The 112,645-nt window shown below is 61.0% G+C and carries 109 protein-coding genes and 1 riboswitch (2 of these 110 only partly in view); of the genes, 57 read left to right on the plus strand and 52 right to left on the minus strand.

What is annotated here, in order from left to right; all coding sequences use genetic code 11:
- From H7847_RS13095 to H7847_RS13105, 3 genes are all read right to left on the minus strand, one after another.
- Window positions 1-312: the 5' portion of an LPS assembly lipoprotein LptE gene (locus H7847_RS13095; protein WP_227269928.1), read on the minus strand. It extends 168 nt beyond the left edge of the window; the window shows 312 of its 480 coding nt (coding positions 1-312); its start codon is at window positions 310-312; its stop codon lies beyond the left edge, outside the window.
- Window positions 299-2,845 (minus strand): leucine--tRNA ligase, encoded by a 2,547-nt coding sequence (gene leuS, locus H7847_RS13100; protein WP_227269929.1) that lies wholly within the window; start codon window positions 2,843-2,845, stop codon window positions 299-301. Before leuS ends, H7847_RS13095 begins: the two co-directional genes overlap by 14 nt.
- Window positions 2,846-2,968: 123 nt before the next feature.
- Entirely contained in the window at window positions 2,969-3,472 is a 504-nt protein-coding gene (locus H7847_RS13105) for a DUF3576 domain-containing protein (RefSeq protein WP_227269930.1), read from the minus strand.
- A gap of 287 nt (window positions 3,473-3,759) precedes the next feature.
- Between H7847_RS13105 and H7847_RS13110 the strand changes: the two genes are divergently transcribed.
- Together H7847_RS13110 and H7847_RS13115 are read left to right on the plus strand one after the other, a co-directional pair.
- Window positions 3,760-4,743: a porin gene (locus H7847_RS13110; RefSeq protein ID WP_227269931.1), complete on the plus strand. Its 984-nt coding sequence runs from the start codon at window positions 3,760-3,762 to the stop codon at window positions 4,741-4,743.
- A gap of 102 nt (window positions 4,744-4,845) precedes the next feature.
- Window positions 4,846-5,499 (plus strand): YggS family pyridoxal phosphate-dependent enzyme, encoded by a 654-nt coding sequence (locus H7847_RS13115; protein ID WP_227269932.1) that lies wholly within the window; start codon window positions 4,846-4,848, stop codon window positions 5,497-5,499.
- Between the two features lie 20 nt (window positions 5,500-5,519).
- Here H7847_RS13115 and H7847_RS13120 read toward each other — a convergent pair whose 3' ends face one another.
- Both H7847_RS13120 and ribA read right to left on the minus strand, forming a co-directional pair.
- The gene (locus H7847_RS13120; protein ID WP_227269933.1) at window positions 5,520-6,014 is read right to left on the minus strand and encodes a L,D-transpeptidase family protein; all 495 of its coding nucleotides are present in this window, start codon (window positions 6,012-6,014) and stop codon (window positions 5,520-5,522) included.
- On the minus strand, window positions 6,011-7,099 hold the full coding sequence (gene ribA / locus H7847_RS13125) for a GTP cyclohydrolase II (protein WP_227269934.1): 1,089 nt from the start codon (window positions 7,097-7,099) through the stop codon (window positions 6,011-6,013). Before ribA ends, H7847_RS13120 begins: the two co-directional genes overlap by 4 nt.
- A gap of 162 nt (window positions 7,100-7,261) precedes the next feature.
- Here ribA and H7847_RS13130 point away from each other — a divergent pair, with 162 nt between their 5' ends.
- The 5 genes from H7847_RS13130 (at window position 7,262) to H7847_RS13150 (ending at window position 10,827) form a co-directional block, all read left to right on the plus strand.
- On the plus strand, window positions 7,262-7,948 hold the full coding sequence (locus tag H7847_RS13130; RefSeq protein WP_227269935.1) for a response regulator transcription factor: 687 nt from the start codon (window positions 7,262-7,264) through the stop codon (window positions 7,946-7,948).
- 264 nt (window positions 7,949-8,212) lie between these two features.
- Window positions 8,213-9,001, plus strand: a complete 789-nt coding sequence (locus H7847_RS13135; protein ID WP_227269936.1) for an exodeoxyribonuclease III — start codon at window positions 8,213-8,215, stop codon at window positions 8,999-9,001.
- Window positions 9,002-9,055: 54 nt separating this feature from the next.
- The gene (gene trxA, locus H7847_RS13140; RefSeq protein ID WP_227269937.1) at window positions 9,056-9,973 is read left to right on the plus strand and encodes a thioredoxin; all 918 of its coding nucleotides are present in this window, start codon (window positions 9,056-9,058) and stop codon (window positions 9,971-9,973) included.
- A 27-nt stretch (window positions 9,974-10,000) separates the two neighbouring features.
- Window positions 10,001-10,645, plus strand: coding sequence for an LON peptidase substrate-binding domain-containing protein (locus H7847_RS13145; protein WP_227269938.1), 645 nt, complete (start codon window positions 10,001-10,003; stop codon window positions 10,643-10,645).
- The gene (locus H7847_RS13150) at window positions 10,642-10,827 is read left to right on the plus strand and encodes a Trm112 family protein (protein ID WP_227269939.1); all 186 of its coding nucleotides are present in this window, start codon (window positions 10,642-10,644) and stop codon (window positions 10,825-10,827) included. Before H7847_RS13145 ends, H7847_RS13150 begins: the two co-directional genes overlap by 4 nt.
- On the opposite strand, the gene H7847_RS13155 is transcribed toward H7847_RS13150, so the two are convergent.
- Window positions 10,824-12,086: an FAD-dependent monooxygenase gene (locus H7847_RS13155; protein ID WP_227269940.1), complete on the minus strand. Its 1,263-nt coding sequence runs from the start codon at window positions 12,084-12,086 to the stop codon at window positions 10,824-10,826. The two genes, H7847_RS13150 and H7847_RS13155, sit on opposite strands and share 4 nt — an antisense overlap.
- 48 nt (window positions 12,087-12,134) lie before the next feature.
- Here H7847_RS13155 and H7847_RS13160 point away from each other — a divergent pair, with 48 nt between their 5' ends.
- The 4 genes from H7847_RS13160 to H7847_RS13175 all read left to right on the plus strand — a co-directional run bounded on the left by H7847_RS13160 (window position 12,135) and on the right by H7847_RS13175 (window position 18,269).
- Window positions 12,135-13,463, plus strand: a complete 1,329-nt coding sequence (locus tag H7847_RS13160; RefSeq protein WP_227269941.1) for an amidase — start codon at window positions 12,135-12,137, stop codon at window positions 13,461-13,463.
- A 109-nt stretch (window positions 13,464-13,572) separates the two neighbouring features.
- Window positions 13,573-14,754, plus strand: coding sequence for an aminotransferase class I/II-fold pyridoxal phosphate-dependent enzyme (locus H7847_RS13165; RefSeq protein WP_227270052.1), 1,182 nt, complete (start codon window positions 13,573-13,575; stop codon window positions 14,752-14,754).
- A gap of 19 nt (window positions 14,755-14,773) precedes the next feature.
- The gene (locus tag H7847_RS13170) at window positions 14,774-17,569 is read left to right on the plus strand and encodes a DNA translocase FtsK (protein WP_227269942.1); all 2,796 of its coding nucleotides are present in this window, start codon (window positions 14,774-14,776) and stop codon (window positions 17,567-17,569) included.
- 136 nt (window positions 17,570-17,705) lie between these two features.
- Window positions 17,706-18,269, plus strand: a complete 564-nt coding sequence (locus H7847_RS13175) for a LolA family protein (protein ID WP_227270053.1) — start codon at window positions 17,706-17,708, stop codon at window positions 18,267-18,269.
- Window positions 18,270-18,271: 2 nt separating this feature from the next.
- On the opposite strand, the gene H7847_RS13180 is transcribed toward H7847_RS13175, so the two are convergent.
- On the minus strand, window positions 18,272-18,856 hold the full coding sequence (locus H7847_RS13180; RefSeq protein WP_227269943.1) for a transglycosylase SLT domain-containing protein: 585 nt from the start codon (window positions 18,854-18,856) through the stop codon (window positions 18,272-18,274).
- Between the two features lie 69 nt (window positions 18,857-18,925).
- Window positions 18,926-19,807 (minus strand): AEC family transporter, encoded by an 882-nt coding sequence (locus H7847_RS13185; protein ID WP_227269944.1) that lies wholly within the window; start codon window positions 19,805-19,807, stop codon window positions 18,926-18,928.
- A gap of 85 nt (window positions 19,808-19,892) precedes the next feature.
- On the opposite strand from H7847_RS13185, the gene hspQ reads away from it, so the two are divergent.
- Entirely contained in the window at window positions 19,893-20,219 is a 327-nt protein-coding gene (gene hspQ / locus H7847_RS13190; protein ID WP_227269945.1) for a heat shock protein HspQ, read from the plus strand.
- A gap of 22 nt (window positions 20,220-20,241) precedes the next feature.
- Here the strand turns inward: hspQ and ggt are convergent, their stop codons facing one another.
- The 3 genes from ggt to H7847_RS13205 form a co-directional block, all read right to left on the minus strand.
- Window positions 20,242-21,819: a gamma-glutamyltransferase gene (gene ggt, locus H7847_RS13195; protein ID WP_227269946.1), complete on the minus strand. Its 1,578-nt coding sequence runs from the start codon at window positions 21,817-21,819 to the stop codon at window positions 20,242-20,244.
- 263 nt (window positions 21,820-22,082) lie between these two features.
- Entirely contained in the window at window positions 22,083-22,532 is a 450-nt protein-coding gene (locus H7847_RS13200) for an ATP-binding protein (protein WP_227269947.1), read from the minus strand.
- 23 nt (window positions 22,533-22,555) lie between these two features.
- Window positions 22,556-22,897, minus strand: coding sequence for an STAS domain-containing protein (locus H7847_RS13205; RefSeq protein ID WP_227269948.1), 342 nt, complete (start codon window positions 22,895-22,897; stop codon window positions 22,556-22,558).
- A gap of 83 nt (window positions 22,898-22,980) precedes the next feature.
- Here H7847_RS13205 and H7847_RS13210 point away from each other — a divergent pair, with 83 nt between their 5' ends.
- The 12 genes from H7847_RS13210 (at window position 22,981) to H7847_RS13265 (ending at window position 34,750) form a co-directional block, all read left to right on the plus strand.
- A complete protein-coding gene (locus H7847_RS13210; protein WP_227269949.1) occupies window positions 22,981-24,153 on the plus strand; it encodes a thiolase family protein in 1,173 nt (390 codons plus the stop codon).
- Window positions 24,154-24,165: 12 nt separating this feature from the next.
- Entirely contained in the window at window positions 24,166-24,621 is a 456-nt protein-coding gene (locus tag H7847_RS13215; RefSeq protein ID WP_227269950.1) for a GAF domain-containing protein, read from the plus strand.
- A 114-nt stretch (window positions 24,622-24,735) separates the two neighbouring features.
- Window positions 24,736-25,308: a helix-turn-helix domain-containing protein gene (locus H7847_RS13220; protein WP_227269951.1), complete on the plus strand. Its 573-nt coding sequence runs from the start codon at window positions 24,736-24,738 to the stop codon at window positions 25,306-25,308.
- A complete protein-coding gene (locus tag H7847_RS13225; protein WP_227269952.1) occupies window positions 25,309-25,929 on the plus strand; it encodes a LysE family translocator in 621 nt (206 codons plus the stop codon).
- A gap of 1 nt (window position 25,930) precedes the next feature.
- A complete protein-coding gene (locus tag H7847_RS13230; protein ID WP_227269953.1) occupies window positions 25,931-26,305 on the plus strand; it encodes a GFA family protein in 375 nt (124 codons plus the stop codon).
- Between the two features lies 1 nt (window position 26,306).
- Entirely contained in the window at window positions 26,307-28,754 is a 2,448-nt protein-coding gene (locus H7847_RS13235; RefSeq protein ID WP_227269954.1) for a GcvT family protein, read from the plus strand.
- A complete protein-coding gene (locus tag H7847_RS13240) occupies window positions 28,751-29,641 on the plus strand; it encodes a homocysteine S-methyltransferase family protein (protein ID WP_227269955.1) in 891 nt (296 codons plus the stop codon). Before H7847_RS13235 ends, H7847_RS13240 begins: the two co-directional genes overlap by 4 nt.
- A gap of 12 nt (window positions 29,642-29,653) precedes the next feature.
- Entirely contained in the window at window positions 29,654-32,098 is a 2,445-nt protein-coding gene (locus H7847_RS13245; protein ID WP_227269956.1) for a GcvT family protein, read from the plus strand.
- 118 nt (window positions 32,099-32,216) lie between these two features.
- The gene (locus H7847_RS13250; protein WP_227269957.1) at window positions 32,217-32,864 is read left to right on the plus strand and encodes a pseudouridine synthase; all 648 of its coding nucleotides are present in this window, start codon (window positions 32,217-32,219) and stop codon (window positions 32,862-32,864) included.
- Window positions 32,865-32,957: 93 nt separating this feature from the next.
- Complete coding sequence (locus H7847_RS13255) at window positions 32,958-33,275, plus strand: ArsR/SmtB family transcription factor (RefSeq protein WP_227269958.1); 318 nt, start codon at window positions 32,958-32,960, stop codon at window positions 33,273-33,275.
- Entirely contained in the window at window positions 33,272-33,697 is a 426-nt protein-coding gene (locus H7847_RS13260; protein ID WP_227269959.1) for an SRPBCC family protein, read from the plus strand. Before H7847_RS13255 ends, H7847_RS13260 begins: the two co-directional genes overlap by 4 nt.
- A gap of 114 nt (window positions 33,698-33,811) precedes the next feature.
- Window positions 33,812-34,020, plus strand: a riboswitch (cobalamin riboswitch).
- Between the two features lie 46 nt (window positions 34,021-34,066).
- Window positions 34,067-34,750, plus strand: a complete 684-nt coding sequence (locus H7847_RS13265) for an energy-coupling factor ABC transporter permease (protein WP_227269960.1) — start codon at window positions 34,067-34,069, stop codon at window positions 34,748-34,750.
- Between the two features lie 104 nt (window positions 34,751-34,854).
- On the opposite strand, the gene H7847_RS13270 is transcribed toward H7847_RS13265, so the two are convergent.
- Window positions 34,855-36,282 (minus strand): aldehyde dehydrogenase family protein, encoded by a 1,428-nt coding sequence (locus tag H7847_RS13270; protein ID WP_227269961.1) that lies wholly within the window; start codon window positions 36,280-36,282, stop codon window positions 34,855-34,857.
- Between the two features lie 150 nt (window positions 36,283-36,432).
- On the opposite strand from H7847_RS13270, the gene H7847_RS13275 reads away from it, so the two are divergent.
- Window positions 36,433-37,086, plus strand: coding sequence for a peroxiredoxin (locus tag H7847_RS13275; RefSeq protein WP_227269962.1), 654 nt, complete (start codon window positions 36,433-36,435; stop codon window positions 37,084-37,086).
- Between the two features lie 30 nt (window positions 37,087-37,116).
- Here the strand turns inward: H7847_RS13275 and H7847_RS13280 are convergent, their stop codons facing one another.
- The 14 genes from H7847_RS13280 to rbfA all read right to left on the minus strand — a co-directional run bounded on the left by H7847_RS13280 (window position 37,117) and on the right by rbfA (window position 49,935).
- Entirely contained in the window at window positions 37,117-38,040 is a 924-nt protein-coding gene (locus H7847_RS13280; RefSeq protein ID WP_227269963.1) for a glycosyltransferase family 8 protein, read from the minus strand.
- Entirely contained in the window at window positions 38,033-39,118 is a 1,086-nt protein-coding gene (locus H7847_RS13285) for a hypothetical protein (protein WP_227269964.1), read from the minus strand. Before H7847_RS13285 ends, H7847_RS13280 begins: the two co-directional genes overlap by 8 nt.
- 65 nt (window positions 39,119-39,183) lie before the next feature.
- Window positions 39,184-41,316 carry a polyribonucleotide nucleotidyltransferase gene (pnp, locus tag H7847_RS13290; protein WP_227269965.1) on the minus strand — a complete coding sequence of 711 codons (2,133 nt, stop codon included), beginning with the start codon at window positions 41,314-41,316 and terminating at the stop codon, window positions 39,184-39,186.
- Between the two features lie 164 nt (window positions 41,317-41,480).
- Entirely contained in the window at window positions 41,481-42,008 is a 528-nt protein-coding gene (locus H7847_RS13295) for an ASCH domain-containing protein (RefSeq protein WP_227269966.1), read from the minus strand.
- Between the two features lie 69 nt (window positions 42,009-42,077).
- Window positions 42,078-43,631: an alanine/glycine:cation symporter family protein gene (locus tag H7847_RS13300; RefSeq protein WP_227269967.1), complete on the minus strand. Its 1,554-nt coding sequence runs from the start codon at window positions 43,629-43,631 to the stop codon at window positions 42,078-42,080.
- 10 nt (window positions 43,632-43,641) lie between these two features.
- Entirely contained in the window at window positions 43,642-44,079 is a 438-nt protein-coding gene (locus H7847_RS13305; protein ID WP_227269968.1) for a universal stress protein, read from the minus strand.
- A gap of 276 nt (window positions 44,080-44,355) precedes the next feature.
- Window positions 44,356-44,946 carry a LysE family translocator gene (locus H7847_RS13310; RefSeq protein WP_227269969.1) on the minus strand — a complete coding sequence of 197 codons (591 nt, stop codon included), beginning with the start codon at window positions 44,944-44,946 and terminating at the stop codon, window positions 44,356-44,358.
- Window positions 44,947-45,106: 160 nt separating this feature from the next.
- A complete protein-coding gene (gene rpsO, locus H7847_RS13315; RefSeq protein WP_227270054.1) occupies window positions 45,107-45,376 on the minus strand; it encodes a 30S ribosomal protein S15 in 270 nt (89 codons plus the stop codon).
- A gap of 175 nt (window positions 45,377-45,551) precedes the next feature.
- Window positions 45,552-46,430, minus strand: a complete 879-nt coding sequence (locus tag H7847_RS13320) for a hypothetical protein (RefSeq protein WP_227269970.1) — start codon at window positions 46,428-46,430, stop codon at window positions 45,552-45,554.
- Between the two features lie 85 nt (window positions 46,431-46,515).
- Window positions 46,516-47,022: a DUF1643 domain-containing protein gene (locus H7847_RS13325; protein ID WP_406675996.1), complete on the minus strand. Its 507-nt coding sequence runs from the start codon at window positions 47,020-47,022 to the stop codon at window positions 46,516-46,518.
- Between the two features lie 94 nt (window positions 47,023-47,116).
- On the minus strand, window positions 47,117-47,605 hold the full coding sequence (locus tag H7847_RS13330; RefSeq protein WP_227269972.1) for a hypothetical protein: 489 nt from the start codon (window positions 47,603-47,605) through the stop codon (window positions 47,117-47,119).
- A gap of 188 nt (window positions 47,606-47,793) precedes the next feature.
- Entirely contained in the window at window positions 47,794-48,705 is a 912-nt protein-coding gene (gene truB, locus H7847_RS13335) for a tRNA pseudouridine(55) synthase TruB (protein WP_227269973.1), read from the minus strand.
- Between the two features lie 70 nt (window positions 48,706-48,775).
- Complete coding sequence (locus tag H7847_RS13340) at window positions 48,776-49,516, minus strand: phosphodiester glycosidase family protein (protein ID WP_227269974.1); 741 nt, start codon at window positions 49,514-49,516, stop codon at window positions 48,776-48,778.
- On the minus strand, window positions 49,513-49,935 hold the full coding sequence (gene rbfA / locus H7847_RS13345; RefSeq protein WP_227269975.1) for a 30S ribosome-binding factor RbfA: 423 nt from the start codon (window positions 49,933-49,935) through the stop codon (window positions 49,513-49,515). Before rbfA ends, H7847_RS13340 begins: the two co-directional genes overlap by 4 nt.
- An 88-nt stretch (window positions 49,936-50,023) precedes the next feature.
- Here rbfA and dapB point away from each other — a divergent pair, with 88 nt between their 5' ends.
- The gene (gene dapB / locus H7847_RS13350; protein WP_227269976.1) at window positions 50,024-50,842 is read left to right on the plus strand and encodes a 4-hydroxy-tetrahydrodipicolinate reductase; all 819 of its coding nucleotides are present in this window, start codon (window positions 50,024-50,026) and stop codon (window positions 50,840-50,842) included.
- A gap of 94 nt (window positions 50,843-50,936) precedes the next feature.
- Window positions 50,937-51,296: a dihydrodipicolinate reductase gene (locus tag H7847_RS13355; protein ID WP_227269977.1), complete on the plus strand. Its 360-nt coding sequence runs from the start codon at window positions 50,937-50,939 to the stop codon at window positions 51,294-51,296.
- A 61-nt stretch (window positions 51,297-51,357) separates the two neighbouring features.
- On the opposite strand, the gene H7847_RS13360 is transcribed toward H7847_RS13355, so the two are convergent.
- The gene (locus H7847_RS13360) at window positions 51,358-51,552 is read right to left on the minus strand and encodes a DUF1674 domain-containing protein (RefSeq protein ID WP_227269978.1); all 195 of its coding nucleotides are present in this window, start codon (window positions 51,550-51,552) and stop codon (window positions 51,358-51,360) included.
- Window positions 51,553-51,639: 87 nt separating this feature from the next.
- On the opposite strand from H7847_RS13360, the gene H7847_RS13365 reads away from it, so the two are divergent.
- From H7847_RS13365 to H7847_RS13395, 7 genes are all read left to right on the plus strand, one after another.
- A complete protein-coding gene (locus H7847_RS13365; RefSeq protein ID WP_227269979.1) occupies window positions 51,640-52,911 on the plus strand; it encodes an RsmB/NOP family class I SAM-dependent RNA methyltransferase in 1,272 nt (423 codons plus the stop codon).
- A 110-nt stretch (window positions 52,912-53,021) separates the two neighbouring features.
- Complete coding sequence (locus H7847_RS13370) at window positions 53,022-54,767, plus strand: heparinase II/III family protein (protein ID WP_227269980.1); 1,746 nt, start codon at window positions 53,022-53,024, stop codon at window positions 54,765-54,767.
- A 21-nt stretch (window positions 54,768-54,788) separates the two neighbouring features.
- Entirely contained in the window at window positions 54,789-56,375 is a 1,587-nt protein-coding gene (gene purH, locus H7847_RS13375; protein WP_227269981.1) for a bifunctional phosphoribosylaminoimidazolecarboxamide formyltransferase/IMP cyclohydrolase, read from the plus strand.
- A gap of 13 nt (window positions 56,376-56,388) precedes the next feature.
- A complete protein-coding gene (gene lspA, locus H7847_RS13380) occupies window positions 56,389-56,874 on the plus strand; it encodes a signal peptidase II (protein WP_227269982.1) in 486 nt (161 codons plus the stop codon).
- 50 nt (window positions 56,875-56,924) lie between these two features.
- On the plus strand, window positions 56,925-57,428 hold the full coding sequence (locus tag H7847_RS13385) for a DUF3035 domain-containing protein (protein WP_227269983.1): 504 nt from the start codon (window positions 56,925-56,927) through the stop codon (window positions 57,426-57,428).
- 113 nt (window positions 57,429-57,541) lie between these two features.
- Entirely contained in the window at window positions 57,542-58,876 is a 1,335-nt protein-coding gene (locus H7847_RS13390; protein ID WP_227269984.1) for a M16 family metallopeptidase, read from the plus strand.
- Window positions 58,876-60,192 carry a M16 family metallopeptidase gene (locus H7847_RS13395; RefSeq protein WP_227270055.1) on the plus strand — a complete coding sequence of 439 codons (1,317 nt, stop codon included), beginning with the start codon at window positions 58,876-58,878 and terminating at the stop codon, window positions 60,190-60,192. Before H7847_RS13390 ends, H7847_RS13395 begins: the two co-directional genes overlap by 1 nt.
- 35 nt (window positions 60,193-60,227) lie before the next feature.
- Here H7847_RS13395 and H7847_RS13400 read toward each other — a convergent pair whose 3' ends face one another.
- Together H7847_RS13400 and deoC are read right to left on the minus strand one after the other, a co-directional pair.
- Entirely contained in the window at window positions 60,228-62,570 is a 2,343-nt protein-coding gene (locus H7847_RS13400; protein ID WP_227269985.1) for an aldehyde dehydrogenase family protein, read from the minus strand.
- Between the two features lie 39 nt (window positions 62,571-62,609).
- Window positions 62,610-63,614, minus strand: coding sequence for a deoxyribose-phosphate aldolase (gene deoC, locus H7847_RS13405; RefSeq protein ID WP_227269986.1), 1,005 nt, complete (start codon window positions 63,612-63,614; stop codon window positions 62,610-62,612).
- A 252-nt stretch (window positions 63,615-63,866) separates the two neighbouring features.
- Here deoC and H7847_RS13410 point away from each other — a divergent pair, with 252 nt between their 5' ends.
- From H7847_RS13410 to H7847_RS13435, 6 genes are all read left to right on the plus strand, one after another.
- Window positions 63,867-64,856, plus strand: a complete 990-nt coding sequence (locus H7847_RS13410) for a metal ABC transporter solute-binding protein, Zn/Mn family (protein ID WP_406675997.1) — start codon at window positions 63,867-63,869, stop codon at window positions 64,854-64,856.
- A 3-nt stretch (window positions 64,857-64,859) separates the two neighbouring features.
- Window positions 64,860-65,666, plus strand: a complete 807-nt coding sequence (locus H7847_RS13415; protein ID WP_319799769.1) for a metal ABC transporter ATP-binding protein — start codon at window positions 64,860-64,862, stop codon at window positions 65,664-65,666.
- Window positions 65,667-65,669: 3 nt separating this feature from the next.
- A complete protein-coding gene (locus H7847_RS13420; RefSeq protein WP_227269987.1) occupies window positions 65,670-66,875 on the plus strand; it encodes a metal ABC transporter permease in 1,206 nt (401 codons plus the stop codon).
- Window positions 66,872-67,801 (plus strand): metal ABC transporter permease, encoded by a 930-nt coding sequence (locus H7847_RS13425; RefSeq protein WP_227269988.1) that lies wholly within the window; start codon window positions 66,872-66,874, stop codon window positions 67,799-67,801. Before H7847_RS13420 ends, H7847_RS13425 begins: the two co-directional genes overlap by 4 nt.
- 62 nt (window positions 67,802-67,863) lie before the next feature.
- Window positions 67,864-69,699, plus strand: coding sequence for a DNA mismatch repair endonuclease MutL (gene mutL, locus H7847_RS13430; RefSeq protein WP_227269989.1), 1,836 nt, complete (start codon window positions 67,864-67,866; stop codon window positions 69,697-69,699).
- The gene (locus tag H7847_RS13435; protein WP_227269990.1) at window positions 69,696-70,934 is read left to right on the plus strand and encodes a DNA recombination protein RmuC; all 1,239 of its coding nucleotides are present in this window, start codon (window positions 69,696-69,698) and stop codon (window positions 70,932-70,934) included. Before mutL ends, H7847_RS13435 begins: the two co-directional genes overlap by 4 nt.
- On the opposite strand, the gene uxuA is transcribed toward H7847_RS13435, so the two are convergent.
- The 15 genes from uxuA to H7847_RS13510 all read right to left on the minus strand — a co-directional run bounded on the left by uxuA (window position 70,931) and on the right by H7847_RS13510 (window position 86,989).
- On the minus strand, window positions 70,931-72,115 hold the full coding sequence (uxuA, locus tag H7847_RS13440) for a mannonate dehydratase (RefSeq protein WP_227269991.1): 1,185 nt from the start codon (window positions 72,113-72,115) through the stop codon (window positions 70,931-70,933). The genes H7847_RS13435 and uxuA overlap by 4 nt on opposite strands.
- A complete protein-coding gene (locus tag H7847_RS13445) occupies window positions 72,112-73,164 on the minus strand; it encodes a Gfo/Idh/MocA family protein (RefSeq protein WP_227269992.1) in 1,053 nt (350 codons plus the stop codon). The genes uxuA and H7847_RS13445 overlap by 4 nt, the downstream gene beginning before the upstream one ends.
- Entirely contained in the window at window positions 73,161-74,168 is a 1,008-nt protein-coding gene (locus H7847_RS13450) for a Gfo/Idh/MocA family protein (protein ID WP_227269993.1), read from the minus strand. The genes H7847_RS13445 and H7847_RS13450 overlap by 4 nt, the downstream gene beginning before the upstream one ends.
- On the minus strand, window positions 74,165-75,202 hold the full coding sequence (locus H7847_RS13455; protein ID WP_227269994.1) for a Gfo/Idh/MocA family protein: 1,038 nt from the start codon (window positions 75,200-75,202) through the stop codon (window positions 74,165-74,167). The genes H7847_RS13450 and H7847_RS13455 overlap by 4 nt, the downstream gene beginning before the upstream one ends.
- Window positions 75,199-76,080 (minus strand): sugar kinase, encoded by an 882-nt coding sequence (locus H7847_RS13460; protein WP_227269995.1) that lies wholly within the window; start codon window positions 76,078-76,080, stop codon window positions 75,199-75,201. The genes H7847_RS13455 and H7847_RS13460 overlap by 4 nt, the downstream gene beginning before the upstream one ends.
- Entirely contained in the window at window positions 76,077-76,961 is an 885-nt protein-coding gene (locus H7847_RS13465) for a DMT family transporter (RefSeq protein ID WP_227269996.1), read from the minus strand. Before H7847_RS13465 ends, H7847_RS13460 begins: the two co-directional genes overlap by 4 nt.
- Before the next feature lies 1 nt (window position 76,962).
- Window positions 76,963-77,850, minus strand: a complete 888-nt coding sequence (locus tag H7847_RS13470; protein ID WP_227269997.1) for an NAD(P)-dependent oxidoreductase — start codon at window positions 77,848-77,850, stop codon at window positions 76,963-76,965.
- Between the two features lie 13 nt (window positions 77,851-77,863).
- Window positions 77,864-78,751 (minus strand): phytanoyl-CoA dioxygenase family protein, encoded by an 888-nt coding sequence (locus H7847_RS13475; RefSeq protein WP_227269998.1) that lies wholly within the window; start codon window positions 78,749-78,751, stop codon window positions 77,864-77,866.
- Window positions 78,729-79,751 carry a Gfo/Idh/MocA family protein gene (locus H7847_RS13480; RefSeq protein WP_227269999.1) on the minus strand — a complete coding sequence of 341 codons (1,023 nt, stop codon included), beginning with the start codon at window positions 79,749-79,751 and terminating at the stop codon, window positions 78,729-78,731. The genes H7847_RS13475 and H7847_RS13480 overlap by 23 nt, the downstream gene beginning before the upstream one ends.
- Window positions 79,748-81,256: a UxaA family hydrolase gene (locus H7847_RS13485; RefSeq protein WP_227270000.1), complete on the minus strand. Its 1,509-nt coding sequence runs from the start codon at window positions 81,254-81,256 to the stop codon at window positions 79,748-79,750. Before H7847_RS13485 ends, H7847_RS13480 begins: the two co-directional genes overlap by 4 nt.
- Window positions 81,257-81,266: 10 nt before the next feature.
- Window positions 81,267-82,217: a phytanoyl-CoA dioxygenase family protein gene (locus H7847_RS13490; RefSeq protein WP_227270001.1), complete on the minus strand. Its 951-nt coding sequence runs from the start codon at window positions 82,215-82,217 to the stop codon at window positions 81,267-81,269.
- Between the two features lie 15 nt (window positions 82,218-82,232).
- Window positions 82,233-83,855: a TRAP transporter large permease gene (locus H7847_RS13495; protein ID WP_227270002.1), complete on the minus strand. Its 1,623-nt coding sequence runs from the start codon at window positions 83,853-83,855 to the stop codon at window positions 82,233-82,235.
- Entirely contained in the window at window positions 83,855-84,694 is an 840-nt protein-coding gene (locus tag H7847_RS13500; RefSeq protein ID WP_227270003.1) for a TRAP transporter small permease subunit, read from the minus strand. Before H7847_RS13500 ends, H7847_RS13495 begins: the two co-directional genes overlap by 1 nt.
- A gap of 27 nt (window positions 84,695-84,721) precedes the next feature.
- On the minus strand, window positions 84,722-85,891 hold the full coding sequence (locus tag H7847_RS13505) for a mandelate racemase/muconate lactonizing enzyme family protein (RefSeq protein WP_227270004.1): 1,170 nt from the start codon (window positions 85,889-85,891) through the stop codon (window positions 84,722-84,724).
- A gap of 75 nt (window positions 85,892-85,966) precedes the next feature.
- On the minus strand, window positions 85,967-86,989 hold the full coding sequence (locus tag H7847_RS13510; RefSeq protein WP_227270005.1) for a TRAP transporter substrate-binding protein: 1,023 nt from the start codon (window positions 86,987-86,989) through the stop codon (window positions 85,967-85,969).
- A 191-nt stretch (window positions 86,990-87,180) separates the two neighbouring features.
- On the opposite strand from H7847_RS13510, the gene H7847_RS13515 reads away from it, so the two are divergent.
- Window positions 87,181-87,861 carry a GntR family transcriptional regulator gene (locus H7847_RS13515; protein ID WP_227270006.1) on the plus strand — a complete coding sequence of 227 codons (681 nt, stop codon included), beginning with the start codon at window positions 87,181-87,183 and terminating at the stop codon, window positions 87,859-87,861.
- Here H7847_RS13515 and denD read toward each other — a convergent pair.
- Together denD and H7847_RS13525 are read right to left on the minus strand one after the other, a co-directional pair.
- Window positions 87,834-88,805, minus strand: a complete 972-nt coding sequence (denD, locus tag H7847_RS13520; RefSeq protein ID WP_227270007.1) for a D-erythronate dehydrogenase — start codon at window positions 88,803-88,805, stop codon at window positions 87,834-87,836. The genes H7847_RS13515 and denD overlap by 28 nt on opposite strands.
- Window positions 88,802-89,689: an NAD(P)-dependent oxidoreductase gene (locus tag H7847_RS13525; RefSeq protein WP_227270008.1), complete on the minus strand. Its 888-nt coding sequence runs from the start codon at window positions 89,687-89,689 to the stop codon at window positions 88,802-88,804. The genes denD and H7847_RS13525 overlap by 4 nt, the downstream gene beginning before the upstream one ends.
- A gap of 199 nt (window positions 89,690-89,888) precedes the next feature.
- Here H7847_RS13525 and H7847_RS13530 point away from each other — a divergent pair, with 199 nt between their 5' ends.
- From H7847_RS13530 to H7847_RS13550, 5 genes are all read left to right on the plus strand, one after another.
- Window positions 89,889-90,650, plus strand: a complete 762-nt coding sequence (locus H7847_RS13530) for an SDR family oxidoreductase (protein ID WP_227270009.1) — start codon at window positions 89,889-89,891, stop codon at window positions 90,648-90,650.
- Window positions 90,647-92,458, plus strand: a complete 1,812-nt coding sequence (locus tag H7847_RS13535) for an IlvD/Edd family dehydratase (protein ID WP_227270010.1) — start codon at window positions 90,647-90,649, stop codon at window positions 92,456-92,458. The genes H7847_RS13530 and H7847_RS13535 overlap by 4 nt, the downstream gene beginning before the upstream one ends.
- Window positions 92,459-92,542: 84 nt before the next feature.
- Window positions 92,543-93,391 (plus strand): fumarylacetoacetate hydrolase family protein, encoded by an 849-nt coding sequence (locus tag H7847_RS13540; RefSeq protein WP_227270011.1) that lies wholly within the window; start codon window positions 92,543-92,545, stop codon window positions 93,389-93,391.
- Window positions 93,392-94,321, plus strand: a complete 930-nt coding sequence (locus H7847_RS13545; protein ID WP_227270012.1) for a 2-hydroxyacid dehydrogenase — start codon at window positions 93,392-93,394, stop codon at window positions 94,319-94,321. It begins immediately after the preceding gene.
- A gap of 4 nt (window positions 94,322-94,325) precedes the next feature.
- Window positions 94,326-95,420, plus strand: coding sequence for a mandelate racemase/muconate lactonizing enzyme family protein (locus tag H7847_RS13550; protein WP_227270013.1), 1,095 nt, complete (start codon window positions 94,326-94,328; stop codon window positions 95,418-95,420).
- A gap of 4 nt (window positions 95,421-95,424) precedes the next feature.
- On the opposite strand, the gene H7847_RS13555 is transcribed toward H7847_RS13550, so the two are convergent.
- On the minus strand, window positions 95,425-96,078 hold the full coding sequence (locus H7847_RS13555) for a ChrR family anti-sigma-E factor (protein WP_227270014.1): 654 nt from the start codon (window positions 96,076-96,078) through the stop codon (window positions 95,425-95,427).
- Between the two features lie 7 nt (window positions 96,079-96,085).
- Window positions 96,086-96,610, minus strand: a complete 525-nt coding sequence (locus H7847_RS13560; protein WP_227270058.1) for a sigma-70 family RNA polymerase sigma factor — start codon at window positions 96,608-96,610, stop codon at window positions 96,086-96,088.
- A gap of 254 nt (window positions 96,611-96,864) precedes the next feature.
- On the opposite strand from H7847_RS13560, the gene H7847_RS13565 reads away from it, so the two are divergent.
- Genes H7847_RS13565 through H7847_RS13585 form a run of 5 tightly spaced genes read left to right on the plus strand, consistent with a single transcriptional unit; the run spans window position 96,865 to window position 101,471 of the window.
- A complete protein-coding gene (locus tag H7847_RS13565) occupies window positions 96,865-98,193 on the plus strand; it encodes an NAD(P)/FAD-dependent oxidoreductase (protein ID WP_227270015.1) in 1,329 nt (442 codons plus the stop codon).
- On the plus strand, window positions 98,190-98,948 hold the full coding sequence (locus tag H7847_RS13570; RefSeq protein WP_227270016.1) for a DUF1365 domain-containing protein: 759 nt from the start codon (window positions 98,190-98,192) through the stop codon (window positions 98,946-98,948). The genes H7847_RS13565 and H7847_RS13570 overlap by 4 nt, the downstream gene beginning before the upstream one ends.
- Window positions 98,948-100,177 carry an MFS transporter gene (locus tag H7847_RS13575; RefSeq protein ID WP_227270017.1) on the plus strand — a complete coding sequence of 410 codons (1,230 nt, stop codon included), beginning with the start codon at window positions 98,948-98,950 and terminating at the stop codon, window positions 100,175-100,177. Before H7847_RS13570 ends, H7847_RS13575 begins: the two co-directional genes overlap by 1 nt.
- Window positions 100,178-100,179: 2 nt before the next feature.
- Window positions 100,180-100,740 carry a DUF3833 domain-containing protein gene (locus H7847_RS13580; protein ID WP_227270018.1) on the plus strand — a complete coding sequence of 187 codons (561 nt, stop codon included), beginning with the start codon at window positions 100,180-100,182 and terminating at the stop codon, window positions 100,738-100,740.
- Window positions 100,740-101,471 (plus strand): SDR family NAD(P)-dependent oxidoreductase, encoded by a 732-nt coding sequence (locus H7847_RS13585; RefSeq protein ID WP_227270019.1) that lies wholly within the window; start codon window positions 100,740-100,742, stop codon window positions 101,469-101,471. The genes H7847_RS13580 and H7847_RS13585 overlap by 1 nt, the downstream gene beginning before the upstream one ends.
- Before the next feature lie 4 nt (window positions 101,472-101,475).
- Here the strand turns inward: H7847_RS13585 and H7847_RS13590 are convergent, their stop codons facing one another.
- Genes H7847_RS13590 through H7847_RS13600 form a run of 3 tightly spaced genes read right to left on the minus strand, consistent with a single transcriptional unit; the run spans window position 101,476 to window position 103,811 of the window.
- The gene (locus H7847_RS13590) at window positions 101,476-102,528 is read right to left on the minus strand and encodes a saccharopine dehydrogenase (protein ID WP_227270020.1); all 1,053 of its coding nucleotides are present in this window, start codon (window positions 102,526-102,528) and stop codon (window positions 101,476-101,478) included.
- Window positions 102,525-103,145 (minus strand): glutathione S-transferase family protein, encoded by a 621-nt coding sequence (locus H7847_RS13595; RefSeq protein ID WP_227270021.1) that lies wholly within the window; start codon window positions 103,143-103,145, stop codon window positions 102,525-102,527. Before H7847_RS13595 ends, H7847_RS13590 begins: the two co-directional genes overlap by 4 nt.
- 12 nt (window positions 103,146-103,157) lie before the next feature.
- On the minus strand, window positions 103,158-103,811 hold the full coding sequence (locus H7847_RS13600) for a histidine phosphatase family protein (RefSeq protein WP_227270022.1): 654 nt from the start codon (window positions 103,809-103,811) through the stop codon (window positions 103,158-103,160).
- A 209-nt stretch (window positions 103,812-104,020) separates the two neighbouring features.
- On the opposite strand from H7847_RS13600, the gene fdhF reads away from it, so the two are divergent.
- The 5 genes from fdhF to H7847_RS13625 all read left to right on the plus strand — a co-directional run bounded on the left by fdhF (window position 104,021) and on the right by H7847_RS13625 (window position 112,126).
- The gene (fdhF, locus tag H7847_RS13605) at window positions 104,021-106,786 is read left to right on the plus strand and encodes a formate dehydrogenase subunit alpha (protein WP_227270023.1); all 2,766 of its coding nucleotides are present in this window, start codon (window positions 104,021-104,023) and stop codon (window positions 106,784-106,786) included.
- Window positions 106,787-106,886: 100 nt separating this feature from the next.
- Window positions 106,887-108,083, plus strand: coding sequence for a Zn-dependent hydrolase (locus tag H7847_RS13610; protein ID WP_264479566.1), 1,197 nt, complete (start codon window positions 106,887-106,889; stop codon window positions 108,081-108,083).
- Between the two features lie 125 nt (window positions 108,084-108,208).
- Window positions 108,209-110,179: an AMP-binding protein gene (locus H7847_RS13615; RefSeq protein WP_227270024.1), complete on the plus strand. Its 1,971-nt coding sequence runs from the start codon at window positions 108,209-108,211 to the stop codon at window positions 110,177-110,179.
- Between the two features lie 72 nt (window positions 110,180-110,251).
- Complete coding sequence (locus H7847_RS13620) at window positions 110,252-111,070, plus strand: ABC transporter ATP-binding protein (RefSeq protein ID WP_227270025.1); 819 nt, start codon at window positions 110,252-110,254, stop codon at window positions 111,068-111,070.
- Between the two features lie 51 nt (window positions 111,071-111,121).
- Window positions 111,122-112,126: a branched-chain amino acid ABC transporter permease gene (locus tag H7847_RS13625; RefSeq protein WP_227270026.1), complete on the plus strand. Its 1,005-nt coding sequence runs from the start codon at window positions 111,122-111,124 to the stop codon at window positions 112,124-112,126.
- Between the two features lie 3 nt (window positions 112,127-112,129).
- Here H7847_RS13625 and H7847_RS13630 read toward each other — a convergent pair whose 3' ends face one another.
- The gene (locus tag H7847_RS13630) at window positions 112,130-112,468 is read right to left on the minus strand and encodes an SHOCT domain-containing protein (RefSeq protein WP_227270027.1); all 339 of its coding nucleotides are present in this window, start codon (window positions 112,466-112,468) and stop codon (window positions 112,130-112,132) included.
- 113 nt (window positions 112,469-112,581) lie between these two features.
- Between H7847_RS13630 and H7847_RS13635 the strand changes: the two genes are divergently transcribed.
- On the plus strand, window positions 112,582-112,645 hold the 5' portion of the coding sequence (locus H7847_RS13635) for a branched-chain amino acid ABC transporter permease (protein WP_227270028.1). 1,013 nt of this gene lie beyond the right edge of the window; the window shows 64 of its 1,077 coding nt (coding positions 1-64); it begins with the start codon at window positions 112,582-112,584; its stop codon lies off the right edge, out of view.

Consider the following 112,645-nt stretch of genomic DNA (forward strand, 5'->3'; position numbering starts at 1 on the left):
TTGTTCGACCAGCGTGTAATCTGCCTCGCCGATGATGTTGAACCGGTTGATATTGCTTTCACTGTCGACGGCGAGGGTCTCAGAGAAGGTCCGGATGTCAAGAGAAAGGCGGTATTTCGGGACGCTGGCGCGACCGACCCTTTCCTCTATTCTGCGGTTGACCATATAGACGTTGGCATTGTTCTGCTCGACGACCTCGACACTGTTCTGCAGCGCGCTGCCCGAGCCGCCGGGGGCGTAAACAGGCGTAAAACCACAGGCAGCAAGGGCCAGCGGCAGAGCGAGAAGAGCGCGGCGGTTATACAACGACATTCACAATCCGTCCCGGAACCACGATGATTTTTTTCGGTGTCGCCCCGTCAAGGGTCCGGATTACAGCTTGATCTGCGAGGGCGGCTTTTTCAACCTCTTCCTTGGGCATATCCACCGGAACGCTGATTTCTGCCCGGCGTTTGCCGTTGACCTGAATGGGCAGGGTCACGGTGTCGGAGACCAGCATCCTGTCATCCGCTCTGGGCCAGGGGGCGGTGGTGACAAGGCCCTCGCCGCCCTGGTGGGCCCAGATGTCTTCGGCCAGATGCGGGGTCATCGGGGACATCAGCTGCGCCAGCGTCATGATCGCCTCGCGCTGGGCCGCGTGGCTCGCCCTGGATTTCTGCAGGGTCGCGGTGAAGGCGTACAGCTTTGCGATGGCTGCATTGAACCCAAAGGATTCGATCCCCATCGTCACGTCATGGATGCAGACGTGCATGGCGCGCAGCAAATCCTCGTCACCGGTTCCTGCGGCGTCCTTGTCCATCGCAGCGATGCGGTCGCAGAGGGTCCAGACCCGGGAAAGATGTTTGAACGCGGCCTCCGCCCCCGAAGCGGTCCATTCCACGTCCCGTTCCGGCGGGCTGTCGCTGAGCACGAACCAGCGGGCCGTGTCCGCGCCAAAGCTGGAAATGATGTTGAGCGGGTCAACTACGTTCTTCTTGGACTTGGACATTTTGGCCGAGGGGATGACCTCGACCGGCGTGCCATCGGCAAGCTTGCCGTCCATGACCTCTTCGGGCAGGTGATAGACCGGGCGGCCGTTGGCATCACGGGTCTGGTAGATCTCATGGGTGACCATGCCCTGGGTGAAAAGCGCATCAAACGGTTCGACCGCGGAGGCAGGCAGGTGGCCGGTGATCTGCATCGCGCGGGCAAAGAAGCGCGAATAGAGCAGATGCAGGATCGCATGTTCGACCCCGCCGATGTATTGATCCACGTTCATCCAGTATTGCGCGTCCTCCATGACCGTCGGGGTGTCCGCCTTGGGGGCCGTGAACCGCGCGAAATACCAGGAGCTGTCCACGAAAGTGTCCATCGTGTCCGTCTCGCGCCGGGCAGGCGTGCCGCAAGAGGGGCAGGGCGTGTCGCGCCAGCTGGGGTGCCGGTCGAGCGGGTTGCCGGGGGTGTCAAAGCTGACGTCATAGGGCAGCTCGACGGGCAGGTTCTCTTTCTTTTCAGGGACCACACCGCAGGCGTCGCAATGCACCACCGGGATCGGGCAGCCCCAATAGCGCTGGCGGCTCAGGCCCCAGTCGCGCAGGCGGTATTTGGTGACACCTTGCCCCACGCCATTGGCCTCGCAGAAGTCGATGGCAGCATCAATGCCTTCCAGCCCGGTCTGATGGGGCTCACCGGCAAACCCGCGGTTGTAGAACACTTTTTCTGTCTTGGCAGGCACATAGGCGGCCTCCAGCACGTCAGAGGCGTCTTCGGAGGGCAGATAGGTCGCGATGATTGGCAGATCGTATTTGGTCGCAAATTCGAAATCACGTTCGTCATGGGCCGGGCAGCCAAAGATCGCGCCGGTACCGTAGTCCATCAGGATGAAGTTGGCGATGTAGACGGGCAGTTCATGCGCGGTGTCAAAAGGGTGCCGCACGCGGATGCCGGTGTCGAACCCGAGCTTTTCGGCGGTTTCAATCGCCTCTTCCGTGGTGCCGCCCTTGCGGCATTCCGCACAGAAGGCCGCAACCTCCGCGTTGTCGCGTTCCAGTACTTTGGCGAGCGGATGGTCTGGCGAGATACCGACAAAGGAGGCACCCATCAGGGTGTCGGGCCGCGTGGTGTAGACCTCGATCCGGTGATGGCCGTCGGGCGCGTCGATGGTAGAGAAAGCAAATTGCAGCCCGCGCGATTTGCCGATCCAGTTTTCCTGCATCAGACGCACCTTGGCGGGCCAGTTTTCCAGCGTGTCGAGCGCGCTCAGCAGCTCTTCTGAATAGTCGGAAATCTTGAAAAACCACTGCGTCAGCTCGCGCCGTTCCACCAGCGCGCCGGAGCGCCAGCCGCGCCCCTGTTCGACCTGTTCGTTGGCCAGCACTGTCATGTCCACCGGGTCCCAGTTGACGACCGCGTTCTTGCGATAGACGAGGCCTGCTTCCAGCATGTCGAGAAACAGCGCCTGTTGCTGTCCGTAGTAGTCAACATCGCAGGTGGCAAAGAGACGCGACCAGTCGAGGCTAAAGCCCAATGGCTTCATCTGCGCGATCATGTCGTCGATGTTCTGATAGGTCCAGTCCTTGGGGTGGATGCCCCGTTCCATCGCCGCGTTTTCGGCAGCCAGCCCAAAGGCATCAAACCCGAAAGGGTGCAGAACGCTATGACCGGTCGCCAGTTTGTAGCGCGCGATCACATCGCCCATGGTGTAGTTGCGCACATGCCCCATGTGGATGCGCCCGGACGGATAGGGGAACATCTCAAGGACGTAATACTTGGGCTTGTCCGCGGACCGTGCGGCCTTGAAGACTTCGTTCTTGGACCAGACGTCCTGCCAGCGGGCTTCGATTTCTGCTGGAGTGTAACGCGACATTATTTGCGTCCTTTGTGACGTGAGAGCGCCGGGAGCCGCCTTTTGCACGGTGCCCGGCGCTGCAGATCATGTGGGTGCGCTGGAAAAGGCGGGTTTGTCAGAAAAGGCCTCCGTCAGCGCCGGTTAAAGGGCATCATCTGCAATGCGCAACTGGCGCGCACGGCTTAGAATAGCGTTCTCGACCGCGCGCACGGCGGGCGCGCTTGCGGGGCCGTTGCGGGTCTGTAACGAGACGTTGAGCGACCGTGCATCCAGTGCGGGATCATCGATCAGGATCGTCGCACGGTAGGCGCGACCGCTGCCCGGGGGGGTCCCGTAATCCGTTATGATGACACCGGTGAACGGATCGACGGATTGAACCGGAAGGAAGTTCAACACTTCCAGCGAAGCCGCCCAGAGATACTTGTTTACAGAAACCGTTTGCTCCTGATCTCCGACGCGAAACGCGTCCCAGATCGTGGTGCCGCCCGCGGTGGTTCCGCCACCGCCGATACGGTCCCCCCGGTCCGCGTCGATTGCGCTGCCCGCAGGCTGGCTCACCGCCGACGGCTGCACGCCGCCACAGCCAACCAACAGAACAGCCGCTGCGGCCATCGCGATTCCATGTCGAAAAAAAGCCTGTGCCATTGTGCCGTTTGCTCCTTCAAATCAAGGAGCAAGGTAATCTATCTGTCTTGGCAGGGACAAGAGCCATATCCGGCTTCTTTACAGGGCGAACGAACTTATTTTTATGCGCTGGCGATTTGTCGTGCCGCAGGGCCTGAAAAAGAGTGTGGCAAAGCTGCACCATTTTCGCCGTGTCTCGCGTGAGGATGCTCCAAGTTCTTGCAAAAAGGGGTCTGAAAAGGCGACACCATTTTTAGGTTCATGAGGGATTCTCCTCTTGGGCAAAGAATGAAACCGAGGATAAGTTCATGAAAAAACTTCTTATCGCTACAACGGCACTGGTTGGCACAGCCGGCGTCGTTGCAGCTGACGTAACCTTCAGCGGTTATGGCCGTTTTGGTATTCTTTATGAAGAAGACCGCGCAAACGATACAGGTGATCTGGAAGAAACACGCCTGGAAAGCCGTTACCGTCTGAACATCGACTCGTCGACAGAAACTGACGGCGGCGTTCGCTTTGCCGCACGTATCCGCGTTCAAGCTGACGACAACGAAGATGGCACAGCCGACCAAGGTGTGTTCTCCGGCGCACGTTTCCAAGTGTCCGCAGGCGGCTTCCGCGTTCGCGTTGGTAACGTATCCGGTGTTCACGATGCTGCAGAAGTTATCAACTTCTTCGGCTTTGAGCCCGGCCTGATCGGTCAAATCGGTCACTACGGTACATTTGCCGGCGGCGACGCGCCAATCGACGCGTTCGACAGCACAGGTGCCGGTGCCAACGGTATCAACGTCAAGTACGAAGCGGGTGACTTTGCTGTGATGGCAAGCTACTCCGAAGACTACGACGAGAATGACCAGTCCACCACAACGGACGATTTTGAAGCCTTCGAAATCGGTGCATCCTACGACTTCTCCGGTTGGACGTTCGGCGTAGCCTACGGTACGGCTGACTTCGGAGATGCAAACGCAGATCCAACTCTGAACGGTGTTGACGTCGACTTCTGGACAGCAACTGCAACCGGTTCCATCGGTGCTGCAGACGTTGTCTTCTTCGTCGGTGACACGGACGCCGACAACGATGACGTTGCATACGGTATCTCCGGCTCCTTCCCAGTTGGCGCATCCACAGACATCCTGGCATCCTACGCCGGTGGTGGTGCTGACGGTCTGGACGACGAATACGGTGTCGGTTTCGCCCACTCCCTGGGTGGCGGTGTCAAGCTGCACGGCATGGTCGGTCGTAACACAGCCGAAAACACCGTTGCTGACCTTGGTGTGCGTTTCGACTTCTAAGTCGACCGGCATACTTTGAATTTGGGGCGGGCCTTTGGGTCCGCCCCTTTTCATTTCGACGGTGGCATGATGTTGTCCGCCATCTAAAACCTTGGGGGAAAAATGGGTCTTGAGGATGTTTCGGACCGGATTTCACAAGCGGCGCAAAAAGCAGGGCGTGATCCGGGGTCGGTGAAGCTGATCGCTGTTTCAAAGGTGCAACCGGGCGCACGGGTAGATGCTGTCCTTGCGGCAGGCCACCGATGCTTTGGCGAAAACCGCGTGCAGGAGGCCGCAGGAAAGTGGCCTGCCTTTCGCGAGACCTATGCAGATATCGACCTGCACCTGATCGGGCCGCTGCAGACCAACAAGGCCCGCCAGGCATTCGAGCTTTTCCAATCGATCCATACGCTGGACCGTCCCAAGCTGGCAAAGACATTTGCACGACTGGCGCAGGAAACCGGCAGCTGTCCTGAACTTTTTGTTCAGGTCAACACCGGTGAGGAGCCACAAAAGGCAGGTGTTCTGCCAGAGGCGGCGGATGCCTTCATCGAGGAATGCCGGGTGCTCGATCTCCCTGTGGGGGGCGTCATGTGCATCCCGCCCATCGACGAGGAGGCATCCCTGCATTTCGCGCTTCTGGCCAAGATAGCTGAGCGCAACGGCCTCTCGGGTCTCAGCATGGGAATGAGCGGCGATTTTGAGAAAGCGATTTCCTTTGGTGCGACCCATGTCCGTGTCGGCTCCGCTATCTTTGGGGAGCGTGTGCCGGGCTGATCCGAAAGTGCCTGACCGCTCTAGGGGACGATGAGGCGTGTCTGGAAGGTGATCCGCGGTGCAATATCACGCAGGTTTTCCCGCGCCAGCGCGATACAGCCCTCGGTGGGATAGCCAGGCCGTCTGTATTGATGGATAAAGATCGCAGATCCCCGCCCCTTCACGGCATAGGGCCAGTTCCAGTCGGTCAGCAGCACCAGATCATATAGGGGATCGCTGCGCCGCAGTTTTTCGTGACTGTGCGGGTAGGGCGCGCGCACCATCATGTTGTAGTCTGCGTCGCTCTCATCATCGGACCACAGATCACGGGGACCAATGGGCAGCGCCCAGGGGGCGGGCCGCGCAAGGCGGTCCGGGCGGTAGAGCATGCCAACGATGCGGTGCGTGCCGCGCGGGGTTGCCCCGTCCCCTTCGCGCTTGCGGGAAGTGACGCCGGTCTTGCCAATGGTACAGGGGTATATCCGCCCCTGAAAGCGCAGACCCCGTGGCGTCAGGACAAGATCGTCGCGTTTCATTTCAGATGACCCGACTTGGCGATTTTGGTGGCGAGATAGTCTTTGTTGTGGCGATTTTCCCCGACATGCAGCGGCACCCGTTCCGTCACCTCGATCCCGCTGGCGGTCATCATCTCGACTTTGCGCGGGTTGTTGGTGAGCAGGCGCGCCTTGGCAAACCCCATGGCGCGCAGGATGTCCGCCCCAAGCCGGAAGTCACGTTCGTCATCTTCAAAGCCCAGCCGGTGGTTGGCCTCGACCGTGTCGAAACCCTGATCCTGCAGCGCATAGGCGCGCATCTTGTTGGCCAATCCAATGCCGCGCCCCTCCTGGTTCATGTAAAGCAGGACGCCATGTGTCTCCGCCCCCATCTGCGCCAAAGCCGCGCGGAGCTGCGGACCGCAGTCGCACTTCAGCGACCCCATGAGATCCCCGGTAAAACAGGCGGAATGCAGTCGTGTCAGCACCGGTTGCGCCCGATCCGGCCGGCCGATTTCAATGGCGTAGTGTTCCTCTCCGCCATCTTCAGGGCGAAAGATGTGCAAACGGCCCGCCTCCGACACCTCCATCGGGAGCCGCGCACTGACCACCGGATGCAGCGGGCTGCGGTCCACCAGCAAGGGGCGTGCCATGGCCTCGTCAAGGTACACCAGCTGATGCCGGGCGGCAAACGTCTGCGCATCGGTGATCGGCGCACAGAGAACCGCAGGCAGCAGCCGCGCGGATTTGGTGAGTGCAACGCCCAGACGGTAGGTTGCCACATCGCCGCCCCGTGCACACCGAAGCGGTCCGCGCATCGGATACCTGAGGTCATCTGCCGGGTCGGCAATGCTGCGGACCCAGTCCAATGCGACCTCTGCCGGAAGCGCAACCCGTGCCATGTCGCCATCATAGGCGCGCGCCTTGAGTGTCTGCGCCCGCCGTGCGGTGATGACCAGCGCTGTCTCCTGAGACAGGGCGCGCAGGTCTTGAAGCCGCGCCTCATCCAGGGTTTCGGCGGCGGCCATCACGATAGGTGCGGGACCATCCACAACCACGGGAACTCCCATGCGCAGGTCTGCACGGGCCCGGGCCAATAGCTCTTTGAGATCGGGTGCGAAGCTCATGATGTTACAATGCCTGACGATTCCTGCCCTGATCTATGGCATTTGTAGCGGAATTGAAACATTTGCCCTGCTTTGCAACACGAGGCTGTGAGCCGTCCTGTCCCAAGCTTGAGACACCGCGATGAAATACACATGTTTGCCTCTACACAACGGAGTGATCTGATGGCCCAATTGAAAAAAATCCTTTTGGTAGACGATGATGATGACCTGCGCGATGCATTGAGCGAGCAGCTTATCATGACGGAAGATTTTGATGTCTTTGAGGCTGCAAACGGTGCTGATGCAATGGTCCGGGCCAAAGAGGCGCTTTACGATCTCGTCATTCTGGACGTCGGTCTGCCCGACACCGACGGGCGGGAGCTGTGCCGTCTGATGCGCAAGCAGGGAGTGAAAAGCCCGATCCTGATGCTCACCGGGCATGACAGCGATGCCGATACGATCCTTGGTCTGGATGCAGGGGCTAATGATTATGTCAGCAAACCCTTCAAGTTTCCGGTTTTGCTGGCGCGCATCCGGGCGCAGTTACGCCAGCACGAGCAATCCGAGGACGCGGTCTTCCAGCTTGGCCCCTATACGTTCAAGCCCGCGATGAAGACCCTTCTGACCGAAGACGATAAAAAGATCCGGCTGACAGAGAAGGAGACCAATATCCTAAAGTTTCTCTATCGCTCAACCGAGGGGGTTGTGCCACGGGATGTCCTGCTGCACGAGGTGTGGGGCTATAACGCCGGGGTCACCACCCATACGCTCGAAACGCATATTTACCGTCTGCGTCAGAAAATTGAACCAGATCCGTCCAATGCCCGCCTTCTTGTGACCGAATCCGGCGGTTATCGGCTGATCGCATAGTGGTTTTTCGGATTTTTGACTTGAATCAATAATCTGTTAACTAAGATTTGCTATTCCATACCCAACCCGCGCATGTCCGGGTCATGACATGCACCTCCCTGTTGGACTTGGCCGGGCCTTGTGCCCGGTCTTTTTTTGTCCCGGAGCAGCGACCGCGATCCTCCTCTTGTCAGCCGTGGAAAAACCTGATGATGAAGGTTGGGCATGGTGCCCGGCCCGTCAGACGCGTAGGGTGCCGCCAGATCTGAATTGCGGAGTGACCTCATGGCTTTTTCCCTGGCAACCTGGAACATCAATTCTGTCCGCCTGCGCGAGCCGCTGGTGCTCAAGCTGCTGACCGAAGAAGCCCCTGACGTGCTCTGCCTGCAAGAATGCAAGAGCCCGGTGGAGAAGATGCCGCTCGACGCCTTTGCGGCGGCTGGATACGCCCATGTGGTGGCACGGGGCCAGAAGGGCTACAACGGGGTGGCCATCCTGTCGAAAATTCCAATGGAGGAAGCGGGATCGGAGGATTTCGCCACACTTGGCCATGCCCGCCATATTGCAGGACGTCTGGAGAACGGCGTCACCGTGCATAATTTTTATGTTCCCGCAGGGGGCGATGTTGCGGATCGCAAGGTGAACGAGAAATTTGGCCAAAAGCTCGATTACCTCACCGGGATGCGGGACTGGTTTCATCAGGACCGACCGCAGAAATCCATTCTGGTGGGCGACCTGAACATCGCCCCGCGCGAAGACGATGTCTGGGATCACAAAAAGCTGCTCAAGGTGGTCAGCCATACGCCGGTCGAGGTCGAGCACCTCGCTCAGGCGCAGGACGCGGGGGGATGGGTGGACCTGACGCGCCGCGACATCCCCGATGGCAGGCTCTACAGTTGGTGGTCCTATCGCGCCCGCGACTGGGATGCGGCGGACAAGGGGCGCAGGCTCGATCACATCTGGGCCACGCCCGACATCGCGCAGGCCGGGCACAACAGCCGTATCCTGCGCGAAGCCCGTGGCTGGGAAAAGCCCAGCGATCACGCCCCGGTATTTGCCAGCTTTGACCTTTGAAAAACGGATATTCCGCCCATATACTTCCAAGCGCCCATGTAGAAGGACGATGACATGATGGACCTGAACCTCGGGGCTGCACCGGCAGCCGATGACCTTATCAAAGACGCTACCGAAGCCAGCTTCATGGCGGATGTGGTGGAGGCGTCTCAGACCGTTCCGGTGATTGTCGATTTCTGGGCGCCCTGGTGTGGCCCGTGCAAGACCCTGGGACCCCAACTGGAAGAGGCCGTACGGGCGGCCAAGGGCGCCGTCAAAATGGTCAAGGTGAATGTGGATGAGGCCCAGATGATTGCGGGTCAGTTGCAGATTCAGTCGATCCCCACCGTCTATGCGTTTCACAAGGGCCAGCCGATTGACGGGTTTCAGGGTGCCTTGCCCGCCTCCGAAATCAAGGAATTCATCGACCGTGTGGTGAAGGCGTCGGGCGGTGAGGCGCCGGGCGACGGGTTGGCTGATGCGGTTGCCGCGGCCGAGGATATGCTGGCAGAAGGCGCCGTCACGGATGCCGCGCAGACCTTTTCAGCCGTTCTGGGCGAGGATGAAAAACATGCAGGCGCGTATGGTGGCCTGGTGCGGGCGCACATCGCTCTGGGTGAGCTGGACCAGGCCGAAGCGATCCTGAACGGCGCACCTGCCGAAATCTCCAAGGCCCCTGAGCTTGAAGCCGCCTTTGCCCAGCTTGAACTGGCGCGCCAGGCAGAAGGTGCAGGCCCGGTGGGGGAACTGAAAGCGGCGGTCGAGGCGGATCCTGACAACCACCAGGCACGGTTTGATCTGGCGCAGGCGATGCACGCCAATCAGGATATCGAAGGCGCAGTGGCCGAGTTGCTGGAGCTTTTCCGTCGCGACAGGGATTGGAATGATGGCGCGGCAAAGACCCAACTTTTCACGATATTCGAAGCGCTTAAGCCAAATGATCCGGTTGTGCTGAACGGCAGACGCAAATTGAGCTCTATGATATTTGCCTGATGCTTCGGGCGGGCTAGGTCCAACCTCATGATTAAAGCTGCTGAGCTGCCGGACACAATTGCGATATTTCCCCTCACCGGGGCGCTGTTGTTGCCACGCGCGCGTTTACCACTTCACATCTTCGAACCGCGATACCTTCAGATGTTGGAAGATGCCTTGAAAACACCTGGCCGTCTGATCGGTATGATCCAGCCCAATGAGGTGCCGGGGCGCAATGGCAACGGTCTTCATACGATCGGCTGCGCGGGGCGGGTCATGCAGTTTTCCGAGACAGAAGACGGTCGCTATCTCATCACGCTGGGCGGTGCCTCGCGCTTTCGGGTGATAAAGGAAGTTGAAGGGTTTACGCCCTACCGTCGCTGTGATGTGGCCTGGGATGGATTTGACCGCGACCTCGGGCCAGAGGAAAAAGACCCCGGATTTGTGCGCGAGAGCTTTTTGACGCTGCTGGGGCGCTACTTTGATGCGCGCGAGCTGTCGGCGGATTGGGAAACGCTGAAGGAAGCGGATGATGAGCTTTTGGTGAATTCACTGTCGATGATGCTGGATTTCGACCCGGAGGACAAGCAGGCGCTGCTCGAAGCGCCATCGCTCTCCACGCGGCGCGAGACGCTTGTCACCTTGTTGGAATACCAGCTGCGCGGCGGGCAGGAAAGTGAGATGATGCAATGACGGATCACGACGTGGCCTTTGATCGGCGTATGCTTGAAGCGTTGATCTGCCCGCGCAGCCAGACCACTTTGGAATACGATGCAGAGCGGCAGGAATTGATCTCCAAAGCCGCAAACCTTGCCTATCCGATCCGCAATGGCATACCGGTGATGCTGGTGGATGAAGCGCGCATCCTCGACTAGAGCTTCTGGCCTTTCAGCAGTCGCGGCAAATCCCCAGTGAGGCCGGCGGCTTCGCGGATGAAAGCACGGCGGAGAGAGGGCATGTTACCAACAATCCCCATGCCGACATCGCGCAGTGTGCGAAGCACAGGGTTATCGTTTGAAAACAGCCGGTTAAACGTGTCCGTGGCCAGCGCCAGCGTGGTGTTGTCAAACCGCCGCCAGGTCTGATAGCGGGTCAATACCGCCGCCGCTCCGATGTCTTCGCCGCGCCGCAGCGCATCTGTCAGAACCTCGGCCAGTGCGGCGACATCCCGCACGCCCGCATTCAGGCCTTGCCCGGCGATCGGATGCACCCCGTGCGCGGCGTCTCCCACCAGCGCGATCCGTGGTGCGACCAGGCTATTGGCCAGCGACAGAGACAGCGGATAGGTAAACCGCTCACCTGCCAGTGAAAAACCCCCAAGAAAACTGCCAAACCGGGGTCGCAGAACGCTGAGGTAATCCTCGACGCTCATGGCGTTGATCTGACGGGCGTTGTCATGCGTTTCGCTCCACACGATGGAGGATCTGTTGCCGGTCAGTGGCAAGATCGCCAGCGGACCTGGCGGCATGAAGAACTGATGGGCAATGCCGTGATGCGGTCGTTCATGCTCTACCGCGCAGACCAGCGCCGTCTGACCATAATCCCAGCCGGTGCGGGTGATGCCGGCCCGCGTGGCCGTGCCCGATCCCCGACCATCGCAGCCCACCAACAGCTTGCCGCGCAGGGCCTTGCCCGAGGCCAGCGTGACCGTGACCCCGGTGGCGTCCGTTTCCTGTGACACCACCGTTTCACCGCTCAACTGCTTGATACCCTTGTGCTTTTTCAACGCGTCTAGCAGCACCGGGCGCAGGTGTCTGTCCTCAACCATGTAGCCCATCGGGCCTTCTTCGATCTCGGCGTGGTCGAAGTGCATGAAAAAGGGCGAAGGCCCTTCGCCCGCGCGTCCGTCGGTGACCTTGATGTCCAGCATCGGTTGCGCGTCACCAACCAGATCGTCCCAGACACCGATCCCTTGCAGCAGTCGGGTCGAGGTCAGCGCCATCGCGTAGGACCGGCCGTCAAATCCGCTGCTTTTGCGTCTTTTGAGAGGCAGGGCGTCGATCACGGTCACGCGCTGCCCCACCTCTGCCAGGGCCAGTGCCAGGGCGGGGCCGTTCAGCCCGCCGCCAACGATCAGGATATCACAATCAGAACTCATAGCTCTGAATATGGCCAGCTGCGGGGGATTGTCCATGCGCGCTTGCGTCGCTACCTTCGGCGTCATCAAAAGGCGGGATAAAGCATGCAAGACTGGCTCAGGATGACAGCGGCGGATTTGGGCCGGGCAATTGGTGCGGGTGCGGTTGATCCCGTCGCGCTGACGGAAACCTATCTTGATGCCATCGATGGGCATCCTTTGCGGGACCGCATCTACGCGCGGGTCACAGCGGAGCGGGCCCTTGCCGAGGCGCAGGCCGCGGCAGAGCGGGCGCGTGCGGGCCACAGGCTGTCGTTGCTTGACGGGGTGCCGATCAGTTGGAAAGATCTTTTCGATACTGCCGGTGTTGCCACCGAAGCAGGCTCCGCGCTGCTTGAGGGGCGGGTGCCGGACCGGGATGCTGTTGTCTTGGAGAACGCCACGGCAGCGGGGTTGGTCTGCCTTGGCAAGACCCATATGAGCGAGCTCGCCTTTTCCGGGCTGGGCTATAACCCCAGCACGGCGACACCCCCCTGCGTGAACGATGCAGAGGCCGTGCCCGGTGGGTCGTCCTCCGGCGCGGCTGCCTCTGTTGCTTTTGACCTGGCGGCCGCGGGTATCGGCTCTGACACGGGGGGGTCCGTGCGCATTCCGTCAGCCTGGAACGATCTGGTGGGTCTGAAAACCACCAGCGGCCGTCTGAGCCTGGAAGGGGTTGTCCCACTGGCGCTCCGGTTCGACACGGTTGGCCCTCTGTGCCGCTCGGTCGAGGACGCCGCATTGCTGCTGGCAGCACTAGAGGGGCGGAAACCTGCCGACCTTGAGGGCGCGTCGCTTGAGGGCAAGCGTTTTGCCATCCTCAAGACCGTGGCTTTTGAGGATATGCGCGATGCTCCGCTGGAGGCTTTTCAGGACGCAGTTGTCAAGCTGACGGCCGCCGGGGCGCATCTCCGCCATATCGAGGTGCCGGAGATCGCAGAGGCCATGAAACTGACAAGCTGTGTTTATACATCAGAGGCTTACGGCCTCTGGCGGGATGTGATCGAGGCCAACCCTGAGGCGATGTACGGTGAGATTCTCAGCCGTTTCCGGCTGGGCAAGAATCACTCAGGGCCCGACTATGTCGCCGCCTGGGCCGCCTTGGAGCAGGCCCGCGGTGCCTATGACAGGGCCACATCGGGGTATGACGCGGTCTTGCTGCCCACGGCCCCGATCCTGCCCCCGAATCTTGAGCGTTTGAACGGGGATCACGACTATTACGTGACTGAAAACCTGCTGTCGCTGCGCAACACGCGCATCGGGAATCTCATGGGTGTGTGCGCGCTGAGCCTGCCGACGCAGACCCCAAGTTGCGGCCTGATGATGATGGGCCAACCCAATTGCGAAGAAGCCCTGCTGCGCGTGGGCGCGGCTGTCGAAAGGGCATTGGCTTAAAAGCCACAAATTCTGACAAATCTGCGCGTTTTTGTGGACGCAGGCGGCTGTCTTGGGTACCTTGGCTATAACGGGACGCAAACGATCCCGATCTGAGGCAGTTCTGATGATGTATCCTGAGCGGTTTTCGAACCTTCCGGCACATGCATGGCCGCGTTTGCGCGATCTATTGGACGTTTATGAGGGCGGCGGCCCCGCTATTCACATGACCATTGGCGAGCCCAAGCACGCCTTTCCCGCCTGGGTCACCGATGTCATCACCGAGCATGCGGCGGGCTTTAACAGTTATCCGCCCAATGATGCGGCCCCCGAGTTGCGTCAGGCGGTGGCGAGCTTCGTGCACCGTCGCTACGGCGTGGCGGTTGACGCCGACACGCAGGTGATGGCGCTGAACGGCACGCGTGAAGGGCTCTACAACGCCGCGATGGCGCTCTGTCCCGAGACCAAGAACGGCGAAAAGCCCGCCATCCTGATGCCAAACCCGTTCTACCAGGTCTATATGATCGCGGCCCTTTCGATCACGGCTGATCCGATCATGGTGCCAGCGACGGCACAAACGAACCATTTGCCCGATTTCACCGGTCTCGCGCCGGAGGTGCTGAACCGCACGACCGCCGCCTATATCTGTTCCCCGGCGAACCCCCAGGGGGCGGTCGCAACGGCTGAATACTGGCGTGCGTTGATCGGGCTGGCGGAACAATATGATTTCAAGGTCTTTGCCGATGAGTGCTATTCCGAGATTTATCGCGGCGCCCCGCCGGCTGGAGCCTTGCAGGTTGCGCAGGATATGGGGGCAGATCCGGACCGCGTGGTGATTTTCCATTCGCTGTCCAAGCGGTCAAATCTGCCGGGCCTGCGCTCAGGCTTCGTGGCCAGTGGGGCCAGGAACATTGCTGAGATCAAGCAACTGAGGAACTATGCAGGCGCGCCGTTGCCCCTGCCGTTGCAAATGGCTGCCGCTGCCGTCTGGAACGACGAGGTGCATGTGACCGAGAACCGCGCGCTCTACGTTGAAAAATACGAGATTGCGGATCGCCTGCTGGGCAATGTGCCCGGCTACGCCAGCCCGGAGGCCGGGTTCTTCCTCTGGCTGCCGGTTGAGAATGATGAGGATGCGGCCGTCAGGCTGTGGTGCGAGGCGGGCGTGCGGGTGCTGCCGGGCGGGTATCTGGCACAGGACTATAACGGGGTGAATCCCGGTCAAGGGTATATCAGGGCCGCCATGGTGGCCCCAAAAGCGGACACAGAGCGCGGTATCGAATTGATCCGCGACTGTCTCTATCCGCGATAAAATGAAGGGTAAAAAGAGTATGGCATATCAGACGCGTGGACGCGATCCGCTGTTCGACAGCAACATGGCCGAGGCGATGGAAAAACGCGGCAAGGAACTTCTCGGTCTGATCCTGATTGCCTTGGGGCTGATGGCCTGCGCGATGATTGCATCTTACACGCCGGACGACCCCAACTGGATGGTTTCCACCGATGCGCCGACGCAGAACTGGATGGGCCGGATCGGTGCGTCGATTGCGGCGCCGCTCTTTATGATCGTGGGCTGGGGGGCCTGGGGGCTCGGCATCGTTCTGCTGGTCTGGGGTGCGCGGTTTGCGCTCCATCTGGGCGCGGAGCGGGCGCTGGGCCGTTTGATCTTTGCCCCCATCGCCATCGCCTTTGGCTCGATCTATGCCGCGACCCTGACGCCTGCCGGCAACTGGCTGGACACGCATAGCTTTGGTTTGGGAGGTCTTTTCGGGGACACGGTGATGGGGGCGCTGCTGACCCTTTTACCCATCGGATCGACCTTTACGGTCAAGTTGATGTCCTTGCTCATGGCCTTGGGTATCATTGTCTTTGGCGGGTTCGTGCTTGGCTTCACCCGGCCCGAAGTCCTGCGGATCGGCAGGTTCCTGATAACCGGTCTTATCTTGATCTACGCAGGTGTGATGACCGTGCTGGGGCGCAGCGCGCAAGGGGCCGTCGCAACGGCGCAAGGGTTGTCTGCGCGTCATGCGGAACGTCGGGCGCAGGCGCAGGAGGCCCGAGCGGCGGCCGTCGTGCAGACCGAAGTTGCCCCGCTGCCGGAGGGGGCCGATTTTCAGATGCTGGAGACGGAGGCAAAACCGGGCCTGTTCTCGCGCATGCCGGGGTTGATCCGAAGGCCGGATGCGATGCCCGAACCTGAACTGGTCGAACAACCTGACGATGCGGGCTTTGTCGAAGCGCCCGGCGAGGAGCGGATCAAGGCGCGCATCGCCGATGTCATCAAATCCCGCATGCGCTCCGGCACGGCGATCCATACGCCTGTCACAGCGCCCTTGACACGGGGGCGCGGCAGGGGCCCGGACCCGCTGGTCCTTGATACCGCGCCCGGACGTGCCGAGCCGCCGCTGACAGCCTCCAGCCTGCCGAAGTCTACGGCCACCCTGCAAGAACCCGAAGACATGGGGATGGAACCAGAAATGCTCCCCGAGATGCCGGAGATTCCCGTGGCCGCGCCGCGCCGTGTCGTACAGCAGCCGGTGCGCAAGCCGGTTCAACCCTCGCGCCGGGCGCAGGCCGAGGCGCAACCAGCCCTGTCCTTTGACGACACGCATCCGGGCTTTGAATTGCCCCCTCTGAATCTCCTGGAGAATCCCATCGATATTCCCCGTCTGCAGCTCAGCGATGAGGCGTTGGAGGAAAACGCGCGGATGTTGGAATCTGTTCTGGACGACTACGGCGTAAAGGGTGAAATCGTTGCCGTGCGCCCCGGCCCGGTTGTCACGATGTACGAACTCGAACCTGCCCCCGGTCTCAAGGCCAGCCGTGTGATCGGTCTGGCCGATGATATCGCCCGGTCGATGGCAGCGCTGTCTGCGCGGGTCTCCACCGTGCCGGGACGGTCGGTCATCGGGATCGAGCTGCCCAATGACAGCCGCGAGAAAGTTGTGCTGCGCGAGATCCTCTCGGCCCGCGATTTCGGGGACAGCAACATGCGCCTGCCGCTGGCGCTTGGCAAGGATATCGGTGGTGATCCGGTGGTTGCCAACCTGGCAAAGATGCCGCACCTGCTGATTGCAGGGACAACCGGTTCGGGTAAATCCGTGGCGATCAACACCATGATCCTGTCATTGCTCTACAAGCTGACGCCCGAAGAATGCCGGATGATCATGATCGACCCCAAGATGCTGGAACTCAGCGTTTATGACGGCATTCCGCACCTGCTCTCGCCCGTTGTCACAGACCCCAAGAAGGCCGTCGTGGCGCTGAAATGGGTCGTGGGCGAGATGGAAGAGCGCTACCGCAAGATGTCCAAGATGGGGGTGCGCAACATCGAAGGCTTCAACGGTCGCGTGCGCGAAGCGCTTGCCAAGGGCGAGATGTTCAGCCGCACGGTACAGACCGGGTTTGATGAGGACACGGGCGAGCCGATCTTTGAGACCGAAGAGAACACACCCGTCGCGCTGCCCTATATCGTGGTCATCGTCGATGAGATGGCGGACCTGATGATGGTCGCGGGCAAGGAGATCGAGGCCTGCATCCAGCGTCTGGCGCAGATGGCGCGGGCCTCAGGCATTCACCTGATCATGGCCACGCAACGCCCGTCGGTGGACGTCATCACCGGCACGATCAAGGCCAACTTCCCCACGCGGATTTCTTTTCAGGTGACGTCGAAAATCGACAGCCGGACGATCCTCGGCGAGATGGGGGCGGAGCAGCTCCTGGGCATGGGCGACATGCTTTACATGGCGGGTGGGGCCAAGATCACCCGCTGTCACGGGCCGTTTGTCTCGGATGAGGAGGTCGAGGAAATCGTCAACCACCTCAAAGCCTATGGCGAGCCGGACTACGTCAGCGGCGTTGTCGAGGGCCCTTCCGAGGACAGCGAAAACAGCATTGACGAGGTGCTGGGGCTTGGTGGGAACACCGACGGAGAAGATGCGCTTTACGATACCGCCGTGCAGGTAGTGCTGAAGGACCGCAAATGCTCTACCAGCTATATCCAGCGCAAGCTGGCCATCGGGTACAACAAGGCTGCACGTCTGGTTGAGCAGATGGAAGAGCAGGGCCTTGTGTCTCCCGCAAATCATGTGGGCAAACGCGAAATTCTGGTGCCGGAACAGGGCTAAGCGGCAAAAACACGCGAATTTGTCTCTGCTGATATCGCATAACAGGGCGATGATGTTTAGGTGCTGTTCCAACGAGATTGTCAAAGGAATATAGATCGTGAAGCCCCTGTTGCGCAGTTTGTTTATTGTCTGGCTCATGGCCTGGCCGGTTTCCTCCTGGGCGGCCGAACAGCTCAAACTGGCCGATATCTCGGCCTATCTGAATAGCCTGACGACATTGCGGGCGGATTTTCAGCAGATCAACGACGATGGATCGGTCAGCACCGGCGAGCTTTACATTCGCAGGCCGGGGCGGATGCGTTTTGAATATGACCCGCCCGAGGAGGCGCTGGTGATTGCGGCGGCCTCTGCCGTGGTGATTATCGACCGCAAGTCAAACCAGCCCTCGGAAACCTATCCGCTCAGCCGCACACCGCTCTCGCTCATTCTGGGGCGCAACATTGACCTGACGCGCGCCAATATGGTACGCAACGCCCGCTTTGACGGGACAGCAACCATTGTGACCGCCGAAGACCCCGATAACCTGGAAAACGGGTATATTGAGCTCACATTCACGGATAACCCCACGCAGCTCCGCGAATGGGTCATCCATGATGCAACCGGTGCCCAGACGCGGGTTGTTCTGGGCGCGTTTGAGACGGGCATGACGCTGCCCAATTCTCTTTTCGATGCGGATCGCGAGAAATCCCGCAGCCGCTGATCCTAGCGTAACCCGCAGGTTGCAAGCTGCGCCTGATAAAGGTCGGCACGGGCATCTACTTTGTTGGCGACACTCAGCAACCAGGATTTGCGATTGTAGCTGCCGCGCGCATACCCGGTGTGCCCCTCGTGATACGCCAGATATTGGTTGCGCGCATCATAGAGCGGGATGCCATTCTTGGACCGGCTGGTGACCATATACCACCCCATGAAATCTGCGGCATCACGGATCCGGTCCCTGCGGGCAAACCGCTTGCCGGTGGCGCTCTTATAGTCATCCCAGGTGCCATCCAGTGCCTGCGAATACCCATATGCACTAGAGACACGCCCCATCGGGATCACCCCGAGCGCATATTTATGCGGTGTTTTTGCATTGCTGATAAACCGGCTTTCCTGGTGCATGGTTGCCATCTGCACATGGACGGGCACCCCCCATTTCCGCTCGGTCTGCAGGAATGCTCTCATGTATTCCGGGCGCTGATCGGCAATGCTGCAGGCGTTGTCCAGATTGCGCGGTGCCGTGCCGGAACCGCCCCCACAGGAGGCCGCCAATAATACGATTGCCATAGCGCGAAGAGTTCTGCTCATCTGCCTCTCGCTTTTCATTTTTTTATTTTGCAAGCTTACCGGAAAAAAGACGAATTGGAAATCACGATTTCACAGCAAAAGTGCCAAAAGCAGAGGCAGGGCGGCGACGGACATCAACGTCGAGGCGACCACCAGGCCGGCCACGTCCTGTGCTGCGGCCCCGTATTTCTCGGCCAGCATGTAAGAGGTGACCGCAACTGGCGTTGCCACCTGCAAGACAAGCACGCCGAAAGCGATCGGGTCGAGCTCAAATGCGCCACCAATCCCCCAGGCAATGCCCGCGCAAATCGCCAGTTTCAGCGCGCTGAGCATCACCGCCTGTAGCAGGCCGCCGGATTGCAGCCGGGCCACGGCCACACCGAGCGTAATCAGCATCAGCGGAATGGCCATCTGGCCGATCAGTTCCAGCGTATTGGTCAGAAAGAGCGGTGTTTGCCAGCCTTGCCACAGGAATACAGCCCCCAGAACGGTCCCGGCGACAAGCGGCTCGCGCACCACTTTGGTCAGAGAGCCGGCCCCGGCAACCAGCCAGATCCCGAAAGTGAAGGACCAGATCGCCATGATTGCAAAAACGATGATCGCATAGCTCAGACCGATCTCGCCAAAGGCAAATAACGCCAGCGGAAGCCCCAGATTGCCGGTATTGCCAAAGATCAATGGGGCGGCAAATGTGCGCCTGTTCAGCCGCAACACGAGCACAAGCGTCAGCATCGCCAGCGTCACGGCGCCATAGGTCACCACGCTGGCCAGCGACAAGGCGGTCAAGGCTGCGGGGTCGATCTCTGTCTGCATGAGGGAAACGAAAATCAGGCAGGGCACAGACAGTGTCATCGCCATTTGCGTGACGAACTGGATGCGATACTCAAAGCCCAGTTTGACCCATGCATATCCGATCCCGGCCAGCAGAAACACGGGCGCCACAATTTCGAGCACTGTCAGCGCAAGGTTCACAAACTGTTTCCTCTTTTTTAGGGTCCAAGGGTTGGACAAATACCGCCGGAAACGTCTACTAACGTAGGCGAAAGGCTTCAATGCTATGATAAGAACACGTGCGAAATATCATTTGGGCCAGGTTGTAAGGCACAAAAAACACCCCTTTCGCGGGGTGATTTTCGACGTGGACCCTGAGTTTGCCAATACGGACGAATGGTACGAGTCGATCCCAGAGGACAGCCGCCCCAAGAAAGAACAGCCGTTCTACCATCTTCTGGCTGAAAACGATCAAAGCTACTATGTTGCCTATGTGTCGGAGCAGAACCTGATCGCGGATTACTCCGGTGAGCCGGTGGATCACCCCGATATCCCGGATTTGTTCGGCCCCTTTCAGAACGGTGCGTATCCCTTGCATTTTCAGCTGAACTAAACCCTGTGGGGCGTTTCGGCCGTCAGTAGCCCAGGGCACAGCCATCCTTGCGCGGATCGCTGCCGCCTTCGAGCACGCCCGTGTCATGCATCAGGATAGCCTGCGCCCCGCCAATCGCCGTTTCGGGAACGCTGACCGAATGCCCCATGTCGGCAAGCGCCTGACGCACCGCGTCTGAATACCCCCGTTCAACCTGCATATTATCCGCATCAGAGAACGCACGCGGGGCGTCGATGGCCGCCTGCGGATCCATGCCGAAATCAATCATGTTGCTGACAAGCCGCGCATGCCCGTTCGGCTGGTAGGCGCCGCCCATGACGCCAAAGGGCATGATGACCTTGCCGTTTTTGCGCAGCATGGCTGGAATGATCGTGTGCATGGGGCGCTTGCCGCCCTTGAGTTCATTCGGATGGCCTTCTTCGAGGGTAAACCCGGCACCCCGGTTCTGCATAAGAATACCGAATTTGTCTGACGCGATGCCGGAGCCGAAGTCCTTGAAAACGGAATAGATCAGCGAAACCGCCATGCGGTCGCGATCCACCACGGTGATGTAGATCGTATCCTTGTGCACCATCTCGGTCAGTGGGGCAGCAGCGGCCATTGCCGCCTTGGGGTCGATGAGCGCTGCAAGCTCTTTTGCCAGCGTCATATCCAGCATGTGGTCAAGGCGGGTGGTATAGTCGGCATCGGCCAGAAAGCGATTGCGCGCATCATAGGCGAGCTTGGCCGCTTCGGCCTCGATGTGGGCGCGTTCCGTTCCAAAGGGGTCCATGCGGGCCATGTCGAATTGCGCAAGTATATTCAGCATCAGGATCGCCGTGGCCCCCTGTCCGTTCGGCGGATGTTCCACGACATCGACATCCTTGTAGGACCCGGCAATCGGCGTTGTCTCGTCGCAGCCGGCGGTTGCGAAATCTTCCAGCGTATGGAGCCCGCCTGCTGCGGTGAGTGTGGCGACCATGTCTTCGGCAATTTCGCCTGTGTAGAAGGCCGCCGCGCCTTCCTTGGCGATTCGGCGCAAGACCTCTGCCTGCCCGGGTGCGCGGAACAGCTCTCCTTTTTCAGGGGCTTTGCCGTTGAGCAGATAGGTGTCGCGCGCCGAGCCTTGCAAGTTATGGGCGTAGTTCTTCCAATCGAAGGCCGCGCGTGGCGCAACCGGAATCCCATGCTCCGCATGGTGAATTGCCGGGGCAAGAAGGGTATCGAGCCCCAGCTTGCCGACTTTTTCCGACAGATGCGCAAAGGCCGAGACTGCCGTGGGGATGGTGACGGCATGCGCGCTGAAGGCGGGAACAACGCTTTCGCCCGCATCGCGCAGCATGGCCGCGTCCAGAGCAGCGGGCGCGCGGCCCGATCCATTCAGGGAACGGATGGTTTGCTGATCTTTCTCGGACCACAAAACAAAGCAATCTCCGCCGATGCCCGTCATCGCCGGTTCGCACAATCCCAAAAGAACCGCCCCTGCAATCGCGGCATCCATTGCGTTGCCGCCGCGCTCCAGAATGTCGATCGCGGTCTTTGCCGCCAAGGGGTGGGAGGTGGCGCACATCCCTTTGCTGGCAAGAACAGGGGAGCGCCCGGGCAGATGGAAATCGCGCATCGCGGTGGCCTTTATTGAAAACATCTGCGCGCAAACTAACCCATTAGACCGCGAAGTCTATGGTGGCCGTGTGGTCTGGGGGATTTATGAGAAGTCCTCGGCGCCGCGTACTGGGTGGGGGCTATTACACGCAGCGCCGAGGGAAGCTATATGCAGCTACAGGACCCTGTATGATCTTGGAAGAAGGCGGCAATATGATCGCTTCTTGTCGCTTTGGGGGAAGAATTGGGAACAATTGAGGCCCCTCGCATTTCCGGGCATCGCTACGATGGCAGGCCAACTGCGAGCCGCATGTTGAGGTGGTTTTCCTTGCCAACTCGGGCGTAGGTCACGTCCTTTGCGAGATGTTGTATCAGAAGCCAGCCAAATCCGCCTTCAGGCATATCCTGTAGCTCGACATCGAGCGGCGCAGCGGTGACCAATGGGACCTTTTCGTCCGGCAATTTGTTGCCCTGATCCATGACCTTTACCCGCAGACCGTCTGGCTGCTGTATGAAATGGATTGCAATGGGCCCTGCCGGTCCTGTCGGCGGATAGGCATGCTCCACAATGTTGTTGAGCACTTCGGCCAGGACGATTTCGATTGTGCCGGCTTCTTCGACGTCGAGGTCCAGCGGGCGCAACGCCTCGAACACCTTGCGCAATGCCTGTCTGACAGCGAGTTGTCCGCTCTGGACGCAAACTTCGAAAGGGGGCAGCGGCTGCCGTGTCACCGAAAAGATCCTTTCGGCCCCGTTCACTGAGGTTTCAGTTCCGCCAACGCCCCTTCCAATGTAGGAAAAACGCTGAACACTGCATCCATTCGGGTCAGCTCAAAAACGCGCGCGACCGTTGGTGTCAGCCCGGCCAGCGCCAGTTTGCGTCCTTTGCCCATATGTTTCACTGCAGCCACAATCGCGCCGAGACCGCTGGAGTCGATGAACTCAACGCGGCTCAGGTCAAGCACAACAACATCGGGGCCGCCGTCGGTCTGGTGTCGCATGGCATCCTTGAACTCAATCGCGACAGCCGCGTCAATGCGTGTGTCCTGTACGGAAACGATGCGCAGATCCTGTTCTGTTTTGCTTGCAAGTTCCATTGTAAACTCCGACAAACTGGATTGCGGCAGGGTGTATCCCGCAAATCTTTCAAATTCATTGAGCCATCAGAGGGGTTAACAGGATGCGGAGTGTTGTGATCGCCGGGGCAGCCCGCACACCGATGGGCGGTTTTCAGGGCGCGCTCGGGACCCTCAGCGCGGCTGAACTCGGGGGCATTGCCCTCAAAGCCGCGCTTGAGATGTCGAATGGTGCCACGGTTGAAGAGCTGTTGATGGGCTGTGTGCTCCCGGCGGGCCAGGGGCAGGCCCCGGCGCGGCAGGCCGGCTTTTGCGCAGGCCTGGGGGAGGACGTGCCAGCCACCACGCTCAACAAGATGTGCGGGTCGGGGATGAAGGCGGCGATGATGGCATTCGACCAGATCGCCTTGGGTCAATCCGATGTCGTTGCGGCCGGTGGCATGGAAAGCATGACAAACGCGCCCTACCTGTTGCCCAAAATGCGGGGCGGTGCCCGGCTTGGCCACAGTCACGTGATCGACCATATGTTTCTCGACGGTCTTGAAGATGCCTATGACAAGGGGCGACTGATGGGCACCTTTGCAGAGGATTGCGCGGAGACCTATCAGTTTACCCGCGCCCGGCAGGACGACTATGCGCTGGCGTCGCTGTCGCGCGCGCTTGAGGCGCAAAAGAGCGGCGCCTTTGAAGGGGAGATTGCGCCCGTTACGGTGTCTTCGCGCAAGGCAAGCGAGACCGTCGTGGCCGATGAGCAGCCCGCCACTGCGCGCCCCGAAAAAATCCCGCAACTCAAACCCGCGTTTCGTGAGGGGGGTACCGTGACGGCTGCGAACGCCTCCTCCATATCGGACGGGGCCGCCGCTTTGGTTCTTGCCTCAGAAGACAGCGCGCAGGCCCGTGGGATGCCGGCGCTTGCGCGTATCGTCGGGCATGCCAGCCACGCGCAGGCACCGGGGTTGTTTACGACCGCCCCTGTCCCCGCGGCGCAAAAGCTCCTGCAGCGTATCGGCTGGGACAAAGAGAGCGTCGATCTGTGGGAAGTGAACGAGGCCTTTGCCGTGGTGCCTCTGGCATTCATGCACGAAATGGCGCTGGATCATGGCAAGGTCAATGTGAACGGCGGGGCCTGTGCGCTCGGCCATCCCATCGGTGCTTCTGGCGCGCGCATCATCGTGACCTTGCTCAACGCGCTGGAAAAACGGGGTTTAAAGCGGGGTGTCGCCGCGATTTGTATCGGTGGTGGCGAGGGAACAGCCATCGCCATAGAGCGGTCTTGAAGGGCGCGATCCATGAGAGCGGACTATAGCTCACTGGCCAAAACCATCGAGGCGCTGACTGCGGGAGAGACCGATACCGTCGCCCTGATGGCAACGGTCGCCTGCGAGGTGCATCACGCGGATGATCGGTTCGATTGGACGGGGTTTTACCGGGTCACCGCGCCTGAAACGCTAAAGATCGGTCCCTATCAGGGTGGCCATGGGTGTCTGGTTATCCCCTTCGCGCGCGGTGTTTGCGGTGCGGCGGCGCGCACACGGCAGGTTCAACTGGTGCCGGATGTTCACGCCTTTCCGGGCCACATCGCCTGTGCCACGACAACACGGTCTGAACTGGTGTTGCCGGTCGAGAATGCGCAGGGGGATCTGCTGGGCGTGTTTGATATCGACAGCGATCAGCTTGGGGCGTTCGAGAGTGCGGATGCAACGTCCCTCGCGGCGATCCTTCGGTCGGTGTTCACGCGGGCATAGGTAAAGCAGCAGCGTCAAAGCAAGATATTAATAACTTGGTCGCAGCGATGAAATTATGCTGGATTTTTTCACGCGACTCAGGCATCGTGAAAAAAACAGGGAAATTTTCACCAGATGCATCACAGCCTGCCGGATCAACCAAAGACACTGGGAGCCGACTTGCGGGCGCTGCGCAAGTCGCGTGGGCTGACACTGGCAGATCTCGCGGATCAGCTTGGCCGCTCTGTCGGTTGGCTGAGTCAGGTGGAACGTGACAAATCTGACCTTTCCATCAGTGATTTACGCCAGATCGCGGATGTGCTGGACGTGTCGGTTTCAATGCTGTTCCGCCATTCCGCGGCACCCGCGCATGAATCGGGCTATATCGTGCGCAAGCCTGCGCGCCGCAAAATCGGATCGACCATCGAAGGGCTTGTCGAAGAGCTCCTCTCCCCCGACCTGACCGATGACTTCGAGATGGTGCATTCCACTTTCGCACCCGGCAGCCGGATCACCGATGCGGTGTCACGCCCGACGCAGGAGGTCGGGTATCTGGTCTCGGGCCGGTTGAACATCGAAATCTCCGAGGTGGTCCACACCATTCACCCCGGCGACAGTTTTCGCATTCGGGGCGAGGCCTTTCGCTGGTCCAACCCTTTCCCGGACCCCGCTGTGGCGATCTGGGTCATTGCGCCGCCGGTGTATTGAATGAGCTTCGAGGCCTGGACCCTGTTTGCTCTGTTCTGGGTGGTTTTTGTCACCACGCCGGGGCCCAATGCGGTCAACTGCATCACCAATGGCATGCATCTGAGCTTTGGGCGCGCGATGATCGGGGTCGGGGCAATCCTGACCCAGGCGAGCCTGTTTCTACTGCTGTCGGCGCTGGGCATCACCGCGTTGATCGCGGCCTCGCCCGCCGCGTTTTTCGTTGCCAAGCTGGTGGGTGCGGGAGTCCTGATCTACCTCGGCATCCGGGGCTGGATGCTTGCAAAGCAGCCCGTGACAATGGGTGACCGGCCGGCCCGCGCGGTCTATCTCAATGCGCTGGCGATCGCGACGATCAACCCCAAGAGCATCGCGGGGTATCTGGCGGCCTTTTCGCAATTTGTCGCGCCTGACGTGCCGATCTGGGAGCAGATGTCGGTGATCATACCCACCGCACTGACCATCACGGCGCTGAGCTATACCGGGTTTACCCTGCTGGGCGCCGGGCTGGGGCGGGCGGCATTGGGGGCTGTGTTCAATGTCTGGGTGCGCCGGATGATGGCAGCCTGCTTCGTGACCTATGGCGTGCTGCTGGGCACGACAAGCACACCGGGGAGGGGATGAGATGCTGAGAGGAAGCTGCAACTGCAGGGGCGTGACCTTTACCGTGAGGGGAGAGGTGCGCAGCGTATCGAGCTGTCATTGCGGGCAATGCCGCAAACAGTCGGGCCATGTCTGGGCCTCTGCTGTGGCGGAGCAGCCGGACATCGAGATCGCCGGCGATGTACGCTGGTATGCGGCAAGCCCGATTGCCCAGCGGGGGTTTTGCCCGACCTGCGGTGCGTTCCTGTTCTGGAAGCACAAGGACGAGACATCAATGAGTTTCGCGCTGGGGGCTCTCGACGGGCCCACGGGGCTGAAGCTGCAAAAGCACATCTTTGTCGCGGACAAGGGTGATTACTACGAGATCGCGGACGACGTGCCGCAAAGGGAGAACTGACATGGCCGAATTTCCAACAACTGCACGCGTCGTCATCATCGGGGGGGGCGTTGTGGGCGTGTCCGCCCTCTACCATCTGGCCAAGGAAGGCTGGACGGATTGCGTCCTGCTGGAAAAGAACGAACTCACGGCCGGGTCGACCTGGCATGCGGCTGGCAACTGCCCGAACTTCGCGCCCAACTGGGCCGTGATGAACATGCAGCGCTATTCGCTCGAGATGTACCGGACGCTGGCCCAAGACGTCGACTATCCGATGAACTACCATGTGACCGGGGCAGTCCGTCTGGCGCATAGCAAAGAGCGGATGATGGAGTTTGAAAAAGTGGCCAGCATGGGCCGCTATCAGGGTCTCCAGATGGATATCTGCACGCCGGAGGAGCTGCAAAAGCACAACCCCTTCATGGAGACCCACGATCTTGAAGGTGGTCTCTGGGACCCGCTGGACGGCGACATCGACCCGGCACAGCTGACCCAGGCGCTGGCGAAGGGCGCGCGTGATCTGGGGGCGCAGATCGAACGGTTCTGCCCGGCAACCGGTGTCAGCCGCGACGGCGACGAATGGGTCGTGCACACCGACAAGGGCGATATCCGCTGTGAATACGTGGCCAATTGTGCGGGGTATTACGCCGCGCGTGTTGGTGATTGGTTCAAACCCCATGGTGGCCGCGATGTGCCGATGGTGGTGATGAGCCACCAGTATTTCCTGACCGAGGAGATCCCCGAACTGGCGGCCTGGACCAAGGAACAGGGCCACAAGATGCCGATGATCCGGGACGTCGACAGTTCCTACTATCTGCGGCAGGACAAGAACGGATTGAACCTCGGCCCCTATGAGCGCAACTGCAAGGCGCATTGGGTGACCAAGGATGATCCCATGCCGCAGGATTTCTCCTTCCAGCTCTATCCTGACGATCTGGAGCGGTTGGAGTGGTACATCGAAGACGCGATGGAGCGTGTGCCCCTCCTGGGAACAGCAGGGGTGGGTCGGAACATCAACGGCCCCATTCCATACGCCCCCGACGGGTTGCCGATGATCGGCCCGATGCCCGGTGTCAAAAACGCCTTCGAGGCGCATAGCTTTACCTTTGGCATCGTGCAGGGCGGTGGCGCGGGCAAGGTCTTGTCCGAATGGATCATGCATGGTGAGACCGATCGCGATATGTGGGCCGTCGACCCGCGCCGCTACACTGCTCATGCGGATCACGACTTCTGCCTGGCCAAGGCGCTTGAAACCTATGGCCACGAATACGCGATGCATTTCCCGCATCACGAATGGCCCGCCGGGCGCGACAAGAAGTTATCACCGGTTGATGCCCACATTCGGGCGGCCGGCGGTCAGATGGGGGCCTATAACGGGTGGGAGCGGGCCAACTGGTTCGCCAAAGAGGGCGACGACACCTCCGAGGCCGCAACCGAAACATGGGACCGCGAAGGTCCCTGGGCGATCCGCGTGAAAGAAGAGGTTGAAGCGGTGCGCGACGCCGTGGGCGTGCTCGATCTGCCCGGCTTTTCGCGGTTCAACCTCTCGGGCGAGGGGGCTGCGGCATGGCTGCGCGGCCGCATCGCCGGAGCGCTGCCCAAGGCGGGGCGCATGACGCTGGGATACTTCCCGGACAGCCGGGGGCGCATCCTGACCGAGATGTCGATCATCCGGCATGCCGAGGATCATTTCACGCTAATCACCGCGGCCCCTGCGCAATGGCATGATTTCGAAGTTTTGAAAAAACACCTGCCCGGCGGGCTCAGCCTGACCGATCAAACGGACGAATTCTCGACTCTGATCGTGTCCGGCCCGAAATCGCGCGCGCTGTTTGAGCGCATTGGCGCGCAAGCGGATCTGAGCACCGGCTGGCTGACGCATCAGGATGGGGTCGTGGCAGGCAAGGATTGTCGGATGCTGCGCGTCTCCTTTGCCGGCGAACTGGGCTGGGAGGTGCATGCCAGGATGGCCGACATGCCCGCAATCTACGAAGCCGTCATCGGCGCCGGGGCCAAACCGTTCGGGATGTTCGCGCTGAATTCGATGCGGATCGAAAAAGGCTACCGCGCCTGGAAGGGCGACTTGTCGACGGATTATTCGCTCCTTGAGGGGGGGCTCGAACGCTTCGTCAAGCTCGACAAGCCGCAGGATTTCCCCGGAAAAGCCGCCCTGCAGAATGAAAAGCAGCAAGGCAGCAGCAAGCGTTTTGTCACGCTGATCGTCGAGGCGGGCGCACAGGACGCGCCCTACATGTCGCCGCTTTTCCACAAGGATGAAGTAGTCGGAGAAACCACATCCGGGGACTGGGGGTACCGGATCAACAAATCCGTCGCTCTGGGTATGCTGCGCATCGACCTGACCGAACCGGGATCAGAGGTCGAGGTTGAAATCTATGGCCATCGCTACAAGGCTGTCGTGCAGCCGGACCAACCGCTTTGGGACCCCGAAAACGAAAGGCTGCGTGCATGAGCGCAATCGCGCTGCTTGACGGTGGCATGGGTCAGGAACTGGTACACCGGGCGGGGGATCAACCGACACCGCTCTGGTCAACGCAGATTATGATCGACCATCCGGGACTGGTGCAGCAGGTTCACGCGGATTTTTTCGCGGCGGGGGCCACCATTGCCACGGCCAACACCTACGCCATCCATCACGACCGGCTGGCGGGCACGGCGATTGAGGGGCAGTTCGGCATGCTGCATGCACGCGCCCTGGCCGAGGTGCACGCGGCGCGGAAAATCCATGGTTCGGGCAGGGTTGCCGGCAGCATCGGCCCCCTGCGCGCCAGCTACCGACCCGATCTGCACCCTCTGGCAGAGATGGCCGTGCCGCTTTTTGCCGAGGTGGCTCAGACCGTGGCAAGCGGCTGCGACCTGCTGCTTCTGGAAACCGTGGCCTCCGTTGCGCATGCGCGGGATGCGCTGGCGGGCGCGAGGACGACAGATCTGCCGGTCTGGCTGTCGCTCACCGTCTCGGATACGGACGGGACGCATCTGCGCTCCGGCGAACCCTTGGCCGATGCGCTTTACGTGGCCGCCGGAGCGGATGCGATCCTTATCAACTGCTCGGCTCCCGAAGCGGTCACCCAGGCCCTGCCGCTGATTGCTCCGCTGGGCAAACCCATTGGTGGGTATGCCAATGCCTTTGAGCGGATCACCGAGGACTTTCTCAAGGAAAAGCCCACCGTCGATGCGCTCAAGGCCCGGCGGGACATGGGGCCGCGGGCCTATGCCGGCTACGTCATGGAGTGGGTCGGACTTGGCGCCACCATCGTGGGCGGGTGCTGTGAGGTCAGCCCCGATCATATCTCTGAAATCGCACGGCGGCTGCAAGCCGCTGGTCACACACTGGTTTAAAGGATTACTGAAATGGCTATGCCTCCGTCTCATGCGCGCGTTGTCATCATTGGGGGGGGCGTTATCGGCTGCTCTGTTGCCTATCACCTGACCAAACTGGGCTGGAAAGACGTTGTGTTGCTGGAACGCAAGCAGTTGACCTCGGGCACCACCTGGCATGCTGCGGGTCTCATCGCGCAGCTGCGTGCAACTGCCAACATGACCAAGCTGGCGAAGTATTCGCAGGAGCTTTACGGCAATCTCGAGGAAGAGACCGGCGTGGCCACCGGGTTCAAGCGCTGCGGGTCGATCACCGTATCACTCACCGAAGAGCGCCGAGAGGAGATCCTGCGGCAGGCGGCGATGGCGCGGGCCTTTGGCGTGGAGGTGGAGGAAATCTCGCCCTCCGAGGTCAAGGAGCGTTATGAGCATCTGAACATTAAGGGCGTGACGGGGGCTGTGTATCTCGACAAGGACGGGCAGGGCGACCCGGCCAATATCGCGCTGGCGCTGGCCAAGGGCGCGCGTCAACGTGGTGCGCAGGTGATCGAGCGTACGCGCGTGACGGCGATCCGCAAGGAGGGTCGCCAGGTCACCGGGGTCGAATGGGAGCAGGGCGGCGAGACCGGCTTTACCCAAGCGGATATGGTCGTGAACTGCGGCGGCATGTGGGCCCATGATGTGGGCCGCATGGTGGGTGTGAACGTGCCGCTGCACGCCTGCGAGCATTTCTACATCGTGACGGAGGCCATCCAGGGGCTGAAACAACTACCGGTGCTGCGGGTGCCGGATGAATGCGCCTACTACAAGGAAGACGCAGGCAAGATGCTGCTGGGGGCGTTTGAGCCCAACGCCAAGCCCTGGGGGATGGAGGGCATCCCGGCGGATTTCGAATTTGACCAGCTGCCCGAGGATTTCGATCACTTCGAGCCCATTCTGGAGGCCGCCGTCGAACGGCTGCCAATGCTGGCCGAGGCGGGGATCCATACGTTTTTCAACGGGCCAGAGAGTTTTACGCCCGACGATGCCTACCATCTGGGTCTGGCACCCGAACTGGACAACTTCTGGGTGGCGGCGGGCTTCAACTCCATCGGTATCCAGTCCGCAGGCGGTGCGGGCATGGCGCTGGCGCAGTGGATGGAAGACGGGCAGAAACCCTTCGATCTGGGCGATGTGGACATCAGTCGGATGCAGCCGTTTCAGGGCAACAAGAGCTATCTTTATGAACGTTCGGCCGAGTCTCTGGGCTTGCTTTATGCGGATCACTTCCCCTTCCGGCAGAAAGAGACTGCACGGAAAATCCGCCGCTCGCCGGTCTATTGGCAGTTCCTGGATCGTGGTGCCGTCATGGGCGAATTTGCCGGTTGGGAACGGCCCAACTGGATCGCGAAACCGACGCAGACGCCGGAGTATGAGTACAGCTGGAAACGCCAGAGCTTCTTCAACAACATCGCCGAAGAGCACACGGCGATCCGCAACAATGTGGGCATGTATGATATGTCCTCCTTCGGCAAGATCCGGGTGGAAGGGCGCGATGCGACGGCCTTCATGAATTACGTGGGCGGTGGCCAGTATGACGTGCCGGTGGGCAAGATCGTCTATACTCAGTTCCTGAACCCGCGCGGCGGGATCGAGGCGGATGTGACGGTCACGCGCCTGAGCGAGACGGCTTATCTGGTTGTCACCCCGGCCGCGACACGGCTCGCCGATGAGACCTGGATGCGCCGCCATGTGGGCGACTTCAACGTGGTCATCACCGATGTGACTGCGGGCGAGGCGGTGTTGGCGGTGATGGGGCCGAATTCGCGCGAGTTGCTAAACCTGGTCTCGCCCAATGATTTTTCCAATGAAGTCAACCCTTTCGGCACCGCGCAGGAGATCGAGATTGGCATGGGCCTGGCGCGGGTGCACCGGGTGACCTATGTGGGTGAACTGGGCTGGGAGGTCTATGTCTCCTCCGAGATGGCCGCGCATGTTTGCGAGACGCTGATCGAGGCGGGGGCGGAGTTGAACCTCAAGCTATGTGGCATGCACATGATGGACAGCTGCCGGATGGAGAAGGGCTTCCGTCACTTCGGGCATGATATCACCTGCGAGGATCACGTGCTGGAAGCGGGTCTGGGCTTTGCAGTGAAGACCGACAAGCCCGACTTCATCGGCCGTGACGCGGTGCTGCGCAAGAAGGAAGAGGGCCTGAAAAACCGGCTTGTGCAGTTCAAACTGACCGATCCGGAGCCGTTGCTCTATCACAACGAGCCGATCCTGCGGAACGGCGAGTTGGTGGGGTATCTGGCCTCTGGCGCCTATGGTCACACGCTGGGCGGCGCGATGGGTCTGGGATATGTGCCCTGCGAAGGAGAGACTGCCGCTGAGGTGCTCGCGTCGGAGTATCACATCGACGTGGCGGGCACATTGGTGAAGGCGGAAAGCTCCTTGAGGCCAATGTACGATCCGAAATCAGAGCGGGTCAAAGCCTGATCGGGCGCTGACCAGGGGGGCCTCTTGCATGCAGGTGGCGGGGGGCTGATTTACCGCGCATGCCCTGCCGCAGGTGCAGAAGGGTTGAACATTGGCGGCGCTTCTGCGAGCAGACCGCATGAGCACTGACTACGCCCCACCGCAAGACCCTCTGGTGGTTTTGCACGAAGATGCAGAAGTCCTTCTGGTGGATAAACCGGCAGGGCTCTTGTCGGTCCCCGGCAAGGGGCCGCAGCTTGCCGATTGCCTGTTGTCGCGGGTGCAGGCGGTGTTTCCCGATGCGCTGCTGGTGCACCGATTGGATCGTGACACATCCGGCGTGATGATCTTTGCGCTGACGCCCCATGCCCAACGCCATCTGGGTCTGCAATTTGAAAAACGGATGACCCGGAAAACCTATGTGGCGCAGGTCTGGGGGGTGCCGCAGGCCAAAACCGGTACGGTTGACCTGCCACTGATCGTCGACTGGCCTAACCGGCCGCGGCAGATGGTCTGCCATGAGACCGGCAAACCTGCGCAGACAGACTGGCGCGTGCTCAGGGATGATGGGGTTACGGCACGGGTGCTGTTGCACCCGAAAACGGGCCGGAGCCATCAGCTTCGTGTACATATGCTCAGCTTGGGCCACCCTATTCTTGGCGACCCCTTTTACGCCACCGGGCCTGCGCGCGCGTTCCCCCGCCTGATGCTGCACAGCCAGGAATTGCGGTTCAAACACCCGCAGGGGGGGCGATCGATGAAGGTCAGGACAGCTCTGCCCTTTTAAGGCTGCAAACGAGGATCACATAAATCAGCTCTTGACATGATACCTTATGGTTTCATAAAAGGGATACCAAAAGGTATTACTTTTGGAGATCAGATGCCACCGATCCAATCGACCTTCCGCGCGCTTGCGGACCCCACGCGCCGCGACATCCTGGTGATGCTGCGCGACCGTGACCTGACCATCGCCGAGGTGGCGGAGAATTTCGACATGACCCGCGCCGCCGTGAAAAAGCACCTGACCGTGCTGAGCGACGGCGGGCTCATCACCATTCGCACCAGCGGGCGGCAGCGGATCAACACGCTCAACCCGGCGGGCATCGCCACGGTGATGGATTGGCTGACGTTCTTTGACGTCTTCTGGGACGACCGCCTGACCAAACTGAAATCCGAAATTGAAAAGGACACACCATGACAGACCCCGTATTGCGCAAAACGATTTTCCTGAAAGCCCCGCGGGCCGAAGTCTGGGCCTTTCTGACCGAACCGGACAAGCTGGCCAAATGGTTCCACGCGCCCAAACAAGCGCTGTCCCAGGGTCAGAAGCTGGAGATGTATGGCACCACCAGCGGTGATCTGCTGATCTGGGGCGAGGTCAAGGTGGCGCGCCCGCCCGAGTACCTGGAACATACCTTCACGGTGAAACCGATGGGCGATGCGGAGAGCCTGGTCAAATGGACGCTCACGGAGGTGACAGGCGGCACGCAACTCTCGCTGGAGCACTCCGGTTTGACTGCGAGCGCAGAGGCGTTTGGTATGGTGCTGTCGCTCGACAAAGGCTGGGACGAACATTTTGGCCAGATGCGAAGTGTGCTGAACGACCGGGTTGCCGCTTGATCACGTGACAAGCACCGGCGAGCCATCTGACCGGCGATGCCGCCCCCCTGTGCTTTCGTCTGCTGAACGGGCCGCGCCCCTACGAAAGCCTATTTACTTTGATCTGTGTATTGCCCAAGGATTGGGAGATGGTTCTTTGGTGCAGCTTTGCACCTTGGATGAAATGGGAACACGGTCAGGCTCCGCAAACCGGGGCCAATGCCGTGGCTGCCCCCGCAACTGTAGGTGGTTGCCGAACTCGATATGCCACTGGCCGACGGCTGGGAAGGTGAGGGCGGCACAAGACCACGAGCCAGGAGACCTGCCATCGTCACCGGCGCGAGCCACAATATACCACCACCGCACGGAGGGTGCGAGAAGGAGTGCAGCATGCATATCGAAGAAGGCGTCGTTGACGGCGCAAAAATCCTGTTGAGCTACGGGACGGCTCTGACCGCCTTTGGTCTGGCGGGTAAAATGGCCCTTGATACGATCAGAAATGATGGCGGGGTGGCCGCACTGGCCGTGCGCAGTGTCGGGACCACTGCCCTTGTTTTTATGTTTTTCGAGGTTTTTCCGCATTACCCGGTAGGTGTCTCGGAGGTCCACTTCATTCTCGGATCAACGCTTTACCTGCTCTTCGGAGGGGGTGCTGCCGCCATTGGCCTCGCCTTGGGGCTGTTGGTTCAGGGTCTTTTCTTCGCGCCCTTCGATCTTCCGCAATATGGCATGAACGTCACGACGCTGCTGGTGCCACTCTGGGCGGTTGGCCTCTTGGCAAAGCGGATCATCGCACCGCATACGGCCTACGTTGATCTGAAATACACGCAGGCCCTTGCGCTCTCGACGACCTACCAGGGGGGTGTTGTCGCCTGGGTGGCCTTCTGGGCCTTCTACGGGCAAGGCTTTGGGGCTGAGAACATGAATGCCGTGGTCACCTTTGGGGCGGCCTATATGTTGGTGATCCTGCTTGAACCGCTTGCGGATCTTGCGGTTCTGGCCGGGGCCAAGACGTTCAGGTCTCTCTCGACCTCGTCGCTATTCTACAATCGCCTGCACGAAACGGCGAGCTGATGACGGAATCCGGCCCCTAACCGGGCCGGATCTTTTTTGCGAGCTGACAAACGGGGCAGCCCTCTTTGCTGTTGACTGCAGGGCCTGATAACGACTTGCCGCGGCTATTCGGCAGCCCAGCCCGACACGGCTTTGACCTCGAGGAATTCCTCCAGACCAAAGATGCCGCCTTCGCGGCCGTTGCCGGACTGCTTGTACCCGCCGAAGGGGGAGCCCTGCGCGAATCCTTGGCCATTTGTCTCCACCATGCCGGACCGTAGTCTGCGCGCCACGCGGCGGCGCTTCTCGTCATCTTCTGTCTGGACATAGTTTGTCAGCCCATAGGGCGTGTCATTGGCGATTGCGATGGCTTCCTCTTCGCTCTCAAAAGGGATGATCGACAGCACCGGGCCAAAGACCTCTTCGCGCGCAATGGTCATGTCGTTGGTGACATCGGCAAAGACCGTCGGCTTGACGTAGTAGCCCCGGTTCAATCCATCCGGACGGCCCAGCCCGCCCGCAACAAGGCGTGCCTCGGACATGCCAACCTCGATCAGCTTCTGGATCTTGTTGAACTGTGCCTCAGAAACCACCGGCCCGATGTGCTTGCCCTCTTCCGAGGCTGGGCCCACACGGGTGTGCGTGGCCACATCCGCGGCCATTTCGACCGCTTCATCGTAGCGGGACATATGCACCAGCATCCGCGTCGGCGCGTTGCACGATTGGCCGGAGTTTCGGAAACAGCGGATGGCACCGGCCTTGGCGGCTTTCGGGTGGGCATCCTCAAAGATGATGTTGGCCCCTTTACCCCCCAGTTCCAGGCTGACCCGCTTTAATGTGTCAGCCGCCGCCTTCGAGATTGCAATGCCCGCCCGTGTGGAGCCTGTAAAGCTGACCATATCCACATCCGGATGCGACGATAGCTGGCTGCCGACGCCCGCGCCATCGCCGTTGACCAGGTTGAACACCCCCTTGGGAAAACCTGCCGCGTCGATGAATTCAGCAAAGAGCAGACCCGACAGCGGCGCAATCTCCGAGGGTTTCAGCACCATCGTGCATCCGGTCGCCAGGGCAGGGGCTGCTTTCAGAACGATCTGGTTCATCGGCCAGTTCCAGGGCGTGATGAGCGCACAGACCCCAATTGGTTCGAGCAGCGTTTTTTCCGAGGATGTGAAGTCACGTTCAAAACTGAAGCCTTCAAAGGCCTTCAGAAAGCCCTGCAGGTGCCAGCTGCCCGCGCCGACCTGCTGGGCGCGGCTCAACTCAATTGGTGCGCCCATTTCCAGTGACATGGCCTGCGCCATTTCCTCTGCCCGATCATTGTAAACCTCCAGCAGACGTTGCAGCAGTATCTGCCGCTCCGTTTTGGAAGTCTGTGACCAGCTGTCAAAGGCCCCGCGGGCCGCTTTCACCGCGGCGTCCGTGTCCGCCCGGTCGCCCAGCGAAATAACGGCGCATTGTTCCTCGGTGGACGGGTCGATGACCGCAAAGTCGTTCGGTTTAGCGGGGGCGACCCACGCGCCGTCGATGTAAAAATCACGCTTTTGCAACATAGGGTTTTCTCCTTTTGCCGGGCTCGCACCGCCCAGTGTCGGCGGGCACTGTGTCACCGTCCTGCAGAGGCGGCAAGAGGGGGTGCAAGATTGTAAATTCCGTACTAGGTTCCGCAAAGACCCGACCAAAGCATTGCACCGGAGGATATCATGGGCTTGCGTATAAACGACACAGTTCCCGACTTTACGGCTGAAACGGATAAGGGGACCATTCGGTTTCATGACTGGATCGGCGACAGCTGGGCGATCCTGTTTTCGCATCCAAAGGATTTTACCCCTGTCTGTACGACCGAATTTGGCGCCGTGGCGCAACTGGCCGATGAATGGGACAAACGCAACACCAAGGTGATCGGCGTCTCTGTCGATGGCGTTGAAGATCACAAGAAATGGAAAACCGATATCGAGACTGTTGGCGGTGCTGTCGCAGGCTTCCCGATCATTGCAGATGAAGGTCTGGAGATTTCCAAGGCCTTCGACATGCTGCCGGCCGAAGCCTACCTGCCGGATGGTCGCACGCCTGCTGACAGTGCCACCGTGCGATCGGTGTTCATCATCGGACCGGACAAGCAGCTGAAGCTGTCGATGACCTATCCGATGACGGTGGGGCGCAACTTTGCCGAGGTGCTGCGCGCGCTGGACGGGTTGCAGATGTCGACGGGGAACGGTGTCGCGACCCCGGCCAACTGGATGGTCGGCGAAGACGTCATCATACCGCCCACTGTGTCAGACGAAGACGCCAAGGCCAAGTTCGGTGAGTTTGAGACGATCCTGCCGTATCTGCGCAAAACCAAGGCGCCCAACTGATCATGAGCGGGTCGGGGTGACCGGCTCGCTTTACTCCCGCGCGCGGATGCTGTGCTTGCGGTAGCCTTTCCGGCTCAGCCATTTTTTACGGAAGTTCCTGAAATTGAAAACCCGTAGACCCCTCGGCAGGCTTTCTTCGACGTCACGATAATACGCTGCCGTATGTTGCCGCTGCCAGGGTTTGCCGCGGGGCCCCGCGTAATGGATGATCGCGGGGTCGTCGCGGGCGGCTTCCATCTCCTGATCCGAGTAGACGGTCGTCAGATAGCGATAGTCGGCGGCCTGCCGCACGTCCTCCGCCTCATAGAGGTCTTCGAGCACCACATATCGAAGCGGCAACGTCCCGATTTGAGGCGTTGCGATGTTCAGAAGATCAAGGTCAAAGAATCTCAAGCGGTCTCCGATCTGTTCGATCGTATCGAAGTACCTCCGGATCACTTTCCTGTCCCGCATCAGCGAAAGGTTCATCACCATGAAACCCGAAAACACGATCTGGTCTTTGGTGTTTTCCGGGAAATAGTAGTGCAGGATTTTTTCCGGGGTGTTCGTCTCTGCCGCGACCCCTGCCCATTCGATGTCGGAAAGATCGGTTGCAAAGGCGTCGCCCAGGTCGTCTGTGACATACACATCAACGTCCGAATATATCGCCTTGTCCCGATCCGCGAGCACCTCGCTGGCCAGCAGACGGTAATAGACGATTTCTGTCCAGCTGCCTCGTCCCTTTGGCACCCCCTCAAAGCGCGCCGCGGGGATCTCAAAAAACCGCATGCTGTGGCGGGTGCCTTCCACCAGCGTCAACAGATCGGCCTTCAACACGGCGTCAAAGCCGGGATTGAAAATGTTGATCTCGTAGGTGGTTGTCTCTTTCGCGGCGGTCACAAGGGACTTTATGGTGACGCCTGCGCCGATCAGAATGCGATCATCAAAGCACAGTATAATTGGAATATCAGCCATTTAACAGCATTTCCATATTGCGTACCGACTGCGCATAAAGCGCGCTGGCTGATGAAGCCATCGCAGTTTGCATGGTTTCATATGCGTCTGCGCTCATATTTATGGCCTGATGAAGCGCGTCATACATCTCTGCGTCGGTGCCGTAAAAAAGGCTGTTCTGAGGGGTGAGCGCGGTGCCGGTGGCAAAGTCGCATTGCAGGATGCAGGGTTTGTGAAAGCCGTAGCAAAGCTGAAAGCTGCCCGTCGTTTTCACGGTCTTGTAGGGGACGTGATCCGGGTTATCGGCCTGAAACGCGGTTACGATGAAATCGCAGTTTTCAACCTCGCGATACATCTCGCGGAAATCGAGCCGACCGAGCTCAACCACATGCGGGACCAGCCGGGGAGGGATTTCGTTGCCCCCCCTTTTGCCGATCATGCGGATCTCGAAATCCGTCTCGCCTGCATCGATCAATCGTTCAGCCGCGTCATAGACGAGGTTCTGATTGCGTCTCTTGGGACGTGCAGCCCCGACAAGCAGGAAGATGGTCTGGCCGCTGGATTTTGGTGTGACCTCAACCTCTCCGAACTTATGCGGGTTCACAACGACCGAGGCGTTCCCCTTGTAATCCAGCGTGCGCAGGGTGATGCTCTGGTCTGACCAAACCTCGGCATCGATCTGTGCCTTGGCATCATGTTCGACCATATGCAGGTTCTGCGGGATCTTGGATCCAAAGACTGCCCTGAGGTCCACCGAGGTATCAGAAGCATGCGGCAGCTTGCCCGCCGTTGAAATCAAGACGGCTCTTGCCTTGTGGATGTGAGGTTTTTTGACAAATCGTGCGATCTGCCGCTGTGTCAGCCGCGTCAGCACCAGCCGGGGATGTTCAAACCGTGAAAACAACCCTTCGTCAAGGCGTTGCGGGGTCATCAGCACCACAACGCGATGGCCAATATCGAGAAGAATTTGGGCGTAGCCTGGGACGATTTCACCATGGCTGAGCGAACAGGGTTCCCAAAGAACCACGGTATTGCCATCAATCTCGGGCCAGTCTGGTGACAATCGCGCCGCGATCATCCTGAACAAGGCTCGCAGCATAAAGAGACGCCCCTTGAAAAAAAGCCCCCCAAGCCGATCACTCAGGGGGCCTTACTTTATCTGTGTTAGTCGGCGATCTCTTCTTTCTTGACCTCTTCACCGGTCTCCTGATCGACGACTTTCATCGACAGGCGGACCTTGCCACGGTCATCAAAGCCCAGCAGTTTAACCTTCACTTCCTGGCCTTCTTTCAGAACGTCAGAGGGGTGGTTCAACCGGCGGTTTTCGATCTGGCTGACGTGCACCAGCCCGTCCCGCTTGCCGAAGAAGTTCACGAAGGCACCGAAGTCGACGATTTTCACGACCGTGCCGGTATAGACCTGACCTTCTTCGGGTTCGGCCACGATGGAGTGGATCATATCGTAGGCTTTCTTGATCGCTTCGCCGTTGGGGCTGGCGATCTTGATGGTGCCTTCGTCGTTGATGTCCACTTTGGCGCCGGAAACCTCGACGATCTCGCGGATGACCTTGCCGCCCGAGCCGATCACTTCGCGGATTTTATCCGTTGGGATCTGCATGGTCTCAATCCGGGGAGCGTGGATCGAGAAGTCCGCAGCCCCGGTCAGTGCCTTGTTCATCTCGCCCAGAATGTGCATCCGACCGTCTTTGGCCTGTGCGAGGGCTTTTTCCATGATCTCGGGCGTGATGCCGGCGATCTTGATGTCCATCTGCAGCGAGGTGATGCCGTTCTCGGTGCCTGCGACCTTGAAGTCCATGTCGCCCAGGTGATCTTCGTCCCCCAGAATGTCCGACAGGATCGCGTAGGAGCCGTCGTCTTCCAGGATCAGACCCATCGCCACACCGGCCACCGCCGATTTCAGCGGCACGCCCGCGTCCATCATGCTGAGCGAGCCACCGCAGACCGACGCCATCGAAGACGAGCCGTTGGATTCGGTGATCTCGGAGACCACGCGTACGGTGTAGGGGAAGTCAGTTGCTGCGGGCAGCACCGCCTGCAGCGCGCGCCATGCCAGCTTGCCGTGGCCGATTTCGCGGCGTCCGGGAGGGCCCACGCGGCCTGCTTCACCGACCGAATAGGGCGGGAAGTTGTAGTGCAACAGGAAGTTCGATTTGAAGTTGCCGTGCAGCGCGTCGATGAATTGCTCATCGTCGCCGGTGCCCAGCGTGGTCACGACGAGACCCTGCGTTTCACCCCGGGTGAAGAGCGCGGAGCCATGTGTCCGCGGCAGAAGACCGGTTTCGCAGACGATGTCACGGATTTCATCGGTCTTCCGACCATCGATCCGCTTGCCTGTTTTCACCACATCGCCGCGCAGGATCGAGGCCTCGAGGCCTTTCATCGCGGAGCCGAGGTTGGGGTCTTCGAGCTGTTCTTCGCTCAACGCTGCCATGATGGTGTCGCGGGCTGCCGCTACTGCGGTGGTGCGTTCCTGCTTGTCCGAGATTGCAAAGGCGGCGCGCATCTCTGTCTCGCCCGCAGCTTTCACAGCGGCGGAAAGCTCCGAATAATCCGCAGGGGCGAAATCAAACGGCTCTTTCGCGGCGTCTTCGGCCAGCGAAATGATCAGGTCCAGAACCGGCTGGATCTGCTCATGGGCGAATTTCACCGCCCCCAGCATTTCCGCTTCCGTCAGCTCGTAGGCTTCGGATTCGACCATCATCACCGCGTCTTTGGTGCCCGCGACAACCAGATCAAGACGCTGATCGGGATCCAGACGCAGGTCCTGCATGTCGTCCACGGTGGGGTTGAGGACATATTCGCCATCCTCAAAACCCACGCGGCAGCCTGCAATCGGGCCCATGAAAGGCGCGCCGGAGATCGTCAGCGCCGCGGAGGCCGCGATCATCGCGACCATATCGGGGTCATTGACCAGATCGTGGGAGAGAACCGTACACATCACCAGCACTTCGTTCTTGAAGCCGGGGACAAACAGCGGGCGGATCGGACGGTCAATCAGACGCGCGGTCAGCGTCTCTTTTTCCGTGGGGCGCGCTTCGCGCTTGAAAAAACCGCCTGGCACTTTGCCGGCGGCGTAGTATTTTTCCTGATAGTGCACGGTCAGCGGAAAGAAATCCTGACCGGGTTTTTGTTTCTTGGCAAAGGTGACGTTTGCCATCACGCTGGTTTCGCCCAGCGTTGCAATCACCGACCCATCCGCCTGACGGGCCACTTTTCCTGTTTCCAGTGTGAGCGTCTCTTCGCCCCACTGCATCGATTTTTTCGTTTCGTTGAACATCTACGTTTCCTGTGTTGGCCCTGCTGTGGGCCATTTACATAGGGGGCGAATTCCCCCTGACCTCGGTATCTTCTTTATCGGGCGCTGAGGTCCGGGCGCCAGCTTTCAGATTGCGCGGACATACACGAGAATTGGGGGCTTGGAAAGGGAGGGTTTGGGCGTGTTCAGCCCTTGCCCCATGGCTTTCGGGGTGGCTTTTCGTAGGTTGGGGCGGCATCGGGAAAAAGCGCCCCCGTCGCGCTGTCCGCATTGGGCCGGTCAAACCGCTTCATCCAGGGTTTGGCCGGGGCGAAGGCCGGCGCGCGGGTCCATTCGAAGTAACCCAGGGCCCCGCTGGCGGGGATCGGATCAACTGGCCTGGCATCGGCCAGCAGCAGACCGGCCGTGCCACCGAACCATTCGCTGTCGCTTTCGGTAATGATCGCTGTCACCTCAACCGTGCCGATGATGGCACCGCGCACCAGCGCGTCCGGTCGGGGGCAGATCACACCGTGCTTTGCCAGCCGCCAGGAGAGGTAACGGAATTCATCCTGTTTCATACCCGTGGCGGCGTGAATGCAGATTTTTCCCGGTGTCATACGGCCCGCACGGATTGCGTCGAGCGTGCGGTTTTCGATCACTTTACCACCGTGGATGATGGCCCAGGCGGAGGGCTGACGGACCGAAAGAGCAAGGCGGGGTAAGTCTGCCATAAGGCTCAGGTAGCCCTGTCCGGCAGGAGGGCAAAGGGGGCGGCGCCAAGGCCGCCCCTTTCGGAAGGGTCAGTGCGAGAACTTCTTGATCTCACCTGATTTCAGGCGCTCGACATAGCTGGCCAGTTCCTTGCGGACCACTTTCATCAGGAAGTAGAGGGCAAAGATGTTGACCACCGCCATGGCAAAGATCGCGGCATCGGAGAAGTCGATCACAGGGCCAAGGCTGGCTGCGGCACCGATCACGATGAAGATGCAGAAGATGACCTTGAAGATCAGCTCAGATGCTTTGCCTTCGCCAAAGAGATAGGTCCAGCTTTTCAAACCATAGTAGGACCAGGAGATCATGGTGGAGAAGGCAAAGAGCACGACCGCGATCGACAGCACATAGGGGAACCAGCTGATGCCCGACGCAAAGGCCGCAGAGGTCAGCGCCACACCGGAGTTGCCATCCACGGTTGCAATCGCATTGCCTGCTTCGTTCAGCATGTAGTTTCCGGTGTCGGGGTCAATGATCAGCTGCTGCGAGATCACGATGACCAGAGCGGTCATTGTGCAGATCACAACCGTGTCGATCAGCGGCTCAAGCAGGGAAACAAATCCTTCGGTGATAGGCTCCTTGGTTCTCACCGCAGAGTGGGCAATCGCCGCAGAGCCCACGCCGGCCTCGTTGGAGAAGGCCGCGCGCCGGAACCCCTGGATCAGCGCGCCGACAAAGCCGCCCGCAACGCCAAGCCCGGTGAAGGCGCCGACAAAGATCTGACCAAAGGCCCAGCCGATCATATCGTAATTCACAATCAGGATGACGATAGCCGCGCCGACATAGAGGATACCCATGAAGGGTACGACTTTTTCAGTCACCTTCGCGATGGATTTGATGCCACCGACGATCACGGCAAAGACAACAGCGGCAAAGATCAGACCCGTGATCCAGCCGGGATAGTCACCGGTGATCTGGGTGATCTGCGCATGCGCCTGGTTGGCCTGGAACATGTTGCCTCCACCAAGTGCGCCCAGAATACAGAACACCGAGAAGAGGACAGCAAGGATCTTGCCACCGGGCAGCCCCAGTTCGTCAAAGCCTTTGGACATGTAATACATCGGGCCACCGGAAACGGTCCCATCGGGATACTCGTTTCGATACTTCACGCCGAGCGTGCATTCGGTAAATTTCGAGGCCATTCCGAGCAGACCCGCAAGGATCATCCAGAAGGTTGCCCCCGGTCCGCCGATGCCAACGGCAACCGCCACACCGGCAATATTGCCCAGACCAACCGTCCCCGAGAGGGCGGTTGCAAGCGCCTGAAAGTGGCTGACCTCGCCTGCGTCGTTGGGGTCTGCGTAATCGCCTTTGACCAGGCCAATTGCATGCCCGAAAAAGCGGAATTGGACAAAGCCGAAATAGATTGTGAAGACGCTGGCCGCAACCACGAGCCAAAGCACAATCCACGGAAACGACGTGCCTGGAAAGGGGGCAAAAATCAGGCTGACAAAAGGGCCTGTGAAAGTGGCGAAGGCCTCATTGACGCGCGCGTCCAGCGAGGCGGCTTCCTGCGCCATCGCCGGGTTTGCCAGCGCAGCCAATGCGACGGAGGTCGCGAAAAAAACATTCTTGAGTGTCATATGAGATTTCCTATCCGACGACAGTGACAGGGACGCGAGCCTGCATGACAAGGTTTGCGGTAGAGCTGCCGAAAATGCGTTGCGACAGGCCAGATTCGGCTGCGCGACCGACGATGATCTGATCCGCCTTTTCGCTGCTCGCAAGAGCATCCAGCGTATCGGCTACATTGCCGTGCCGCACGATCCCCTCGGCATCGATCCCTTTGGATTTCAACGTCTCCAGGGCAGGAGAGATGACGCGCGACATGGCTGTTGCGATCTCTTCTTCGCGACGCTTGTGGCGCTGTGCGTTTTCTTCGGCGGTCTGAAAAGAATAGGGCGACCACTCGATGACATAGACCACCAGAAGCGAGCAGCTTCCGATCAGCTTTGCCAAGCCTTCGCCATATGCCAGCGCGCGCTCTCCCGAGCTGTGGCCATCAAGGCCCACTAGCAGTTTCGTTGTCATGTGAGGTTTCTCCTGTCGGCTCGCTCTTGAAACCGATTGAGGTCGGGAAAGGCATTTCCTGTTATGCAGGCCGAGCTCAACCGCTAAGCGGTGCTTTGTTCCATTGCCTTTCGCAACCCATGATAGAAGAAATTGGAGGTGTTTTCACCTTTATTTCCCTGGTTCGGAGGAGAATTGCCCAAATTTCAGCGTATCTTCGGGGAAAGCGCCTCTTTTTTGGTTTTTTGTGACAGATGTCACAACCCCGCCGCCAAGACATATCTCGCCAATTCAGGCTTAGCTTTGTGCCCATGCGGCGAGCAAAACGACGGCGAGCATGGACAGGGCCATCACACTATTGATCAGGCGTTGGGTTGTTGTTGGCAAGTTCATCCGTCTGACCGTGATCCCCAGCCAGAGCCAGGCAAAATGGATCGGAATCCAGATCGCATTGACGATCAGAAATTTCAGCGCGATCTCCAGCGGCAGGCTGTCGGGCATGAAGCCAAACCCGGTGAACAGCGCGGTGTTGACGGCATAGGCCTTGGGGTTGATTGTTTGCAGTAATATGCCCCCAAAGACACCGGGTGGGCTTTGGGATTCGATGAAAGCGACTTTGCTGCCGGCAAAGGCGATGCGGAACGCAAGATAGCACAGATAGGTGATCGAGGCGAAAAACAGCAGTGCTCTGATGCGATCATCCGCGAGCAGCAAGGCGGTCAGGCCGCTGACGACGGCGAGGCAGACAAGGTTCGTGCCGATGAAAAGCCCCGCGACATATCGGGTGCCTGCGCGTGCGCCAAAGGACGCACCCACACCGGCTGCAGACAAGACCCCGGGACCGGGTGTTACGATCAGGAAAAAAACGGCGGCGGCGAAGGTCAACATCGGGCCAACGTAACCGATGGGGCTGTGACGTAAAGTGCGGGCTCAACATGAAAAAACCGCGCCGATGTGGGCGCGGTTCGTTTCCTTCATCCCGGGTTTTTGCTACCCAGGAGCGGTATCACAGCTTCTCTACCCTGAACCCCCGCGCCGTGCGGATGGTTTACCGGCGCAGACCAAGGCGTTTGATAAGGTCTTGATAGCGCGCCTCATCCTTGCCTTTCACGTAATCCAGAAGCTTGCGGCGTGTGGCCACCATCTTCAACAGACCACGGCGGCCATGGTTGTCTTTCTTGTGGGTCTTGAAGTGCTCAGTGAGCGTGGCGATGCGCGAGCTGAGAATAGCAACCTGCACTTCGGGCGATCCGGTATCGCCTTCTTTGGTTGCGAAATCTTTCATGACGCGGGCTTTTTCTTCAACTGTAATCGACATCGGGGTCTCCTGTTTTGACGGTTTCGATAAGGCGCCAGCCGGGATGTCGTCCAGCATGGGCCCGTGGAGGGATCGGATCACATTCTGATCGCCGATGCGCGCGTATAGGCGGGATTCCCAAAGATGGCAAATGCTGAATCGGCAGACATCGCAATAAACAGGCCCCGCGCGCTGTTCAGGCGGGTTCAAGACCAATCAAAAGTGCCGCACTCAACGGGATCAGGGCAACATCCGCGACCGAGAGGTTTGGATCACCGTAGATTTCGGCAACGCTTTTGCCATTCATCACCACATGCATCACCTCTTCGTCGTAGGGATCATGCGCAACGTCCACCTCGGGTTCGGCGGTTGCATTCGACATATCGTCCCACACCAGAAGCAGGCTGTCTTCACGGGCGTCGTAATCCAGCACTTCGGCGGTTTGACCTTCCATGATCCAGTCACTGAGCAATATCCGTTCATAGCTTTCATCGCTGGCGAAGGGTGTTTCGTCGTCAGAGGCAGGATCTGCGGCTGCGATGTCCTGTGACGGGGTATCGGTCGGATACCCTTCGAAAAAGGCGCGGTCGAGCGGGTTGATGAGGCCCCTCTCCAACCCGTTCTCGCTCAGCCCGGACGCGCTGTCGCCGCCATCAGTCAAGGCGTCAGCACCGGCATTTTCGGATGTGCGCTCATCTGCAAGCGCCTTGTCGAAGATGTTGACCTCAGGCAAGGCCGCCGCGGCCTCTTTGTCCTCTTCCTCGACGTGAAGAAACAGGTTTTCAGTGTCTTCCTCTCGTTGCTGATCTGCGTTGATCGCGCGGAAGAGGTCATCTGCAAAAGTGGCTTGTGCGCCTGCCGCCTGGCTTTTGAATTGTGCAACGGCATCCGGATTGCCGGGATGCGGCAGGGGCATGTCCTTTGGGCTGGCGATGGTGTCCAGCAGGTTACCCGTTTCCAGGTCTGTCGTGTCGTTGTCGGTCAGATCATCGTCCTGCTCTTCAACGGGTTGAACAGGCACAATCGAGGCCGCGCCCACTCCCATGATACCCATTAAACCAGCCAACCAAAGCATGCGCGACCTCTCTGCGAAAAACCAAAATACCAAAAAACATGCTTGTTCTAGCGAAAATGTCTGACCACGGGGTTAACCGATGAGGCTAAATCCAGACCTTCGGTTTTTGCGCATAAGGCACATAGAGGGGATGCCGGGGGTGCCCGTGTTTTGACAGGCCAAGGTGATAGAGCCGCACAGCCGCGCGGCGCAGGTCGGCGGCCACGTCGGGCCCTCTCCCCCGGTGCGCGCCATGCGTGCCCCATGCCGCGATGACCTGATCGGCCTGCAAGGCGGCCTCCCGCAGAACCGTGTCATTCTCTGGCCCAACCGGATGAGAGGCCCGCCGCATGGCCTGCGGATCGGTATCCCGCCAGGCAAAGATATTTGTGACGCTGAACGCCCCAAAGCCAAGCATCCGCGCGCGCCTTTCGCAGCGTTCCACGGTCGGATCGTTGCGCATCTCGTCAGCCTTGGACGGGTTCAGCATGATGAAGTTGAGGACTGCACCCTCCGCCGACCAGCACCGTGACAAGCGGTATCGGTAGGCCCCGCAGTCGGAGTAGGCCACTTCGGACGTTTTCATGTCATCAGTGTGCTGGCGAATTTGCATGGCGTGGTCATGCCAGCGTCTTTCACCGCGCACAAGCATGCAAAAAAGCCGCCCCCGAGGAAGAGCGGCTTTTTCACGGTCGGGCCGGTTTGACCTAGCCGATGGCGGGCACACGCCGTTCGGGCAAGTCCATGACCACGCCGCGGGTTTCCAGAACCGCCGCGGCCACCACGGCGTAGACGATGTGACCCCAGAGGGCGACCCAGGTGATCCCGGTAAAGCCGAGAAACGGTTTCATTCCGGCCACCAGATGTGCCATGCCGTAGAGGGCAAAGACCCAAAGCGCGACACCATAAAGCGTTGCTGTGACGCTCCAGTGCAATTGCGGCAGCACAGCGCGCTGGAGCGGACGTGCGATGGCGTAATATCCGATCACGTAGAAAATCAGGCCGGTGAGACTGTGCAGCAGATAGGCGGCACCTGCGGGGTTCGCACCAAAGACGGTATTGAGCGTCGCCCCTGCGAGCCCGACCGGGGCGAGCTTTGCGTATCCAAAGAGCGGGCTGAGCGCCTGACCGAAGACATCGAAGGCGATGGTTGCAAGGGCGCCGGCGGCAAAAAGTGTGAAGGCAGTGCGTTTCATTGTCAGAGTTCCTTTTCGTGGTGTCCGGTATCTCGTCTGACCTCAATATGCGGGCAAGCAGGGCGCGCGGGCAGGGGTCTCACACAGCTCTTACCAATCGACGTTCTTTTGAAATAAATCCTGTAACAATGCCCCGGTATCAATGACGGGCGCGCGAGGTTTGCAACGCTTTGAAACAAAGGACCGTATCAGGGGGCGGTGTTCAGGACCCGCACCGGGTGCAACTCACCGGCCTTGTAGCGCCCGATGGCCACGGCCCGCCCGTCAAAGGATGCCCAGCAGGTCTCTCCGTATTCCACGCCGGAGGCGCGCACCATACCGGGATTGCCATGTTGCAGCCGTGCGGCTCCTTCGGCGGTCGCCTTGAGCTCGGGCAGATCATCCAGCGCGTTCTCCAGAGGTAGCACATGCGCATCCAGATCCGGGGATCTGGCCAATGCATCGATCTGATCCAGCGACAGGCCGTCCTCCACGTCGAAAGGCCCTGACCAGATGCGGCGCAACTGCTGCACATGCGCGTGGCATCCCAGCGCCTGACCAAGATCCCGCGCGATGGAGCGCACATAGCCGCCCTTGCCACAGACCATCTCCAGCGTTGCGTGATCTGCATCCGCGCGGTCGATCAGCAGCAGGCTGTCGACATAAAGCGGGCGGGCGGCAATCTGCATCGCCTCGCCGTCGCGGGCGCGTTTATAGGCCCGTTCTCCGTCAATCTTGACGGCAGAGAACTGCGGCGGCACCTGTTCGATATCCCCGATGAACGCGCCGAGAGCCGTCTTGATGTCGGCGTCAGAAGGGCGCTTGTCGCTTTCCGCGATCACTTCGCCCTCGGCGTCATCGGTGTTGGTGGCTTGGCCAAACCTGACTGTAAACGTATAGGCTTTGAGCGCGTCGGTCACGTAAGGAACGGTTTTTGTGGCCTCCCCCAGCGCAATGGCGAGCACCCCGGTGGCGTCGGGATCAAGGGTTCCGGCATGTCCGGCCTTTTTCGCCTCCAGCGCCCAGCGGACCTTGTTGACCACCGCCGTGGAGGTCGGCCCGGCCGGTTTGTCGACGATCAGCCACCCTGAGATGTCCCGTCCCTTGCGTTTGCGCCCCATGCTGTCCTCTTTGCTTGTCTTGCGCGCTCTTAGCCGGATGAGGCGGCGCTGCCTACCCCCGCTGGCCGCGTTACTCGGTTGGGGCTACCACACCGATGATCGGGCCAAGCGCAAAGCCAAAGTCGCTGCGTCCCAGGGCAGGGGCATAAAGCCGCGAGATATTACCGTCAAAGTAAAGCGCGTTCGGCAGCTTCAGGTGATCCCGAAACAGGGTGCCGAAGGCGTGAAAGTTCACCGGCTCCTCCGAGATGGCAAAGACGGCGCGCTGACCGTCGGCAGAGGTGCCGACGCCATTGCGGATATGCAAAGAGGTGCCGTCTTCCAAAAACCTTGGATGCAGGGCGCCATCGATGACCAGCATCGGGCCGGACTGGGTGGCATCCTCGCATGGCGGGCTTTCCGCCAGATAGGCCATCGTTTCGAACACATCCGCCCGTCCCGGACGCAGGCACAGCACCCCGTTCGGCAGCAGGCCGAAATTACCCGGACCCGCGCTGGAGATCACGCGCATGATTTCCTCACCGTCCTCAAGGTAGTGCCCGACGGGGGAGCGATCCTCGTGATACATGCCGGCGTTCATGGCAAAACTCAGCCGTTCTCCGCGCTCGGCAAGCGCGCGGTTGATCGTGGAAAACTGCCCGTAGATTTCGCCCTCCGCATCGCGCAGGAACAGATCGAGCCTTTGGGTCACCGCGTCCACTTCGCAGATCGTGTAGCGGGCGTTCTGATGCGTGACCGTCTCGCAGGTGACCGCCAGGGCGGGCGCTGCCAGGGTCCCGATGCCAAGAGCAAGCAATGCGGCCCGGATCATTCCAGACCCCTGTCCCCCGCTGCCGGGGCGCCCGTGTCGCGCCGGACGTCTTCGCGGTTCAGCATTTCGCGGGTTTCGTCCATCCGGTCGAAGGTTTCGTCAAGTTGAAACCTCAGATCGGGCGCGAATTTCAAAGCCAGCTTCTTCGCCACCAGGCGCCGCAGCTCGCCCTTGTTGCGCGCCAGCAGGGCAATCACTTCATCTTGACCCTGCCCGCCCAAGGGCAATACATAAGCGGTCGCGATCTTGAGGTCGGGAGAAGTTCTGACCTCGCCCACCGTAATCGACAGCCGGTTCAGGTCGCTGTCATGTACGTCGCCGCGCGCCAGGACGTCAGAGAGGGCACGGCGGATGGTTTCACCGACACGGAGCTGCCGTTGTGACGGGCCGGGGCCATCGTGAAATCTGTTTTTTCCCATAGCTCTCATCTAAGCCGTCGCGGACCCTTTGCCAAGCAGACCTCGGCGCGGTACTACGCAAGGTCAATGATGTCAGAAAGGGCTGCCGATGTCGACGCCACTGAAAATTGCCATAACCGGCGTCTCGGGTCGCATGGGCCGCATGCTGGTCGAGACGATAGACGCCTCCGAAAAGGCGGTTGTGGCTGCGGCGGTCGACCGCGACGGCCATGCGTGGATCGGGCGCGACCTCGGCCTTGCGCTGGGTGGGGCCGCCCGCGATGTCTTTGTCACGAGCGATATTGACGCGGCAATCGCTGATGCGGACGCGGTGATTGATTTCACCGCCCCCGCTGCCACGATTGCCTTTGCCGCCGCCGCCGCGCGGGCGGGGGTCGTGCATGTCATTGGGACCACTGGCATGACCGCCGAAGAGATCGGGCAACTTGCAGGCCCTGCTGAACAGACGGTGATCGTGCGGGCCGGCAACATGAGCCTCGGCGTTAATCTGCTGGTGCAGCTGACCAAAAAAGTGGCAGCGTCGCTGGATGAGGATTACGACATCGAGGTGATCGAAGCGCATCACAACCAAAAGGTCGATGCGCCCTCTGGCACCGCGCTGATGCTCGGCGAGGCCGCTGCCGCAGGACGCGGTGTCTCGCTGGAGGCGGTGGCAGACCGGGGGCGCGACGGGATCACCGGGGTGCGGAAACGAGGGGACATCGGCTTTGTCGCGGTGCGCGGGGGCGATATCATCGGCGAACATGATGTGATGTTCGCGGCAACAGGGGAGCGTATTACCCTGCGCCATGTGGCCTCTGACCGGTCGGTCTTTGCCCGCGGGGCGCTCAAAGCCGCCCTTTGGGCACAGGATCGTCCACCGGGAGCCTATGATATGTTGGATGTCCTGGGTCTGAACGCGGATTGACCGGCCGCCGGCACGCAAAACTGCAGGCAAAGTGATCCAATTCACCGCCAACCCCGTACACGATCCAAACCTTATTGTACGGAGATACACTAAGATGCGTGTTTTTACTCTGTCTACACTTTCCGTTGCCGCTCTTTTGGCGGCGGGTCCGGCCTTTGCCGAGTTTTCCAAGGTCGAGGATCAGTCAGAGTTTGTGAGCCTGATCCAGGGCAAGGAGCTCAAGCGGCCTTTCGTCAAGCTGGAGGTGACCTCCAATGGTGAGATTTCCGGCTACGGGGCTGCCTGGCCGGTGACCGGGAACTGGACATGGGACGACGGCTACTTCTGTCGGGACCTGTTCTGGGGCGGTGATCCTTTGGGCTATAACTGTCAGGAAGTGCAGGCGACCGATGATCGTATCCGGTTTACTTCTGACCGGGGTCAGGGCGATTCGGCTGAGTTTCGGTTGCGGTAAATCGCTGGCACGGGCGGCTTCGCGCCAAAACACAGCGTAACACCTGCGGGGCGGCAATCTGTCAGAAGTCGACAGCGATGCCCTTTTTCTCCCAATCGCCGTAGCGCACGGGCTCCGGCCCGTCGCGGCCGCCCAGTTCCGGGGGCAATTCAACATCTTTGGCGGCTTTGCGACGCGCCTCGGCCTCGGCCAGGGCGCGTTGGGCTGCGGGTGGCAGGGCACTGGTGTCTTGGGTGTCTTCAGGTTGGTCGCTCATTTCGCTCTGTCCTCCGGCTCACGCCTTGATATACGTCGCAACACCTTGCAGACAACCCGGCTGCGACACCACAACCGCGAGACACCCATGTCAGACACCGGCCTTCCTGCGCGTCAAAGCGCTGTTTACCTTCTCGATCAGGTGCTGGGTGAAGGGCGTCTGATGTCCGAACTTCTGACCGCCGGTGCGCTTGATAAACTGGCCCCGGAAGATCGCGCGCGGGCGGCCCGGCTGGCGCAGGAAACCCTGCGCGGGCTGGAACGCGCGGACCGGGTGTTGCAGAAACATCTGTCCAAATACCCGCCTTTGACGGTGCGCAACGCCTTGCGTGTCGGGACAACCGAGCTTTGCACGGGGACCGCGGCGCATGGGGTGGTGAACGCGATGGTCGAGCTGGTGTCACGCCATCGCAGGTTGGGGCACCTCAAGGGGCTCACGAATGCGGTTCTGCGCAAGGTCGCGGTCGACGGGCCCGAGACCTGGGCCGCCTTGCGTCCCCCGCGCCTGCCCAAGTGGTTGCGTGGTCCTCTGGTGCAGGCCTGGGGGGCCGAGGAAATGGCCGCGATGGAAGCGGCTCATTTTCAGGGCGCGCCGCTGGATCTGACCGCGAAAACCGATGCCGCAGCGGTGGCGGAGATGACCGGCGGGCAGCTTTTGCCAACCGGGTCTGTCCGGGTTGCGGCGGCGGGGCAGGTCTCTGCTATGCCGGGGTTCGCGGCGGGCGACTGGTGGGTGCAGGACGCAGCCGCAGCCCTGCCGGTCAAGATGCTGAACCCCCAGGCGGGGGAGGTTGTGCTTGATCTTTGCGCCGCACCGGGCGGCAAAACCCTGCAGTTGGCGGCGGCAGGCGCGCAGGTGACGGCTGTCGACGATTCGGCAGCCCGGATGAAGCGGGTCGAAGAGAACCTTGCCCGGACCGGGCTGGTGGCGCAGTTGCGGGTCGAGGATGCGCGGCAGTCCGATGGCCAGTTCGACGCGGTCCTGCTGGATGCGCCCTGCTCGGCAACGGGGACGATCCGGCGGCATCCCGATCTGCCGCATGCCAAGGACGGATCGGAGTTCGGTGGTCTCATCGCGTTGCAAGCCGAGCTCATCGACCACGCCTGGACATTGGTCAAACCCGGCGGTCGTCTGGTCTTTTGCACCTGTTCCCTGCTGCCCGATGAGGGTGAAGTGCAAGTAGATGAGGCGCTGGAGCGGCACCGCGATATGGCAGCAGACACATCGGCTTCCGGGATCGACGGCATTAATCCCGCGTGGCGCACCCCCGAAGGCGGTCTGCGTCTGCGACCGGATTTCTGGCCTGATCTGGGTGGGATGGACGGGTTCTATATTGCCGTCTTGCGAAAGGCTGGGTGACACTTTCGGGCCCCGCCGTTGCAAGACGTGATAAAGAACGGTGACTCCGCGCAGTCCGCAGGTTAACATGTGGCCAACGCGCCGCCAGAGCGCTCCAGGCAGAGATTAACATGTCCCATAACAACAGTTTTGCGGCCAAGAAGGTGCATTTCCTGAACCGCTGGCACGCGATGCGCGCAGGCCGCATGAAGGCCCGGGCTGTCGGCTTCGTCTCCTCGCCTGAGCCCCGCACCATCGGGAGTTTTGCGCGCGGTCGGCAGTTGCTGGCGGGTAATTTCCTCTTTGCCGGGCATCTGCTGGAGCAAAAAGGGGCGGATCTGTGGGACCTGCCCATCCCGAATGCGGATTTCGAGCTTGAGCTCAACGGGTTTGAGTGGCTCGACGATCTGGCTGCGGTGGGCGATGTGGCGGCGCGCGAGGCGGCACAGCGCTGGCTGTGGGGCTGGATCGAACGCTACGGACGCGGACGCGGGCCGGGATGGACGCCGGATCTGACCGGACGGCGGCTGATCCGCTGGATCAACCATGCGCTCTTTATGCTGCGGGGCAGTGACGGGCCAGACAGTGATGCGTTCTACCGCAGCCTGCATCAGCAGACGCATTTCCTCGCCAGGCGGTGGCAGGGGGCGGCGCACGGCTTGCCCCGGTTCGAGGCGCTGGCCGGGCTGATCTACGCCGCCCTGTCTCTGGAGGGGATGCAAGCTGTTGCCTTGCCCGCGGTCAAGGCACTGGCGCGGGAATGCCGCACGCAGATCGACGACCAGGGCGGGCTGCCATCGCGCAATCCCGAGGACCTGCTTGAGGTCTTTACGCTGCTGACGTGGTCCGCGATGGCGCTCTCGGATGCGGGCTATACCCCGCCCGCTGACCACCTTGAGGCCATCGACCGGATTGCTCCGACCTTGCGTACCCTGCGCCATGCGGACGGAGGTCTGGCCCGGTTTCACGGGGGAGGGCGCGGCACCGAGGGGTGGCTCGATCACGCGCTGGCGCAGGCCCGCGTCAAACGACGGCAACCCGATGGCCTGTCGATGGGCTTTGCCCGGCTCTCGGCGGGGCGGACAACCGTCATTCTGGACGCCAGCAGACCGCCACGGGGGCGTGCGTCGTTCAACGCGCATGCCTCGACCCTGGCGTTCGAGGTGACATCGGGGCGCAGGCAACTGATCGTGAACTGCGGCTCGGGTCGGACGTTCGGGCCGGACTGGCGGCGCGCGGGTCGGGCCACGCCCTCGCATTCGACCCTGTCGCTCGATGGTTATTCAAGCGCGCGCCTTGGGCCACCGGACCCCGCCACAGGCCAGGAGGAGCTGATCGAAGGTCCCACCCATGTCCCGATCGAGATCGGCCACGCAAGCGACGGTTTGCGCTTTCAGGGCGGCCATGACGGGTTTGTACCCACGCATGGGTTGACCCATGCCCGCACACTCGAAGTGACCTTTGACGGGCGCGGGATCGCGGGCGAGGACATGCTGTTTGCGATGCAGGAGAGCGATAAACGTCGCTTCGATCTGGCGCTGGATGCCACCAGGCTTGCCGGTATCGCCTTTGACATCCGCTTTCACCTGCACCCCGAGGTGGATGCCACGGTCGATCTGGGGGGCGCTGCGGTCTCCATGGCGCTCAAGAGCGGTGAGATCTGGGTGTTCCGGCACGATGGCGGGCAGAAGCTGCGCCTGGCTCCCTCGGTCTATCTGGAAACCGGTCGATTGAAGCCCAGAGCCGCAAATCAGATTGTGCTTTCCGGGCGGGCTATGTCATACGCCACTCGTATCCGCTGGTCCTTGTCCAAAGCGCAGGAAACTGCAATTGGCGTGCGGGATCTGAGCCAGGATATGTTGGATTTGACCAAGTAAACCGCCCAAAGGACCCCTGACATGACCCATCTTGCCCCCTTGCGCCGCGCGCTGCTTTCCGTCTCCGATAAAACCGGGTTGGTGGATCTCGGCACGGCACTGGCAGCACGGGGGGTTGAATTGCTCTCCACCGGGGGGACGGCAAAGGCCCTTCGGGCTGCGGGCCTTGAAGTGCGGGATGTGGCGGATGTTACCGGTTTCCCCGAGATGATGGACGGTCGGGTGAAAACGCTGCATCCGGTGGTGCATGGTGGTCTGCTGGCGTTGCGGGACAACGACGCGCATGTGGCCGCGATGCGGGCGCATGACATCGGGGCGATCGATCTGGTGGTCGTCAACCTGTACCCTTTTGAGGAAACCGTTGCCAAAGGCGCAGGCTACGCCGAAGTGATCGAGAACATTGATATCGGTGGCCCGGCGATGATCCGTTCTGCCGCAAAGAACCACGGCTTTGTGACCGTGGTGGTGGATGTACAGGACTACGACGCGGTTCTGGCAGAGCTTGAGGCCCATGACGGGCAGACGACCTACGCCTTGCGCCAGCGTCTGGCGCAGGTGGCTTACGCCCGCACAGCGGCCTATGACACGGCGGTGAGCACCTGGATGGCGGCGCAGGTCGACGAGACGCCGCGTCGGCGGACCTTTGGCGGGACACTGGCGCAGAGCCTGCGCTATGGCGAAAATCCGCACCAGCAGGCGGCGTTCTACACAGATGGCAGCGCCGCGCCGGGGGTGGCGACCGCGACCCAGCATCAGGGCAAGGAGCTGAGCTACAACAACATCAACGACACCGATGCGGCCTTTGAGCTGGTCAGCGAATTTGACCCGGCAGATGGCCCGGCCTGCGCGATCATCAAACATGCGAACCCCTGCGGCGTGGCGCGGGGTGCTTCGCTGAAAGAGGCTTACACGCGGGCCTTTGACTGTGATCGAACCTCGGCCTTTGGCGGGATCATCGCGCTGAACCAGCCGCTCGATGCGGCGACAGCGGAGGAGATCACCGGGATTTTCACCGAAGTGGTGATTGCGCCCGAGGCCGATGCCCACGCGCGCGCCGTTTTTGCGCAGAAAAAGAACCTGCGCCTGCTCACGACCGGCGGGCTGGCGGACCCGCGCGCGGCGGGGCTGGCGGTGCGGCAGGTCTCCGGTGGCTATCTGGTGCAGGACAAGGACGTGGGGCACGTCAGTGCGGATGACCTTAAGGTCGTGACCAGGCGCCAACCGTCCGAGCAGGAGATGGCGGATCTTCTTTTCGCCTGGACCGTGGCGAAACACGTGAAATCCAACGCGATCATCTATGTAAAGGACGGCGCCACCGTGGGTGTGGGGGCGGGGCAGATGAGCCGGGTCGACAGCACCCGGATCGCCGCGCGCAAGGCCCAAGACATGGCCGAGGTCATGGGGCTGCCCGCGCCGCTGACGCAAGGGTCTGTTGTGGCCTCAGATGCGTTTTTTCCTTTCGCTGACGGGCTGATCACCGCTGCGGAGGCGGGCGCGACCGCGCTCATTCAACCGGGCGGCTCAATGCGGGACGAGGAGGTGATCGCCGCGGCGGATGCGGCAGGGCTGGCGATGGTCTTTACGGCCATGCGCCATTTCCGGCACTGACGGGGAGAACGGGATGCGCTGGCTGTATATTGCAGGGATCGTGGCTTTCCTGATCGATCAGATCAGCAAATATGTCGTGATCCATATGATGGAGCTGTGGCGGATCAGAACCATTGACGTGTTGCCGCCGCTGATCAACTTCCGCTACGGCGAGAACCGCGGGATCAACTTTGGTCTCTTTGACGGCGGCTCCGAGGCGGCGCGCTGGTTCCTGATCCTGCTGGCCTTCGGGATTTGTATCGCGGTTTTCATCTGGGCGCGCCGAAATCATCTGGGGTCCTGGGGCTGTGCTGCGGGCGGTTTGCTAATCGGCGGGGCGTTGGCCAACGTACTGGACCGCCTGGTTTACGGCTACGTCCTCGACTTCCTCAATATGTCGTGCTGCGGGATCAATAACCCCTTCGTGTTCAACCTGGCGGATGTCTTTATCTTTGCCGGGGCCATCGGGCTTGTGTTTCTGGCGCCGGACAGTCGGCAGGACGACAAAAAAGGTCAGTGACATTACCCGCCCCTCTGGCGTATCTAGAGGCAATCGCAAGGAGACCTGATATGCGCCCTGTTCTGGCTCTGATCCTGATCATGATCGCCGTAAGCGCCTGTAGCAACCAAGGCCTGCGCAATTTGCAACCCACGTCGAGGGGCCCGGACGAGTTCATCGTCGAGCCCAAGGCGGAGCTGACGCTGCCCACCGATTTTGCAACCCTGCCGACCCCGACACCGGGGCAGTCAAACAGAACAGACAGCGATCCGATTGCCGAGATGGTCACCGCGCTGGGGGGGCGTCCGGGCGACGCCTCTGCGCCTGTCCCGGCCTCCGACGGGGCGCTGGTCACAGCCGCGAGCCGGTTCGGCGTCTCCCCGGACATCAGGCAGTCCCTGGCGACCGAAGATGCCGAATTCCGCAGCCGGCAGTCGCGCTTTACCCAGTTCAAGCTTTTCCCCGAAGACCTCTACAATGACGTCTACAGCAGCCAGGCGCTGGATGCGCGCGAGACAGCCGAAGCCTGGCGCAGGGCCGGAGCGCGCACGCCGAGTTTTCCCCCCCGGCAATGACGTGAAAAACACAAAACCGGCCTCACTTTCCTGACAGTGTGCCTTGAACCGGGGCGGTTGCAACGTACTTTCTGCACAACACCGGTATGATTTACTTGTCGGAAGGACAGCTCATGTTGCGATTGACGGCGTTTGCGGCGCTCTTGGCGTTTTTGCCCGGACTGGGCCAGGCCGAGGAGGAAGCCGTAACAACTTTTGAACTCGACAACGGGATGAAGGTGGTTGTCGTCGAAGACCACCGCGCGCCGGTTGTGCAACACATGGTGTGGTACCGCGCGGGGTCAGCGGATGAGCCCAAGGGATCGTCCGGCGTGGCGCATTTTCTTGAACATCTGCTCTTCAAGGCCACCGATACGCTGGAAGACGGTGAGCTTTCTGCCACTGTCGCGCGCAATGGCGGGCGGGACAACGCCTTCACATCATACGACTATACGGCCTATTTCCAGCGGGTGGCCGCTGACCGGCTCGGGCTGATGATGCAGATGGAGGCGGACCGGATGAAGAACATCCGTCTGACCGAGGAAAACATCGCCACGGAACGTGACGTTATCATCGAAGAGCGCAACCAGCGGACGGAGAATAATCCCGGCGCGCTGTTCGGGGAACAGATGAACGCGGCACAGTTCCTCAACCATCGCTATGGCGTTCCGATCATTGGCTGGATGCACGAGATGCAGACGCTGGATATGGACGATGCCCTGAGCTTTTATGACATCCACTATTCGCCCAACAATGCGATTCTGGTGGTCTCGGGGGATGTGACCCCGGAGGAGGTCCGCGCGTTGGCCGAAGAGCATTACGGCAAGATCCCCGCCAACCCCGATCTGCCGGAGCGTATCCGATCCCAAGAGCCCCCGCAGACTGCGGAACGGCGGCTGATCTACCGGGACGCCCGCGTGGCGCAGCCCTATGTGCGCCGGTCCTACCTCGCGCCGGAGCGTGATCCGGGGGCCCAGGAAACCGCTGCGGCCCTGGTCTTTCTCAGCGAGATTCTGGGCGGTGGCACAACCTCTTTTCTGGCCGAAGAGCTTCAATTTGACAGCCAGATCGCGACCTACACCGCGAGCTTTTACCGCCCGGTGGCGCTGGATGACACGACCTTCAACCTCATCGTGGTGCCACGCCCCGATGTGACATTGCAGCAGGCCGAGGATGCCATGGACGCGGCGTTGGCTGAATTTCTGGAAACGGGTGTCGATGCCGAACAGCTCGACCGGATCAAGTTCCAGATCCGGGCCGACCAGATCTATGCGCGTGACGATGTGGACCGGATTGCCAACAGGTACGGGCAGGCACTGGCTTCGGGTCTGACGGTCGAAGACGTGCAGGCCTGGCCCGATATCCTCGCAGCCGTTACAGAGGCGGATATCATTGCCGCCGCCCGAGACCTGCTTGACCGGCGTGCGTCGGTCACCGGATGGATCATGCGTGAAGAGGTGACACAATGATGCGTTTTTTCCTGTCGATCATGACTGTGGTCTGTCTGTCGCTGCCCGCTGCGGCCAATGTTGACATCAAGGAGGTCAAGACACCCGGTGGTCTGACCGCCTGGTTGGTGGAGGATCATTCAATCCCCTTCACGGCGCTGGAGATCAGGTTTCGCGGCGGTGCCTCGCTTGAAACTCCCGGCAAACGCGGAGCAATGAACCTGATGACCGGTCTGCTGGAAGAAGGCGCCGGAGAGATGGACGCACGCGCTTTTGCGCGCTCGGTCGAAGGGTTGGCCGCGTCGATCAGCTTCGGGCTGGATGATGACGCGCTCTCGGTCTCGACACGGTTTCTGACGGAAAACCGCGATGAGGCTGTCGCACTCTTGCGGGCCGCGATCCACGAGCCGCGCTTCGACCAGCCGGACATCGACCGTGTGCGCGAGCAGGTCCTGAGCAACATCTTATCCGATGCAAAGGACCCCGATGAGTTGGCGAGCAAGGCGATGGGGCGTATCCTTTATGGCGATCACCCCTATGCCACTTCCATCAGCGGGACAACGGAATCGGTTACCGCGCTGACGCGGGAGGATCTGGTGGTCGCGCATAGAGATATTTTTGCGCGTGACCGGATTTACATCGGGGCCGTGGGGGACATCACGGAAGAAGACCTTGCTACCCTGCTTGATGGGCTCTTGGGCGACCTGCCGGAGACCGGCGCGCCGATGCCCCCGCGCGCGGATGTCGACATTCCCGGCGGCATCACGGTTGTGCCCTTTGAAACCCCGCAGTCCGTCGCGCGCTTTGCGCAACGTGGGATCAAGATGGATCACCCGGATTATTTCACCGCCGTGGTTCTCAACCACGCCTTGGGTGGTGGCTCGTTCGAGAGCCGTCTGATGGATGAGGTCCGCGCCAAGCGGGGTCTGACCTATGGCGTCTACTCCTATCTGGCAGGCAAGGATCTGGCCGAGGTCTACATCGGCGCGGTGAGTTCCGCCAATGATCGCATCGCGGAAGCGGTCGAGGTGATCCGGGACGAATGGGCCAAGGCCGCTGCGGAGGGTCTGACGCCCGAGGAAGTTGAAAATGCCAAGACCTATTTGACTGGTGCCTATCCGCTGCGCTTTGACGGCAATGGGCCGATTGCAAACATCATGGTGGGCATGCAGATGCTGGGCCTGCCGATTGATTACATCGCGACCCGCAACGACCGGGTCGACGCGGTCACCGTCGAGGACGTCAAACGCGTGGCCGGTGAATTGCTTGACCCGGAGGGGCTGCATTTTGTGGTGGTCGGGCAACCGGTCGGGCTGGAAAGCACCCCGGCGAACTGAGGCTCAGACCTGTGCGTCCTGGCAGGGGGGCACGTCTAGGCACCGTAGGGCACCCAGATGTTCTTGACCTCTGTGGCGGCCTCCAGAAAGGCAGGCCCCTGACCGTCGCTGCCCGACCAGTCGCGCGCCATACCGTTGTTCACCCACGTCCGTTTGAGGTTGCTGGCAGAGGCGCGCTCGACCTCTTCGCTGAGCGGGGCCGCGCCGAAACTCCAGACACCGTCGATATCCATGTGAGCGGCCATGTCGCCCGCCACATCGCCGTGCGGGCCGGTCAGGATGTTGACGACACCCGCTGGAACATCCGAGGTTTCCAGTACTTGAACGAAATCGGTGGCCGCGAGGGGGAAGGGTTCTGACGCGGCGAGGATCACGCAGTTGCCCATGGCAATGGCGGGCGCCATGCAGGAGATCATCCCCAGCAACGGTGCCTCATTCGGGCAGATCACGCCGATCGTGCCGACCGGTTCCTTCATGGCCAGGGCGATCCCCCGGATCGGCACACCATGGATTTGCCCATCGTATTTGTCGGCCCAGGCCGCGTAGGTAAAGAGCCGTTTGATGGCCAGGTCGACCTCCTCCGCGCCCGCCTTGCCGCCCTGCATCGCATTCAGCCGCTTGGCGAACTCGTCTGCGCGCGCCGACAGGTTCTCGGCCAGATAGTAGAGGATCTGGGCCCGCAAATGGCCGGTTGTCTGCGACCAGCCCTTTGCCGCCTGTGCCGCCTCGACCGCGTTGCGCAGGTCCTTGCGATTGGCCAGAGAGACATGTCCGATAAGTGCGCCCGACTTTGCCCAGACCGGGCGCGAATAGCCGCCGTCCGGGCGGGTCTGCTTGCCCCCGATATAGAGCTTGGCGGTGCGGTCAATGGGATCGGCGGGGGCGTCATCGCCCGCGAACGCTGTGATCTCCTTGAGCGGTTTCGCTTTGCCCTTGGGTTTGGTGTAGGCGGTCAGCCCTTCCCAGCCGCCTTCGCGGCCAAAACCGCTTTCGCGCACACCGCCAAAGCCCGCAGCGGCATCCATCATGTTGGTGCTGTTGATCCAGACGATGCCTGTGGCCAGCTTGGGTGCGATATCGAGGGCGAGGTTGATGTTCTCGCTCCACACCGTCGCGGCCAACCCATAACGCGTGTTATTGGCCAGCTGCACGGCCTCGGCGGGCGTTCTGAACGTCGTCGAGACAAGAACGGGGCCAAAGATTTCTTCCTGCATCAGCGTATCGGCGGGGTTCAGGCCGGTCACCAGCGTCGGGGGGTAGAAACACCCCGTGCCGGGGATCTCGGTTGCGGCCAGATGACTCTCGCCTGCGTCATTGGCAGCCATGAGCGCAGTGATCCTCTGCAATTGCGCCGGATCGATGATGGCACCCACGTCGATGCTCTTGTCGAGAGGGTTGCCGACCCGCAGTTTGTCCATCCGCGCCCGCAGTTTGCGATAGAAGAGGTCGGCAATCGGCTCCTGCACCAAAAGCCGCGCGCCCGCACAGCAGACCTGACCCTGATTGAACCAGATCGCATCCACGAGCCCTTCGACGGCGCTGTCGATATCGGCGTCATCGAAAACGATGTAAGGGGACTTGCCGCCCAGCTCCAATGTCAGGGCTTTGCCGCTGCCTGCGGTGGCCGCCCGGATGCCCCGCCCCACAGAGGTAGACCCGGTGAAGGCGATTTTATCCACCTGGGCCGCGACGATCTTCTCGCCCACGGTGCCGTCTCCGGTGACGATGTTGACCACGCCTTTGGGCAGGCCGGCCTGCTGGCAGATCTCGGCAAAAAGCAAGGCTGTCAGCGAGGTCCACTCCGTCGGTTTCAGCACCACGGTATTGCCCATCGCCAGAGCAGGCGCGATCTTCCAGGCCAGCATCAACAGCGGGAAGTTCCACGGGATGATCTGCCCGCAAACGCCCAGGGCGCAGCGGTCGGGCAGCGCGTCCTCCATCAGCTGCGCCATGCCGGCGTGATAGTAGAAATGACGCTGGGCCAGCGGGATGTCGATGTCACGCGCTTCGCGGATCGGTTTGCCGTTGTCGAGCGTTTCCAGAACCGCAAAAAGACGGCTGTGTTTCTGCAACAGCCGGGCCAGTGCATAAAGATATCTGGCACGACCATGCCCGCCGAGCGCCTCCCACTTGGGCTGGGCCTTGCGCGCGGCGCGCGCGGCGGCATCGACCTCTGCCTGTGTGGCCTGTGTCAGTGTCGCCAAGAGATCGCCTGTCGCGGGGTTGTGGCTTTCAAATCCCCGGCCGGGCTTGGTAAAGCTTCCGTCGATGAAATGGCCAAACCGCGCGCCGTGCCGTTTGATCCAGGCGCAGGCTTCTGCCGCAGTTTCCGGCGCTGTCCCATAGTCCATCGTTTCGAAAATCTCGGAGACGGTCATCGGGGCGGTCCTTTTCTAAGGTTAGAGGCGCGGTCGGGTCTAGCTCGTTGCATGTCGGTATGCGGCGGAATAGCTGCCCGTCACATGATGTTCGAGCTGGCGCTCGATGTCATTGAGCAGGGATGAGGCTCCAAAACGAAAGAGATCCGGACGCAGCCACCTGTCGCCGAGCTCTTCTTTCAGGAGCGCCAGATAGGTCACCGCATCCTTGGCCTTGGAAATGCCGCCGGCCGGTTTATACCCCACTCGGTAGCCCGTGCGGTCGTAGTAGTCGCGAATGGCGCGGAGCATCACCAGTGTGACCGGCAGGGTTGCATTGACGGCTTCCTTGCCGGTGGAGGTTTTGATGAAATCCGCGCCCGCCATCATGCAGATCATCGACGCGCGCGCGACATTGCGCAGATTGCCCAACTCGCCCGTGGCCAGAATGGCTTTGACATGCGCATCGCCACAGGCGGCACGAAACGCCCTCATCTCGTCATAGAGCGCTTGCCAGTCGCCGGTCAGCACATGCCGGCGCGAGATGACGATATCGATCTCGGCGGCCCCTGCTTTCACGCTCTCCTCGATCTCTGCAATGCGCAGGTGCAAGGGCGAGAGCCCGGCGGGAAAGCCGGTGCTGACCGCGGCCACCGGAATGCCGGAGCCCTGCAGTGCGCGCAGCGCGGCGGGGATCATTTCGTGATAGACGCAGACCGCCCCGGTGGTGAGGGTGGGCATGTCCAAAGCGCGCAACAGATCGGCCGAGACGGGCTGGCGCGCCTTGGCGCAGAGCCGTGCCACCCGACGTTCCGTATCATCCCCGGACAGGGTCGTCAGATCGATGCAGGAAATGGCCCGCAGCAGCCAGGCCGCCTGATGGGATTTCTTGACCGAGCGGCGTGCGGGCAGGCTTGCCGCCCGCCTTTCGATCGCCGAGGTATTGGCCTGCAGGCGCATCACCCAGTTCATATCAAGATCCATGCCCGGATTGCGCGGTTCTGTGACCTGAGGCAATTGAGGTGCCGAGGTGTGTGATGGCCCGGATTTGGTCTGCGTTTGCATGGCGCGTTTTCCCTCGTGACGAGGCCTAGAAACTCGCATGGCGCTGGCACCAAGGCAAGCAGGGTCCCGCAGCGTCATTAGCGCCACGTCACGACTTCGCGTGAAGATTTTGCATCCTGATTGAGCGAAAACACAGGGTACAAGCCAAATTTTGATGAGAAAATGACCAAATACTGGCCAAAGGCGCTCCTGTACATGCGAATTATTCTCAATTAAGTTGACTTCTTGCGAATGACTCGCATATTCAGCTTTATGACACAGATTGCGTTTCATTCTCACCTAACGCGCCGGAGCCTGCTGAGCGGGGTCGCGGCGGCAGCAGCACTTGGTGCCATGGCACCGCGCGCCTTCGCGGCGGGCGGGCTCGAAATTGTTGCAACGACAGGCATGATCGCGGATGCCGCCCGCAATGTGGGGGGTGATCTTGCCGCCGTGCAGGGGCTGATGGGCGCGGGCATCGACCCGCATGCGTACCGCCAGACACGCAGCGACATCGTTGCCATGACGCGCGCTGATCTGGTCTTGTGGCACGGGCTCTACCTCGAAGCGCAGATGGAAAGCTTCTTTGAAGATTTGGCGCGCAACCGCAGGGTTGTTCCGGTCGCGCAATCGCTGTCGCCCGATGTTTTGCTGAGCCATGAGGATTACGCGGGGCGCTATGACCCGCACGTCTGGATGGACCCGAATTTGTGGGCGCGCGTTGTCACCAACATCCGCGACGCCATGACCGAGGCGCTGCCGGAAGCGGGGGGGGATTTTGCCGCCAATGCAGCGGCCTTCCAGGCCGAGCTTGAGGCACTGGATATCTATACCCGTGACGCGCTCTCCCGCCTCACGCCTGAACAGAGGGTCCTGGTGACCGCACATGATGCCTTTGGGTATTTCGGTCAGGCCTATGATTTCGACGTGTTGGGCATTCAGGGGATCTCGACCGAGAGCGAGGCCGGCCTGAGCCGGATATCTGATCTGGTCGAGGTTCTGGTTGCGCGCGACATCCGCGCGGTCTTTGTCGAAACCTCCGTATCGGATCGCAATATGCGCGCCTTGATCGAAGGGGCGGCCGCGCGTGGTCACGAGGTGAGCATTGGCGGGTCACTCTTTAGCGACGCCATGGGGCCTGAGGGCACCTATGAGGGCACTTACCTCGGTATGATCGACCACAATGTAACAACAATTGCCCGCGCTCTGGGGGCCAGCGTGCCCGCCGGGGGGCGTCTGGGCAAACTCACAGTAAGCGGGTAGGGTATGACACTTCAACTGGCCACAAAAGACGGGTCGGACGCCGGGACAGAGGTGGGCCGGGACGCGCCTTTGCAGATCAAGGGCATGACCGTCTCCTACGGCCAGAAACCTGCTGTTTTTTCTGTCGACATGACGGTACCCGCAGGGGCGATGACCGCGATCATCGGCCCGAACGGCGCAGGCAAATCGACCCTTCTCAAGGCGGCACTGGGCATCCTGAAACCGCTGGCCGGACAGACGCTGGTCTTTGGCAGAACCCTTGCTGAAAGCCGTGACCGGATCGCCTATGTGCCACAGCGCGCCAGCGTGGATTGGGACTTTCCGACACGCGTAATCGATGTGGTGCTGATGGGGCTCTACCCCAAGCTGGGATTGCTGGGTCGCGTCAGGGCCAGTCACCGTGCTGCCGCCACCGCGTGCCTGAGCCGCGTCGGTATGGAGGATTTTGCCACACGGCAGATCGGCCAGCTTTCCGGCGGTCAGCAGCAGCGGGTTTTTCTGGCGCGCGCCCTCGCGCAGGACGCGGACCTGTACCTGCTTGATGAGCCCTTTGCCGGGGTGGATGCGGCAACGGAAAAGGCAATCATCGCGGTACTGAAGGCGCTGCGCGATGCGGGCAAGACGGTTGTTGCCGTGCACCACGATCTCAGCACGGTGCCGGAATACTTCGACCGCGTCTTCCTGATCAATACCCGCAAGGTGGCCGAAGGGCCGGTGGAAGAGGCCTTTACCATCGAGAACCTGCAAGCGGCCTACGGCGGGCGGCTTGCGACGGCGCAGGTGGATCAGTTGAACGGTACGCTGGGCTGATCCATGATCCTTGACGCGCTGTTCTTGCAACTGGGGTACAATGCGACCCTGGTGACAATCGGCGCGATGCTGCTGGGCATGGCCGCAGGCGTTGGCGGGACGTTCCTGTTCCTCCGAAAGCGCGCGCTGGTCAGCGATGCCATCTCGCATGCCACGCTGCCGGGGGTGGGCCTTGCCTTCATGGTGATGGTCGCCCTTGGGGGCGAGGGGCGGAACCTGATCGGTCTGCTCGCCGGGGCCGCCGTGTCGGCGGGTGTGGGCCTTCTGATCGTCAATTGGCTCAGCACCCGCACCCGGCTGGCCGAAGATGCCGCGATTGGCGCGGTGCTCTCGGTGTTTTTTGGCTTTGGTATCGTGCTGTTGACCGTCATCCAGTCCATGAACGCAGGGCGTCAGGCGGGGTTGGAGGGGTTCTTGCTGGGCTCCACCGCCGGTATGCTGCGATCTGATGCCTTGATCATCGCGGTCTCTGCGGCCTTCACGCTGGTGCTGGTGATGCTGTTGCGGCGGCCCCTGACGCTGGCCTCCTTTGACCCGGAATACGCTGCGGCCTCGGGTCAGAACGTGGTCCGGACGGATTTGGCCATGATGGGGCTGGTGTTGGCGGTGACGGTGGTCGGGCTCAAGATCGTGGGGCTGATCCTGATTGTCGCATTGCTCATTATCCCGCCGGTGACCGCCCGGTTCTGGACCGAACGGACAGATCATGTGGTGCTCATTTCCGGCGCGGTTGGCGGGACTGCGGCCTATGTGGGGGCGTCGATCTCTGCGGCCCTGCCGGATATGCCCACAGGGCCGATCATCGTGCTCGTCGGGTTCGCGCTTTTCCTGATCTCCTTGCTTCTGGCGCCCAAGCGCGGCGTGCTGGCCGCCTATCTCGGGCACCGCCGGTTTCAGCGGCGTGTCCATTTGCGGCAGGGGTTGCTGGCCCTGGCCCAGGGGCAGCCGATCTACGAAAGGCTGACACTGCGCCTGTTGCGCCGTGCCGGCTGGGCGCGCCGGGATGGCGTTGCAACGGCCGAAGGGCGCGGGCGTGCAGGCCGCGCGCTTCTGGATGAGACCCGCTGGCAGTTGATCCGGCGCGATCCGTCCTTTGAGGCGGCGGCGGCGCATTACGATGGGCTGACCCCTATCGAGCGCGTTCTGACCCCCGACCAGATCGCGGAGATCGACGCCCGCATCCCAGCCCCGAAGGAGGTCACCACATGAGCGGTGCCGAGTTCGTCCCGCTCTCTCTGACCCCGATGCTGATTGGCGTCTGCGTGGCGATTGCCTGTGCATTGCCGGGGAATTTCCTGGTGTTGCGCAAGCAGGCCCTGATCGGGGATGCCATCAGCCATGTCGTTTTGCCGGGCATCGTGGTCGCGTTTCTTGTCACCGGTGCGGTGACCACCTGGCCGATGCTTTTGGGCGCGGCAGGGGCGGCGATCATCTCTGTCGCGGCCATCGAGGCGGTGCGTCGTCTGGGACGGATCGAACCGGGAGCGGCGATGGGGGTGATCTTTACCACGATGTTCGCGGGCGGTGTTCTGTTGCTGGAGCAATCGGATACCTCCTCGGTGCATCTTGACGTGGAACATGCGCTCTTCGGCAATCTGGAGAGCCTGATCTGGCTGGATGCGACAGGCTGGTCTTCGCTGGTTGATCCGGTTGCGCTGGCAGGGCTGCCGGTGGAGCTGGTGCGGATGGCGGCAACGCTGGTTGGTGTCGCGCTTTTTGTTGCGCTCTTTTGGCGGCCGCTCAAGATTTCGACCTTTGACGAGGGGTTCGCGCGCACGATCGGGATGCGCACCCGGCCCTTGGGGCTCGCCCTGGTGATTGTCTCGGCGATTGCTGCTGTTGCGGCCTTTGACGCTGTGGGCAGCATCATCGTGATCGCGATGTTCATCTGTCCGCCCGCGGCTGCGCGCCTGATGACCAACCGGCTTGAGCATCAGGTGGCATGGTCCGTTGTCTTTGCAACGCTGGCTGCCGTCACAGGGTATGTGCTGGCCGGCTATGGTCCGCTGTGGATCGGTTACGTCTCGTCGGTGTCGGCGGCAGGGATGATTGCGACCGTCTCCGGCGTTATTCTTGCGGTGGCCGCCTTGACGGGCCCACACCGGTTGCGCGGCGGTGCGGCGAAAGAGATCTAAGCGGCGCATCGCGTCTGGAAACAGGTTTCAGAATCGCCCACAGACGTGCTAAGTGTTGCGGTATGGCCTCAGCGAACCCCAATATAAGCGATACCCGACCCATTATCCGTCAGCTGGACGAAGGTGCGATCAATCGCATTGCCGCCGGTGAAGTGGTCGAGCGCCCGGCCTCCGCCGTCAAGGAACTGATAGAAAACGCCATCGATGCGGGCGCGCGACGGGTGGCGGTTGATTATGCGGATGGCGGCAAAACACTGATCCGCGTGCAGGACGATGGCTGCGGGATGACCGCAGACGACCTGCCGTTGGCGCTGTGCCGTCATGCCACATCCAAGATCGACGGGTCGGACCTGCTCAACATCCATACGTTCGGGTTCCGGGGTGAGGCCTTGCCCTCGCTCGGCGCAGTGGGTCGCCTGACGATCTCGACCCGGGCCGTGGGGGAAGAGGGTGTCGAGGTTTCCGTGAGCGGCGGCAAGGTCGGCGTGCTCAAACCCTCCGCGCGCAACACCGGCACAACAGTGACGCTGCGCGATCTCTTCTTTGCCACGCCTGCGCGGCTGAAATTCCTCCGCACCGACCGGGCCGAAGCGCAGGCCATCGGCGATGTGGTCAAGCGGCTGGCCATGGCGGAGCCTTTCGTGCAGTTCACCCTGCGCGACATTTCGGGCGGCGGCGAGGGGCGCGAGGTCTTTCGCGCGGATGCCGAGCAGGGCGATCTCTTTGGTGCGCTGCATGGCCGGCTGGCCCGTGTCCTGGGGCGGGAGTTTGCCGAAAACGCCCTGCCGATTGATGCGGAACGCGAAGGCTTGCACCTGACCGGTTTTGCGGCCCTGCCGACCTATTCGCGGGGCTCGGCTGTGGCGCAATTTCTCTTTGTGAACGGCCGGCCGGTGCGCGACAAGCTTTTGGTGGGCGCATTGCGCGGGGCCTATTTCGATTTCCTCAGCCGGGACCGCCACCCGGCCGCGGCGCTGTTTCTCGACTGCGATCCCAATCTGGTCGATGTGAACGTGCATCCGGCCAAATCCGAGGTCCGGTTTCGCGATCCCGGCCTGGCGCGGGGCCTTATCGTATCGGCCCTGCGGCATGCGCTGGCCGAGGCCGGGCATCGGGCGTCAACCACGGTGGCAGGGGCGACCCTGGGCGCGATGACGCCCGAACCGACAGGTGCGCGGGTCTACCAGATGGACAGACCGCAGGCGCCGCGCCCTGCCGCCGCCTCTGCACACACGCCGTCTTTCGAAGAGGCCGCTGCCCCCTGGGGCCGGGTGGAGGCACAGCCGACCGCCCCGCCGGAAGAGGCCGTGGCCGCAGATTTCCCCTTGGGGACCGCGCGCGGCCAGGTGCATGAAAACTACATCATCGCACAAACCGCGACGGGGATGGTCATCGTCGACCAGCACGCGGCCCATGAACGGCTGGTCTATGAAAAGCTGAAACGGCAGATGGCTGAGAAAACGGTCGCGTCGCAGGCGCTGCTGATCCCTGAAATCGTGGAGCTCTCCGCCAATGACTGCGCCCGGCTGATGGAGGTTGCAGCAGATCTGACGCGATTGGGTCTCGTCATCGAACCCTTTGGCGGCGACGCGATTGCGGTGCGTGAGACACCCGCCATCCTTGGCCCGATCAACGCCCGTGCGATGATCCTCGATATCCTTGACGAGCTGGCCGATCAGAACAGCTCCAATACCGTGCAGGCCCGGATCGAAGCGATCCTGAGCCGCGTTGCCTGCCATGGCTCGATCCGGTCCGGACGCTGGATGCGGGCCGAAGAGATGAATGCCCTGCTGCGCGAGATGGAAGCGACGCCCCATTCCGGGCAGTGCAACCATGGGCGCCCCACCTATGTTGAGCTGAAGCTGGCCGACATAGAGCGATTGTTCGGGCGCACATGATCGAGGTTGCAGGCATGTCACTGGATCTCAGCGATCCGCTTACGCTGGCTGGCCTTGCGGGGCTGGCGGTTGTGATGCTGATACTTGTGCTTCTGGTGCTGGCTGTCCGGGCGGCGGGCCGGTCTGCGCGGATGACGGAACCGCTGGTGCAGCAAATGGGCCTGCTGGGCCAGCATGTCCAACAACTCGGCGCGGGTCAGGAACAGTTGCGGGGCGGGTTGCAGACGGTTTCTGACACCCAAGCCAGCACCCAGGCCAAGGTCATCCAGACCGTCGAGGCGCGTCTTTCCACCGTGCAGCAGCAGATGCAGGAGCGCCTTGCTGACAATGCGATGCGGTCCCAGCGGGCCTTGGCCGAGATGCAGGAGCGGATGAAGGAAACGCTGCATGGCTCCAGCAAGCAGACCACGACCTCGCTGACCCAGTTGCAGGAGCGGCTGGCCGCCATCGACAAGGCGCAGGACAATATCACCAAGCTGTCCGGCGATGTGCTGTCGCTGCAGGACATCCTCAGCAACAAGCAGACCCGCGGTGCGTTTGGCGAGATTCAGCTGCGCGATATCGTGTCCAAAGCCCTGCCCGCCGACAGTTACGTCTTGCAGCACACGTTGAGCAACAACAAGCGCGCCGATTGCCTGATCCATCTGCCGAACCCGCCGGGCCCGATTGTGATCGACAGTAAGTTCCCGCTGGAAGCCTATGAGGCGCTGCGCGCGGCCAAAACCGATTGGGAGCTCAAGGACGCGGTGGCCAAGATGAAGACGGCGGTGGCAAAACACATCGTGGATATCTCTGAAAAATACATCATCGATGGCGAAACAGCGGATGGTGCCTTGATGTTTTTGCCGTCAGAGGCCGTCTACGCCGAGTTGCACGCCAATTTCCCGGACCTCATCCGCAAGAGCTTTGATGCGCGGGTCTGGATTGTTTCGCCGACAACCTGCATGGCGACCCTGAATACCATGCGGGCGATCCTGAAAGACGCGCGGATGCGGGAACAGGCCGGTGCCATTCGATCCGAGCTGTCGAAACTGGTCGCGGATGTGGACCGCCTGGGTGCGCGGGTCGGCAATCTCGACCGGCATTTCAATCAAGCCTCCAAAGATATCGAGGATATCAAGATCAGCGCGGACAAGGCGGGCAAGCGCGCGCACCGTCTGGATAATTTCGACTTCGAAGACCTGCAACATGACGCGCCCGGCAGTGTCGTCCCGCTGGCAAAACCGGGCGGTTAGCCTGCACAGGCCGCCATGACGCCGCGGAGCTCTGCCAGCCCGCGCATACGCCCGATCAGCGGATATCCGGGCATGCTGCCCGCATCGAGATCCGACAAAAGCTCCTGCCCATGATCCGGACGCATCGGGATCTGCCAATCGGCGCGGCCTACTGATTTGCGCCGGGCTTGCTCTGCCATCAGGGCGCGGATCGTGGCGACCATATCGGTGTCGCCTTCCAGATGGGCTGCCTCGAAAAAATCCGGTCGCGCGGGATCGCCGCCCGCCAGGCGTTTTGTGTTGCGCAGGTGTACGAAATGAATGCGATCGCCCAGCCGCGAGATAAACTCCACCGGATCGAAACCCTTTGCCACGCCAAGGGACCCTGTGCATAGGGTCGCACCATTCGCTGGCGTATTTACTTCGGTCAGGATGGTGGCATAATCCTGCGTCGAGGACATGATGCGCGGCAGGCCCAAAAGACTGAACGGCGGGTCATCCGGGTGGCAACACATCCGCAGCCCGAGCTCTTCCGCCAAGGGGCAGATCTCGGACAGAAAATCGATCAGGTTCCGGCGCAACCGGTCCGCATCAATGGCGGTATAGGTCGCCAAATGGGCCCTGACGTCGTCAACCGTCCAATTATCATTGGCACCGGGCAGCCCCGCAACGATATTGCGTTGCAGCTCGGCCCGCGTTGTATCGCTCATCTGGTTGAAACGCGCCTTGGCGGTCTCCAGCAGCTCGGGCGTGTAGTCGTCGGATGCGCCATGTCGCCCTAGGATATGCAGATCGAATACCGCAAAATCCATCAGGCGAAAGCGCATTGCGGTGCCGCCGTGAGCCTGTCTGGCGCGCAGCTCCGTGCGGGTCCAGTCCAGAATGGGCATGAAGTTGTAGCAGACCGTCACAACGCCACACTTGACCAGATTGCGCAGGCTTTCTCGGTATGCATCAAGATGCTCGGCATACATCGCGCCCTGGGTCTTGATGGTTTCGGACACCGGCAGGCTTTCAGCCACCTCCCAGGAAAAGCCTGCAGCCTCCAGGATTTCCATACGATCCCGTATATCCTTTTCTGTCCAGACCTGCCCCGGTGGAATATGGTGCAGGGCTGACACGATACTCTCGACCCCGACCTGATGCAGAGCGGGCAGAGCGATTGTGTCTGCAGGGCCAAACCAGCGCCAGCATTGCTTCATGGCAGCCATCCTTTGTAGAGAGGGTGTTGAGCGTCCAGAGGCAGTGTAACACGTGCGCCGGTGCGCACGGCGTCGTAAATTGCGGTAACGAGCATGACTGAAGCAGCCCCGTCTTGCAGGGTCACGGCATTGTTGGGAGCGTCGCTCATATTCTTCGCGACTTCCGTCAGGAACCCTTTGAAACCGGTATCTTCGGGTGGTGTTTCAGCAACGATCTGATCGACGACAGGTTGCTTTCCCGGGGAACGCGCCTCGAAAACCCAAGGCTGCATGCCCGGCGCATAGGGTGCTGTGCTGGAGGTTGCGGTCAGGTTTTCGAAAACAAATCTGAGCCGGGTCTCATTTCCGGCCGCCCCCAGGGTAATGTTGCTGGTGGCGAGGGCACCATTTTCCATCTCGAAACTGAGCGCGGCACAATCTTCTGTTTCGATGGGGTTCACACGGGTCGTGGCAAAGCCGGAAACCGCGCTGACCGGCCCCATGAAATGGGTGATCAGATCATGCGCATGGATGGCATGGCTCAATATGGCACCGCCCTGCTCGCCGGTCCAGGTGCCGCGCCATGGCACCGCGTAATACGCGGCATCCCGTGACCAATGCGTTTCAACTGTCGCGATTTGGGGATGCCCGGCAAAACCTTCGTCGATCAGCCGCCGGAGCTGCGCCAGCGGGGGGCCAAAGCGATACTGGAAGACGGGGTACAAATTTCGGCGGTGTTTTGCGGCCGCAGCTTCCAACTGATCGACGTCTCTTAGGGAGGTGGCGATTGGTTTTTCGCAGATCACATGCTTGCCTGACACCAGGGCCTTCAAAGCGACCGGCACATGCAGATGAGGGGGCAGGCAGATATCCATGATATCAATTGAGGGGTCCCGTAGCGCGTCACTGATGTCAGTTGAGACCAGGAAACCATCACTTTCCTTCAACGACATCGCGCGGTTTTCGTCCTGATCGACGATGAGGACGACGCTGAACGCCTCGGGTAACAGCCGATAGGCGTTCAAGTGCTCGCGCCCGATCCCGGCGCCCAAGATGGCCACCCGGATCATTTTGATGCACGCTCAGCGATATTCTGAGCTTTCAGAGCAAGCTCCATCACCTTGAAGCAATGTGCCTGAGGCATTGCTGTCTCCGTACGATTTCGTATGTCTTCGGCAAGCCTTTTGAAATACGGAAGGCCTGCTCCAGAGGCATCGATCTTCTCGCAGGTTTTGCCGGTGACGAGGATCAGGTGGTCGGTTCCCGGAGCCCCGCCGACATCGACGTATTTACGCAGCTCGATATACCCTTCGGTTCCCAAAAGCGTCAACCGCCCGTCGCCCCAGGTGGGTAGCGCATCGGGCGTGTACCAATCAACGCGCACGGTTCCGGTCCCCTTTTCGCTGCGCAGCGACAGCTCACCAAAGTCCTGCAGGCCGGGGTTGCCCGGATTGGCATGGTTGGCGACAAAAGCATGGGTCACCTCGGCATCGGATGATCCGGTGAAGTGCAAAAACTGGTCGATCTGATGCGAGGCAATGTCAACCAGTATCCCGCCATAGCGGTCCTTGTCAAAAAACCATTCGGGCCGGGTATCGCGGTTCAGCCTGTGCGGTCCAAGACCTGCTGTGTGCACGACGCGCCCGATGGCTCCAGCCGCCACAAGCTCTTCGGCGCGTGTCACGGCAGGCACCTCGAACCGCTCGGAGAAGTTGATAGACCAGATGCGCCCGGTTTTGGTAACGGTTTGTTTGATGCGGTCCAGTTGGTCCAGCGTGGTACATCCCGGTTTGTCGCTCATCACATCCAGCCCGCGCTGCATCGCCTTGACCGCCAACGCGGCACGATCTGCGGGAACTGCGGCGATGAGGGCAAGACCCGCCTCCATCGCCAAGGCGTCTTCAGGGGTTTCGAAGCGGGTAAGATCAGGAAACCGCTTGACGAAGCCCGGCAGGGTTTGCGGCGTGCCCATTGTCCAGAACCCAAGACACTCAGCGCCCGCTTTCAGCATGTTTTGAGTCATGCCGTATATGTGGCGGTGATCCAGTCCCAGAACGATGAATTTCAGGGTCATAGGGGTGATACCTCCGTCCAGGCCTCGTGCTTGCTTGCCGTCTCCATCGCATCAATGACCGCATGTGCCCTCAATGCGCTTTGCCCTGTTGCAAGTGGCTCCTCTCCGCTTGACAGGCAGGCCGCGAAATCTTCAAGCACGCTCTGATGCCAGCCATGGGTAAAGGCCATCGGATCGGCGCCGCCCCCCGTCTGCGCCCCTGAACCATACGTTTGCGTATTTCCATCATGAGTTTGGAGCGTCAGCTTTCCGGTTTCCAGATGAGCGCGCGCCTTGGTGCCGTGCAGGCTGATGCTTTCGGGTTGCCCGGGAAAGGCGGCTGTAGTGGCCATCAGCGTGCCCACGCAGCCACCCTCCGTTTCAAAGAGGGCGCCCGCCCAATCCTCCGCCTCGAGTTGGTGCAGCGGAGTCGTGCGCATCAGGGCCTGTACGCGGCGCACTGGTCCCAGCATCCAAAGCGCGAGGTCGAGGGTGTGGATTGCCTGCGTTATCATCACCCCGCCGCCGTCTCTGGCGTAGGTGCCGCGCCCCGGCACGTCGTAATAGCCTTGGGCGCGCCACCAGGGCACGCGGATCTCGGCGGCGACAATCTTGCCCAATGCGCCAGTGTTCACGGCTTTCTTCAGCGCCAGCGATGCCGCCCGCGCGCGGTGTTGCAGAACGACCGCCAAAGGCAGCTTTGCATCCCGGCAGAGCGCTACGATCTCGCGCGCGGTGGCAAGATCTCTCTCAATCGGTTTTTCCATCAGGATCGGTTTGCGGCCCGCCAAAAGCGCTCGCACCAGATCGAGGCGGGCGTCCGGCGGCGTGGCGACAATCGCGAAATCCACAGCCTTGTCCGCGGCGACTTCCGCGATGTCCCTGTAGGCGTGCACAGGATATCCGATGATCCCGGCAGCCCGATCCGAAAAAGCCTCCACCTTTGAGGGGGTTCGGCCCATCACACCCCGCAAACTCACCGAAGGCGCATCGCGGATTGCTTTCAGGTGCGTCTCGGCCACCATGCCAAGTCCGATGAGGACGGCTTTTTTCATCTGTCTTGCCGGGGCACGATGGCGCCGCGAAACTGCACGACATGCGCGGCACAGGCGTGCCCGGCGTGAAGCGCCTCGGCCTGTGAGGCGCCCGACAGAAGCGCCGCAAGATAGCCTCCGTTGAAACTGTCGCCAGCGGCCGTGGTATCGACCACAGATGGCGCAGGTCTGTAGGCTTGCGTCACCGGTTCTCCGATCGACAGCGGGCCATCGGCCCCACGCTTGAGGGCTCCGGTCCCCCCGTAGCCTTGAAACCGCGCCGTGACCGCGTTTTGATCCCCGCCAAAGAGCGCGATTTCATCGTCGACGGAGGGCAGGCAGATATCGGCACGTCGCCAGAAAGCCTCTGTGATCTCTTGCGCCGTTTGCCGGTCCTCCCAAAGCCGGGGACGGTAGTTGCTGTCATAGGCGAGACGGATGTCATTGCCAGACAGCCAGGACAGCAGCTCCAGCCGCACGGCCTGCGGCAGAATGGCGACGGAGATGCCGGAGAGGTAGACCAGATCATAATGCGCCAACACCGAAAAATCAGTGCCTTTGGCGGTTTTGAACAGATCGCGGGCCGCCGCGGCACTGCGCCAGTAGGTGAACGATCTTTCGCCGTCATTTGTTGTTGTGATGGCGTAGAGGCCGGGCGATTTGCCGGTGATGCGTGTCACGGCACCGGTGCCGATATCCTGTTCGGCGATAAAGTGCTCGATCTGGTCGGAAAACGGATCGTCCCCGAGGCAGGTGAAATAATTCACCTCCAGCTGAGGGGCGCTGCGCTTGAGATAGATGGCGGTGTTCAGCGTGTCCCCCGCCACGCCGACTTTTGCGGCGCTGCCCTGCAGGGACAGTTCTATCATGGCTTCTCCGACGGCGGCGACGCGGGTCATGGGCGATGTTCTCTTTTCCAGATGATGAGCCCGGAGGCCACGATGACAAGCGCGCCGACCACAACCCAAAGATCGGGCAGGTGGCCAAAGATGAGCCAGCTGAACCCGGCGATATAGATCATGAAGGAATAGGTGTAGGGCATCAGCGTGTTGGCGGGTGCAAAGCGATGCGCGTTGGTCAAGAACTGATGCCCGGCCCAGCCGCCGATCCCCAGACCCAGCAGCAGGGCAAGCTCCAGGCCATTTCCGGGCGGCACCCATGCCCAAAGTGCGAAGGGCAACAACAGCCCTGTTCCCAAAGCGCCGAGGTAGAACTGCTGTGTCTCGGTAGCGACGATACCGGCCAGTTTGCGGGTCATCAGCGAATAGAGCGCCAGAGCGGTTGCATTATAGAGCGCCAGGATCATCGCGGGATGGAACGCTTCGCCAAAGGGCCGGATGACCACCAGCACCCCTGCAAAACCCAACAGGATCGCCCCCCAGCGCCACGGACCGATCCGTTCTTTCAGCAGGGTCATGGACAGGAAACACACGATGATCGGGCTGGAAAACATGATCGCCGAGATCACGGTCAGTGGCAGATAATGCAGTGCGTAGAAGTTGCTCAAAGTCGCCGAAATCAGCAAAAGCGCGCGGCTGACCACCTGCCAGGGATGGCTGGTGCGAAACCTGTGAAGGTCCGCGCCATCCTTCAGGATCATGCCCACAGAGATCACGAAGTGACCGGCATAGCGCATGAACGCCAGCTGAAAGGCCGGGACCGCCGCCAGCGCCAGCCATTTTGCCGAGACATCGACAACGGCAAAGAGAAACCACGCCGCCAGCATCATCAGGATGCCAAGCTGCGGACGGTCCTCGAGGGCTTGCGCGGCGACAGCCATGTTACCTGGCGAACCTGGCGGCGTAGAAATCCACCATCTGGCTGACCATATCGTCAGCCTGCCCACTGTCGCGGGCTTCGGTCAGGGCGGCCAGCGCGCCTTTTGACATGATGCTGTCGACCCCGGCGTCATCCGCCATCCGGGCGTAGTAGCCAACATCCTTGGCGGCATTCTTGATGGCAAAGGCCAACTGGTTGGGATCGCCATCCACACCGTAGGCTTTGACGAAATCCATCATGCCGGAGTGCAGCGGACCGGCGGCCATGACGTCATACATCTGCTGCCGGTCGACACCCGCCACATCCGCCATGGCAAAGGCTTCGGCCATCGCGTTCGCCACGGTCATGCCAAAGAAATTATTGATGAGCTTGATGGTATGGCCCGCCCCCAGGTCGCCCAGTTGAAAGATGTTTTCGCCCAGATCCCTGAGGACCGGCTCGACCTTGTCGAAGGCTGCCTTGTCGCCGGCGGCCATGATGTTCAGCAGCCCGTCCTTGGCATGGCTTGGCGTGCGGCCAAGCGGCGCGTCCAGATAGGTGCCCCCTGCGGCGGCAACCTCCGCGCCCAGGGTGCGGGTGGAGCCCGGCAACGAGGTGCCAAAGTCGACCACGACCGCGCCGGGTTTCAGCCCGGCGATCACACCGTCGGGCCCGCGCATGCGGCTTTCCACGTGATCGGATGTGCCCATGCAGAGCATGACGATATCGCTGGCCTCAGCCACCTCCTTGCCGCTCTTGGCCTCGGCGGCACCTCTTTGGAGGGCGGGGTCCAGATAGGTGCGGTCGCGGTTGCCAAGTACCGTCAGAGCGTAGCCCTGATCCTGAAGACGCCCCACCATAGCGCCCCCCATAAGCCCGAGCCCGATAAAGCCGATTGCTGGTTTTGACATGGGCGTAGTTCTCCTATTTTGCGGTATCAAAGGCACGTTTCTTCATGCCTTTCTGGATTTCGTAGATTGAGATCGGGACATCCGGTTGCGGCTGCGGAATGCGCACCGGAATGTCTTTGAGGCGTGGGTTCTTGGTGGGCTGACCGCAAAGCATGCGGGTGTCATAATCCTCAATGCCGTCCCAGCGGGTCATGGAGCCCACGATCGGAAAGGCATCGGCGGCCATCATCTCGTAGAACAGGATGCGTCGCGCCCGGTCGGAGGTATTGAGCGCCGAGCCATGCACAATGCGGCCATGATGGATGCTGACAGAACCCGCAGGGCCGATCAGTTGCACCGCATCCTGCGGGTTCAGCCCGTTTTCCTCGGGCAGCATGGCCCCGGCAAAGACGCCTTCCACATGATGGTCATAGACGGGCCCTTTATGGCTGCCGGGATAAACCATCAGCGGCCCGTTTTCCGGCGCCATGTCGTCGATCAACACACCGATGGCGAGGATATCGTCATTGGTGTGCGGGTAAAAGGCGTAGTCCTGATGCCATTCCACCGCCGCCCCGTAGCCTGCGGATTTCATGTTCAGCTTGGTCGTATGCAGGCGCAGGTCGGGACCGATGAGGTCCCGTGCGGGGGCGAGCACGTGGTCGGAATACATCAGCTCCCGCATGACATCCGAGATGGTGTGCGGCAGTTTCACCCGGCGCAGGCGCGGGTTTTCAGGCGTGTGGCTGTCTTCCAGATCAAGGCGGTCGTTCGAGCCGGTCATTGTCGCCGCCTCTGCCTCAAACCTGGTGATCTCCGCGCGGATTTTGCTGATCCAGTCCGGGGGGATCTGGTTTTCGAGCACCAGATATCCGGTCTCTTCATACTGTGCGATCTGCTCAGGCGAGAGCACTTCTGGCATAGGTCCCTCCATTGGTTTCTGCGGTCAGGTCTGCGTCGATCTGCAGGGCGACCGCCAAGGTTCGGGTCGCGTCCGCCACGTCGATAATCGGGTTGGCCCCGTCGATCACCTCCAGAAAGTGATCCAATTGCGCGGCCAGCGGTGGTTTTGTGTTTTCTGCGCGCGGCGCGGGGTGGCGTTGGGCCGGGGTGCCCCAATCGGTGCCGGACCAGAGGGTCATGGAGGGAAAGCTCACCGCCCCGTCCGTGCCCGTGATCCACATCATGTCCTGATGCGTGGTGCCGATATGGGGGTTCTCGCCGGTGCCTGCCTCAAATCCCCAGGGAGAGGGGGTGGTATCGGCAAAACTGATGGTGCCTGTTGCACCGCTTTCGAAAGCCAGCGCGATGGCACCTGATTCAACACGTGCCTCCCCGCGCAGGCCCGCACCGCGCAGGGCTCTCGTCGTCACGATCTCCCCCAGTACAAAGCGCAAGAGATCGATGTCATGCACCAGATTGATCAGCACCGGGCTGCCGTCCGCAGTGCGCCAGTTTCCGTCGAAATAGGCGTCAGGTTTGCGCATGGCCCAGATCAGGCTCGCGACAACGGGCGTGCCAATCTTTCCTTCGGAAATCAGGGCTTTGAGCTGCCAGACGCTGGCGTGATGGCGCCGGTGATGTCCGACCAGCGCGCGGACACCGGCCCGCGCGACCGCGCCTTTTAGCGCCGTTGCTGCGGCCCTATCACTGGCCACCGGCTTTTCGATCAGCATGTGCCAGCCACGGCTTGCCGCGTAGATGCCTTGCGGGGCGTGCAATTGCGTCGGGGTGGCCAGGATCACGCCGTCCACGGTCTCGGTCACCTCCGCCATATCCGCATAGCGGTTGAGGTCGGCCCCTGGCAGGACCGCCGGGTCCGGGTCTACCAGACCGACAAGGCGGCACCCGGCATGGGCCTTGATGGCCTCAACATGACGCGCGCCGATCAGACCGCCTCCGACAACAAGGATCCGTTTCACATCACAGCTCCGATCTGCCAGGGGACAAATTCATAGTCGCCCAACCCCTGTGCTTCGGATTTGGTCGCCACGCCCGAGGCGACCGCCAGAAACATTTGGTAGATTTCACGGCCCTTTTCCTCGAGACTGATGCCTTCGGTCAGGATCGTGCCCGCGTCCACGTCCATGTCCTCCTGCATCCGCTTGGCCATGGCCGAATTGGTCGCCACCTTGATCGTGGGTGCGGGTTTTGACCCGAAGGCAGAGCCGCGCCCGGTGGTAAAGCACACCAGATTGCACCCGCCCGCAATCTGGCCCGTGACGGAGGCCGGATCATAGCCGGGCGTATCCATGAAAGTGAAGCCTCGGGCCGTCACCTGCTCGGCATATTTGTAGACGCCGGTGAGGGGCGAGGTCCCGCCCTTGGCCGCTGCCCCCAGCGATTTCTCAAGGATCGTGGTCAGCCCGCCCGCCTTGTTGCCGGGGGAGGGGTTGTTATCCATCGAGCCCTTGTTGCGGGCGGTGTAGTCTTCCCACCAGCGGATCAGGCCCACCAACCGCTCGCCCGTTGCGCGATCCACCGCGCGGCGGGTCAGCAGATGCTCCGCACCATAGATTTCCGGCGTTTCGGCCAGCACGCCTGTGCCGCCCTGTGCCGCGAGAAGGTCGCAGGCATAGCCCAGAGCCGGATTGGCCGTAATCCCCGACCAGGCGTCAGAGCCGCCACATTGCAGCGCCACCATCAACTCCGAAGCCGGGCAGGGCGTGCGGGTGGCCTCATTGGCAAGGGTCAGCATCGCTTCGATCTTCTCGATCCCCTTGGCCACGGTCTTGCGCAGCCCCGCGACGGACTGGATGTTCATGACCTGAAAGGTCGGGCCCTGCTTCAGCCCATACGCCTCCAGCAGCCAGTCGATCTGGTTCATCTCGCAGCCCAGACCAACCATCAGAACGCCTGCGTGGTTGGGATGGCGCGCGTAGCCCCACATCACCCTTTGCAGCGCTTCGAACCCGTCCCCGTCTCCGGCCATGCCGCATCCGGTGCCATGCACAAAGGCGACCACACCGTCCACGTTCGGATAGGCGGCCATGATATCGGGGGTAAAGTGATCGGCGATCATGCGGGCTGCCGTGGCAGAGCAGTTCACCGAGGTGACGATGGCGATGTAGTTGCGCGTCCCGATGCGGCCGTCCGCCCGCCGGTAGCCCATGAAGCTGTCCCGTGCGGTTTCGGGCACGGGTGTGACCGGGCGCAGGTCGTTGGAAAACGCGTAGTCGGCCTCGGTACTGCGGAAGTCCACGTTGTGCGTGTGCACGTGATCACCGGCTGAAATATCGCAGGCAGCATAGCCGATCACCTGCGCGTATTTGCGAATGACCGCGCCTTGATCAATGGCGGTGGTTGCAATCTTGTGCCCCGTGGGGATCAGCGCACGGGTTATCACGCCACTCACATCGACACCAACCTGCAGCGCACGCGTCGCAGTGACGACATTGTCGGACGGGTCGAGGCGAACGGTCTCCATGAAGGCTCCTTTACGCGCAGTAGGGCGCATCCGACGACCATCGGTGGATCGGGATGTGAGGTGTTCGGGCCAGACGCGCCCGGGCAGTTTCCCAGGATGTTTTCCAGACGGTCCAGTCCCGCAGTTCCGTCTCGGGGTGGGCGCGGGAGCGCGCGATGAAGTCGGGGAAATGGCTGCGGCCCGTGGGCTCGCCCGTGACGTTGTAGCGGATGTCGAAGGACCAGCGGAACCCATCGGTCTGGTTGGTCAGCGACGCATGCGGGGTCAGCGGATGAAAAAGCACCACGCCGCCCGCCTCTACCGGCAGCGGCAGGGCGGTGGTCTCATCCACGAACCCCTCTGCAATTCCGGTCTGGGTGCGCGCGCAATGGGGCAAGATGCCCTGATCCGGGGTCTGGGCCTGCACCTGCAGACAGCCGTTTTCCACCGTCGCATCCGTAACCGCGATCCAGACGGTCACCATCCGGGTCTCGTCTGCTTCTTCAAGAGCGACCGCGCGATCCTGATGCCAGTCGGTGGCCGTGATATGGGCGCGGATCTCATCGGCGTTCAGATCGGTTGCGGGCGGTTTCAGCCGCACATGCTGGATCGGGTTGGAGGTCAGTTCCGGCCCCAGCAGTTCCTCAACCAAATCCAGCAGGCGCGGCGCGGTCAGCAGATCAAAGACAGCGGGTCCGAAATGAAACGGCGTGTCCGGCGCAATCTCATCGCCGGGCAGGCTGATGTCCATCGGTTGAAACCAGTCACATCCGGCCTTATAGGCCTCCAGCAGCTTGCCTTGGAAATCAAGGGTTTCGGGCGGGGTTTTGACGCGGCCCTCTGCGTGCCAATCCGCATAGAGTGTCTCCATCAGGGTCGCGTATTCTGCCTTCACGCGGTCCAATACATCGGCAGGTACCACATCCGGGACGACCAGATAGCCATCGCGGTTGAACTGTTCGATTTGTTGCGCATTGAGCATGAAATCCTCCGATCTCTAGAGCAGCAGTGTCACGATATTGGGCCAGATCAGCAGGACCGAGAGCGCGCAGAGCTGGATGCCGATGAAGGGCAGGAAGCCTTTGAAGATATCTGTCAGGCTGATGTGCGGCGGGGCCACTGACTTGAGGTAGAAAGCAGCCGGGCCAAAGGGCGGCGACAGAAAGCTGACCTGCATGTTCATACAGAATACCACGCCGAACCAGATCGCGATATGCTGCGGCTCCAGCTGACCGATAAAGCCGATCTCTTCGATGGGCAGGCGCATCACGATGGGCAGGAACACCGGGATGATCAGCAGCACGATGCCCACCCAGTCCATGAACGCCCCCATAAAGAGCAGGATCAGCATCATCGCGAGGATGATCCCCATGGTGGGCAGGTCCGTTCCCACGATGAAATCGGCCACATAGGTCGGCCCCCCCGCGATGGTGTAGGCCCCGGCGAGGGCGGCAGCCCCGATGGTCACCCAGATGATCGTCCCGGTGGATTTCAGCGTGCGCATCAGGCTGTCCCAGATCAGATCCCAGGAGGCCTCACCCCGCAGGATGGCGATGACCAGCACCGCAAAGGCGCCCATGCCCGCGGCTTCGGTGATCCCTGTGATGCCACCGTAGATCGACCCCATCACGACGCCGATCACGACAATAGGGGCCACCAGACCCTTGCCCATGTTCCAGCCGGTTTTCGTGTTCTCCCGACCGAAATAAAAGTAGATCAGCGCCAGCATCAGCAGGACGGTGCCCCCGAACCATGGCAGCCAGTCGGCGGTGCCAAAGGCGTAGGGGTCGCCTTCGTTCGCGGCATTGGCCCCGGTGAACTCAAAGAACGCGGCCCGCAGGAACAGGGCCACGGCAAAGCCGGCCACTACGACGGCCATGAAGGCGGCAAAGAGCATGCCCTTTTCGCGCCCTTGCGGCGCGCCCGGCACAGGCGGCGGCAGGGGGGCGTCTTCGGGGTGCAGCTTGGTGCGGATGATGATGTAGATAATGATGAAAGTGGCCAGCATGAACCCCGGCAGGAAGGAGGCGGTAAAGAGCGCCTTGATCGAGGTTTCGGTGATAAGGCCGTAGATGATCAGCACGATCGAGGGCGGGATCATGGTGCCCAGACTGCCCGAGGCGCAGATGACGCCGATGGCGAGGTTCTGGTTATACCCCAGTCTGAGCATCTGCGGCAGTGCGATGAGGCCCAACAGGACGACTTCACCGCCGATGATCCCGGACATGGCTGCCATAATAACCGCCATGATCGAGGTGACGATGGCGATACCCCCTCGCGTACCCGAAAGCCACGTGTTGAGCGAGGAATACATATCCTTGGCCACGCCGGAGCGTTCCAGCAGCGCCGCCATGAAGATGAACAGCGGTATCGATATGAGCACGTAATCCGTTAAGAGCCCGTATATCTTTTGCGCCAGGATGTATAACGGTCCCGTCCCCGGCCTTGAGGTCAGCAGACCCTCGCCAAAGCTCAGCGGGTTCGAGAGCAGCGTGGGTTCGAACTTCATCACCAAGACCAGCACTGCCAGCGACGCCGAGGCAAGGCCCAGCGGCATGCCGATGGCCAGCAGCAGGATCAGTGCCAGCATCAGCACCAGAGAGATTGTTCCGATATCCATCAGTCTTGTCCTACCGCGCGTTTCAGGGCTTCGATCTCGTCCTCGTCGGGGGTGTCGTCGTGGATTTCGGGTTCCGCGTTCCAGTCTGAGATCAGGTTCAGGATCGCCTGAAGCGCCACGAGGGTGATGACGATCAGGATCATTGGTTGCAGGGTGGCGGGGATCGGCGGGTCAAAGGCGGTGCCAAAGGTTTCCCATTTGTAGAGTTTGTTCTCGAACACCTGCTGGTAGCTGCCATAGACCAGAAAGAAGGCAAAGATGACGATCAGGCCGGTTGAGATGCAGTCAAACAGTCGCTGCACCCAGCGCGGGCAGACATCATAGAGCAGAAAGATCCGGATGTGGCTGCGCTGCTGCATGGCGTAAAGACCCGCCATCAGAAAGATGAACCCGGCCATCCAGAGCGACAGCTCGTTGGCCCAAAGCGTGGGGCGTTCGACCACATAGCGCAGAAACACCTCATAGAGCATCACGCTGGTCATCAGGATAATCATCATCATGGTCACGCGCCCGATAAAGACAGCACCCCGGTCCACGGCGCGCCAATGCTCGAACTCCATATTGGCGCGGCGCACCGTCTTGCAGCCCAGGGCAAACAGCACCGGAATGCCGATCAGCGCCACCAGATCGATGATGTCGATCTTGCCAAAAAGCGGTGTGAGGTTCGGAGAGACATCGTTGCGGTCAAAGATCGCGGTCACCTGTCCCAACATGGATTCGTTTTCATGGGGAAACCAGGTCAGGATATAGGCCGGAATGTGCCAGATGACCCAGCCTGCGCAGAGGATGAAGGCCAGCGGCACCAGCCACTCGATCAGGCTGCCTGAGGTCTTTTGCATCGTCGTTCTCCTTCGTCTGGCGCAGTGTCACGCCGCCATGGCGTAGTGGGCGATGAAATCTCTGTCTGGTTCGACCCCGATGCCGGGGCCGTCGGGGATGCTAACGCGTCCCCCGTTGGCTTTGACCTGGCCCTGGATGTCCAAGGGCTCGGTCAGAAGCGCGTCGCGAAACTTGTTGTCGGTGGTGTCAAACTCCAGCATCGGCTCCCAGGGGTGCAGCCCGCCGGGGAGGGGCGGCATGGCCGCGAGCAGTTGCAGATTGGTCGCCACCGCGATGGCGGAGCCCCAGACGTGGTTCACCACCGGCGTGAAATGCGCGTGGCAGAGCGCCAGAACCCGCAGGTATTCACTGACGCCGCCCAGGGCGCAGACCTCCGGTTGCGCGATGTCGAGGCCGCGGTTTTCCAACAGCGCGCGCCAGCCCCAGCGGCCGAACTCGGCCTCACCGCCAGAGATATTCACCCTCAGCCCCCGGCGCAGTTCGGCATAGCCATCAAGGTCTTCGGGGGCGATCGGCTCTTCGAACCAATAGGCACCGAGCTCGTCCAGCGCCCGTCCGACATAGAAGGCATCGGATGTGGTGTAGGCGTGATTTGCGTCCACCATGAAATCGAACGCATCGCCGACGCCTTTGCGCACCGCCTCGCAGAGCGTCACATCCGGTTTCGGGCCAAAGCCGGTCTTCATCTTTGTGGCCGCAAAGCCCATGTCCTTGATGGCTGCCGCTTCATCGGTGAACCGGGCGGCCAGGGCCGCAACAGGCTCATCGCGCAGCATCATGCCGTAGCCGTAGCAGGGCACCGAGGTGCGGTGCGCGCCACCGATCATCTTGTGCAGCGGCAGGTCTGCCAGTTTGCCGGCGATGTCCCACAGCGCGATATCCACGCCGGAAAGCGCCTGCATCGGCATGCCCTTCTGGCCGTGGTCGCGCATCAGATTGTAGACCTTGTGCCAGATCACGTCGCGGTCCATCGGGTCCAGGCCCAGCACCATCGGCTGGATGACCTTTTCGACAATCCCCTTGTTTGCCAAGGCGATATTGCCGGGGCCAAAGCACTCCCCCCAGCCGGTCACGCCCGCGTCGGTTTGCACTTCGACCAGATGGGCGGTGCGCCGGTCGTAATACTGCTGCGAATACCCGAGCTGCTCGGGCATATCGTACTGCAGGACATGGCTGATGATGCGGGTAATTTTCATTTAGCAGAGGCCTGAGGGAAAAGAGGCAGGGCCATTTCTAGCCCTGCCATCATGTTACCAAAGCAGATGTTTGGTTTAGCGCATTGCACCGATTTCGGTGAGGAAGTTCACGTGGCTTTCCAGCAAGGCCACCGCCTCTGGCGTTGTGGCGAACTCGGTCCAACCTGCCTTGACCGCTTCGCGGAACTTGGCCAGCTCTTCGGGGGACCATTCGTAGAGGTTCACGCCTTTTGCCCGCAGTTCTTGGGCATTCTGGGCGTTGCGGACTTCATTGAGGGTTGCGTTGTGCAGCGCCAGGCTGTCCATCGCGACTTCCATGATCTTCTTGTGGTGCGCGGGCATCGCTTCCCACACGTCCTTGCGGCAGGCCAGGTGGTCGGCTGGCATCGAGTGGAAGCCGGGAAAGTTAGTATGCTCAGCGATGTCGTAGAGACCCAGACCGATGTTGTTGGTCAGGTTAGCTGCATCCGCCCCATCGATGATCCCGGTTTCGAGCGCGGTGAAAATCTCGTTGAAATCCATCACGATGGGCGAGGCTCCGAGATTCGAGAATACCTTGGTGGCCAGACCGGGGGGAGAGCGGAATTTCCAGTCCTTGAAGTCTTCCACGTTGCGGATCGGTTTGGTGGAGGACAGCGATTCCGGGCCCGGAATCCACCAGCCGATGAATTCCATGTCGTAGGTGTTGTAAAGCTCATTGATCGCGGCGCGGCCATCGGCGTGCAGCAACCATGCCATCTGCTGGTAGGGGTTCGAGTATCCGCCCATCAGGTCGCCGGTGAACTGGAACGCAGGGTTCTTGCCGGTCTGATACGCGCCCCCTGTCATGTCACAGTCGAGAATACCTGTCGCGGCGGCGTCGAAGGTTTCAACCGACTTAACAACGGAGGAGCTGTAGAACATCTCCACCTGGATTTCCCCATTGGACATGGCAGTAATGTCTTCGACATATTTTGCCGCCAACTGGCCCGAAAGCGTCTCGGGTGAGAAGTGGGTTTGGATGCGCAGTGTCGTGGTCTGTGCCGATGCTGTCAGCGCTGTGCTGGCGGCCAGGGCCGCCACTGCGGCAACGCTTGCCGCTTTCTTCAATAGTTTCATATTGTCCTCCCAGACGTTGAAGCGCGTTTGTTTGAAGACGTGACTAGGACGCCGGATTTCGTTACGCTGGTAGGACGTTATGCGGGGCGGACATTTCCCGCAACAGAATTTTCATTTTTTTGAAAATTTCGAGATTTCTGTGGAGTAACGAAATTTTGATGGTAAGCTCAGGAGATTCTGTCGGAGTGGGCATGACACAAGAGCCGGACATCTATTCACATCTGCAGCACCGTCTCATTTCAAACTCTTTTGACCATGGTGACAAACTGCGCGCAGAGCAGCTAAGGCGGGACTATGATTGTTCCGCCAGCACCGTGCGGGAGGCTCTGTTTCGGTTGTCGACCGAAGGGCTGGTCGATTTTCAGGAGCAGCGCGGTTTTCGTGTGCCCGAGAAGTCCGCAGAGCTTCTTGCAGAGCTGACGCATCTGCGCGTGTTGCTGGAAGCCGAAGGCACGGCGCTGTCGATCCGCTATGGCGGGGTCGCGTGGGAGGCTCGCCTGACCGCCGCGCATCATAAACTGAGCCATATCGAAAAGCGTATTCATGCCGCAGAAGACACCTCGCCCATGGTGCCGCTCTGGTTCAATGCAGAACTGGAGTTTCACCAGACGCTGATTTCGTCATGCGGTTCAGACACGCTAAAATCCATGCATCTGCAAATCTACCGCCGGTTTCGGCAGCAGCTGATGGTTGCGGATCGCAGCTTTGATTTCATCTCCAACAACATCCAGCACCATTACGAGATTCTGGTCGCGGCGCTGGATGGGGATGAGGCGCTGACCCGGCAGAAAATCAACGATCATCTAAAACGGCATCTGGACCCTGAAAACCGCACGCAGGATCCTCACCTGGCCAGATCGTCCGCGATGTAGGTTTCGATGATCTCTTCAAAGCTGCTTTCCGCTTTGAAGCCCAGATCAATGGCGCGCGCGGGCGCGAAATTCCGCGGCCAGCCCTGAACGATCCGCATGATGTCGGGGTCGGGGCGGGCCTGAATGCGGTCCACCGCGTCCTGGCCTGCAATGCGTCGCAGCGCCTCGATCTGTTCGGCGACGGTGCAGCTGAAGCCGGGCAGATTGAGCGCGCGCCGCCCTTCCAACAGGTCCGTGTCCAGCGCGGCCGCGTGACAGAGAAACCCCGTGGCCGATTTGGGCGAGGCGTGCCAATGGCGGACTGTATCCGGCACCGGCAGGATTGCCTGCTCCCCATTCAGGGGTTCGCGGATGATGCCTGAAAAAAACGACGAGGCCGCCAGATTGGGTTTGCCCGGTCGCACGCAGATCGTTGGCAGCCGAAGAGAGAGCCCATCGACAAACCCCTTGCGGCTGAAATCCGACAGCATCAACTCGCACGCTGCTTTTTGTGCGCCATAGCTGGTCTGCGGGGCGGAGAGGAATTCATCGTCGATCTTGTCGGGATAGGGCCCGCCAAAGACGGCGATCGAGGAGGTGAACACAAGGCGGGGCACGTAAGCGCCGGAGGTCTTGAGATGTTCTGCCCGCAACGCCTCCAGCAGATGCCACATCGACATCATGTTGACCTGCCACCCCTTGTCGAAATCGGCTTCGGCCTCGCCGGAGACGATGGCGGCAAGATGGAAAATCACGTCAAACCGCTGCGCTGCGAGCTTCGTCAGCAGGCCTGCATCCGTCACGCTGCCTGTGATCTGGCGTCCGGGTGCGCCGGGCGCGGGAAAGCCCCTATCACACAAGGTGACGTCGAGGTCGGGATAGCCTTTCAGTTCGCCGGTTGCGAGACGATGCGCCAGTTTCTGACCAATCATCCCGCCGCCGCCCAGGATCAGAGCCCGTGTCATGTGGGCAGACCGTTGCGCGCTTTCAGTTCCAGATAGAGGCCGGAATGGTCTTTCTCAGCACCGCCCATGGCATCGCTGAAGTGCTGAAACCTGTCGCGCACGGTCTGTGTTGCCGGCAGGGTCAGACCCATCCCGGCGGCCTCATCCAGCGTGTTGTTCAAATCCTTGATCTGGAATTTGGTCAGCCCGCCGGGTTCAAAATCCCCTTCGGTCATGCGCGCGCCATGTTGTTGCAGGATCGTGCTGTCGGCAAAACCGCCTTTGAGAGCCGCCCGCACCGCCGCCGGATCAGCGCCGCCCTGCGCCACCAGCAGCATGGCTTCGGCGACGGCGGAAATGGTCACGGCAACGATTGTCTGATTGGCCAGCTTTGACAGCTGTCCGGTGCCCGAGGGGCCGACATGCACCGGTCTGCCCATCGCCTCAAGGATCGCACGGGCGGCGTCAAAGGTCTCAGCCGCGCCCCCTGCCATGATCGCCAGCGTGCCCGCTTCCGCCCCTTTTGTGCCGCCCGATACGGGCGCATCCAGATGGCCAAACCCGAGGGCTTTCAACGTGGCGGACTGGGCGCGCGCATGCTCTGGCTTGGTGCTCGACATGTCGATCCAGATCGCGCCGGGGGCAAGAGCCGCCTGAACCTCCGGGTTGTCGACCAGCGCCCCGGAGGCAAAGCCGTCCGAGAGCATGGTGATGATGAATTCCGCCCCCCGGACGGCATCGACCTCGTTCTGCGCAATTCGTGCCCCGTCGGCTGCCAGCGGTGCTGCGCGTTCGACCGTACGGTTCCAGACGGTCAGGTCGTGCCCGGCCTTCAGCAAGTTGCGAGACATCGGAATGCCCATCAGGCCGGTACCGATCAGGGTGATTTTGCGAGCTTGCGTCATGGTCAGACGGTTCCTTTTGCGTTCAGTATTTCAAAGCGGTGGTCAAAGCCGCCGCGCTGTCTTACGCTAACGTAAACCAGCCATTGGACCAGCCCGTCCGGTGGTTTTTTGATGATGTCAGTAGGAATTGTGTCCCGTCGGTCAGTGTTTTGCAGTTGATCGAGAGAAGGCACCCCTACTGATAGAGGGAGAAAATATCATGACAGGGCATAGGCTTAGCGGAAAGCGCGCGTTGGTGACCGCAGCGGGTCAGGGGATTGGACGGGCCAGTGCGCTTGCCATGGCCGAGGCGGGGGCTCAGGTCTTTGCGACGGACATAAACCTTGAAGCGCTTTCAACGATTCGGGGTGCGAATCACGAAAATATAGAAATTTTCGAACTTGATGCCCGGAGCGATACCAGCGTGGCGGAGGGGGTCGCCCGCGCCCAACCTGATGTCCTGTTCAACTGCGCGGGGTTCGTGCATCACGGTGCTATTCTGGAGGCGACACCGGAGGAATGGGACTTTGCATTCGACCTGAATGTGCGCTCCATGATGCGGACGATCCAGGCCGCTCTGCCCGGCATGCTGGCGCGTCAAAGCGGCTCGATCATCAATATGTCGTCGGCCTGCTCCTCCGTGATCGGCGCGCCCAACAGGTTCATCTACGGCACGACCAAGGCGGCGGTCATCGGTTTGACGAAATCGGTGGCTGTGGATTATGTCGCACAGGGCATCCGGTGCAATGCGATCTGCCCCGGCACCGTGGAAAGCCCCAGCTGGCACGACAGGGTAGATGCCCTGGGCAAGGAACTTGGCAGCAAGGAAGACGCAATGAAGCAGTTTGTATCCCGCCAACCCATGGGCCGCGTGGCCACTGCCGAAGAAATCGCCGCCCTCGTTGTTTATCTTGCAAGTGACGAGAGCGCCTTTACCACGGGACACCCCCATATCATCGACGGAGGCTGGTCAGGACAGTGACACATTCTGGGACAAAGAAAATAGGAATAGAAGACCTGCGGTCGCGCAAGTGGTTCATGAACCCCGATAACCCGGAGATGACGGCGCTCTATCTGGAGCGGTACCTGAATTACGGGCTGACACGGGCGGAGCTGCAATCGGGCAAGCCGATCATCGGGATCGCGCAGACGGGCAGTGATCTGAGCCCCTGTAACCGGCATCATCTGGAGCTCACCAAGCGGGTGCGCGACGGGATCATCGCGGCAGGCGGGACCTGCATCGAAGTCCCGGTCCATCCCATTCAGGAGACCGGCAAGCGACCTACCGCGATGCTGGATCGGAACCTGGCCTATCTCTCGCTGGTGGAGACGCTCTTTGGCTATCCGCTCGACGGCGTGGTGCTGAACATCGGCTGTGACAAGACCACGCCTGCCCTGCTGATGGCGGCGGCGACGGTGAACATCCCCGCCATCGCTTTGTCGGTCGGGCCGATGCTGAACGGGTGGTTCCGGGGGGAGCGGACGGGCTCCGGCACCATCGTCTGGAAAGCGCGCGAGATGCTGGCCGCGGGTGAGATCGACGATGACGGCTTCATGGAGCTTGTGGCGTCTTCGGCGCCCTCGGTGGGCTATTGTAATACGATGGGCACGGCCACGACGATGAATTCGCTGGCCGAAGCCCTGGGCATGCAATTGCCGGGGTCCGCTGCAATCCCCGCACCCTACCGCGAGCGGGGCCAGATCAGCTATGAGACCGGGCGGCGGATTGTCGAGATGGTCTGGGAAGACCTGCGTCCCTCCGACATCATGACGCGGGAGGCGTTCGAGAATACAATCGTTATCAACTCCGCCATTGGCGGATCGACCAACGCACCCATTCACCTCAACGGGATTGCGCGGCATCTGGGCGTGCCGCTGGACAACAATGACTGGCAGAAACACGGCCACGATGTCCCGCTGCTGGTCAATTTGCAGCCTGCCGGAGAGTATCTGGGCGAGGACTATCAGCGCGCGGGCGGTGTGCCGGCGGTCGTTGGCGAGTTGCTTGCAGAGGGTCTGCTGCCGCACCCGGACGCCATGACGGTCAACGGTAAGACCATGGGTGAAAACTGCGCCGCGCACCGCAGCGAGGACACCAAGGTCATCAAACCGGTGTCGGCGCCTTTGAAAGAGCAGGCGGGGTTCATAAATCTCACAGGCAACCTCTTTGACAGCGCGATCATGAAGACCAGCGTGATCAGCAAAAGTTTCCGTGCCAAGTACCTGTCGAACCCTGACGATCCAATGGCCTTTGAGGGCCGTGCCGTCGTGTTCGACGGACCGGAGGATTTCCATCACCGGATCGACGATCCGGCGGAAAACATCGATGAAAACTGTGTGCTCTTCATGCGTGGGGCGGGCCCAAAGGGCTATCCCGGTGGGGCGGAGGTGGTGAATATGCGCCCGCCCTCCTACCTGCTGAAAAAGGGGGTCGAGGCGCTGCCCTGTGTCGGCGACGGGCGGCAATCGGGCACATCCGGCAGCCCGTCAATCCTGAACGCGTCGCCAGAGGCAGCAGCGGGCGGCGGTCTTGCGCTTTTGCAGAACGGCGATACCGTGCGGATTGATCTGAAGAAATGCACGGCGGACATGCTGGTGCCGTTGGATGAGCTGGCCGAACGGGCGCGCGCTTTCGAGGCGGCAGGCGGCTATGACGCGCCCGAAAGCCAGTCGCCCTGGCAGCAGTATTTCCGCGAGAAGGTCGGGCGGTTCGACGAGGGCATGATCCTTGAGGATGCTGACAAGTACCAGGACATCTCTCGCCGGTTCATGCCGCGTGATAATCACTAACGCGCGTTCCGCGCCACCATCAAGCGCCTTTGGCGCTTATACCACCGGTGCGCCAAAGGCGCGACAACCACTGAGGACAACCACATGAAACTAGTACGTTATGGCGCTTTGGGCGCAGAAAAACCCGGAATGCTGGATGCGGACGGAACGCTGCGCGATCTCTCGGCCCATGTGGAGGATATCGCGGGAGAGGTTTTGTCGGATGCAGCGCTGGACAGGCTGCGCGCCATTGACCCAGCGAGCCTGCCCGCGGTTGACGGCGATCCGAGGATCGGCGCTTGCGTCGGCAATATCGGCAAATTCCTTTGCATCGGTCTGAACTATTCCGATCACGCGGCAGAAACCGGTGCGGAGATCCCCAAACATCCAATTCTTTTCTTCAAGGCGACCTCTGCCGTGGTGGGGCCGAACGATGACGTCTCCATGCCGCGGGGCTCGACCCATACGGATTGGGAAGTCGAACTCGGCGTGGTGATCGGCACGACTGCCAAGTATGTCAGCAAGCAAAACGCGCTGGATCATGTTGCGGGCTATTGCGTGGTCAATGATGTCAGCGAGCGGTTCTTCCAGACCCAACTGACCGGTCAGTGGACCAAGGGCAAATCCTGCGATACCTTCGGGCCGACAGGGCCGTGGCTGGTCACCCGTGATGAGGTGCCGGATCCGCAAAAGCTGGCGATGAGCCTTGACGTGAACGGCAATCGCAAGCAGACCGGTAACACAGCCACCATGATCTTCACGGTGGCGGAGATCATCGAACACCTGTCCTCACTGATGACCCTGCATCCGGGTGATGTCATCACCACGGGGACACCGCCAGGCGTTGGCATGGGGATGAAGCCTCAGCCCATGTACCTCAAGAAAGGCGACGTGATGGAGCTGACCATCGAAGGTCTGGGCCATCAGCGCCAGACCGTGACGGAGGACGCATGAATGGCTGACCTTTTGCAGATCGGGGGCGTGACAGATGTGATGCGTGAAAGGCTTGAGGCGGCCTTTACCATCCACAAGCTTGAGGGTGGCGGCTACCCTGCAGAGGCGATCACCCATGTGGCCACCAACGGTCATGCGGGGGTGCCGGCCGACGTTATGGCGGCCCTTCCGAACCTCAAGATGATAAGCTGCTACGGTGTCGGATATGACGCGATCGACGTGGCGGCTGCCAAGGCGCGCGGCATTGTGGTGACCCATACCCCCAATGTCCTGAACGCAGAGGTGGCGACCACAGCGGTGATGCTGATGATGGCCTGTTACCGCGAGTTACTGCGCGACGATGCCTGGGTCCGCTCCGGCAACTGGGAGGCAAAGGGCAACGCGCCGCTGACCCGCTCTGTTGACAATCAGACCGTTGGTATTCTGGGCCTTGGGCGGATCGGTCAGGCGATTGCGGACAAGCTCGCGCCCTGGGGCACGACGATTGTGTATCACTCGCGCAGCCCCAAAGATGTGGCGTACAAATATTACGCTGATCTGACCGAGATGGCACGGGACGTGGATACGCTGATCTGCATCACGCCGGGCGGGCCGTCGACGAACAAGATCGTGAACCGTGACGTGATGGACGCGCTGGGGCCGCAAGGCACGCTGATCAACGTCAGTCGCGGGTCGGTGGTCGATGAAGCGGCGATGATTGCCGCCTTGCAGGACGGGCGTCTGGGGTGGGCGGGGCTCGATGTTTTTGAGGCAGAGCCCCACGTGCCCGAAGCGCTGCGCAAACTCGAAAATGTGGTGCTCTTGCCGCATGTGGGTAGCGGCACGGTTGAGACGCGTGCCGCCATGGGGGCGCTGACGGTGGACAACCTGCTCCAGCATCTCAAGGAGGGCACGGTGCTCACCCCGGTGCCGGAATGCGCGGATATGTGAGCCTGTGACCCGGATTGCCTCGGTCAAAGCGCGGCTGTTCAATGTGCCGCTGGACGAAGTGCTGGTGGACGCCAAGCACGGGGCGCACAGCCATTTCCACCTGATCACGGCGACTGTAACGCTTGAGGATGGACGCGCGGCCACGGGCTACACCTATAATGGCGGGCGGGGAGGACATGCGACGGCCGCGATGATGACCCATGACCTTGCGCCGTTTCTGGTGGGACAGGCGGCGGAGGATATCGAAGCGCTCTATGAGGCGATGCAGGACCACATGCACTACGTGGGGCGCGGCGGAATCCTCAGCTTTGCGATTTCGGCCATTGATATCGCTTTGTGGGACCTGCGCGGACAGGCGTTGGGACAGCCTTTGTGGCAGATGGCGGGTGCTGCGTCGAAGACCTGTAAGGCCTATGGCGGCGGGATTGATCTGGCCTTTCCGCTGCCCAAGCTATTGGCGCATGTGCAAGGGTACCTTGATGCCGGGCTTGCGGCGGTCAAGATCAAGGTTGGACAACCTGATATGGCCGATGACATCGCCCGGATCAAAGCCGTGCGCGGGCAGATTGGCCCCGAGGCGAGCTTTATGATCGATGCCAATTACTCACTTAGCGTTGCTGAGGCCATCCAACTGGCCAATGCTGTAAAGGATCAGGATATCCTGTGGTTCGAAGAACCCATCCTCCCCGACGATTATCCGGGGTATGCGGAGATTGCGAAGGCCACGGGCATGGCTGTGGCTCAGGGCGAAAACCTGCACACGATCCATGAATTCCAGATGGCTGTTGCGCAAAGCGATCTTGGGTTCATCCAGCCCGACGCGTCCAATTGTGGTGGCATCACCGGGTGGCTACAGGTCGCTGATCTGACGCGTGACACGGGCATTGCCATCTGTTCACACGGCATGCAGGAGCTTCATGTGAGCCTCGTTTCCGCGCAACCGCATGCGGGGTGGATCGAAGTCCATAGCTTTCCCATTGATCACTATACGACTCGTCCCCTGGTGGTCGAAAATGCCCGCGCGGTTGCCCCGGACGATGCAGGGATCGGCGTGGCCTTTGACTGGCCCCGCCTTGCGCCTTTCGAAGTGAGGCTCTGACGCGTCAAATACGCAGAAAACGCTGGGCGATCCTTGGCAGCAGCCGGTCAAATTGAAGCGGCGCGTCCGCCACGGCCAGGCAGATGCAATCCTCATGGATATCCGCCACCGGGGTATGATGCAGGTCGCTGTCCGCGATTTCCACATCGCCGCGGGCGAAGTAGCCGTCATCATCCTGAAACGCGCCTTGCAGCACCATTGTCATCTCGGTGCCATGGTGGCCGTGATCCGGCATTGCGGTGCCCGCCGGGATCAGCAGCAGCCGCGCGGATGCCGTATTGGATGTCGGCAGGATCGCCTGTTTGACGCCCATGCCGATCGGCTTCCACTTCACGCTGTCCAGATCCCCCCCCACGTAGTCACGCAAAGGCTGGGGCAGCACACCGGGCGCCATCTTTGCCGGTTCGACACGGATATCGACCGCGCCGCCATCGATCAGATCCAGCGTGTTGGACAAGCTTATCCCGGAAACCTGCGCTTCGCAGCGTTGCTCCAGAAGCTCGCCGCCCAGGGCATCATAGCTTTCGGCAGCCGCACGGCAGGTGTCACAAAGCGACAGATGGGACGCGACCAGCAGGTTGAAGGCTTCGGGTAAGGTGCCGGCAGAATAGGCCATCAGCACGGCATCATTCAGGTGGTGGTTAATCGTATCAGTCATCACTCTATCATTTCATTGCGTGGCGCAGTCTCTCCAACGCCAATCTGATCCTTGATTTGATCGTGCCAAGCGGCAGACCGGTTTGCGCGGCGATTTCACTATGAGTCAGGTCTCCGAAATACGCCTTGTCTATCAGCTCCCTCTGGGCGGGCGGCAATGCGTCAAGCGCGCTGCCCAGGATTTCCGTTTCTTGTTGTAATGTCAGGACGTCTTCCTGATCCGGTTCCGCTTCGGGACCCCAGGTCAGGTCTTCTGGCTCTGGTCTGCGTTGCCGCCGCAAAAGGTCGATCTTGCGGTTCCGGGCAATGGTGAAAATCCATGTCGCGACGGACGCGCGTGTCGGGTCGAACTGATGCGATTTGTGCCACAGAGCTGCCATTACGTCCTGTGTGCATTCCTCGGCCAAAGTCGCATCGGCCCCTGATTTAATCAGAAACCCTTTCACCCGCGGTGCAAAATGAGCAAACAGTTCTGCAAACGCGGCGCGGTCCTGGTGGTCTCGGATGCGCGTCATGTGCGTTACCCACAACATCCTCTTTGAGCCTTCTTTAGACGTCACTTGGCCTCGCCCTGCTTTCGTGTCTTTCGCACAATTCACTATAGCCATATTCGTGAGCCCTAAGGCAGCCGCAGGCTTTCTTTCGATATGGAGAGTCGCATTCATAGTCCTAATACGCTGACGGTACAGGGTTGGATCACTAAAAATAGTTTTGTTTCCAACGCATCCATTCGTTAGCAAGAGGCGTATACCCTCGCACACGATACTGGAATTCCGGGACAATACTTATGCCATTCGAAGCTTTGACGGTGGGGGATCTGCCGGCGCACCGCCCTGACGCAGACGCCACCAAGGTTGCCGTGATTGGCGGCGGGATTACGGGAATGGGTGCCGCGCATATGCTGGGCAAAACCCATCACGTGACGCTCTTTGAGGCGGAACCGAGGCTGGGTGGCCACGCCCGGACGAAGATGGCCGGAAAGAACGGGGACCAGCCGGTGGACACAGGGTTCATCGTCTTCAACTACGCCAACTACCCTTATATGGCCGCGCTTTTCGACGCGTTGAACGTGCCGGTCGTAAAGTCGAACATGAGCTTTGGAGCCTCCATCAACGGAGGGGAGCTGGAATACGCGCTGACCTCGCTTGACGCGCTTTTTGCACAGCGCCGCAACGCTCTGACGCCGGCGTTTCTGGGCATGGTGCGCGACATTCTTAAGTTCAACAAACAGGCGCTGCGCGTGGCGCAGGACGAAAGCCTGACCTTGGGGGATTTTCTGGCCAAGATGAGAACCGGAGACTGGTTTCGGAAGTACTACCTGCTTCCTCTCTCGGGGGCGATCTGGTCAACGCCGGTTGAGAAGATCATGGATTTCCCGGCCTACGCCATGATCCGTTTCTTTGAAAACCATGCGCTGCTGAATGCTACGGGTCAGCACCAGTGGTACACGGTGCAGGGCGGTTCCACCCAATATGTCCAACGTCTGGAGACCGCTTTGCAGGGGTTGGGCGTGGATCTGCGTCTTGGGGCACCTGTGCAGTCGGTACGACGCGATGCGGGCAAGGTATTTGTCCGGGCCTGGGGGGGAGAAGAAGAGATATTTGACCATGTCATTTTTGCCACCCATTCAGACGATTCTCTAAAGCTTTTGAGTGATCCGTCGCAACAGGAGCGGGACGCTTTGGGCGCTATTGCCTACCAGCCGAACGATATCGTGCTGCACGCGGATGAAAGCATCATGCCGAAAAACAAAAAGACCTGGGCAAGCTGGGTCTACACCGAAGATCGCGATGCGCAGTCCGACCGTATTGATCTGACCTACTGGATGAACTCGCTGCAACCGATTCCAAAGGATGACCCGCATTTCGTGACCCTCAATACCAAGCGCACGATCCGCGAAGAGTTGATCTACGATCAGGTCACGCTGCGCCATCCGGTCTATGATCTGGCGGCTCTGGCGGCGCAAAAACACGTGGCGGCATTTAATGGGATCCGCAAAACCTGGTTCTGCGGGGCCTGGATGAAAAACGGCTTTCATGAGGACGGCTTGTCCAGTGCGGTGGATGTGGTCCGCGCCCTGCGGCAGGCAGAACATGTGGTGGTAGCGGCGGAGTGAGCGCAAAGGTCGATCATATCGCGGGGCTGACCTATCATGGTCGCAAGGGGGCGGTGACCAACGCCTTCCGCTACTCGGTTGACTATGTGCTGCTGGATGCGGAGGCAAAGCTGCGCACGCCCCGTCTGTTTGCACGCAACGGCAGAGGGCTCACGGGTCTGTCAGACCGCGATCACGGCGGCGCGCCGGGCCAGGGGCGGGGGGCTGCCTGGGTTCGTGACGTGTTGGAGCAGCACCAGATCCGCGATGTGGAAAAGATAGAGCTGCTGGCCCAGCCCCGCGTGCTTGGCCATGTCTTTAACCCGGTCAGCTTTTGGCTCTGCCGACGCAAGGATGGCGCGCTTGTGACCGTGATTGCCGAGGTCTCCAATACTTTCGGGGACCGCCATAGCTATCTGTGTGCGCATCCTGACAAACGTCCGATCCTTCCGACGGATACGCTCAAGGCGACAAAGATTTTCCACGTTTCTCCGTTCCAGCCGGTAGAGGGGGGATACAGCTTTCGATTTGATATCAATGCGACGCGTATCGGCATCTGGATCGATTACGCCCGCCCCGACGGCGGTCTGATCGCCACCCTGACAGGGCCGCGCAAACCACTGACCAACCGGTCGATCTTGCGCGCCGTGCTGCGCCGTCCGTTTGGCGCGCGCCGGGTGCTCGCTCTGATCCATTGGCAAGCGTTCAAGCTCTGGCTCAAAGGGGCGATTTACCGCACGCGGCCCAAGGCACCCACAAAAGAAGTTTCCCGCTGATGCAAGCCGCCCAGCGTCTTCCGGCCTATTCGCTTTTTGCGGCCCTCTTGGCCGCCGCGGGCCTTCCGATCTATATCCACGCGCCGAAATTCTACGTGGATGAATTCGGGGTCTCACTCGCCGCCCTTGGGGCGGTGCTGTTCGGGTTGCGGCTCTTGGATGTTGTGCAGGACCCGCTGCTGGGGCGGCTGGCGGAGCGCACACGCGACCGGCGTGGGCTGGCAGTGTCAGTAGGCTGCATCGTGATGGCGACAGCGATGCTGGCGCTTTTTGCGATCCCGCCGATGACATCGCCGTTGGTGTGGTTCGGCCTGTCGCTGACCTTTGTCTTTTCGGCCTTCAGCTTTCTGACAATCAATTTTTATGCCCAGGGCGTCATCAAAGCGGACGATCTGTCCGGGCAGGGGCATCTGCGACTGGCACGCTGGCGGGAAAGCGGGGCCTTGGCCGGGGTTTGCATCGCCTCGGTTGCCCCCGTGGCTCTTGGGGCGGTGATGCAGGCGCCTTTTGCCGGGTTCGCTGTGGGGTTTGCCGTTCTGACGCTGGCTGCGCTCTGGGCGATGAACCCGGAATGGAGCACGCGCGGCCTTGCGCCCTCAACCGGTTTCAGCGCCGTCCTGCGGGACCCCTTGGCGCGAAGATTGCTATTGATCGCCATGGTCAATGCGGCCCCTGTTGCTGTTAGTTCGACCCTCTTTCTGTTCTTTGTCGAAAGCCGGTTGGAGGCACCCGGTTTTGAGGGGCCGCTGCTGTTGATCTTTTTCCTGTCAGCCGCTGTTGCAGCCCCTTTCTGGGGCGCTTTGGCCGAACGCTTTGGGCCGCGCAATGTGCTTTTAACGGCCATGGTGCTGGCCATCGCGGCTTTCGCACTTACCTTAACACTCGGCCCGGGGGATTGGGTGCTCTTTGCGGTGATCTGCGTGGCGTCCGGGGCGACCTTGGGGGCCGACCTGACGTTGTTGCCGGCGATTTTCGCCTCTCGCATGGCGCGGATATCGCCCTCCGCGTCCGAGGGGTTTGGTCTTTGGTCCTTTGTCTCAAAGCTGACACTGGCCTTTGCCGCGGTCTCGCTGTTGCCGATGCTGGAAACTGCGGGGTTCCAGAGCGGGTCGACGGAAAACCCGCCGGAAGCGCTGGAACTGCTGACGCTGCTCTATGCGGCCGTGCCCTGTGCGTTGAAGCTGATTGCCATCGCCCTCTTGGCGATGACCGACTTGAAGGAGGCCTGAAAATGAGTGGCTGGATCTATGTCTTGCTGGGCGCGGCCCTTGCGTTGGGGCTTGTATGGGTGCGCAAGAGCCTTTGGGGGTTCAAGGCGCAGAAGCCCGAAGACTACGAAGACGAGAACCCGACCTTTGATGTCCGGCAGCATCTGAACGGCCCGATCCTGTGCGAAGGTGTGATCTACGGGCCGCTTGGCCGGGTCAGCAGCCGGTTTGTCGCTGATTTTGACGCCACGTGGGAGGGTAACACCGGCATCATGAAAGAGCGGTTCGTCTATGACGACGGCAGCGTTCAGGATCGCGAGTGGCACCTGACGTTGCAGGACAACGGCAGGATTCGGGCCAGGGCACCGGACGTCGTGGGGGTGGGTGAGGGCCGACAATCGGGGTCATCAGTGTTGTTGCGCTATGACATCCGCCTGCCCGAAGCGTCCGGCGGGCATGTGCTCAACACCGTGGACTGGATGTATCTGACGCCCAACGGGACCATCATGAACCGGTCGCAATTCCGAAAGTTCGGGATCAAGGTGGCGGAGCTTGTCGCGACCATGCGCCCCAAGGAGACCTGATGCGCAAGTGGCAGGGAAAGCGCTATTGGCTCGTGGGGGCCAGCGACGGTCTGGGGGCGGCTCTGGCCCGCCGGATGAGCAAGGCGGGCGCCCATGTGATCGTCTCGGCACGCTCCGAGGACAAGCTGCGCGCGGTTGTTGAAAGCCTGCCGGGCGCGGGATCTTACCAGACAGTGAACGTCTCGGACGACAAGAGCGTCATTGCCGCCGCAGAGGCGATCGGACAGATCGACGGTGTCGTATTTCTGGCGGGTGTCTATTGGCCCTTCGGGGCGCAGGACTGGAACGCGGAGGAAGCCAATGCCATGGCCGACATCAATTTTACCGGATTGATGCGGGTCATGGGGCGGGTCGTGCCGCAATTCGTTACGCGGGACGCAGGCCATGTGGTCATCACCAGCAGCCTGACCGGCTTTCGCGGGTTGCCCGGCTCTATCGGGTATACGGCGTCCAAGGCGGGGACGATGTCGCTGGCGGAATGCATGTATGCCGATTTGCGCCAGACCGGCGTTGACGTGCAGGTGGCCAATCCGGGCTTTATCAAGACCCAGCTGACCGAGAAGAACGATTTCAAGATGCCTTTCATCATGGAGCCGGAGCAAGCCGCGGAGGTGATGTTTCAGCACATGAACAGCACCCGTTTCAAAAAGAGCTTTCCGACGCTGTTCTCGCTGGTGTTTCGGGGCAGCCAGTTCCTGCCCGACTGGCTTTACTACCGGATTTTCTCCTGAGCGCTCAAAGCCGGTCGCGGTGTTTTTCGAACGCGGCGCGGGCGCGCTGCCATACCGCTGCCTCTTGCTTAAGGCTCAGGAGCGTTGGCAACAGTTGCGCGGCATAGTCCTCACTGCTTTCCAGCGGCAGCATCGACGGAAGGTTGTCGATCGCGCTGACATCCAGGACGGGTGTGTCATGCACACGCAGGGCCGGGTTTTGCCAGGTCGTTGTGCGATCATATACTTTGATCGGTGAAAAATCACTGTCCGGGTCGCAGGCGATATCCCCGATGACGCTCAGCCTTCGGGGGGTCACAGCGCTGTCCGCCGGGACGAAAACGGGTGTGCCCGGACGCGCCAGAACGCAGTTGAAAAACAGATCATGCGCGAGCACCTGCGGAAAGGGGCCGCCTTGTGCGGTCTCGGCCATGTCCCATTTGGTGCAGGCCACCCCCATCGCGGTGCAGAGATTTGCCACGCCGGTGCCCACACGCCCCAATGCGCCGACGATCAGTGCGTTGGGGCGGTGCGCGCCGGTTGCGACCAGATCACCTTGCAAATCGCTCAGCAAATGGGTCGCGCTTTGATACGCGCCCACCGGGCCTGCGATATCGCCTGCCTGCTGGGCCGCCCAACACTTCAACGCCACGGCGGCTCCCGCGTAGCCGGCCCAGTAGCCAAAGGCAGCAACCCGGCGACCGGTTTCATCTGTCAGATACTCAAGGTCCAGCAGCGTGCCGCCCCCTTCCCTGAAACGCCGCAGCAGACGCAGCCCCGAGGGTTGTCCTTTGAACGCATGACCGAACATGATGTGACGATGCGGCAGAGGGGTGGTGTCCTCGGGCAATTCCTTGAGGCCGAAGATCACCGCGTCCCGGGGGGCTTGCGGCCAGCTGTTCTGCGCCACCATCTCGCAGCCAGCCGCGGCGTAGTCCGCATCCTTGATGACGCGCGTGGGGCTTTGCTCGACCGAGACCCTGAACCCTGCGTTCAGCAGGTGTCGCGCGCCTTGCGGCGTCAGGCCCACGCGGGTTTCATTCTGGCGTTGCTCGGCGCGGACCCAAAGATGTGTCATGCCGGCAGCATCCCCTGATCGGTCACCGCCCGCACAGAGGCGCGGGCGCGCATGCGTTCCAGATAGGCGGCGATGCGGGGGAAATCGGCCAGCTCGACCCCATCGCCCGTCAGCCAGCTGCACAGCATAAAGAGATAGGGGTCCGCGATGGAAAACCCCGCGCCCATGACGAAGGGGCCCCGCAGGCAGTGGTTTTGAACATAGCGCGCGCTCTCGGCCATGGTGTGCGGTACCTTTGCCGCCATGTCGGCATGGCTTTCGGGCGCATCGGCCCAGCGGCTGCCGCGCCTGCCGTGCGCATGGTTCACATGCATGGTGGAGGCGAGGTAATACATCACGCTGCGCATATGGGCGGCTTCCAGCGGATCTGCGGGTACAAGGCCTGCGTCCGGCGCGATTGCAGCGATATAGTCCAGCAAGGCACCGGTTTCGGTCAGATAGGTGCCGCTGATCTCAAGTGTCGGGACGCGGCCTTTGGGGTTGACGGCCAGAAAGTCGGGCTTGGTCTGGGCCGCTTCCTTGAAACTGACGAGCACGGGCTCAAACTCCAGCCCGGCCTCGTGCAGGGCAATGGCAACGGCAACAGAGATCGTGCCCGGGGCGTAGTAGAGGCGCATGATGTCGTCCTTTCAAACGTGGGTCTGGGCGTGGTGGCGGCTGGGATCTTCGAGATGCGGGATCGCATTGAACATCGTCGGCGAGAGCTGACCCCCGATGGGAAAGAGCCTGTGCTGCGAGGTGTTGTAGATGGCCAGCGCCAGTTGTGCCATCGCAGAGATATCGAGCCTGAGCACCTGGCGCATGGTGCAGGAAATCAGCCCGCCCGAGGTGACCACAAGCGCGGGACCGTCGCCCGCCCTGATCTCGGCCAAGACATCAGAGATGCGCGCCTCGAAATCATGGAAACGTTCCGGGGCCCCTGCAATCTCGTCGCGCTGCCAGGCCGCGAAAAGCTGCGGCAGATGCGCGGTGAAGGACGCTTGATCCATTGGAAAGGGCACGCCGTGCTCCTCCTCCATCGCGCGCGCCATCGTGAGGTACTGAAGCTCGTTGAGGCGGGCGTCCTGCGTGACGGGCATGCCCATGTCCATGGCGTCAGCCGTTTCCACGTGACGCCGCAGCGTGCCGGTAAAGAGCCGGGCATGGTGTTGGTTTTGCGTGCGTAAATGCGCGCCAAGCCAGGCGGATTGCTGGTGCCCCAGCGCACTGAGCCTGTCGTAGCTTTGCTCGTCCGTGGCACCTGAATTTGCCTGACCGTGGCGGATAAGGGTAATATGGGACATGACTGCTTTCTGGTCGTTTGGCTCCTTACTAGGCGAGGGGCCGCCCGGGGGAAAGAGCCGCCGACCGCGCCTTGCGCCTTTTGAACAGAAAACAGTCGTCGCGTATCGGAAACGCGGGTGGCGCAAATCCGGTACCGTGTGTCGGGATTGGGACTCCTTGCGGGGGCCGTTCTTCCTTATAGTCTTGCGAAACTCAGGAGTACGGCGCGATGGGCGAGACGATCACATTCACACTGGACGGCAAGGAAGTTCAGGCCGAGGCCGGGGCCACGATCTGGGAGGTGGCCAACGGTCGGGGCCTGGTGATCCCGCATCTGTGCCACAAGCCCGCGCCGGGTTACCGCCCGGATGGCAACTGTCGCGCCTGCATGGTCGAGATCGAGGGCGAGCGTACGCTGGCGGCCTCCTGCATTCGCGAGCCCAGCGACGGCATGGTGGTGACCACCAACTCCGCCCGCGCCGAGAACGCCCGCAAGATGGTGGTCGAGATGCTGTTGGCTGATCAGCCTGAACGGGCCGTCGCCCACGACAAATCCAGCCATCTGTGGGACATGGCCGCGCTGAACGGCGTGGAAGAGAGCCGCTTTCCCAAGCTCGAAGAGGGGCGCATCCCGCTGCTTGACGACAGCCATGTGGCGATGAGCGTCAATCTCGATGCCTGCATCCAGTGTGGTCTGTGCGTGCGTGCCTGCCGCGAGGTGCAGGTCAACGATGTGATCGGGATGGCAGGCCGCGGGCACGATGCCTACCCGACCTTTGATTTTGCCGACCCCATGGGCGACAGCACCTGCGTGGCCTGTGGCGAATGCGTGCAGGCGTGCCCGACGGGGGCCCTGATGCCGTCAACCGTGGTCGACGACAACCAGGTGGGCGACAGCGCGGATTACGACAAGGAGGTCGAGAGCATCTGCCCCTTCTGCGGCGTTGGCTGCCAGGTGTCGCTCAAGGTCAAGGACGGCAAGGTCAAATATGTCGAGGGGATCAACGGTCCGGCAAATGAGGGTCGTTTGTGTGTGAAAGGCCGGTTCGGCTTCGATTTCATCCACCACCCGCACCGCCTGACCAAGCCGCTGATCCGGCGCGAGGATGCGCCTGCCAAGGGGCTGAACGTCGATCCCGGCAATTGGCAGACGCATTTCCGCGAGGCTTCCTGGGACGAAGCACTGGATTTTGCCGCCGCTGGCATGAAGGGGCGCGGGCGCGAGATTGCGGGCTTCGGCTCGGCCAAATGCACGAATGAAGAAGCCTATCTCTTTCAGAAGCTGATCCGGCAGGGCTTTGGTCATAACAATGTCGATCACTGCACGCGGCTCTGCCACGCCTCCTCCGTTGCCGCCCTGATGGAAAACGTCGGATCGGGCGCGGTGACCGCGACCTTCAACGAGATTGAAAACGCCGATGTGGCAATCGTGATCGGCGCCAATCCGATTGAGAACCACCCCGTGGCGGCGACCTTCTTCAAGCAGTTCACCAAACGCGGTGGCAAGCTGATTGTCATGGACCCGCGCGGTCAGGCGCTCAAGCGCTTTGCCAGCCACATGCTGCAATTCCGTCCCGGTGCGGATGTGTCGATGCTGAATGCGATCATGCACACGATTGTGGAGGAAGGCCTTTATGATCAGCAGTATATTGACGCCTACACCGAAAACTGGGAGGCGGAGAAGGCGCATCTGGCTGATTTCAGCCCCGAGGCCATGGCCGGGATTTGCGGCATCGATGCCGAGACCCTGCGCGATGTGGCCCGCACCTTCGCGGGGGCCAAGGCGGCGATGATCTTCTGGGGCATGGGCATCAGCCAGCACATTCACGGGACGGATAATTCGCGCTGCCTGATCTCGCTCGCGCTGATGACGGGGCAGGTCGGGCGACCCGGATCGGGACTGCATCCGCTGCGCGGCCAGAACAATGTGCAAGGTGCGTCCGACGCGGGCCTCATTCCGATGTTCCTGCCGGATTATCAGCCGGTCACGGACGACGCTGTCCGTTCTGCCTTTACCAAGGTCTGGGGCTCGGCGGATTTCTCCAACGAACGCGGGCTGACAGTGACCGAGATCATGGATGCGGTCCACGAGGGCAAGATCAAGGGCATGTATATCCTGGGCGAGAACCCGGCCATGTCCGATCCCGATGTGGTGCACGCCCGCGATGCGCTGGCCAAGCTCGATCATCTTGTGGTGCAGGATATATTCCTCACGGAGACCGCGAATTACGCAGACGTGGTCCTGCCCGCCAGCGCCTTTGCCGAGAAAACCGGCACCGTGACCAACACCAATCGGCAGGTGCAGATGGGTCGCCCCGCCGTGCCGCCCCCCGGTGAGGCGCGCGAGGACTGGTGGATCGAGGTGGAACTGGCCAAACGCCTTGGCCTTGGCTGGAGCTATGAAAGCCCCGCGGAGGTGTTTGCCGAGATGAAACACAACATGCGCAGTCTGGAAAACATCACCTGGGACCGGCTGTTGGCGCAGAATTCGGTGACCTACCCGTCACTCAGCCCCGACGACCCCGGTCAGGCGATCGTCTTTGGGGACGGCTTTCCACGGCCGGAAGGGCGTGCACGGTTTACCCCCGCCAGCGTGGTGGCCCCCGATGATGTGCCGGATGACGAATACCCGATGGTGCTGACCACCGGGCGGCAGCTGGAACATTGGCACACCGGGTCGATGACGCGGCGCTCCACGGTGCTGGATGGGCTTGAGCCGGAGGCGAATTGTTCGCTGCACCCCTCCACTTTGCGGAAACTGGACGTGGCCCCGGGTGAGCACGTCAGGCTGACCACCAAACGGGGCAGCATTACCATCATGGCCCGCGAGGACCGGGCGGTCTCACCGGATATGGTGTTTTTGCCCTTTGCCTATGTCGAGGCGGCGGCCAACATCCTGACCAACCCCGCCGTGGACCCTTATGGCAAGATCCCGGAGTTCAAGTTTTCTGCCGTTCGGGTCGAGAAAGCAGAGACATCCGTCGCTGCTGAATAACCTTGGAAAGGCGCGGTTCTGAATTCCGCCGGGTGACATCCCGACGTTCTGAATGCCGCGCCCGAGACCGGGCAGGTGCGCCAATCCCTGAGGACACATCATGATCGACCCGACCCGCTTTCTCGATGATCTGAACAGGTTGCGTTGTTTCGGTGCCAGTGGTGTCGGCAAGGGGGTGATCCGCCCGGCCTATGGCGCGGCGGATATCGCCGCGCGTCAATGGCTGGCAGAGCAGATGCGCGCGGCAGGGCTGCGGGCCCGGATCGACGCGATGGGCAATGTTTTTGGGCTGGCCGATGGGCCATCAATCCTGCTGGGGTCGCATTCAGACAGCCAGCCCGAGGGCGGCTGGCTTGATGGCGCCTTGGGCGTCATAGCCGCGTTGGAAGTGGCGCGGGCGTTACGGGCGGTCGGGGGGCCTGCCGTGTCGGTTGTTTCGTTTCAGGATGAGGAGGGACGCTTTGGCGTGACCACCGGGTCGGCGGTCTGGTCCGGCCATCTGGATCAGGGGGCCGCTGACAAGCTGACGGATCACGCGGGGCAGACCCTCGCGGAAGCGCGGGCCAAGATGGCGGATCTGGTCACGGGGGGCGTCGATCCAGCCCGGTTCACAGGGTTCATAGAGATGCATATCGAACAGGGCCCGACCCTGGATGCCTCTGGCGAGCAGATCGGCGTCGTGACCGATATCGTTGGTATCCGCGATATGAAAATCACCTTTGACGGGCAGCAGAATCATGCGGGGACCACGCCGATGGCGCTACGCCGGGATGCCTTTCAGGCTGTGTCGGCCTTTAACACCGCGTTAAATGAACGGTTGCGAAATGTCGTAACGCCGCAGACGGTGTGGACGATCGGTCATGTCAGCCTGCATCCAAATGCCTCCTCTATTGTGCCGGGCCGGGCCGTCTTTTCGATGCAGTGGCGGGATGCGCAGAGCGACCGGTTGCAGCGGATGGAGGATATCATCCGCCAAACGGCACAGGAGGTCGCGGCGACCCGCGGGCTGGAGCTGTCTTTCGGCCCGCTTCTGGGGCTTGAGCCCGTTGAGATGGATGCAAGCCTCAAAGCGGCGCTGGCAGAGGCTGCGGCAGAGGTTGCCCCCGGCAAGTGGCGGCATATGCCTTCGGGCGCGCTCCATGATGCGACAAACCTGTCCCGGCTGATGCCGGTCGCGATGCTCTTTGTGCCGTCAATACGCGGAATAAGCCATGCGTTCGAGGAAGATACCCATGAGGAAGACCTCATTGCCGGGGTGCAGGTCCTGATGCGCGCGGTGCAATTGCTGTCGCCGTGATCTGCGCATTGCACGCGTAAATTGAACTAATGAGTTGACCTTGATGCCAAATCTGATTTTGTTGTCCCAACGATAGTCAAAAATGACTGCGCCTGCCGGGAAACAGCAGGTCTGGGAGGATAGAATTGAATACTCAATCGGAAGGCGTCGAGGGGCCACAGTCCATCCCGGCGCTTTTGCATCGCAATGCAAGTGAGTTCGCGGACGCGCCTGCGTATCGCGAGAAAGAGTACGGCATATGGCAATCCTGGAGCTGGCGTGAGACCCTCGAAGAGGTCGAAGCGCTGGCACTGGGGCTTGTGGATCTGGGCGCGCGCGAGGGGGATTTCGTTGCCGTCATCGGGCGGAACAGGCCTCGGCTTTACTGGGCGATGATCGCTGCGGAGATGGTGGGCGCGGTCCCTGTGCCGCTTTATCAGGATGCCGTAGCCGAAGAGATGGCCTATGTGCTGAACCATTGCGGGGCCCGGTTCGTGATCGCGGGCGATCAGGAACAGGTCGATAAGGTGATCGAAATCCAGGAGCAGCTGCCGGAGTTCGAGCAGATGATCTACCTCGATCCGCGCGGTCTGCGCAAATACGACCACGCGCGGCTGCATCAATACAGCCATGTGCAGGATGTCGGGCGCGCCAAACGAGACGAGCTGACGCCGGAGATCACCGCGCGTCAGGCGCGGCTGACCTACGACAGCACCTGCGTGATGCTGTATACCTCCGGGACGACCGGCAAGCCCAAGGGCGTGGTTCTGAGCAACCGCAATGTGATCGAAACCTCCCGGTCATCCTCCGAGTTTGACGACCTGCGCCAGACCGATTCCGTTCTTGCCTATCTGCCGATGGCCTGGGTCGGGGATTTCATCTTTTCGGTCGGGCAGGCGATGTGGACCGGGTTCTGCACCAACTGCCCCGAGAGTGCGGAGACGATGCACACCGATCTGCGCGAGATCGGGCCGACTTATTATTTCGCGCCGCCACGGGTGTTTGAAACGCAGCTCACCAATGTGATGATCCGGATGGAGGACGCAGGACGGTTCAAGAAATGGCTGTTTGACCGGTGCATGGCACATGCCCGCAAAGTCGGGCCCGCCATTCTGGACGGACGGCGCGTCAACCAGTGGGACCGTTTCAAGTATAATCTGGGGGAGATTCTGATCTACGGCCCGCTCAAGAACACGCTCGGCTTCAGCCGCATCCGGGTGGGCTATACCGCAGGCGAAGCGATCGGACCCGAGATTTTCGATTTTTACCGATCCCTTGGGATCAACCTCAAACAGCTTTATGGCCAGACCGAGGCCACGGTTTTCATCACCGCGCAACCTGATGGGGAGGTTCGGTCTGATACAGTGGGGGTGAGCTGTCCGGGGGTCGAGCTGAAAATCGCGGAAAATGGCGAGGTCTTCTACCGCAGCCCCGGTGTCTTTGTGGAGTATTATAAGAACCCTGAAAGCACCGCCGACACCAAGGACGCGGAAGGCTGGGTGGCGACGGGTGACGCGGGGTTCATCGAGGAAGGCTCGGGCCATCTGCGGATCATCGACCGGGCCAAGGACGTGGGCCAGATGGCGGACGGGTCGCTCTTTGCGCCAAAATACGTGGAGAACAAGCTCAAGTTTTTCCCCAATATTCTGGAGGCAGTGGTTTTTGGCAACGGGCGCGACGCGTGCACGTCCTTTATCAACATTGATCTGACGGCCGTGGGCAACTGGGCGGAGCGCAACAACATCGGCTATGCGTCCTATCAGGAACTGGCGCGGCACCCCCAGGTGATGGATACAATTCAGGCCCACGTGGAAGAGGTCAACGCCTCCGTGGCCGAGGATGACATGCTGTCGGGCTGTCAGGTGCACCGCTTCGTGGTGCTGCACAAGGAGCTTGATGCAGATGATGGCGAGCTGACCCGCACCCGAAAAGTGCGCCGCCGGATCATCGAGGAGAAATACGCAGATATCATCGCGGCGCTTTACGATGGCTCTAAAAGCGTGAGCACCACGACAGAAGTCACCTATGAAGACGGGCGCAAGGGGTCAATTTCGGCAACGCTGGAAGTGCGGGATGCGGCGGTTCAGGTGGTCTCCCGGAAGATGGCAGCGGAATGATGGGACGACGCTCGGCTGCGCCATCGCCCCGCCCACCATCCCGTTTTATCGAGAGTTGCGAGAGTTCAGGATATGCTTGATCAGACCGAAGGGTACACAACCGCGGACGGGCGCAAGATCGGCGGTGTGGTCATGGAGATGAAGAACATCACCCTGCGGTTCGGGGGGGTGGAGGCCATCAAGGACATCTCCTTTGACATCCGCGAGGGGGAGATCCGGGCGATCATCGGACCCAATGGGGCGGGCAAATCCTCGATGCTCAATGTCATCTCGGGTTTCTATGTCCCGCAGGACGGTGAGGTCTGGTACAAGGGAAGCCGGCGCCCCCCGATGAAGCCCTATGAGATCGCGCGACAGGGCATCGCGCGGACCTTTCAGAATATCGCGCTGTTTGAAGGTATGTCGGTGCTGGATAATGTGATGACCGGACGGTTGACCCATATGCATACCGGCATCTGGCGGCAGGCGATCTGGCGGGGCAAAGCTGAGGCTGAGGAAACCGCGAACCGCGAAGTTGCCGAAAAGATCATCGATTTTCTGGAGATCCAGGCCATCCGCAAGACACCGGTCGCACGCTTGCCATACGGCTTGAAAAAGCGCGTGGAACTGGCGCGCGCGCTGGCGGCGGAACCTTCCTTGCTGCTGCTGGATGAGCCGATGGCGGGGATGAACGTCGAGGAAAAGGAGGACATGAGCCGCTTTGTTCTCGACGTGAACGACGAGTTCGGCACGACAATCGCGCTGATCGAGCATGACATGGGGGTGGTGATGGACCTCTCGGACCGCGTGGTGGTAATGGATTACGGCAAGAAGATCGGCGACGGCACGCCGGACGAGGTGCGCAACAATCAGGATGTGATCGACGCGTATCTGGGGGTGGCACATGATTGAAGCGCGCAATTTGAGATCAATATGCCGCGGCGGCAGAGCGGGGAGGTATTGATGCCTGAGCAGCTTCTTTTCACCATTGAGGTCTTTCTCAACGGGTTGATGGCCGGGGTGCTTTATGCGCTGGTCGCCCTTGGGTTCGTGCTGATCTACAAGGCTTCGGGCATTTTCAACTTCGCCCAAGGGGTTATGGCGCTTTTTGCGGCGATGACGCTCTACGGGATCATGAACGGGCAGGTGCCCTTTGCGCATCTCATCAACGCGATTTTCAGCACCGAAATCCACTACTTTGGCTGGAATGTGCCCGCGCTGGCGGCGATCGTTCTGACAATGGGGGTTATGGTGCTCTTTAGCTGGCTCGTGCAGCGTTATATCTTCAGGTACCTTGTCGGGCAGGAGCCGATTATCCTCTTTATGGCGACCATCGGGCTGGCCTATTTCCTCGAAGGGGTGGGGGATCTGATGTGGGGCTCAGACATCAAGACGCTTGAGGTCGGCCTGCCCCAAGGGGGTAACTTCTGGATTGAAGACAACACGCGGTGGCTTGGCTTTGGAAATGAGGAATTCTACGGATTTTTTATCGACAGCCTGGATATCGTGGCCTCTGTCGTGGCAGCGGTGCTGGTGCTTGGGCTGGTGCTTTTTGCACAATACACCAAGCAGGGGCGCGCCATGCGGGCGGTGGCCGACGACCATCAGGCGGCGCTTTCGGTTGGCGTTTCGCTGAATTTCATCTGGATTCTCGTCTGGTCGCTGGCCGGGTTTGTGGCGCTTGTCGCGGGCATCATGTGGGGGGCGAAATCCGGTGTGCAGTTCTCCCTCAGCCTGATCGCGCTCAAGGCGCTTCCGGTGCTGATGCTGGGCGGGTTCACCTCGATCCCCGGGGCGATTGTCGGGGGTCTGATTATCGGTGTCGGGGAAAAGCTCTTTGAGTTCCTGATCGGGCTGCCCTATCTGGGCGGGGCGACCGAGAACTGGTTTGCCTATATGCTCGCGCTGATCTTTTTGCTGTTCCGGCCGCAGGGCCTTTTCGGGGAGAAGATCATTGAAAGGGTCTAGCAGCTATTTCTCGATGTCGCGCAGCAGCGCGACGCTGAGGGCGGCCAGAATGGTGACGCCGAGTGTCAGCGCGAGGTTGAGGTCCGGCAGAAACAGCAGGGTCAGCCCGATGCTGAGCCCCATGACGCACAGGCAAACCACCAGCCCGAACCCAAGCGCAGAGGTGCCCCCGGTGCGCTGTGGTTTTGCCCAGACCGGGGCGCTGGTTTCCACAAAGTCTGTTTCGGCGACCTCGACGCTTTGCAACAGGGCGGCCCGCCTGGCCGCATATTGTTCGCGCGTCAAATCCCCGCGTTCCAGTTTTTCATCGAGACCGCGTATCTCGTTCAGGATTGCTGTCATTCATCCCTCTCCTTCACCCGAGAAAAGCGATACCGAAGGAAATGGGGCAAAATTGGGAAACGGCGTGATTTCTTGTGAGTTAGTTAACGGGCCCCGCCCGGAGGAGGCCGCCCGTGCTTTATCGTGAGGCCGGTGATTTCAGCACCACATACCCCGAAGACAGCCAGACCTTTCCGA

The organism is Roseobacter weihaiensis (assembly GCF_020622345.1).
In the GTDB taxonomy this organism is placed as follows: Bacteria; Pseudomonadota; Alphaproteobacteria; order Rhodobacterales; family Rhodobacteraceae; genus Roseobacter; species Roseobacter weihaiensis.

Excerpts from the sequence above, each read along its gene's own strand:
- leuS (WP_227269929.1), bottom strand. The coding sequence starts at position 2,845 with ATGTCGCGTTACACTCCAGCAGAAATCGAAGCCCGCTGGCAGGACGTC.
- H7847_RS13105 (WP_227269930.1), bottom strand. The coding sequence starts at position 3,472 with ATGGCACAGGCTTTTTTTCGACATGGAATCGCGATGGCCGCAGCGGCT.
- H7847_RS13110 (WP_227269931.1), top strand. The coding sequence starts at position 3,760 with ATGAAAAAACTTCTTATCGCTACAACGGCACTGGTTGGCACAGCCGGC.
- H7847_RS13115 (WP_227269932.1), top strand. The coding sequence starts at position 4,846 with ATGGGTCTTGAGGATGTTTCGGACCGGATTTCACAAGCGGCGCAAAAA.
- H7847_RS13120 (WP_227269933.1), bottom strand. The coding sequence starts at position 6,014 with ATGAAACGCGACGATCTTGTCCTGACGCCACGGGGTCTGCGCTTTCAG.
- ribA (WP_227269934.1), bottom strand. The coding sequence starts at position 7,099 with ATGAGCTTCGCACCCGATCTCAAAGAGCTATTGGCCCGGGCCCGTGCA.
- H7847_RS13130 (WP_227269935.1), top strand. The coding sequence starts at position 7,262 with ATGGCCCAATTGAAAAAAATCCTTTTGGTAGACGATGATGATGACCTG.
- H7847_RS13135 (WP_227269936.1), top strand. The coding sequence starts at position 8,213 with ATGGCTTTTTCCCTGGCAACCTGGAACATCAATTCTGTCCGCCTGCGC.
- trxA (WP_227269937.1), top strand. The coding sequence starts at position 9,056 with ATGATGGACCTGAACCTCGGGGCTGCACCGGCAGCCGATGACCTTATC.
- H7847_RS13145 (WP_227269938.1), top strand. The coding sequence starts at position 10,001 with ATGATTAAAGCTGCTGAGCTGCCGGACACAATTGCGATATTTCCCCTC.
- H7847_RS13150 (WP_227269939.1), top strand. The coding sequence starts at position 10,642 with ATGACGGATCACGACGTGGCCTTTGATCGGCGTATGCTTGAAGCGTTG.
- H7847_RS13155 (WP_227269940.1), bottom strand. The coding sequence starts at position 12,086 with ATGGACAATCCCCCGCAGCTGGCCATATTCAGAGCTATGAGTTCTGAT.
- H7847_RS13160 (WP_227269941.1), top strand. The coding sequence starts at position 12,135 with ATGCAAGACTGGCTCAGGATGACAGCGGCGGATTTGGGCCGGGCAATT.
- H7847_RS13165 (WP_227270052.1), top strand. The coding sequence starts at position 13,573 with ATGTATCCTGAGCGGTTTTCGAACCTTCCGGCACATGCATGGCCGCGT.
- H7847_RS13170 (WP_227269942.1), top strand. The coding sequence starts at position 14,774 with ATGGCATATCAGACGCGTGGACGCGATCCGCTGTTCGACAGCAACATG.
- H7847_RS13175 (WP_227270053.1), top strand. The coding sequence starts at position 17,706 with ATGGCCTGGCCGGTTTCCTCCTGGGCGGCCGAACAGCTCAAACTGGCC.
- H7847_RS13180 (WP_227269943.1), bottom strand. The coding sequence starts at position 18,856 with ATGAGCAGAACTCTTCGCGCTATGGCAATCGTATTATTGGCGGCCTCC.
- hspQ (WP_227269945.1), top strand. The coding sequence starts at position 19,893 with ATGATAAGAACACGTGCGAAATATCATTTGGGCCAGGTTGTAAGGCAC.
- ggt (WP_227269946.1), bottom strand. The coding sequence starts at position 21,819 with ATGCGCGATTTCCATCTGCCCGGGCGCTCCCCTGTTCTTGCCAGCAAA.
- H7847_RS13205 (WP_227269948.1), bottom strand. The coding sequence starts at position 22,897 with ATGGAACTTGCAAGCAAAACAGAACAGGATCTGCGCATCGTTTCCGTA.
- H7847_RS13210 (WP_227269949.1), top strand. The coding sequence starts at position 22,981 with ATGCGGAGTGTTGTGATCGCCGGGGCAGCCCGCACACCGATGGGCGGT.
- H7847_RS13215 (WP_227269950.1), top strand. The coding sequence starts at position 24,166 with ATGAGAGCGGACTATAGCTCACTGGCCAAAACCATCGAGGCGCTGACT.
- H7847_RS13220 (WP_227269951.1), top strand. The coding sequence starts at position 24,736 with ATGCATCACAGCCTGCCGGATCAACCAAAGACACTGGGAGCCGACTTG.
- H7847_RS13225 (WP_227269952.1), top strand. The coding sequence starts at position 25,309 with ATGAGCTTCGAGGCCTGGACCCTGTTTGCTCTGTTCTGGGTGGTTTTT.
- H7847_RS13230 (WP_227269953.1), top strand. The coding sequence starts at position 25,931 with ATGCTGAGAGGAAGCTGCAACTGCAGGGGCGTGACCTTTACCGTGAGG.
- H7847_RS13235 (WP_227269954.1), top strand. The coding sequence starts at position 26,307 with ATGGCCGAATTTCCAACAACTGCACGCGTCGTCATCATCGGGGGGGGC.
- H7847_RS13240 (WP_227269955.1), top strand. The coding sequence starts at position 28,751 with ATGAGCGCAATCGCGCTGCTTGACGGTGGCATGGGTCAGGAACTGGTA.
- H7847_RS13245 (WP_227269956.1), top strand. The coding sequence starts at position 29,654 with ATGGCTATGCCTCCGTCTCATGCGCGCGTTGTCATCATTGGGGGGGGC.
- H7847_RS13250 (WP_227269957.1), top strand. The coding sequence starts at position 32,217 with ATGAGCACTGACTACGCCCCACCGCAAGACCCTCTGGTGGTTTTGCAC.
- H7847_RS13255 (WP_227269958.1), top strand. The coding sequence starts at position 32,958 with ATGCCACCGATCCAATCGACCTTCCGCGCGCTTGCGGACCCCACGCGC.
- H7847_RS13260 (WP_227269959.1), top strand. The coding sequence starts at position 33,272 with ATGACAGACCCCGTATTGCGCAAAACGATTTTCCTGAAAGCCCCGCGG.
- H7847_RS13265 (WP_227269960.1), top strand. The coding sequence starts at position 34,067 with ATGCATATCGAAGAAGGCGTCGTTGACGGCGCAAAAATCCTGTTGAGC.
- H7847_RS13270 (WP_227269961.1), bottom strand. The coding sequence starts at position 36,282 with ATGTTGCAAAAGCGTGATTTTTACATCGACGGCGCGTGGGTCGCCCCC.
- H7847_RS13275 (WP_227269962.1), top strand. The coding sequence starts at position 36,433 with ATGGGCTTGCGTATAAACGACACAGTTCCCGACTTTACGGCTGAAACG.
- H7847_RS13280 (WP_227269963.1), bottom strand. The coding sequence starts at position 38,040 with ATGGCTGATATTCCAATTATACTGTGCTTTGATGATCGCATTCTGATC.
- H7847_RS13285 (WP_227269964.1), bottom strand. The coding sequence starts at position 39,118 with ATGCTGCGAGCCTTGTTCAGGATGATCGCGGCGCGATTGTCACCAGAC.
- pnp (WP_227269965.1), bottom strand. The coding sequence starts at position 41,316 with ATGTTCAACGAAACGAAAAAATCGATGCAGTGGGGCGAAGAGACGCTC.
- H7847_RS13295 (WP_227269966.1), bottom strand. The coding sequence starts at position 42,008 with ATGGCAGACTTACCCCGCCTTGCTCTTTCGGTCCGTCAGCCCTCCGCC.
- H7847_RS13300 (WP_227269967.1), bottom strand. The coding sequence starts at position 43,631 with ATGACACTCAAGAATGTTTTTTTCGCGACCTCCGTCGCATTGGCTGCG.
- H7847_RS13305 (WP_227269968.1), bottom strand. The coding sequence starts at position 44,079 with ATGACAACGAAACTGCTAGTGGGCCTTGATGGCCACAGCTCGGGAGAG.
- H7847_RS13310 (WP_227269969.1), bottom strand. The coding sequence starts at position 44,946 with ATGTTGACCTTCGCCGCCGCCGTTTTTTTCCTGATCGTAACACCCGGT.
- rpsO (WP_227270054.1), bottom strand. The coding sequence starts at position 45,376 with ATGTCGATTACAGTTGAAGAAAAAGCCCGCGTCATGAAAGATTTCGCA.
- H7847_RS13320 (WP_227269970.1), bottom strand. The coding sequence starts at position 46,430 with ATGCTTTGGTTGGCTGGTTTAATGGGTATCATGGGAGTGGGCGCGGCC.
- H7847_RS13325 (WP_406675996.1), bottom strand. The coding sequence starts at position 47,022 with ATGCAAATTCGCCAGCACACTGATGACATGAAAACGTCCGAAGTGGCC.
- H7847_RS13330 (WP_227269972.1), bottom strand. The coding sequence starts at position 47,605 with ATGAAACGCACTGCCTTCACACTTTTTGCCGCCGGCGCCCTTGCAACC.
- truB (WP_227269973.1), bottom strand. The coding sequence starts at position 48,705 with ATGGGGCGCAAACGCAAGGGACGGGACATCTCAGGGTGGCTGATCGTC.
- H7847_RS13340 (WP_227269974.1), bottom strand. The coding sequence starts at position 49,516 with ATGATCCGGGCCGCATTGCTTGCTCTTGGCATCGGGACCCTGGCAGCG.
- rbfA (WP_227269975.1), bottom strand. The coding sequence starts at position 49,935 with ATGGGAAAAAACAGATTTCACGATGGCCCCGGCCCGTCACAACGGCAG.
- dapB (WP_227269976.1), top strand. The coding sequence starts at position 50,024 with ATGTCGACGCCACTGAAAATTGCCATAACCGGCGTCTCGGGTCGCATG.
- H7847_RS13355 (WP_227269977.1), top strand. The coding sequence starts at position 50,937 with ATGCGTGTTTTTACTCTGTCTACACTTTCCGTTGCCGCTCTTTTGGCG.
- H7847_RS13360 (WP_227269978.1), bottom strand. The coding sequence starts at position 51,552 with ATGAGCGACCAACCTGAAGACACCCAAGACACCAGTGCCCTGCCACCC.
- H7847_RS13365 (WP_227269979.1), top strand. The coding sequence starts at position 51,640 with ATGTCAGACACCGGCCTTCCTGCGCGTCAAAGCGCTGTTTACCTTCTC.
- H7847_RS13370 (WP_227269980.1), top strand. The coding sequence starts at position 53,022 with ATGTCCCATAACAACAGTTTTGCGGCCAAGAAGGTGCATTTCCTGAAC.
- purH (WP_227269981.1), top strand. The coding sequence starts at position 54,789 with ATGACCCATCTTGCCCCCTTGCGCCGCGCGCTGCTTTCCGTCTCCGAT.
- lspA (WP_227269982.1), top strand. The coding sequence starts at position 56,389 with ATGCGCTGGCTGTATATTGCAGGGATCGTGGCTTTCCTGATCGATCAG.
- H7847_RS13385 (WP_227269983.1), top strand. The coding sequence starts at position 56,925 with ATGCGCCCTGTTCTGGCTCTGATCCTGATCATGATCGCCGTAAGCGCC.
- H7847_RS13390 (WP_227269984.1), top strand. The coding sequence starts at position 57,542 with ATGTTGCGATTGACGGCGTTTGCGGCGCTCTTGGCGTTTTTGCCCGGA.
- H7847_RS13395 (WP_227270055.1), top strand. The coding sequence starts at position 58,876 with ATGCGTTTTTTCCTGTCGATCATGACTGTGGTCTGTCTGTCGCTGCCC.
- H7847_RS13400 (WP_227269985.1), bottom strand. The coding sequence starts at position 62,570 with ATGACCGTCTCCGAGATTTTCGAAACGATGGACTATGGGACAGCGCCG.
- deoC (WP_227269986.1), bottom strand. The coding sequence starts at position 63,614 with ATGCAAACGCAGACCAAATCCGGGCCATCACACACCTCGGCACCTCAA.
- H7847_RS13410 (WP_406675997.1), top strand. The coding sequence starts at position 63,867 with ATGACACAGATTGCGTTTCATTCTCACCTAACGCGCCGGAGCCTGCTG.
- H7847_RS13415 (WP_319799769.1), top strand. The coding sequence starts at position 64,860 with ATGACACTTCAACTGGCCACAAAAGACGGGTCGGACGCCGGGACAGAG.
- H7847_RS13420 (WP_227269987.1), top strand. The coding sequence starts at position 65,670 with ATGATCCTTGACGCGCTGTTCTTGCAACTGGGGTACAATGCGACCCTG.
- H7847_RS13425 (WP_227269988.1), top strand. The coding sequence starts at position 66,872 with ATGAGCGGTGCCGAGTTCGTCCCGCTCTCTCTGACCCCGATGCTGATT.
- mutL (WP_227269989.1), top strand. The coding sequence starts at position 67,864 with ATGGCCTCAGCGAACCCCAATATAAGCGATACCCGACCCATTATCCGT.
- H7847_RS13435 (WP_227269990.1), top strand. The coding sequence starts at position 69,696 with ATGATCGAGGTTGCAGGCATGTCACTGGATCTCAGCGATCCGCTTACG.
- uxuA (WP_227269991.1), bottom strand. The coding sequence starts at position 72,115 with ATGAAGCAATGCTGGCGCTGGTTTGGCCCTGCAGACACAATCGCTCTG.
- H7847_RS13445 (WP_227269992.1), bottom strand. The coding sequence starts at position 73,164 with ATGATCCGGGTGGCCATCTTGGGCGCCGGGATCGGGCGCGAGCACTTG.
- H7847_RS13450 (WP_227269993.1), bottom strand. The coding sequence starts at position 74,168 with ATGACCCTGAAATTCATCGTTCTGGGACTGGATCACCGCCACATATAC.
- H7847_RS13455 (WP_227269994.1), bottom strand. The coding sequence starts at position 75,202 with ATGAAAAAAGCCGTCCTCATCGGACTTGGCATGGTGGCCGAGACGCAC.
- H7847_RS13460 (WP_227269995.1), bottom strand. The coding sequence starts at position 76,080 with ATGACCCGCGTCGCCGCCGTCGGAGAAGCCATGATAGAACTGTCCCTG.
- H7847_RS13465 (WP_227269996.1), bottom strand. The coding sequence starts at position 76,961 with ATGGCTGTCGCCGCGCAAGCCCTCGAGGACCGTCCGCAGCTTGGCATC.
- H7847_RS13470 (WP_227269997.1), bottom strand. The coding sequence starts at position 77,850 with ATGTCAAAACCAGCAATCGGCTTTATCGGGCTCGGGCTTATGGGGGGC.
- H7847_RS13475 (WP_227269998.1), bottom strand. The coding sequence starts at position 78,751 with ATGCCAGAAGTGCTCTCGCCTGAGCAGATCGCACAGTATGAAGAGACC.
- H7847_RS13485 (WP_227270000.1), bottom strand. The coding sequence starts at position 81,256 with ATGGAGACCGTTCGCCTCGACCCGTCCGACAATGTCGTCACTGCGACG.
- H7847_RS13490 (WP_227270001.1), bottom strand. The coding sequence starts at position 82,217 with ATGCTCAATGCGCAACAAATCGAACAGTTCAACCGCGATGGCTATCTG.
- H7847_RS13495 (WP_227270002.1), bottom strand. The coding sequence starts at position 83,855 with ATGGATATCGGAACAATCTCTCTGGTGCTGATGCTGGCACTGATCCTG.
- H7847_RS13500 (WP_227270003.1), bottom strand. The coding sequence starts at position 84,694 with ATGCAAAAGACCTCAGGCAGCCTGATCGAGTGGCTGGTGCCGCTGGCC.
- H7847_RS13505 (WP_227270004.1), bottom strand. The coding sequence starts at position 85,891 with ATGAAAATTACCCGCATCATCAGCCATGTCCTGCAGTACGATATGCCC.
- H7847_RS13510 (WP_227270005.1), bottom strand. The coding sequence starts at position 86,989 with ATGAAACTATTGAAGAAAGCGGCAAGCGTTGCCGCAGTGGCGGCCCTG.
- H7847_RS13515 (WP_227270006.1), top strand. The coding sequence starts at position 87,181 with ATGACACAAGAGCCGGACATCTATTCACATCTGCAGCACCGTCTCATT.
- denD (WP_227270007.1), bottom strand. The coding sequence starts at position 88,805 with ATGACACGGGCTCTGATCCTGGGCGGCGGCGGGATGATTGGTCAGAAA.
- H7847_RS13525 (WP_227270008.1), bottom strand. The coding sequence starts at position 89,689 with ATGACGCAAGCTCGCAAAATCACCCTGATCGGTACCGGCCTGATGGGC.
- H7847_RS13530 (WP_227270009.1), top strand. The coding sequence starts at position 89,889 with ATGACAGGGCATAGGCTTAGCGGAAAGCGCGCGTTGGTGACCGCAGCG.
- H7847_RS13540 (WP_227270011.1), top strand. The coding sequence starts at position 92,543 with ATGAAACTAGTACGTTATGGCGCTTTGGGCGCAGAAAAACCCGGAATG.
- H7847_RS13545 (WP_227270012.1), top strand. The coding sequence starts at position 93,392 with ATGGCTGACCTTTTGCAGATCGGGGGCGTGACAGATGTGATGCGTGAA.
- H7847_RS13555 (WP_227270014.1), bottom strand. The coding sequence starts at position 96,078 with ATGACTGATACGATTAACCACCACCTGAATGATGCCGTGCTGATGGCC.
- H7847_RS13560 (WP_227270058.1), bottom strand. The coding sequence starts at position 96,610 with ATGTTGTGGGTAACGCACATGACGCGCATCCGAGACCACCAGGACCGC.
- H7847_RS13565 (WP_227270015.1), top strand. The coding sequence starts at position 96,865 with ATGCCATTCGAAGCTTTGACGGTGGGGGATCTGCCGGCGCACCGCCCT.
- H7847_RS13575 (WP_227270017.1), top strand. The coding sequence starts at position 98,948 with ATGCAAGCCGCCCAGCGTCTTCCGGCCTATTCGCTTTTTGCGGCCCTC.
- H7847_RS13580 (WP_227270018.1), top strand. The coding sequence starts at position 100,180 with ATGAGTGGCTGGATCTATGTCTTGCTGGGCGCGGCCCTTGCGTTGGGG.
- H7847_RS13585 (WP_227270019.1), top strand. The coding sequence starts at position 100,740 with ATGCGCAAGTGGCAGGGAAAGCGCTATTGGCTCGTGGGGGCCAGCGAC.
- H7847_RS13590 (WP_227270020.1), bottom strand. The coding sequence starts at position 102,528 with ATGACACATCTTTGGGTCCGCGCCGAGCAACGCCAGAATGAAACCCGC.
- H7847_RS13595 (WP_227270021.1), bottom strand. The coding sequence starts at position 103,145 with ATGCGCCTCTACTACGCCCCGGGCACGATCTCTGTTGCCGTTGCCATT.
- H7847_RS13600 (WP_227270022.1), bottom strand. The coding sequence starts at position 103,811 with ATGTCCCATATTACCCTTATCCGCCACGGTCAGGCAAATTCAGGTGCC.
- fdhF (WP_227270023.1), top strand. The coding sequence starts at position 104,021 with ATGGGCGAGACGATCACATTCACACTGGACGGCAAGGAAGTTCAGGCC.
- H7847_RS13610 (WP_264479566.1), top strand. The coding sequence starts at position 106,887 with ATGATCGACCCGACCCGCTTTCTCGATGATCTGAACAGGTTGCGTTGT.
- H7847_RS13620 (WP_227270025.1), top strand. The coding sequence starts at position 110,252 with ATGCTTGATCAGACCGAAGGGTACACAACCGCGGACGGGCGCAAGATC.
- H7847_RS13625 (WP_227270026.1), top strand. The coding sequence starts at position 111,122 with ATGCCTGAGCAGCTTCTTTTCACCATTGAGGTCTTTCTCAACGGGTTG.
- H7847_RS13630 (WP_227270027.1), bottom strand. The coding sequence starts at position 112,468 with ATGACAGCAATCCTGAACGAGATACGCGGTCTCGATGAAAAACTGGAA.